This window comes from Paenarthrobacter sp. NPDC057355 (genome assembly GCF_042667405.1).
Lineage (GTDB): Bacteria > Actinomycetota > Actinomycetes > Actinomycetales > Micrococcaceae > Arthrobacter.
In genome coordinates this window covers 1-114925 of the sequence record NZ_JBHVAL010000015.1, presented here as the reverse complement: position 1 = coordinate 114925, position 114925 = coordinate 1, and the positions used below count along the sequence as shown (strand labels likewise).

Sequence of the window (114925 nt, the reverse complement as noted above, 5' to 3'; positions counted from 1 at the left end):
CCAAGGGTGTCACGTTCGAATCCGAAACCGACACCGAGGTGGCTGCCGCACTCATCGGCGACATCTTCCGCAACCAGCTCAAGGGCGACGGCGGCAACCTTACCGAAGCGATGCGCCTCGCCTGCCAGCGGCTCGAGGGTGCGTTTACCCTCCTGGCCGTACACGCGGACCAGCCCGACGTCGTGGTTGCTGCCCGCCGCAACTCACCCCTGGTGGTGGGTCTGGGCGACGGCGAGAACTTCCTCGGTTCCGACGTCTCCGGCTTCATTGACTACACGCGCCGCGCTGTGGAACTGGGCCAGGACCAGATCGTCACCATCACCGCGGACTCCGTGGAGATCACCGACTTCTTCGGCGCTCCCGCCGAAGGCAAGGAATACCACGTTGACTGGGACCCGGCATCGGCCGAAAAGGGTGGCTTCAACTCCTTCATGGAGAAGGAGATCAACGACCAGCCTGACGCTGTGGCACAAACCCTCCTGGGCCGCTCGGACCTCAACGGCCAGCTGACCCTCGACGAGCTCCGCATCGATCCGGAGCTCCTCAAGCAGGTGGACAAGATCATCGTCCTCGCTTGTGGCACTGCCGCGTACGCAGGCTTGGTGGCCAAGTACGCCATCGAGAACTGGTGCCGTATCCCCACGGAGGTGGAGCTCGCCCACGAGTTCCGCTACCGCGATCCGATTGTGGATGCCAAGACGCTGGTGGTTTCGATCAGCCAGTCCGGTGAAACCATGGACACGCTTATGGCCGTCCGCTACGCCCGCGAACAGGGCGCCAAGACGATCTCCATCTGCAACACCAACGGCTCAACCATTCCCCGTGAATCCGATGCTGTGCTCTACACCCACGCCGGCCCGGAAATCGCCGTTGCGTCCACCAAGGCATTCCTGGCCCAGATCACCGCCGCCTACCTCCTGGGCCTCTACCTGGCCCAGCTGCGCGGCAACATCTTCTCAGGCCAGATCAAGGACGTCCTTGCGGACCTGAACAAGATCCCGGCAAAGATCCAGACCATCCTCGACAACGCAGGGCCCCTGCGCGAGCTCGCACGCAGCATGAAGGACGAAAAGTCCGTGCTGTTCCTGGGCCGCCACGTGGGCTACCCGGTGGCTCTTGAGGGCGCGCTGAAGCTTAAGGAAATCGCGTACATCCACGCTGAAGGCTTCGCCGCGGGCGAGCTCAAGCACGGCCCGATCGCCCTGATCGATGACGGCCAGCCGGTCTTCGTCGTCGTGCCTTCCCCGCGCGGCCGCGACTCCCTGCACTCCAAGGTGGTCAGCAACATCCAGGAAGTCCGCGCACGTGGTGCACGTACCCTGGTCATCGCTGAAGAGGGAGATGAATCGGTCAAGGACTACGCCGAGCACGTGTTCTACGTTCCGGAAACGCCTACGTTGCTCATGCCGTTGCTCACTACGGTTCCGCTGCAGATCTTTGCCGCCGAATTGGCCGGGGCGAAGGGTTACGACGTCGACCAGCCGCGTAACCTCGCCAAGAGCGTGACCGTAGAATAACGCCATGATTGTTGGCATTGGCGTAGACGTCGTAGACATTGAGCGGTTTGGCCGGCAGCTTGAACGGACTCCAGGGCTGAGGGACCGGCTTTTTGTGCCGGCGGAGCGTGAACTCAACACGCGGTCCTTGGCAGCCCGTTTTGCGGCCAAGGAAGCTGTTGCCAAGGTTCTGGGCGCACCCGCGGGCATGAACTGGCAGGACTGCTGGATCGGCCTTGACCAGAACGGTCCAACAGTCCAGGTCAAGGGCACCGTGCTTGCGGTGGCTGAGGCCAAGGGCGTCAAGCGCTGGCACCTGTCCATGAGCCACGACGGCGGCATCGCCACGGCGACTGTCCTCGCCGAAGGCTAAACGGACACACGTTCACATGATCAGCGCCTTCACCGGACAACAGATCAGGGATGCGGAACAACCGCTCCTGGACTCCGGTGAGGGCGCTGTTCTTATGCAACGGGCAGCCTACGGCCTGGCACAGGCAGTGATCCGCGAGGTGAAGATAAAACGCCGGCTGGCCGGAGCGGGTGTCACGGTTCTTGCCGGCAAGGGCAACAACGGCGGCGATGGCCTCTACGCTGCAGCGCACCTGGCCGGGCGTGGAATGCGGACGACGGCGATACTTGCTTCGGAAACTGTCCACACGGAGGCTTTGCTTGCCTTCAAGGCCGCCGGCGGTCGGGTTCTGCGGCTGGAGGCCTCCAACGCGGAAGAGCTCGCGGTCCTGTGTGCCGGCGAGGACGTGGTCATCGATGCCCTCCTGGGTACGGGAGCCCGCGGCGGCTTGCGTGACGCCGCTGCCGAGCTGGTAGCGGGGCTCCAGGAACTTCGGCCCGGCCTGGTGGTGGCATGCGATGTCCCGAGCGGCCTGGATGCCGGCACGGGCGAGGTCCATTGGCCTGTCCTGGAAGCCGACCTCACCGTCACCTTCGGGGGCATCAAAGCCGGCCTGCTCAGTGACCCGGGTGAAGGCTGCGCCGGCCGCGTCGAACTGGTGGAGATCGGTATCGAGTCCACGCTGCAGTATGACGTGCCGGAGCTGCGCCGGCTCACTGCCCGGGACCTGGGCGCCTTGTTGCCCAGCCCTTCCCGGCGGGCGCACAAATACTCACGGGGGGTCCTGGGAATCGTCGCGGGCTCCAGTCGCTTTGCCGGCGCAGCAGTTTTGAGCGTGCACGCCTCGGCCCTCGCCGGGGTGGGCATGGTGCGCTACCTCGGCCCTGAACCAGCGGCCCGAATGGTTCTCAGCCGGACCCCTGAGGCCCTCTGGGAGACGGCGGACCCGGGAAGGGTGCAGGCCTGGGTGGTTGGCCCGGGCGTCGACGGGCAAGAGCAGCTTGAGCGGGCAGGGGCTGCTGCGGAGTCCGCACTCCGCGATGACCTGCCGGTGGTGGTCGACGCCGGTGCGCTGAGCCTCTTGCCGGAGCGTTGCCCGCCCCACTGGATCCTCACTCCGCATGCCGGCGAGCTCGCCTCGTTGCTGGACTCGCTTCCTTCCACGGGCGAAGTGGCCGTGAGCCGTGCCGACGTCGAATCCCGCCCGCTGCACTTCGTACGGCAGGCTGCGCAACAAACCGGAGCCACAGTGCTCCTGAAGGGTGCCACCACCTTGGTGGCATCGCCGTCGGGAACTGTGTTCAGCCAGTCCGACGGCACCGCCTGGATGGCGACCGCCGGAAGCGGCGATGTCCTGGCCGGAGTCCTGGGAGCTTTGGTGGCGCAGGCTGCTGATGAGCTGACAAACGACGACGGCGCGTATGCCGCCTTGGGTTTGGATCCTGAGGACCGCTGGGCTGCTGTCGCGGCCGTGGCAGCAAGCATCCATGGACGGGCCGGAGCGCTGGCTTCGGCAGATTTTGATGGTGGCCCCATTACAGCCTCGGCGATCGCTGAGGCTGTTCCGCGCGTTGTTGGTTCGCTCAGCGCGGAATACGACCGAACAATACCGTAAGGTTACTGTCGTTGTCAGGGTCATGAGTAGGCTTGCAACAGTTGTTCGCATCAGCAAGAGGAGAACGCATGGAAGTCTGGCCTGGATCGGCTTATCCGCTCGGAGCCACGTTTGACGGTACCGGCACCAACTTTGCACTGTTCAGCGAAAGGGCAGAACGGGTTGAACTGTGCCTCTTCGACGACGACGGCGGCGAAGTCCGCGTCGACGTCACGGAAGTGGACGGCTATGTCTGGCACTGCTACCTCCCGACGGTGCAGCCCGGACAGAAATACGGCTACCGCGTCCACGGTCCCTACGACCCCGACGCCGGCCAACGCTTCAACCCCAACAAGCTCCTGCTGGACCCCTATGCCAAGGCAGTGCACCGGCAAATCGACTGGGACCCTTCCCTGTTTTCGTACAACCTGGGGGACCCCGACTCCCGGAATGACGAGGATTCAGCAGCACACATGATGCTGGGCGTCGTCATCAACCCCTTCTTCGACTGGGACGGCGACAAGCTCCCCAGGATCCCGTACCACAAGTCGGTGATCTACGAGGCCCACGTCAAGGGACTCACGCAGCTCCACCCCGAGGTCCCGGAAGAGCAGCGCGGAACGTACGCCGGCGTTGCACACCCGGCAGTGATTTCGCACCTGCAGAAGCTGGGCGTCACGGCAATCGAACTGATGCCCGTGCACCAGTTCGTGAACGACGGAATCCTCCAGGACAAGGGCCTGAGCAACTACTGGGGCTACAACACCATCGGCTTCTTCGCCCCGCACAACAGCTACAGCTCCAAGGGCGACACGGGACAGCAGGTCCAGGACTTCAAGGCCATGGTCCGCTCGCTGCACGACGCCGGCATTGAGGTCATTCTCGACGTCGTCTACAACCACACCGCTGAAGGCAACCACCTGGGCCCCACGCTGTCCTTCAAGGGCATCGACAACTCGGCCTACTACCGCCTGGTGGAAGACGACCAGAAGTACTACATGGACTACACCGGTACGGGTAACTCCCTGAACGTGCGCAGCCCACATTCCCTGCAGCTGCTCATGGACTCCCTGCGGTATTGGGTCACCGAAATGCATGTGGACGGTTTCCGTTTCGACCTCGCCTCCACCCTGGCCCGCGAGTTCTACGACGTCGACAAACTCTCCACGTTCTTCGAACTGATCCAGCAGGATCCCGTAGTGTCCCAGGTGAAGCTCATAGCCGAACCGTGGGACGTCGGGCCCGGCGGTTACCAGGTAGGCAATTTCCCGCCCCAGTGGACCGAATGGAACGGCAAGTACCGCGATACCGTCCGAGACTTCTGGCGGGGCGAGCCGTCCACGCTCGGCGAATTCGCATCCCGGCTCACGGGCTCGGCAGACCTGTACGAACACTCGGGCCGCCGTCCGTTCGCATCCATCAACTTCGTCACGGCCCACGACGGCTTCACCTTGATGGACCTGGTGTCCTACAACGAGAAGCACAATGAGGCCAACGGCGAGGACAACAACGACGGCGAATCCCACAACCGTTCGTGGAACTGTGGCGTCGAAGGGCCGACGGACGACCCCACCGTCCTCGCCCTGCGGGCACGCCAGCAACGCAACTTCATTGCCTCCTTGTTCCTGTCCCAAGGCGTCCCAATGCTCCTGCACGGCGACGAACTGGGCCGGACCCAGCAGGGCAACAACAACGGCTACTGCCAGGACTCCGAACTCACCTGGATCAACTGGGAACACGTGGACCAGCCGCTGATCGAGTTCACTGCGGCAGTCAGTGCACTGCGTGCCAAGCACCCGAGCCTGCGCCGCAGCCGCTTCTTCGACGGCAGGCCTGCGCTCCGGGGCGAGGGCGAACGACTCCCGGACATCGTGTGGCTGGACAAGGACGGCACCACCATGACGCCGTCGGACTGGGACGAAGCCCTGGGCCGTTCGGTGGGTGTGTTCCTCAACGGTGACGGCATCCACGGCCGCGATAACCAAGGCCGACGCATCACCGACGTCAACTTCCTCCTGTACTTCAACGCGGACCAGGAAGAGGTGGACTTCCGGATTCCCTCCGACGAGTACGCACCGGCCTGGGACGTCATGATCGATACCGCCGGAGAGGGAGCGGAAGCCGGCGTCATCAAGCCGGACCAGATCCTCTCAGTCGGCGGCAAATCCCTGGTGGTACTGCGTGCGCACAGTACCCCCGAGATCGAACCGGACCACTCCGTTGCGGCCTCGCTGGCAGCCCTGACGCAGACCAGCACACCGGAAACGGCCTCCATCACGGCTCCCGCCGTGACCTCCCTGCCGTATGACTACAAGGAGGCCCCGGCAGAGGAGGCTGCTCCGGCAGAAGAGGCTGCTGGTGCTGCTGACGCAGGCGAGGGAAAGGAGACCGAATCATGAGGACGCCAGTCTCCACGTACCGCCTCCAGATCCGTCCCGGCTTCACCTTGCAGGACGCTGCCGAGCTCACCGGCTACCTGAAATCACTGGGAATCGATTGGGTTTACGTCTCACCAATCCTGACCGCCGAGCAGGGATCGGACCATGGCTATGACGTGACCGACCCCTCCACCGTGGATCCCGCCAGGGGCGGCCGTGAGGGCTTGGCTGCCCTGTCCAAGGCAGCCAAGGATCACGGCCTGGGGATTCTTGCGGACATCGTGCCCAACCACATGGGTGTTGCCTCTCCCAAGCAGAATGCTTGGTGGTGGAGCCTGCTGAAGGACGGGCAGGAGTCCAAGTATGCCGAGGCCTTCGACGTCGACTGGGACTTCGGAGGCGGAAAGATCCGGATCCCGGTGCTCGGCAGCGACGACGACCTCGATGAACTCAAGGTCGTGGACGGTGAGCTGCACTACTACGATCACCGTTTCCCGTTGGCTGACGGAACGTACGAGTCCGGCGACAGCCCCAAGGACGTCCACTCGCGCCAGAATTACGAGTTGATCGGTTGGCGGCGGGCAGACGCGGACCTGAACTACCGCCGGTTCTTCGCCGTGAACACTTTGGCGGGCATCCGGGTCGAGATCCCGTGGGTCTTCGACGAGTCCCACGCCGAGATTGTCCGCTGGTTCCGTGAGGGCCTGGTGGACGGCCTCCGCATTGACCATCCCGATGGGCTTGCCGACCCCGAGGGCTACCTTGCGAGGCTCCGGGAAGTCACCGGCGGCGCCTACTTGCTGGTGGAGAAGATCCTCGAACCGGGGGAGCAGCTCCCGGAAACCTTCAGTTGTGAGGGCACCACCGGGTACGACGCTCTCGCGGACGTTGATCGCCTGTTCGTCGATCCCACGGCCGAGGAATACCTCAACTCACTCGATGCCCGGCTGCGGAACTCGGAAAAGCCGGCAGATTACGCCGAGATGATCCATGGGACCAAGCGCCGCATCGCCGACGGTATCCTCCGTTCGGAGATCCTCCGGCTCGCGCGCCTGGTACCGGCCACGCTGGAACTGCCGTTCGCCAAGGTAGCCGATTCCCTGGCCGAGATCATCTGCTGGTTCCCCATCTACCGGACCTACCTGCCTCATGGCGGTAAGACTCTGGTCGAGGCAATAGAGAAGGCAGGACGTCACCGTCCCGAACTTGAACCCGTCCTGGGCAAACTGCAACCACTCCTGTTGGATCCAGGCAACGCCCTGGCGCAGCGGTTCCAGCAGACCTCGGGCATGGTGATGGCGAAGGGTGTGGAGGACACCGCGTTCTTCCGTTACACCCGGCTAGGCTCGCTCACCGAGGTTGGCGCGGATCCGACGGAGTTCTCCTTGCCCAACGGAGTCTTCCACGAGCGGATGGCCCGTCGCCAGCAGCTCCTGCCGCACTCCATGACCACCCTGAGCACCCACGACACCAAGCGAAGCGAGGATGCGAGGGCACGGATATCGGTCATTTCCGAGGCCGTGCCGGAGTGGGAATTGTTCCTTGGCACGGTGCAGCAGCTCGCACCGATCCCGGACGGACCGCTGGCCGCGCTTGTCTGGCAGTCGATCGTGGGTGCTTGGCCGGCAGACCGCGGACGCCTCCAGTCCTACGCGCTGAAAGCTGCACGCGAGGCCGGCAGTTCAACCAACTGGACCGACCCGAACCCGGAGTTCGAACGGCAGCTGGCAGCCGCCGTCGACGCCGCTTTCGACGTTCCCGAGGTCGCGGCCGCGCTGGCCAACTTCGTGGCCGAGCTGGAACCCTATGGGACCTCCAACTCGCTGTCCGCCAAGCTGATCCAACTCACCATGCCCGGCGTCCCGGACGTCTATCAGGGCACGGAGTTCCGGGACGGCTCGCTGACTGACCCGGATAACCGGCGGCCAGTGGACTTCCAGGCACGCCAGGCCGCTCTGAAGCAGTTGGACCAGGGCGCCACGCCGTCGTTCACGGAAGAACCCGCCAAGCTGTTGGTGGTTTCGCGTGCGCTGAGGTTACGGAAGGACCGTCCGGAACTGTTCGAAGGGTACTTGCCCGTGGCAGCACAGGGCTTGGCTGCGGCGCACGTAGTGGCCTTCGACCGGGGTGCAGGCCGGCGTGGAGCCATGACTGTGGCCACGCGTCTGCCACGGCGCCTCGCCCGGGAAGGCGGCTGGCGGGACACCAGCATCGAACTCACTGTGAACTGCAAGGACGAACTCACCGGAGCAAGCTACGGCCCCGGTCCCGTCCAGGTGGGGAAGTTGCTGGAACGCTACCCGGTGGCGCTGCTGGTACCCACCGACTGAAGCCAGCCTGAATTCGCGGCAACGCACGCTTAAGGAACGTACAGGGGAACATCATGCTCAAGCACGCTGCTGGAAAAAATAGATTCGATGTGTGGGCGCCGAATGCCAAGAGCGTTCGGCTGGTGGCCGGGGGCCACGAGTACGGCATGGAGCAGTTCGACGACGACGCCGCGCACGGTTGGTGGCACGCGCCGGCTGACGTCGTGGCACAGGAAGCCGACGACGTGTCGTACGGCTACCTGGTTGATGGAGAAGGGCCGTTCCCTGATCCGCGCTCACGGCGGCAGCCGGACGGAGTCCATGGACTGTCCTCAACTTTCGACCCCTCCATCCATGAGTGGAAGGACGGCGGGTGGAAGGGGAAGGACCTCAAGGGCTCGGTCATCTACGAGCTGCACCTTGGGACCTTCACGCCTGAGGGCACACTGGATGCTGCCGCTGCGAAACTGGACTACCTGGTGGACCTTGGCATCGACTTCATCGAGCTCCTGCCGGTGAACGGGTTCAACGGTGTCCACAACTGGGGCTACGACGGCGTCCTTTGGTACGCCGTCCACGAGCCCTACGGTGGCCCGGCCGCCTATCAGCGCTTTGTTGATGCGGCGCACGCCGCAGGGCTCGGAGTCATCCAGGATGTGGTCTACAACCACCTCGGTCCCAGCGGAAACTACCTGCCAAAGTTCGGGCCCTACCTGAAATCGGGTGAGGGCAACACCTGGGGTGACTCAGTGAACCTTGACGGCCCGGGCTCCGACGACGTGCGGCGCTACATCCTGGAGAACGCCGCGATGTGGCTCCGGGACTACCACGTTGACGGACTTCGGCTCGATGCCGTGCACGCCCTCCGTGATGAGCGTGCCGTTCATATCCTTGAGGAATTCGGGGCGCTGGGGGACCTGATCGAATCGGAAACGGGGATCCCGCGGACCCTGATTGCGGAATCGGATCTGAACAACCCGCGCCTGATCTACCCCCGCAAGGACAACGGCTACGGTCTGGAAGGCCAGTGGAGCGACGACTTCCACCACGCGGTCCACGTCAACCTCAGCGGGGAGACCACCGGCTATTACTCGGACTTCGACTCGTTGTCCGTGCTGGCCAAGGTCCTTGAGCACGGCTTCTTCCATGATGGAAGCTACTCGAGCTTCCGGGAGCGCCGCCACGGACGGCCCATCCGGCACGACCTCGCCCACCCTTCGGCCCTGGTGGTGTGCCTCCAAAACCACGACCAGATCGGAAACCGGGCAACCGGCGACCGCCTCACGGCATCGTTGTCCTACGGCAAGTTGGCTGTTGGTGCAGTCCTGACCATGACCTCTCCCTTCACCCCGATGTTGTTCATGGGGGAGGAGTTCGGCGCATCCACACCGTGGCAGTTCTTCACTTCCCACCCGGAACCGGACCTGGGCAAGGCCACCGCCGAGGGGCGGATCAAGGAGTTCGAACGGATGGGGTGGGATCCGGCCGTTGTTCCCGATCCCCAGGATCCGGAGACCTTCCAGCGCTCCAAGCTCAAGTGGGAGGAAGCCGGTGAAGGGGATCACGCACGGCTGCTGCAGCTGTACAAGGATTTGGCACAGCTGCGCCGGAACACGCCCGAACTGGTCGAGGGCGGCTTTGGCGAAACCTCCGTGAAGTTCGACGACGACGAGCACTGGCTGCAGTTCTCCCGTGGCAGCGTCCGTGTGGTCTGCAACCTGGGGGAGGATGCGTTCGCGACACCGCTCAGTGGCTCCTTGTTGCTGGCCACCGATCCCAAAGCAGCCCTCGACGAGGACACGTTGACGCTTCCCGGCGGTAGCGCCGCCGTCGTACGCGTCAGCTGAAGCAACCACCAGGCCGGGGTGACGGCGCCCACATGGCGGACAACGCCGTCGCCCCGGTTTCTGCAGTGGCAGGATGGTGCGTATGACTTATTCGGCCGCGGAAAACCGCTACGAAACAATGCCCTACCGCCGTGTCGGACGCAGCGGACTCAAGCTGCCCGCCATCTCGTTGGGCCTTTGGCACAACTTCGGCGACGACAAGCGATTCGACGAGCAACGCGCCATCCTGCGACGCGCTTTCGACCTTGGGGTCAACCACTTCGACCTCGCCAACAACTACGGTCCGCCGGACGGATCTGCTGAAACGAACTTCGGGCGCCACTTGAAGGACGACTTCAAGCCCTACCGCGACGAGTTGGTCATCTCCACCAAAGCCGGCTACTACATGTGGCCGGGCCCCTACGGTGAGTGGGGCTCGCGCAAGTACCTGATTTCCAGCCTCGACCAGTCCCTGGAGCGCATGGGCCTGGACTACGTGGACATCTTCTACAGCCACCGGCCCGACCCCGAGACGCCGCTGGAAGAGACCATGGGCGCGCTGGATTACGCGGTCCGCTCAGGCAAGGCGCTGTATGCAGGCATCTCCTCCTACACCCCCGAACAGACCCTCGAAGCGGCGCGGATCCTCAAAGAACTGGGCACCCCGCTCCTGATCCACCAGCCGAGCTATTCAATGCTCAACCGCTGGACCGAGAACGGCTCACCCAACCTCTACGAAACCCTGGACCAAGTCGGTGCGGGTTCCATCGCCTTCTCCCCGCTGGCCCAAGGGATGCTGACCGACCGCTACCTCAACGGCGTGCCTGCGGATTCACGCGCGGCCAAGGAACGGTTCCTGTCCGAGTCGCAGCTGACCGAAGACAAGCTGGACCGCGTGCGTGGGCTGAACGCCATCGCCAAGGACCGCGGGCAGACGCTCGCCCAAATGGCCGTTGCCTGGATCCTCCGGGACCAGCCAAAGGGTTCTCCGGTGACGTCGGCGTTGATCGGTGCCTCGAGCGTGACGCAGCTCGAAGACACGCTCAGCGCCATCAACAACCTGGAGTTCAGCACGGAGGAACTGACGGCCATCGATGAGTTCGCCGTCGAATCCGACATCAATTTGTGGGCGCAGAAGTAGCCGTTCACGAAAGACATATACGGAAGGGACCGGCGGGGAACAAAGCCGGTCCCTTTCCTGTTGGCTACAATGCAAGTGTGCGCCGAATGGCGCCGTGCCAATCAGCCGTGCCCTGGACTCAGTCAGGGTTGCGCCTGGCACCTGAGCTTTAGTTCTCAAAGGAGTTCCGTGTCTTCACATCCGATTCGTGTTGCCATTGTCGGCGTAGGTAACTGCGCCGCATCGCTGGTCCAAGGTGTTCAGTATTACCGCGACGCTGACCCCAAGGCCACGATCCCGGGTCTGATGCACGTCGAGTTCGGCCAGTACCACGTCAACGACGTCCAGTTCGTTGCTGCTTTCGATGTCGATAGCAAGAAGGTTGGACTGGACCTGGCAGACGCCATCGGCGCCAGCGAAAACAACACCATCAAGATTGCCGACGTCCCCGCGACGGGCGTCACCGTCCAGCGTGGCCACACCCTGGACGGTTTGGGCAAGTACTACCGCGAGACCATTGTTGAGGCTCCCGAGGAAGCAGTCGACGTTGTTGCCGCCCTCCGCGAAGCCAAGGTCGACGTCATGGTCTGCTACCTGCCGGTGGGATCCGAGCAGGCTGCAAAGTTCTACGCCCAGTGCGCCATCGACGCAGGTGTCGCCTTTGTGAACGCCCTCCCGGTGTTCATCGCCGGTACCAAGGAATGGGCCGACAAGTTCACCGAAGCCGGCGTACCGATTGTCGGCGACGACATCAAGAGCCAGATCGGTGCCACCATCACCCACCGCGTGATGGCCAAGCTGTTCGAAGACCGCGGCGTCACCTTGGACCGCACGTACCAGCTGAACGTTGGCGGCAACATGGACTTCAAGAACATGCTTGAGCGCGACCGTCTGGAGTCGAAGAAGATCTCCAAGACCCAGGCCGTCACCTCCAACGTCGAGGCCGAACTGCACGCCGACGACGTCCACATCGGCCCGTCCGACTACGTTGCCTGGCTCGATGACCGCAAGTGGGCCTTCGTCCGCCTCGAGGGCCGCAACTTCGGCGATGCCCCGGTTTCCCTCGAGTACAAGCTTGAGGTCTGGGACTCCCCGAACTCCGCCGGCGTGATCATCGATGCCATCCGTGCCGCCAAGATCGGCCTGGACCGCGGCATCGGTGGCCCGCTGCTCTCCGCTTCCAGCTACTTCATGAAGTCGCCGCCGGAGCAGTTCAACGACGACATCGCCCGTGAGAAGGTCGAAGCCTTCATCCGCGGCGACATCGAGCGCTAAACACCGCGTTACCCCTGACGCCCCCGCACTTTCGTGCGGGGGCGTCAGTCGTTTCCGGACCCTCTCTCACGTTCCCCGCGTTTGGGCGCGTCCCTCTCTCACGTTCCCCGCGTTTGGGCCGGTCGCTCTCTCAGGTACCCCGTGCTTGGGCCGGTCGCTCTCTCACGTTCCCCGCGTTTGGGCCGGGCGCTCTCTCAGGTACCCCGCGTTTGGGCCGGGCGCTCTCTCAGGTACCCCGCGTTTGGGCCGGGCGCTCTCTTTCACGTACCCCGCGGTTGGGCCGGTCCCTCTTTCACGTAGCCCGCGGTTGGGCCTGCCCTCTCAAATAATCTGCGGGGGTGTGGTGGAGGGTTGGGGTGAAGGGCGGGGGATGTGAGAGAGGGTCAGAAGAGGCCGGTGGGGTTGCCCTCGGCGTCGACGTCCATGCGCATCGCAGCCGGTTCTTTCGGGAGCCCGGGCATTGTCATAACAGCCCCGGTCAAGGCGACGATGAAGCCGGCACCGGTTTTGGGAATCAGGTCCCGAACATGCACCCTGAACCCCTTGGGCGCTCCGAGCCTGGAGGCGTCGTCGGTGAAGGAATACTGCGTTTTTGCCATGCAGACCGGCATGCCGGACCAGCCGTTCTTCTCGATCTCCGCCAGCCGTCGCAACGCCGGTACGGAAAATTCGACGCCGTCGGCCCCGTAGATCTCCTGCACAATCGTCCGGATCTTGTCCTCAACTGGCAGCTCCAGCGGATAGAGGTGGTGGAAGTCCGACGCCGCGCCCAATGCGGCCGCCACCTTGGCTGCGAGCTCGTCGCCGCCGTCGCCTCCACCGCCGCGACCCCAGACATCGGCGACGGCGGCCTCCACGCCTTCGGTGGCACACCAGGACAGGAGCCATTCAAGTTCCCCGGCAGTGTCGGTGGCGAACTTGTTGATGGAGACAACCGGCGTGATGCCGAACTTGGCCACGTTCCTCAGATGCCTCCTAAGGTTCTCCACCCCGGCCGCCATCGCGTCCAGGTCCGGTTCGCTCAGGCGGTCCTTAGGTACCCCGCCTTGCATCTTGAGCGCACGGATGGTTGCAACAACTACGACGGCGGATGGCGCCACGTCTGCGATGCGCGCCTTGATGTCCATGTACTTTTCTGCGCCAAGGTCCGCGCCGAAGCCGGCCTCGGTGACCACGACATCGGCAAGCTGCATGGCCGTCCGGGTCGCGATCAGCGAGTTGCATCCATGGGCGATGTTCGCGAACGGGCCGCCGTGGACCAATGCCGGCGTCCCGGCGATGGTCTGGACAAGGTTTGGCTTGATGGCGTCCTTCAGCAGCATGGTGAGCGCACCCTCGACGCCCAGATCCGCGACGGTAACCGGTGCGCGGTCGTAGGTGTATCCGAAGGTGATCCGGCCCAGTCGGGTCCGCAGGTCATCGAGGTCTGTGGCCAAGCAGAACACGGCCATGATTTCAGAGGCCACCGTGATGTCGAAACCATCCTGGCGGGGTATGCCCTGGGCTGGGCCGCCGAGGCCGATCACCACTTCCCGCAGGGCGCGGTCGTTCATGTCCAGCACGCGTTTGAACGTCATGCGCCGGGGATCTATGCCGAGCTGATTGCCCTGGAAGATGTGGTTGTCCACCAAGGCCATAAGTGCATTGTTCGCAGAGGTGATCGCGTGAAAGTCCCCGGTGAAATGCAGATTGATGTCATCCATTGGCAGGACCTGGGAGTATCCGCCGCCCGTGGCCCCGCCCTTCATTCCAAGAATGGGACCCAGTGAAGGCTCCCTGAGGGCGATCATTACCTTATGTCCGGCACGCGCCAATGAATCGGCAAGACCTACCGTTGTGGTTGACTTCCCTTCGCCCGCCGGGGTGGGGGACATGGCAGAGACCAGGACCACTTTCCCCCGTGCCTTATTCTCGGGAAGCACCACCTTGCCGGTGTTGATCTTGGCTTTGTAAGGCCCGTACAGCTCCAGGGCCTCACGAGGGATGCCGGCTCTTCGCGCGATCTCCTCGATGGGGAGGATGGCGGCTTGATGGGCAATCTCAAGATCACTCAAGACCTTGTTTTCAGACATCGTTGTCCTTCGGCTGGATGTTCCCGTTTCAGGGCTGACGCTTGTGGCGCGCAAACGCTGTGCGCGCCAATCTACCAGCAGTGGGGAACGACGCCAGGGAACCTCAAGCCCTGGGAAGCAACAGGCCGCCGACCGCTTCGCGATAGCTCTCCAAGGTGATCGCGGCTGTGCGCTGCCATCCGAACGACTCCGCATGGGTGGCAGCAAGCCTGCCCATGTCTTCGCGGGTCCGGACGTCGTCGTACAGATCCTCCAAGGCATCCGCCCAGTCAGTGGGGTCATGTCCGTCCACCAGGATTCCAGTGCGGCCATCGGAGATAGCCCGGGACAGGCCACCCACGTTGGTGGCAACCACCGGTGTGCCGCACGCCTGTGCTTCCAAGGCGACCAGGCCAAAGGACTCGCTGAAAGAAGGCATCACCACTACGTCGGCCGATCGGAACCAACCAGCCAGCTCCGTCGCTACCACCGGTGGGCGGTGGGTGACGACGTCGTCCATTCCGGCATCGCTGATGATGTGCTGGAGGTTGAAGTCCTTGGCGCCGCTGAGCGCACCCAGGATTGTCATTTCGAGGTCAATGTCCGGTCGCCGCTCCCGCAGGATGCTCGCGGCTTTGACGAAAATCTGGGGACCCTTGAGCCGCTGGATCCGGCCGGCGAACAGGATGTGGAAGCTGCCCGGCCGCACGTCCAGCCTGGCACGTGATTTCTTGCGGAAAGCGGGTGTGAAGACGTTCAGGTCCACACCGGGCGGAGCGACATCGATCCGGTCGCGATCTGCCCATAGTGGGACACAAGTTCATCAGCCTCGGCAGGAGTATTCGCGATCAGACGGTCGGCGCCGTCGACAATCCGTTGCTCGCCGTTCTCCCGGCGTCGAGGCTCCGGGTGTTCGCCCGGTTGCAGTACCAGGTTCTTCACCTTCGCCATGGTGTGCATGGTGTGCACCAGAGGAACGCCCCACAACGCCGACAGCTCCAAGCCCGCAACTCCGGAGACCCAGTAGTGGGAATGGATGGCGTCGTAACGGCCATGCAGTTGCCGGTTCCGGATGTTATCTATCTCCACCACCATCTGGTGCAGCAGTTCGGGCAGCTCCTCCTTGGGAACCTTGCGGCGGGGCCCGGCGGGAATGTTGTGGACGCAGACGCCAGGGCCGGGATGCTCGACGGCGGGCTGGCTGGCTTTGGTGGCCCGCGTGAAGATCTCCACCTCAACGCCGGATTCCGCGAGAGCCATGGCCAAGGCCCGAACGTACACGTTCATTCCGCCCGCATCGCCGGCCCCGGGCTGCTCCATGGGGGAGGTATGCAGTGACAGGAACGCCACACGACGGACCATCGGCATGGCAACCCTCCTGACTCTCACCACTTCACTGCAGAAAACACTACTCCTGCCGATCCACGCCTCAAGAAAGTCGCGCCGCTATGTGGACAGTCCCGCATATGTGGAAAACCCGCAGCTGGAGACCCCATCTCGGCAAGGCTGCTAGCGTGTGGCCTGTGAGCCAAGAACAAACCTTTGACATCCGCAAGGCAAACCCCGAGGACTGGACCGGGATCTGGTCCATCCTGGAGCCCGTGATCCGGGAAGGCGAGACTTTCACTTGGGACCGCGACACTCCCGAGGAAGCGGCCAAGGCCAAATGGACCAAGGAAGCCCCCGGCCAGACCTTTGTTGCCGTGGACCGGGAGTCCGGCAAGATCCTGGGCACCGGGGAGTTCCACGCCAACCAGGGTGGCGGTGGTAGCCATGTGGCCAACGCAGGTTACATGGTGTCGGCCAACCACTCGGGCCAGGGTATTGCCCGCGCTCTCTGTGCATACTCCCTTGCGGAGGCCAAAGCCGCAGGGTTCTACGCGATGCAATACAACGCCGTTGTGGAGAGTAATGTCAGGGCCGTCTGGCTGTGGCAGTCGATGGGGTTCCGTATCCTTGCCACCGTCCCCGAGGCCTTCAACCACCCTGAGATCGGCTACGTCGGCCTGCATGTGATGTACCGCAAGCTGTAAAGCCGAAGCGTCACTCCCAGAGCCCGGCCAGCGCGGGAAAGGCTTCCTCATACCCTGCGAGCAGTTGCCGTCCCAACAGCTCCGATCCAACCAAGGGATGTGAGGCGAAGGCCTGGACTGCGGCTTCGCGATCGCGCTCGCGGACGGCTCGGATCGTGAGCCGCTCCACTTCCTTGACGTGCTGCATCAAGGTGAGGAACTGCCCGGGCGGGCGATCCTGCGCAACCGCCACCGCGCCGTCGGGCGTCACCTGGGAGGGGACTTCGACGACGGCGTCCGCCGGCAACCCGGGCACGGCCACCTCAGCGGCGGCGGGAGCTGCCAGCACCGGCGCGTTGGGCACGTTGAGGATGAGCTGGGCGGTGCCGCCCCCGGAGAGGGCCCGCATGACGGACAAAGCCACCCGCTCATAACCGCCGCCAGCGAGATCGGCCTCATCGCGTTGTTCCCCATGAAGGCGGGCCTCCGCGAGGTAACCCTCTTCGCGGGACCGCCGCGCCGCGTCCCACAGCGCGTAGGCATCATCGGACCGGAGCAACTCCGGATACAGGGAATGCTGCTGTGCGTGGATGGACGCTCCACGGGTCTGGCTTTGTCCACGAATCGCCGTGGTGGCCTGCGCGGTCTGATAGTAGTAGTAAAGATATTCGTTGGGGATGGCCCCAAGTCTGTCCAGGAGGTGTTGCCCGAACAGGCGCCCTTCCTCCAGCGACTCGAGGGCGGCGCGGTCGGCCAGCAACCCGGGCAGGAGATCCGTGCCACCGGGCGCCAGCCGGTAGAGCCAGCCGAGGTGATTCAGCCCGTAGTAGCCCACGCCGTCGAGATTTCCTTCGGCCAGCGGATAGCCGGCCGCCCGGGCGGCCCGGTGGACCAGTCCTCCGGCGGAATCGCAGATCCCGATGACCCGCTTCCCAAGGACCGGCACCAACGCCTCCGTCACCATGCCGGCAGGATTGGTGAAGTTGATCAGCCATGCGTCGGGGCAATGGCGCCGCATGGCCTCGGCGAGTTCCAGCATGCGCGGAATGGATCGCAGGGCGTAGGAGATTCCGCCGGCACCGGTGGTCTCCTGGCCCAGCAAGCCAAGCGCCAACGCAACGCCTTCATCGGCGATCCGGCCGGCTGTGCCGCCGGGCCGGATGGCCGCGAACACGACGTCGGTCCCCGTGAGTGCCTCGCCAAGATCCGTACACACCGAGACGGCGGGACCGGAGCCGGAGGTTACAGGCATCGCGCGGAGCACTGCCTGGATGGCGTGGAGCCGTTGTTCGTCGACGTCGAAAAGCACCAGTTCGCTGACCAGGCCCGCGAATGGACCCTCACACAACGCCCGGTACACAAGGGGAACCCGGAACCCGCCGCCACCGGCGATCATGAGCCGCATGCTCCGAGTCTATGCAGCCCCGCAAGCTGCGGCGTAGTGTGCCGTTCATGGACGCTATGCCCCAGCGACGATTCGACCCCCTGGCCGCCGTGAGGTCCGACGCCGACGCCGGTTGCGATCTTCTCCTGACCGGCACGGTCTTCCAGGACATCATCTTCACCGGCCTTCCCCAAGCGCCCGAACCCGGTACCGAGGTGTGGAGTGAAGGGATGGGAAGCTGCCCGGGAGGAGTCGCAAACCAGGCAATCGCGGCGGCCAGGCTTGGATTGCGGACCAACCTTGCTGCCACGTTCGGCGACGACGGCTACGGCGACTACAACTGGCAGATCCTCGAAACACAGGAACACGTGGACCTGTCGTTGTCCCGGCGGGTTCCCGGATGGCACTCACCCGTGACGGTTTCCATGTGCGTGAACCAGGACCGTTCCATGGTCACTCACGGCCACCCAGCCCCGATTAGCTCTTCGGAGCTGATCGGCCAGCCGCCCCGGGCGCTCGCGGCCGTTGCTGACTTGGAAGAGGAGATGGAACCGTGGATGATGGCGGCCCGGAGTGCCGGCACCCGGCTCTTCGGCGTCGTGGGATGGGACCCGACCGGCAAATGGTCCGAGCGCAGGCTGGACCAGCTCGAAAATTACTATGCCTTCTTGCCCAATGCGCCGGAGGCCATGGCGTTCACCGGCAAATCCGACCCCTGGGCGGCGCTGTACTCCCTGGCTGACCGTGTTCCAGTGGCCGTGGTGACCCTTGGCCCTCAGGGCGCTGTGGCAGTGGACTCGGAAAGCGGGGAGGAAGAATGGGTTCCTTCCTTGCCCGTTTCGGCCGCTGACCCCACGGGGGCGGGGGACTGCTTTGGGGCGGCCTTCATTGTGGGGTGCCTTTCGGGATGGCGGCTGGGTGACCGTCTCCGCTTTGCCAACCTGTGTGCATCCTTGGCCGTCCAACAGGTCGGCGGATCGTTGGCCGCGCCGGGGTGGGGCGACATCGCGGACTGGTGGCAACGGGCCAACGCACGGAAGGAAAGGCAGTCAAGTCAGTGGCTGCGGCGCTTCGCGTTCCTGGAACCGATCGTGAAGGACATTCCGGCCGAAGCCCAACGTCGTGCGCGGGCCACCATCGCGCACTTGTCCGATGCCCAATAGCGGTGGCAAGCGGCCCCGCAGTTAACTCGAATTCACTGGCACCACTAGAATCTCTAGGGTGACTTATGAAGCAGCTGCAGATATCGGGATCGGCTCAAAGGCCGCAATAGCCAAAGCGGCGGTGCTTGAACGGTCCGCCGTGATCGATCTCGAAGCAGTGCGCCACAATGTCCGGCAGTTCGTCGGCATTGCCTCTCCCGCCGCGGTGATGGCCGTGGTGAAAGCCGACGCGTACGGCCATGGCGCCGTCCAGGTTGCGCGGGCCGCGCTCGACGCCGGTGCCGCCTGGTTGGGGGTTGCCCACATTTCCGAGGCGCTCGCATTGAGGGCCGCCAGTATCGATGCCCCGCTCCTTGCGTGGCTGCACACCCGCGAGAGCAACTTTCAAGCGGCCGTCGCCGCCGGCATCGACGTCGGAATCTCGGGCTGGGAACTTGACGCTGTCGTGGCGGCAGCGCGCGAGCAGGAACGGCCCGCGCGAGTGCACCTCAAAGTGGACACCGGCCTCGGCCGCAACGGCTGCACCATCGCCGACTGGGACCAGCTCCTGGGCCAGGCCATGGACTACCAGGACCAGGGCTTGCTGCGGGTAGTCGGCATTTTCTCGCACCTTGCCGTGGCTGATGAACCCCACCGCCCGGAAACTGATGAGCAACTCGCTGTTTTCCGTGAGGCCATCGCCATGGCCGAGGACGCAGGTGTGGACACGGAAGTCCGGCACATCGCCAACACCCCCGCAACCTTGTCCCGGCCGGACTCGCACTTCGACCTCGTCCGCGTGGGCCTTGGCATCTACGGTTTGTCACCCTTTGAGGGCGCCACTTCTGCCGAACTCGGACTGCATCCCGCAATGACGGTCCGCACGCTCCTGTCCAACTGCAAGAAGGTTCCTGAAGGCCAGGGTGTCTCGTACGGGCTGAACTACAGGACCAGCGAAGAAAGCACCCTGGGCCTGGTTCCTTTGGGCTATGCCGACGGCGTCCCCCGGATCGGCACCGGCGGTCCGGTCCGCGTCAACGGCGTCAACTATCCCGTGGTTGGCAGAATCGCGATGGACCAGATGGTCATCGACCTCGGGCCGATGAGCCCGGAGACGGCGGCCGCTTACAAGGGCGCGGAAGCCGTCATGTTCGGTGACGGCGCAGACAACGGACCCACCGCCGACGACTGGGCCGCGGCGGCAGGAACCAACAACTACGAAATCGTCACGCGCATCAGCCCCCGTGTGCCGCGCAGCTACGTCAACGAGGCCCTCCCGGCTCCCGAAGAACCCGCGGCTGTTGCCGCTAGCACCGATAAGGCGGCGCTGTGAGCGGAGCCCAATGGGAGCGCACCTTGACCGTTACGACGGCGGACCAGACCCACGCGCTCGCCGCGGCCCTCGGTGGGGTTCTGGAGGCCGGTGACCTTTTGGTCCTGACCGGCGAGCTGGGGGCCGGCAAGACCACGTTCACGCAAGGACTGGGGGAGGGGCTGGGCGTGCGCGCCGGGATCATCTCGCCCACCTTCGTGTTGGTCAGGATCCACCCGAACCTGCCCGACGGACCGCGGCCGGGCGGCCCTGACCTTGTCCACGTGGATGCCTACAGGCTGGAATCGGCTGCCGAGATCGACGACATCGATCTCGAGAACACCATGGATACTGCGGTCACGGTGGTGGAGTGGGGCCGGGACCGGGTAGAGCACCTGTCTGAGAGCCGGCTGGAAGTCGAGCTGCACAGGGCCGTCGGTGGCGAAAGGTCCACGGAGGCACAGGATGTCTTGGACTTCGATACCGACGACGACGACGAGCCCCGCACCATTGTTTTCCGTGGCTTTGGTCCCCGTTGGGCCGAAGCTCCATCGCTTCTTGAAAACGCAGAACAGGGAGGCAACTGATGCTGATCCTGGCTATTGATACGTCGGCGGTGGCCAGTGCTGCCCTCATTTCCAATGACGCCATGGAAGGCGTGGTGGATTCCTTCGCCACGGAAGATACCCGTAGCCATGCCGAAGTGCTGGCGCCTGGCATTGAGAAACTGTTGGCGGGAGCCGGCGTGACGGGGGCTGACATCGATGCCATCGTCACCGGTGTCGGGCCGGGTCCCTTCACCGGTCTCCGGTCCGGCATCGCGACTGCCCGCACCCTGGCCTTCGTGTGGAACAAGCCGTTGTACGGCCTGATGAGCCTGGATGCGATCGCCCTTGAAGTGGCTGAGTCCACCGCTGCTGCCCCGGAGTTCCTGGTGGCCACTGATGCCAGGCGCAAAGAGGTCTACTGGGCCCGTTATACGTACGTCCAGGGGCAGCTTCCTGAACTCGTCGACGGGCCGCACGTCGGCTTCGCCTCTGAATTGCCGGACCTGCCCGTTTTCGGAGCGGGTGCGGGTCTGTACGCCGATGTCCTGCGCGCCGACGAGGACTTCGCCACGACACAGCCGGATGCCGCGTCCCTGGGCCAATTCGCTTTGGCCCGACTGAACGCAGGGCAGCCACTGTTGGACTCCACGCCTTTGTACTTGCGGGAATCGGATGCCCAGGTGCCCGGTCCCCGCAAACGCGCGCTCTGATCGGACGGAAACTGTGAAATTGTCACCGAAGCTGGAGCTCGCCGGGATTTCCCTGCGGGACATGGGCAACGCGGACATCAGGGAAGTGGAGGCCTTGGAGCGCCGGCTGTTCCCCGTCGACGCCTGGCCACTCCAGATGTTCATCGATGAATTGGCCCAGCCGGGAACCCGCCGCTATGTGGTGGCAGAGGTGGGCAACGAAATCGTTGGTTACGCCGGCCTGATGTGCATCGAGCCCATCGCGGATGTGCAGACGATCGCCGTCGTCCCTGAGTACGAGGGCAAGGGGATCGGCTCGGCCATGTTGACCGAATTGATCGACGAGGCCCGCCGCCGCGGCGCCGCAGATGTCCTGCTTGAGGTTCGGGCAGACAACCCCCGGGCACAACAGCTTTACCTGCGCTTCGGTTTCGAGCAGATCCACGTCCGGCCACGCTACTACCGTGATGGCACCGATGCGCTGATCATGCGGTTGCAGCTCGGCGATGCGCCCACCCAGGAAGGACCCACAGCATGAGCACGCCTGCTCCGCACCAGCCCTTGGTGCTCGGTATCGAATCGTCCTGCGATGAGACAGGTGTCGGCATCGTCCGTGGGACTACCTTGCTCACCAATACGGTCTCTTCTTCCATGGATGAGCACGTGCGGTTCGGCGGGGTGATCCCGGAGATTGCCTCCCGCGCGCACTTGGACGCTTTTGTTCCGACCTTGCAGGAGTCACTGCATGAAGCGGGCGTGACCCTTGAGGACATCGACGCCATCGCCGTGACATCCGGACCAGGCCTTGCCGGGGCACTGATGGTTGGAGTTTGCGCCGCGAAGGCGTTGGCTCTCGCCACCGGAAAACCCCTGTACGCGATCAACCACCTGGTGGCCCACGTTGGTGTTGGGCTGCTGGACAAGCGGCCCGGGACGAACGGAAAGCCCGACGCCGGTGCTGCCGCCGGCCTGAGTGCCGGGACGTTGCCGGAGAACCTCGGAGCGCTCCTGGTCTCGGGTGGTCACACGGAAATTTTGCGCATCCGCAGCATCACGGACGATGTCGAGCTGTTGGGTTCGACCATCGATGACGCCGCCGGGGAAGCGTACGACAAAGTAGCGCGCATCCTGGGCCTCGGCTACCCGGGCGGCCCCGCCATCGACAAACTGGCCCGCCAAGGCAATCCGAAATCGATCCGTTTCCCTCGCGGGCTGACCCAGCCCAAATACATGGGCACTGCGGAGGAGAAGGGCCCGCACCGTTATGACTGGTCATTCAGTGGTTTGAAGACCGCCGTGGCACGGTGTGTGGAGCAGTTCGAGGCCCGGGGCGAAGAAGTACCCGTGGCGGACGTTGCGGCAGCCTTCCAGGAGGCCGTGGTGGATGTCATCACCTCGAAGGCAATCCTGGCGTGCAAGGAGAACGGCATTACCGACCTCCTGCTCGGAGGGGGCGTCGCCGCCAACTCGCGGCTCCGGGAACTGACGGGGCAGCGTTGCACCTCGGCTGGAATCAAGCTTCACGTACCCGCGTTGGACCTGTGCACGGACAACGGAGCCATGGTGGCGGCCCTCGGAGCCCAGTTGATCATGGCAGGCGTCGGCCCCAGTGGGGTGGAGTTCGCGCCGGATTCGTCAATGCCGGTCACCACGGTGTCAGTACCCGCCTAGCCAACAAGCAACGCGGGGTCACTTATGGCCCATCCCGACAGCAATTATGGGCCATAAGTGACCCCGCGTTGCCTCCTAGGCGTCCGGGCCTTTGCGCATCTGCTGGACGAGGTCCATCACCACGGCCTGGAGGTCGCCGTTGTGTTCGGCTGCGACGCGGCGCTGGCGCTGGTAGCTGGCACCCCGTTCGATGATCTTTGCGACATCCTTCAGTTCCTCGGTGCAACCAAGTTCGGCAGCGATGGGTTCCAGTCGTTCCAAGGTCTCGGCCAGGTGCTCGGTCACCAGCTTTTCGTTGCCTTCAGCATCGAGGATGATGATGGCTTCCATGCCGTAGCGGGCAGCGCGCCACTTGTTTTCCTGCACGTGCCACGGAGGCATGGTGGGAATGGTTCCGCCGGCGTCGAGGATGCTTGAGAATTCATGGACCAGGCACTGGGTCAGCGCCGCGATCGCACCCACTTCCTCCAGCGTGGCGAGTCCGTCGCAGATCCGCATCTCGATGGTGCCCAGGGCAGCAACGGGCCGGATGTCCCAGCGGATTTCCGAAATCGCGTCAATCACGCCGGTGGTGAACATGTCCTGGACATAGGCTTCGTAGCCTTCCCAGGTGTCGAACTGGAAGGGGAGTCCCGCCGTCGGGAGTTGCTGGAACATGAGCGCGCGCTGGGAAGCGTAGCCCGTTTCTTCGCCGGCCCAGTAGGGGCTCGAAGCCGACAACGCCTGGAAGTGCGGGAAGTAGTTGACCAAACCGTCCAGGATGGGAAGGACTTTTTCCTTGCGGTCGATCCCAACGTGGACGTGCACGCCGTAGATAACCATCTGGCGTCCCCACCATTGGGTCCGTTCGATCAGCTTGGCGTAACGCTCTTTGTCGGTGACGGGCTGCAGCAGGGGAGGGCTGAACGGGTGGCTGCCGGCGCAAAACACTTCGACACCCATGGGATCGGTGACTTCGCGTACTGCCTCCAGGGAGCGGCTGAGGTCCTCTTTGGCGTCCTTGACCGTCTCGCAGATGCCGGTGACGAGTTCCACAGTGTTGAGCAGGAGCTCGCGCTTGATGTGGGGGTGTTCGTCGTCCTCGTTGAGGTCCGGGTGGTTCGCTGCCACGCCTTTGAGGACATCGTTTGCCACGGAGACCAGTTCCCCCGTGCGTGCATTGACGAGCGCCAACTCCCATTCCACACCCAGTGTCGATTGCCTGGATGGCGCAAAATCAATCTGCACGTAGTCCCCTCAGAATGTACTTCCCGGTTGAGGGTTGCCCCAGCCGGCCGTGGTTCCCCGCTGCGGGGCCGCCAGCGGTCGGATCAAGTCTAATGCAGCCTCAAGGTCCAGCCTCACGGAACGTAACCGTTCGCTGCCCATGGATTTGCTATTGAGAATCGTTCGCATTATTCTTTTCCCATGCATTTCACCGTCGTCAGCTCCCTGGACAGTCAGTGCCGCGAGGCGGCCGCAAAACGGCTCGGCCGCACGCACGCCAATTCAGTGGTGGTCCTCCACGACCTCCTGGACGGATCGCTGGTCCTTCGCCGTGTATTCCGCGATGGCCGGCTCTTCGAGCGGGAAACGACGCTGTTGGAACACGGTTGCCTCAGTTGCACGGTCCGGTTGGATGTAGTCCCGACGGCGGAACGACTCGCCGCGTGCGGCTTCGACCATGTGGTCCTTGGCCTGCCTCCGGGTGTCGCCACGGGCATGGCCGTGGACGAACTCCGCCGCGGACTCGACGGCCCCGTGATCATTGACAATGCGGTCCTTGCCCTGGATCCGGCGGACGTGGACAACCACATATGGGACCGCCACACGCTGTTCGAATCCGGCTTCACATCGATGCCCAGCGACGAACGCACGAGTGGCGAGTTCCTTGTCGGCGAGTTCGGGCAGGTGGACACGGTGCTCATGTCCCCGGGCCTGGGATCCGTTTTGTCCGGCAATCCCGGGGAGGGATCAGAACCCTGGCTGACGGGAGTCGAACTGCTGGGGCAACTGGCGCCCCACGCACACCTCGTCGCACCAGCTGACACCTTCCGGCCAGGCTGCTTCGACCCCGCCGAGGCAGCGGCCCGGAACCGGCCCGGCGTCGTGCGCCTTCCCGTCAGTGACTCGCACGGTTCCTTCACCACCGTGCTGCACAAAGCCGGACGTCCCTTGCACCCCGGCCGCTTCCGGGACGCCTTGCCGTACCTGGCCAGTGGAACCCATTGGATGCGCGGACGACTCTGGATTGCCTCGGCTCCCACAACCCGCATTGCCGTGCAGGGCATTGGTCCCCGGGTCTGGCTCGAAAGCACGGGAACGTGGCTGGCCGACCGGCCTGAACAGGTGCCCGTAGGGGACGTGGATGCCGCCCTCGACTGGCACCCGAGCCATGGAGACCGTGGCACGGTCCTGGCCCTCACCGGGTACTCGCAGGACATCGACGCCGGGGAAGTCCGCGATCTCCTGGACAGCTGCCAGCTCACGGAGGCCGAAATGAAGGACGACTTTGCCCAAACCACCCAAGAAGAAGGAGAAAAACCATGAAGGTCAGGAACTCGCTGCGTGCACTCAAGAAGATCCCGGGCGCCCAAATCGTCCGCAGGCGTGGCCGCACATTCGTCATCAACAAGAACAACCCGCGAATGAAGGCGCGCCAAGGCTAAACGGTCAACGGCCCGTTGTTTAATGGGTGGATGCCCATCCTGAATAAAGACATGTCCCTGTGCATTTCGCTCGCGGCCCGCCCCAGCAATATCGGGACCCGGTTCCACAACTATCTGTACGATCTGCTCGGCTTGAACTTTATCTACAAGGCATTCGCACCCGCGGACATCACCCTTGCCGTCGCGGGCATCCGCGGTCTCCCGATCCGGGGCGCCGCGGTGTCCATGCCGTACAAGGAGGCCGTCATTCCGTTGGTGGATGTGCTGGATCCCTCGGCCAAAGCCATCGATTCGGTGAACACGATCGTGAACGACGACGGCGTCCTGACCGCCTACAACACGGACTACATCGCCATTGCGCGGCTGCTGAAGGACCACGAGGTCCCCACAAGCCACACGGTCCTGCTGCGCGGCGCCGGGGGTATGGCGAAGGCAGTTGCCGCAGCCCTCCGGGATGCCGGGTTCACCGCCGTCACCATCGTGGCCCGCAATGAAACCACTGGCCGCGCTCTTGCGGAGCTGTACGGCTTCGGCTGGCAGGACGACGTCAACGGAGCAACCGCGGACCTCATCATCAACGTCACACCGCTAGGCATGGCCGGAGCGGATGAAACTGCGCAGTCCTTCGATGACGCCACCATTGCCGCTGCGCAAGGGGTCTTCGACGTCGTTGCGCTGCCCTCCGAAACGCCGCTCATCACCGCTGCGCGGGCTGCCGGAAAGCCGGTCATCACCGGGGCCGAAGTCATCGCCATCCAGGCGGAGGAGCAGTTCGTCCTCTACACGGGGGTGCGCCCGACTCCCGGCCAGGTGCGCGAAGCCTCTGAGTTCTCGCGCCGCTGAAGCCTCAGGCGGACACCGGCTCCACCACAACAGCCACCCGATCCTCGCCGATCCTGGTGAGGGCCGGGTGCTTGTCTCTCTAACGTTGTAATCGAGAGCCTCCTGTCGTATACACTCTTGCTTGGATTAATCATTTCGATTGATTAATCAGAATCCTTACTACTTTGTTTGGGGGCAAGCAGTGGTGTTCGAGATTGACAGTGGCAGGGCTTTGGCGGTGGTGGCTGCATCGAGGCAGCGCATCAGTGTGCTTCCTGGCGTCCAGTCGCAGCTTCGGCATGCGTTCGATGCCCTGGGTGGTGTGCTTCGGAGCGGACCCGCCTACTCGGCTCTTCAGTACTACGCAGACTCGGTACTAACCACGGATGTGCGTGCTCTGGTACAGCGAACCGCGAACATCTTTGGCGGGGCCCAAGCCGCGGTAGCGGCCTATGTTGCCTGCGACGAGACGATGGCGGCGACAGCGCTGGCGAACGCACGGAGTACGGGTGCAAAGAGCCCCTGGGATTTCCCGCCCGGAATGTCCTGGAATCCGGCAAGGTAGGGCCACCATGTACCAGGTCGATGCATCTGCGTTGGATGGGTGGCCCGATCCCGCGGCGTTGGAGTTCTCCGCAACCCCATTGACGGAGAATGCGCAGGGAGTCGTCAATGCCGTGCAATCGGCGGCTTCGGAGTGGTCAGCAATGGCCGACGCCTACCGTGCCCCCGAGGCTCCACAATTGTTGTCGTTGTTCCAGCCGGTTACCCGGAAGAGTGAGGAAATCCGGACAGGTCTGGTCGTGGTCTACCGGGCGTTGATGGCGTACGCCGACGCTCTTCGGGAGCTGAACCGGCGTCGTGGTTTGCTGCTGGATGAGATCGCGCGCTTTCATGGCGAGCGGGACGAATGCGAAACCCGTGCTGCCTTCATGGAAACCACGGGCGATGTTTCCTTCTCGGTTAGTGGAGTGGCTATGGCTTCGCAGGCCGCCGACCTCGAGCGCCGTGTCGGGTCGCTGGCTACGGAGCATGAGCACGCTCAGGAGGCCTGTGCCCGACAGATCAAACGGGTGTATTCCGTCGACCCGTCCGTGCCGGTGTATTACGACGGCGGCGCATTGACGGAGTTCAAGACGGAATGGACCCGGTACCAATTGAAGGGGCTGGAGGCCAAGGGCGGGGGAGGACTGGAGACGCTTCTGTTGCTGACGTCGCTGACGCCCGGGCGGTTGCTTGACTACGGGCTTGCCGAGTCCGACTACCTTCGCTCCGGACTGGCCTCGCCACCGGCCGTTTCCAAGGTCAAGGAATGGTGGGCTGGTTTGTCCCCGGAGCAGCAGGCCGCGTTGGTAGTGGCTGCCCCTGGAATCATCGGGAGCCTCAACGGGATACCCTACGCCGTCCGGGCAAAAGCGAACCGGGTCAACCTTGATGCGGTCTATAACGACACCCGGACCAGCGAAGCGGACAAGGTGGCGCTGCGGGTTATTTACGATTCACTCGTCCCAGTGGAAAACGGGCCGGATGCCCCGGCGAGAACCATTGTGTCATTCACTCCTGACGAGAACGGCAAACCGCTTGTTGCCCTTGCGATCGGAGACCTGGATACAGCCTCCAATGTGACCTGGAACGTCCCGGGCATGAGGACTACGGTGGCTGATGGTCTCGAGTCGTGGACCAAATCTGCGCAAGACCTGTACAACGAACAACTCCGCACCTTCTCAGAGCCGGCAAAAGCTCCTACTACCGCTGTAGTGTCCTGGGTTGGTTACGACTCTCCCGAGGCGCCGCCAAGCGGTGAGGTGTTGTCGACCGAGCTGGCGAAACGCGGCGGAGCAAAGCTCGCTGCTGCATTGGATGGCTTCAGCGAGACCCGCGCTGGGATAGGTGAGAACGCCGTGGAACCGCGCCTGAACCTTGTGGCCCACTCCTACGGCAGCACTACGGCCTCTTATGCCTTGATATCCATCAGTCAGGAGATCGCGACCGCTACGTTTTTTGGCTCGGCCGGGATTGAATGGCGGGAGATCGGCTCTGCCGCGGACCTCCACGTGGCGAAGGACGCCGCTGGTCAGCCGGAAGTCTATGTGACGGCGGCGAGCGAGGATCGAGTAGCTCCGTTGGGGATCATGGGGAGTGGCTTGAGAGGACGTGAGGGGCGTTTGGATCCGACAGGTGACTGGTTCGGGGCTAAGTCCTTCTCCTCCGAAGGCGGTTATGATCCTGAAACAGGTCACCTCTATACCCGGACAACTGGCCACGACGCCAAAGGGTGGGCAGCCAGCAACAGCGGAGATTCGATCTTTGCTGCTACCAGCTCCCACGGTTACCTGGATCTAAACACCGAGTCAGCCCACAACATAGCCTTGACCTCAACGGGGCGCGGTGAACAAATCAAGCAGTTGCTGCCACTTCAACGTGAAACCCAAGCGGGATTCGGGGGAATGGACTTTCCTGCAGGACGGCTAGTCGAGCGGAACCTAACTCCGGACGAGCTAACCGAGGAATTAAAGGAAATTGACAAATGACTAAAACTACATACAAGCACAAGGTGTGGTTGGTGTTGGTGATGATGGGGTGTTTGGTGGCGTCGGGATGCAACGGAAATTCAGCAATTAATGGTCAGGGTGGAACGCCCGGACCCGGACAGCGGAGCGCAGAAGAAGTTTTCATTGACTTCTTGGACGCCATTGACGACACCGTGCAGCATTCCGGCACCGATTGGCCCGCATGGGATCGAAACCACACCGCGGGTTTCTTTCCGCCGCCTTGTTCAGTTCAGTCTCGAGACGATGGGCGGGCGTATCAGACTCAAATCGAGGGAGGCCCCGTCGATGATCCCCGGGCCGCGGTGGAACGAATGAGGACCCACTGGGAGAGCAAGGGCTACAAGATTGGAAATGTCTTCGACAATATGGGCGCGAATACCACCGGGATTGAGATCGGTGCGTCGACTCCACGGGGAATGATCCTGATTTTCACACCGTCTAAGCACACCTCATTCATAAATGTACAAAGCGAATGCACATTGGATCCTTCGGCGAAGAAGGTGACCGCCTAGCCTTGGGTGGTCGAATGCCACGCAGGCTGTTAGAGGAACCACGGCGCAATCGGACTTCCGATGTAATCGTCATGGTTATCGCGAGCTTGGTTCTTTGTGCGTGTGGCGGGGCGTCGCCCAGCGATCAGGGCGGGGAACCCGGACCCGGTGAGCGGAGCGCCCAGGAGGTGTTCACAGAGTTTATGGATGCCGTTGATGACACGGTGCAGTTTTCGGGCATGGACTGGCCCATCTGGAACCGAAGCCACACAGCAGGTTTCTTTGCTGGCCCGTGTTCAGTAAGAACACGGGATGATGGTCGGGCTTACCAAACCCAGATCGAAGGTGGCCCTGCACTCGACCCGCAGGTTGCTGTGGACCTGATGAAAGCGCATTGGGAAGAGAAGGGGTACACGATTGGCAATGTATTTGATGATGGGAACCCTGCCACGGGAATTCAGCTGAATGCGCGTACGTCAACAGGCGTTCGCTTGCAGTTCTCGCCCACCCCGCACGTCAGTTTCATTAAGGTCGTCAGTGCTTGCACATTGGACCCGAATGCCAGGAAAAAAACCACCTGAAATGGCGGGTGTTACAAGCGAATCGGCTACGTTTTCTGCGCGACACTGTCACGGGATAAGGGTGCTCTCACTGCTCAGCGTCATGGTTATATTCGCTTCGGGGTGCGCTGCAAACCAACCAGGTGACGGTCATCGCGGCGAGCCTGGTCCAGGCGAGCGGAGCGCCCAGGAAGTTTTCACGGACTTCATGGATGCCGTGGATGACACAGTGCAGAAGTCCGGTGCAGATTGGCCTATTTGGAACCGAAGCCACACCGCCGGATTCTTCCCGGGGCCGTGCTCGGTTCGTTCTCGGGACGATGGTCGGGCCTATCAGACGCAGATAGAGGGCGGCCCGGTTGAGGACCCGAAAGCCGCGGTGGAACGAATGAGGGCCCACTGGGAGTCCAAGGGTTACGAGATCGGGAACATTTTCGACAACATGGGCGGCAATACCACCGGCATTGAAATCGGCGCCTCGACTCCACGGGGTATGGTCCTGATCTTCACACCGTCGAAGGGGACCTCATTCGTTAACGTGCATAGCGAGTGCACCCTGGATCCGGCTGCAGACAGGAGGACGACGTAGTTGTGGTTCGCGGATTCTCTGTGCCCATCGTGAGGGTGCGGTGGCGTTTGAAGGTGTTGGCGATGATGGTGGCGATGGTCGTGATGCTGTCAGGGTGCAGTACAAACCCTGAGGATGGACACGGAGAGCCTGGGCCCGGAGGGCGGAGCGCCCAGGAAGTGTTCACGGACTTCATGGATACAGTGGATGACACTGTGCAACATTCGGGTACTAATTGGCCCGACTGGGACCGCAACAATTCGTCGGGCTACTTTCCGCCTCCATGCTCTGTTCAGGTTCGTGATGATGGCAGGGCATATCAAACGCAGATCGAAGGCGGACCTATTGCCGATCCTCAGGCTGCTGCGCAGCGAATGAAGGCTCACTGGGAGTCGAAGGGCTACGAAATAGGCAATTATTTCGACGACGGCAACCCCGCTACGGGAGTTCAGATTAACGCGCGAACGCCAAGCGGGGTCCGGATACAGTTTTCGCCGACTCCGGTGGGGAGCTTAATCAATGTGATCAGCGATTGCACTTTGGATCCAACTGCCGACAGGAGGACGACGTAGCTGTGGTTCGCGGATTCTCTGTGCCCATCGTGAGCGTGCGGTGGCGTTCGAAGGTGTTGGCGATGGTGGTGGGGATGGTCCTGATGCTGTCAGGGTGCGGTGTAAGCAAAATGGGTGGTCAGGATGGCAAGCCCAGGCCAGGCGAGCGGAGCGCCCAGGAAGTTTTCACGGACTTCATGGATGCCGTGGATGACACAGTGCAGAAGTCCGGTGCAGATTGGCCTATTTGGAACCGAAGCCACACCGCTGGATTCTTCCCGGGGCCGTGCTCGGTTCGTTCTCGGGACGATGGTCGGGCCTATCAGACGCAGATAGAGGGCGGCCCGGTTGAGGATCCACAGGCTTCCGTGGACGCCATGAAGGCCTACTGGGAATCGAAGGGTTACAAGATTACGCACGTCTTCGATAACAGGGGCGATAACACCACAGGAATTGAGATTCATGCCGTAACTCCCCGGGGCATGCTCCTGAATTTTACGCCGACCAAGACCGTTTCGTTTGTCAAAGTTGTGGGTGAATGCACTTTGGATCCGGCTGCCGACAGGAGAACGACGTAACGGTGAATCGCGGAGTCTCGGTGCCCTCACAGAGCGTGGGATGGCGCTCGAAGGTGTTGGCGATGATGGTGGCGATGGTCGTGATGCTGTCAGGGTGCAGTACAAACCCTTCGGATGGACACGGAGAGCCAGGGCCCGGAGAGCGGAGCGCTAAGGAGGTGTTCACGGAGTTCATGGATGCCATGGAAGATACGGTGCAGCAATCGGGCACGTCGTGGTCCGAGTGGGACCTGCGCGATACGGCTGACTATGTAACGGAACCCTGCGGCATTCACGAGCGAGCCGACGGTCGGTTGTATCAACGGCAGATCGAAGGCGGCCCCGTCGAGGATCCAAAGGCGGCAGTGGAAAGCATGAGGGCCCATTGGGAGTCGAAGGGTTACAAGATCACACACATCTTCGATAACAGGGGCCCTAATACAACAGGAATTGAGATCCACGCCGTAACTCCCCGCGGCATGCTCCTGATTTTTACGCCGACCAAGACCGTTTCGTTTATCAAGGTCGTAAGCGAGTGCACCCTGGACCCCGCCGCCAGGAAAAAGACCACCTGAGCGTCGCGGCCAGTGGAGCAGTGCTACGCAGTCACCGGCTCCACGACAACAGCCACCCGCTCCTCGCCGATCCTGGTGAGGACGAGGGTGGCTGTTTTGGCATCCTTGCCCTTGGCAGGCTTGCCCGGCAGCAGTTGCTTGCGGAGCTCTTCGGGGGTCACTGCGGTGCCACGCTTCTTGATGTCCAGGACAGTGATGCCGTTGCTCTTGACCCAGGCTTTGAGGGCCTTGACGTTGAACGGCATCACCTCCAGCACTTTGTACGCGCGGGCAAAGGGGGTGTCGTGGGGTTCGGGGGCGCAAATGTAGGCGATGTGCTCGTCCACAAGATGCCCACCCAACCGCTCAGCGACGTCGGCCACCAGCCCTGCGCGGATCACCGCACCATCCGGTTCGTAGAGGAAGCCTTCAACAGGCCCGACGGCGGCGACTGGGCCGCCGTCGAAATCCTCACCGCTGGTGATTTCCGCAGCGCCCTGGCTGCCAAGGACCAATGCCGCGCGGCGAACGCCGGGCCGTGCAACGGCGTTGAACCACAGCGTGGCTTCGGTGACGTCGCCGCCCACGGACACCCACTGGACCTCGCAGTCCGAAGGCACGGAGTCGTGGGGGATGCCCGGGCCCATCTTGACCCCTACCGCACGCCCGGTGGCCGCAAGCCTTTCTACAAACGACAACGGAGGGGAGAAGGCCTCCGGGTCCCAGATCCTTTTGGTGCCGGACGTGGAGGTGGTGCGTCGGGCGGGGTCCAGCCAGACGCCGTCGATCCCCTCAAGGTATACCGACTCCGCGTCCGTGTGCACAACCCTCGCATGCGGAAATGGCATGAGGTTTATCATGGCGCAGGCCGCGGTGGTTTCATCCATCTCCACGGCAGTGACCGCGATATCCATCGAAGCCATAGCCATGGAGTCGGCGCCGAGGCCGCAGCCGAGGTCCGCAACGTGACTGATGCCTGCCTGGGCGAAACGTTCAGCGTGGCGGGCGGCGACATTGAGCCGGGTGGCCTGTTCCAAGCCGGCTTGAGTAAAGAGCATCTGGCGGGCGAATTCGCCGAACTTGGCCTCCGCGCGGGTCCGAAGGCGCGATTGGGTCAGGACGGCGGCTACAAGTTCGGGGGAGTGGCCAGCCTTCCGGAGTTCGGCGTTGGTGCTGAAAGCGTCAGCCTCCCGGTAAGGCCCCAGCGAGGCAAGAAGTTCCCATCCTTCAGTAGTCAGCAAGGGCGCGATCTGTTCCTGCGGTGCGTGAGGCATGGGAACAAGCCTAACGTCGCGCGTCATGGCAGTGTGACTGTGGAATCAGCCGGATAGGGTTGTTTTCATGGAAGACAACGCAGCCCCGCCGCCCTCCCGCCTCACCGTGTACGCCCGTCCTGCCCTGATTGCGGGCGCTGTCATCGCGGTAGTCTGCGTCGGCCTGCTGATTGTTATTTTCGCGCTGGACTCCTTCAATGCCGCAGCCTATTCCGTGTCGGGCAAGAGCGTCAGCGATCCTACGGATGAGGCGCGCGAGATCCGCGATCTTTACAGCGGCGCCCGCCTGGGCGGCGTGATCGCGCTGGTGATTTCCGGCGTCGTTGCAGTCGCCTCGGCGGTGGTCCTGTACCTGAACCGCGGCAGCGCGGCGCTGGATGAGGACGACGACGGCGAAGACTACGATCTGGACGACCTCAGGGACCAGTGACCGCAGTTCACCCATGACGAAATGCTGGCACTCACCTTGACCGAGTGCTAACGCCTTACATAGAGTCTAGTTAGCACTCTCCCCGTGAGGGTGCTAATCCCGCCAGGCGTCCACCGGCACCGCGACGACGGTTGTACGCCACGGCACCCTAGTTCTTAGTCCATGAATCAGCTCATGAAAAGGAGAGTCCGAGTGTCGGTCTCGATTAAGCCTCTTGAGGATCGTATTGTTGTTCGCCCGCTCGAAGCAGAGCAGACCACGGCTTCCGGCCTGGTTATTCCGGACTCCGCGCAGGAGAAGCCGCAGGAAGGCGAAGTTGTTGCAATCGGCCCCGGCCGCTTCGATGACAACGGCAACCGCGTACCGGTGGACGTAGCTGTCGGCGACGTCGTCATCTACTCCAAGTACGGTGGAACCGAAGTCAAGACCGGTGGCAGCGAGTACCTCGTCCTGTCCGCCCGCGATGTCCTCGCGATCGTCGTAAAGTAACTTCCTGGAGCCCCGCACCGCCGTCACGTTGGAATCATTCCGACCGACAGCGGTGCGGGTTTTCTGTCTCGAAAGGACACAACCATGGCAAAGCAGCTTGCTTTTAACGATGCTGCCCGCCGGTCACTTGAGGCCGGTATCGACAAGCTCGCCAACACTGTCAAGGTGACGCTCGGCCCGCGCGGCCGCAACGTCGTCCTGGACAAGAAGTGGGGCGCCCCCACGATCACCAACGATGGTGTCACCATCGCCCGTGAAGTCGAGCTCGACGACCCCTACGAGAACCTTGGCGCACAGCTGGCCAAGGAAGTCGCCACCAAGACCAACGACGTCGCCGGTGACGGCACCACCACTGCCACTGTGCTTGCACAGGCACTGGTCAAGGAAGGCCTGCGCAACGTTGCTGCCGGCGCCGCTCCCGGTGAAATCAAGCGCGGCATCGAAGTTGCCGTTGAGGCTGTCGCTGCACGCCTGCTGGAGAACGCCCGCGAAGTCGAAGGCACCCAGGTAGCCAACGTCGCAGCCATCTCCGCGCAGAGCGACGAAGTTGGCGAGCTGCTGGCTGAGGCGTTCGGCAAGGTGGGCAAGGATGGTGTCATCACCATCGAAGAGTCCTCCACCACGCAGACCGAACTGGTCCTCACCGAAGGCATGCAGTTCGACAAGGGCTACCTGTCCCCGTACTTCGTCACCGACGCAGAGCGCCAGGAAGCTGTCCTCGAGGACGCCCTCATCCTGATCAACCAGGGCAAGATCTCCTCGCTGCAGGACTTCCTGCCGCTGCTGGAGAAGGCACTGCAGGCCAACAAGCCCCTCTTCATCATTGCTGAGGACATCGAAGGCGAAGCCCTGTCCACGCTGATCGTCAACCGCATCCGCGGCACGCTCAACGTTGTTGCCGTCAAGGCTCCGGGCTTCGGCGACCGCCGCAAGGCCATGCTCCAGGACATCGCCACCCTGACCGGCGCCCAGGTTGTTTCCCCGGACCTCGGCCTCAGCCTGGACACCGTTGGCCTCGAGGTACTGGGTACGGCCCGCCGCATCACGGTCACCAAGGACAACACCACCATCGTGGACGGTGCCGGAACCGAGCAGGACGTTGCAGACCGCGTTGCACAGCTGCGCGCAGAGCTCACCCGCACCGACTCCGACTGGGACCGCGAGAAGCTGCAGGAGCGCCTGGCCAAGCTTGCCGGCGGCATCGGCGTCATCAAGGTTGGCGCAGCCACCGAAGTTGAGCTGAAGGAAAAGAAGCACCGCATCGAGGACGCTGTGTCCTCCACGCGTGCAGCCCTCGAAGAAGGCATCGTTTCCGGTGGCGGTTCCGCGCTCATCCACGCCCTCAAGGCTCTGGATGAGTCCCCGGCCGTCAAGGGCCTCGAAGGCGACGCTGCCGCAGCTGTCGGCATCGTCCGCCGCGCCCTGGTCCAGCCGCTGCGCTGGATCGCCCAGAACGCCGGTTTCGACGGCTTCGTGGTTGCTGCCAAGGTCTCCGAACTCGAAGCCAACCACGGTTTCAACGCCAAGTCCGGCGAGTACGAGGACCTGATCGGTGCCGGCGTGATCGACCCCGTCAAGGTCACCCGTTCGGCACTGCGCAACGCCGCTTCCATCGCTGCCTTGGTTCTCACCACCGAGACCCTGGTTGCCGAGAAGCCGGCTGACGAAGAAGACGCACACGCAGGCCACCAGCACTAAGCTGCCTGACCTGGAAAGCCCCGGCCACTGCTGAGTGGCCGGGGCTTTTTGCTGTCTTGTCGCCGGCGCGGGGCTGCTATTGCTGGCGTACGACGGCGGCGGTAACCTGACGCTTACACGGCGGCTTGGGCGGACCATCAGGGCCGCTGCCCGCCTCAAGGTGAGTCATGTCAGTACCTGCCACAGCTTTGGACCTGGGACGATCGGCCTTCACGGAGCACCGCTGGAGCGCCGCTTTCGAGTGCCTGGTTCGCGCTGACGACGACGGGGGCTTACCTCCGCAGGACATTGAGTTACTGGCTTCCGTCGCCATGCTTCTGGGACATAATGAGGAGGCCATTGGATATCTCACCCGGGCGCATAACGAGTACCTGACCGTGGGAGATACGGACAGTGCCCTGCGCTGCGCGGCGTGGTTGATCATGTTCTTGCTGGATGCAGGTGAACATGCCCGCGGGAGTGGATGGCTCGGGAAGGCCAACCGACTGGCGGAAAGCCTGGAGCACGCAACTGCTGGTGTGGGGTTCCTGCTTATTTCCGTTGCCCTCGGCTCCCTGCGCGGCGGGGACGCGGAGGCGGGTTATGTGAACTTCTGCCGGGCGTTCGAGCTGGGGGAGTCCTTCAATGAAAAGGACCTGCAAGCGATGGGCCGCCTGGGTATTGGAACATCCCGGCTGGCGCTGGGGTACCCGGAGGAAGGTCTTCGCACCCTGGACGAGCTCATGGTTTCGGTCATGGCGGGCGAGGTTTCTCCCATCCCCACGGGGATCATCTACTGCGCTGTCCTGGGCAGTTGCCGCCTTGCCCAGGACGTGGGGCGAGCGCGGGAATGGACCGCTGCCCTGGAACGTTGGTGCGGGGAACGTCCTGACATGGTCATGTTCGGCGCACAATGCCAGGCGTACCGGGCAGAGCTGCTGATCCTGCATGGCGCTTGGGACCAGGCCCTGGAGGTTGCACGTGCTGCCGAGGGGCGCATCAGGAAGGGTGATCCCGATGCAACGTTCGGCGCGTGGTACCAGGAAGGCGAAGTCTTCCGGCTACGGGGCCGTGCCGAGGAGACGGAACGGGCATTCAGGACAGCAGCGGAGACCGGCTTTGAGCCCGAGCCGGGGATGGCTTTGCTTCGTCTGTTGACTGGCCGGAACAGCGAGGCGCAGGCCCGCATCAGGCGGGCAGTAGCAGAGGCCGACCCGGGTAACAGGCGCAGGCTCCTTCCGGCGTTGGTGGATATCGAATTGGCCGTGGGTGAGACGGGCGCTGCCCGGGCCGCCGTCGAGGAATTGCTTGCGGGTCTTCGTGATGGCAGCCAGCTGCTGGAGAGCGCCGGTGCGCGCCAGGCGGAAGCCGCGGTGCTTCTTGCCGAGGGTGATGCCGGCGCAGCATTGCGGGCATCACGGCAGGCGTGGCGTCAGTGGTATGTCCTGGAAGCTCCCTTCAAGGCCGCTTGTGCCCGCGTCATCGCAGGCAGGGCTTGCGCCGCATTGGGGGATGCGGACTCGGCCGCTATGGAGTTCGAGGCGGCACTGGAGGAGTTCGCCGACCTGGGGGCGGCACCGGCAATTGCCGAGGTCCAGGCCCTTCGGAACGGTGGGGGAGAAGTCAAAACGGCGCTGACTCCTCGCGAGCTGGAAGTGTTGCGCCTGATTGCTGCCGGCGAATCCAACAAAGCCATTGCCCGTCAGTTGTACCTGAGCGAAAAGACAGTGGCCCGGCATGCAGGGAACATCTTTGCAAAGCTCGGTGTCGGCTCCCGGACGGCTGCCGCTTCCTACGCCTTCGAAAACCACCTCATCGGTTGACCATCTCTCACGTCCCACCCGTTTGGGGCGATCGCTCTCTCGCCGCTATCCCATGGGCATGAATGCCCAACAGTGAACCGTACAAAATGGGTAATTTGCCCGACGCGGCGGGAGGGTCCGCAGCCGTACTTTGGCTCTATCAGTACAGGCTGAATTACGGAGGAGGACATCAGCCATGGAATATCAACAGCACACTGAGCTGGACACGGTTGTCATTGGCGGCGGTCAGTCAGGCCTCGTGATGGGGTTCCACCTTGCCCAGCGGGGCCTCAGGTTCGTCATCCTGGACGAAAATACCCGCACGGGGCAATCGTGGCGGGAAAGGTGGGATTCACTGCGGCTCTTCACCCCCGCGAAATACGATGGCCTCCCAGGTAAGCCTTTCCCCGGCGACCGTTTGGCATTTCCCAGCAAGGATGAGATGGCAGCCTACCTCGAAGGCTATGCGGAAACCCTGGGGTTGCCCGTCGTTTTGGGGACGCGGGTGGATAAGGTGCAGAAGGTCGGGGAGGGCTTTGTCGTCAGCGCGGGGGAACGTTCGTGGCAGGCAAGAAACGTCGTAGTAGCTACGGGCGGTTCCCGGATTTCCAAGCGCCCGGATTTTGCCGGCGGACTTGATCCCTCAATTCGCCAACTCCACTCCAAGGATTATCGCAATCCCGATCAGCTCCAACCAGGACCGGTGCTGGTGGTAGGTCTTGGCAACTCCGGCGCGGAGATTGCGCTGGAGGTCAGCCGGACGCACGCTACCGCAGTGGCCGGCAAGCCCGGGGGCGAACTGCCGGTCCGGCACGGACGGGCCGCTGCCCGCTTCGTCCTTCCCGTGATCCGGTTCCTTGGCCTGCACGTGCTGACGCTGGGGACTCCAGTCGGTAGGAAAGTTGCTCCTCGGTTCAGGGCCACCGCTACACCCCTGATCCGGACCCGGACCAAAGAACTACGGGCAGCGGGCGTGGAGCTGGTTTCGAGGGTATCCGGAGTGGTAGAGGGCTTTCCCGTCCTCGACGACGGGACCTCCATGGCTGTAACCAACGTGGTGTGGTGCACCGGATACCACGAGGACGCGTACGGAGTGGAGTTGCCCGTTTCTGCCGAAACGGGTCACCAACGTGGAGTAGTGGATGCCATGCCGGGGCTTTACGTCCTGGGGCGCGAGTTCCAGTTCTCGGCCGCTTCAGCGACGCTCCCCGGGGTAGGCAAGGATGCCAGCTACCTGGCCGAGGTCATGGGTGCTCGAAGCGGCCTTTCCGCCGCCACTTTCCGTGGGATGCGTCACATTCCCGCCGGTCACATTGAGTAAGATCCCTTAGGATTGTTTTGCCATGTCACGGCCGCATTGACTCTGCCAGCCACAGGCGGTGCACAGGTTCAGCACGGTAAATCCATAGCGGAAGGTGGACTAATTGACCTTCGGAAGCCCCCTCAAGGAACCAAATTGACATGAGCATTGGGCCAAAACCGCGTATTATGGATGCTTTGTGCCACCCGCTGTGCCACTTGCTTTAAGGAACTGCCTCACGTGACTACCCCAACGTCGACCCCCGCCGCCCACCGTAGCAGGCGGGCTTCAGGTCCCGTTGCAAAGTCCAAGTTCCGCCCTGAAATCCAAGGACTCAGGTCCCTCGCCGTCCTCATGGTGGTGAGCTACCACATCTGGATCGGCAGGGTTTCAGGAGGGGTGGACGTCTTCCTCCTCATCTCGGCGTTCCTCATGACGTTGCAGTTCACGGGGCGTTATAAACAGAACCGTCCCATGGACCTCCTGCGGCATTGGCTGCACCTGTTCAGGCGGCTGCTGCCCGCCGTCGTGGTTGTCCTTCTGGGGACCTTGGCGGCCACCTTTGTTCTCCTGCCGCCGACCCGATGGGCGGAGATTGTCCAGCAGGCGTGGGCGTCGTTGTTCTACTACGAGAACTGGCTGCTGCAGAAGCTCGCGGTTGACTACTACGCCACGGACCACAGCCTGGCCAGCCCTGTCCAGCACTTCTGGTCGCTGTCCATCCAGGGACAGGTCTTCATCCTCTGGCCGATCATCTTTGCGGTCGTTGCGGTGCTCTGCCGGCGCTTCGCCCTGAGATACCGCGCCACTTTGGTGTACGTGTTCGGAATCATCTTCCTGGTCTCGTTCATCTACTCCATCATCTTCACGGCCACCAACCAGGCGGTGGCCTACTTCGATACCTTCGCCCGCCTTTGGGAATTCGCCTTGGGCACATTGCTTGCCCTGATCCTGCCGGGTTTGAACTTCTCCAAGCCCATCCGGGTACTGATGGGCTGGATCGGCGTCATCGCCATGCTCACGTGCGGCATTGTGCTGCAGGTTCAAACCGCCTTCCCCGGCTTCGTGGCACTATGGCCCACCCTTGCTGCAGTCGCCGTGATCGCGGCAGGCCAAACTGGCAGCCGCTTCGGGGTGGACCGGATTCTGAGTTCAAAGTTCCTGGTCCGTTTGGGCGATAACTCCTACGCTCTGTATCTCTGGCACTGGCCCATCCTGGTCATCGCCCTCGCATGGAGCGGCAAGGATCATGCCGGTTGGCTTTCCGGAACGGCGATCATCTCCCTGTCGCTGGTGTTGGCCTTCCTCACCACGAAGTACATCGAGAAGCCCTTCCGCCAGTGGAAGTGGCCTGAAATGAAGCGTCGTCGTGCGGTTGTGGCCATTGCAGCGTGCGTGGCAGTGGCCTCCGCACCCCTGCTTGGCTTCCAGTACAAACTGGACCTGGACGAACAAGCCGCGCAGGCGCGGATGGTCTTTGACAACCCCGGTGCCAAGTCCCTCCTGCCCACCTACGTGAACCAGATTGCCCCCAACGCCCTCACCCAACCCACCGCGGAACGGATCGGCCGCGACTGGGCAAAGCTGCCGGACGGCTGTTCGGGCGATACCAAGCCGGAATCGCGGCTACTCCAGGACAACTGCCAGCAAAACGACGTCGGCTCCGATGCAACCAAGACCGTGCTCGTGGTGGGGAACTCGCATTCCCAACAGTGGCTTGCCGCGCTGGGGCAGTTGGCCGAGGAGCACCACTGGAAGTTGTACGCCTTGCTGTACGGTGCATGTCCTTTCGCTACCGACGATCCTGACGTCGAGCCCGAATGCAACGAGTTCAACCAGGAGGTCCGCCGGCACATTGAGGAGCACGCACCCGACGCCGTCTTCACGGTAGGAACCAAGGCTGAACCGTCGGAGCCTGACGAGAAACTGACCCGCGGTTTCGAGGAAATCGTCTCCGAGATCACCGCGCGGGGGACGCAGGTTGTTGCCATCCGGGACAACCCCCGCTTTACCTACAGCCTCACGGACTGCACCCTCAACAAGGGGGTGGACAGCCCGGACTGCCGGCCACTCAAAGCCGACGTCCTGGCCGATCCCAGCCCTTTGGAAGAAGTCAGGGGCAAGTACCAGGACCTTTTCCTGATCGACATGACGGACCTGATCTGCATCGGTATCTACTGTCCGCCGATCATCGGCAATACCTTCGTCTACCTGGACGACAACCACCTGACCAAGACCTACGTAAAGAGCATGTCGGACATGCTTGATGAGAGGTGGTTTGCCGCTACGGGGTGGCAACAATGATGAGCACCAGCACGGTCGCGCACAGCGCGCATCAAGGAACGACGCCGGAACGCGGCTTCCGTCCGGAAGTCCAGGGCCTGCGTGCCCTGGCGGTGCTCATGGTGGCGGCCTACCATATCTGGCTTGGCAAGGTGTCCGGCGGTGTGGATGTCTTCCTGCTCATCTCGGCCTTCCTGCTGACGTTATCGTTCACCAGGAAACTCGAAGCCGGTTCGCCGTTGAAGCTGTTGCGGCACTGGCTCCACGTGTTCAAGCGGCTGTTGCCCGCCGTCGTCGTGGTTCTGTTGGGTGTACTGGCCGCTACCTGGGCCTTCATACCGCAGAGCCGCTGGCCGGATGTCCTCGCCGAAGCCTGGGCATCCCTGTTCTACCAGCAGAATTGGCAGCTCGCGGACAACGCCGTTGACTATTACGCGCAAAACCATCCCGGGGCCAGCCCGCTCCAACATTTCTGGTCGTTGTCCGTCCAGGGCCAGGTGTTTATCCTGTGGCCCCTGATCTTCGCCGCCGTCGCCCTGCTGCAGCCGCGGTTGGCCAATCTCATTCCGGGGAGAACGCTGACTCACCGGAACCTGCTGTTTGTCGTATTTGGCGTTGTTTTTCTGGCGTCCTTGGTGTTTTCCATCGACCAGACCGCAAACAACCAGGAGTATGCCTACTTCGATACCCGCGCCCGGCTGTGGGAGTTTGCGCTGGGTTCCCTGCTGGCACTTGCACTGCCGTACCTGAAGCCCGGGCGCCGGCTGCGGGTGTTCCTTGGCTGGGCCGGTATCACCGCGATGCTCGCTTGCGGCCTGGTGCTGACGGTGGATCGCTCGTTCCCGGGATTCATTGCGCTCTGGCCCACCCTTGCTGCGGCGGCGGTCATCGTCGCGGGGCAAAGCAACAGCCGGTTCGGTGCGGACCGTTTCCTCGCCTCCCGTCCCTTGGTCCTTGTGGGAAACAACTCCTATGCCCTCTACCTGTGGCACTGGCCGGTGCTGGTGTTCTTCCTCCTTGTCACCGGCACGGCGACTCCGGGTCTGATCCAGGGACTGGGCATCATGGCTGCGTCCATGCTGCTTGCGGTCGCCACCACCAGGTTCGTGGAGGAACCCATGCGCCGCTGGGAGTGGCCGGCCGTGCGGTCCTGGCGGGCCGCCGTCGTGATTGCCGCCTGCGGCGCCCTGCTGGCGATGCCCGTGACCGTCTGGCAGGGTGTCATTGCGGCCGAAGATGCCGCGATCGCCGGCCAGCCCAAGGAACTGACGCCCGGTGCCGCCGCGTTGTCGCCCGAATTCGCTGGGCAGCCGACCCAGGAAGCCATGATTATTCCGGCTCCGGGGGCCATGAAGGACGAGTGGGCCGACATCGATGGACTGTGCACGGGGGACAACGTGCCCAGCGATCCCTTGCTGCAGGGTTGCCTGCAGAACGACCAACCCGAGACCGTCACCAAGGAAATCGTGGTGCTGGGGGATTCGCATGCCCAGCAGTACATGGCTGCCCTTGGCCCCATCGCCAAGCAGCATGGCTGGGAAGTGGTGACGCTGCTGAAAGGCAGTTGCCGGTTCGGGGCCGAATCTCCGGAACGCACGGACGAGTGCAATGAATTCAACAAGGCCAGTTCCAACTACGTGATGGAACACAAGCCTGACGCAGTGTTCACGGTCGCCTCACTGACGCACGCGGATGCCCCTTTCGAGACGGAGGTGCCCGGCTACCTTGACGGCATCAAGCCGTTCACGGATGCGGGGATCGACGTCGTGGGAATCCGCGACAACCCGCGCTTCAGCATCAACATGCCCGAATGCGTCCAGAAAAAGGGACCGGACTCACCCGATTGCAATGCCCCGTTGGAGGAGTCCCTGGCTGAGTCTTCGCCCTTGGATGATTACGTTGGCAAGGTGGATCGCCTGTACCTGATGGACATGAGCGACTTCATCTGTGAGCAAGGGGCATGTCCGGCTGTGGTGGGCAACGTCTACGTCTACAAGGACGACAACCACCTCACCAAGACATACGTGCAAAGCATGATCCCGATGTTCGAGCAGCGCCTTCTGGCGGCCACCGGCTGGCCGGCCGGCTAGGTCCGCGACAGCGGAGAAACGGACGACGGCGGCCTGCCGCCAGTGCTGTTGCTCACACTCCGGCGTTACGGAATATGGCGATCGCCGCTGAGGTTCTACTATTTATTCAACACTTCTGCACAGGCCAGTCCCGTAATGACGGGCTGGTCATCAGTTGCAACCCCTACCAGTTAAGCCCCCGGAACCAAGGTAAGAGGCGCACTCATGACCCAGCCCGAACACAATCCCTTTGGCCTCATTGGCCTGACCTACGACGACGTTCTGTTGCTCCCGGGACACACGGATGTCATTCCGTCCGAAGCAGACACCTCCTCCCGGATTTCCAAGCGCATCAGCGTGCAGACGCCGCTGCTTTCCGCTGCCATGGACACCGTCACGGAGTCCCGTATGGCCATCGCCATGGCACGCCAGGGTGGCCTGGGCGTGGTTCACCGCAACCTCGCCATCGACGACCAGGCTGAGCACGTGGACCGCGTCAAGCGCAGCGAGTCCGGCATGATCACCAACCCGTTGACCATCAACCCGGAAGCCACGCTCCAGGAGCTCGACGAACTGTGCTCCCGTTACCGCGTCTCCGGCCTTCCGGTAGTGGATCCCGAGGGACGGCTCCTGGGCATCGTCACCAACCGCGACACCCGATTCATCCCCGAATCGGAGTTCCCGACCCGCCGCGTCAGCGACACCATGACCAAAATGCCGCTGATTACCGGGCACGTGGGCATCAGCCGGGAAGAAGCCTCGCACAAGCTGGCCACCAACAAGATCGAGAAGCTCCCGTTGGTGGACGAGCAAGGCCGTTTGAAGGGCCTCATCACCACCAAGGACTTCACCAAGGCAGAGCAGTACCCGCTTGCCACCAAGGACGACGAAGGCCGCCTCCGGGTGGGCGCTGCCATCGGCTTCTTTGGTGACGGCTGGGAACGCGCCATGAAGCTGATCGACGCCGGCGTGGACGCGCTGTTCGTGGACACCGCCAACGGCCATTCCCAGGGCGTTCTGGACATGATCCGCCGCCTGAAGTCCGATCCCGTCGCGGCCCACGTGGACGTCATCGGCGGCCAGGCAGCCACGCGCGAAGGCGCCCAGGCATTGATCGACGCCGGCGCTGACGGCATCAAGGTTGGCGTTGGTCCCGGATCCATCTGCACCACCCGCGTTGTTGCCGGCGTCGGTGTCCCGCAGATCACCGCCATCTACGAATCCGCCAAGGCTGCCATCCCTGCCGGCGTTCCGCTGATCGCCGACGGCGGCCTCCAGTACTCGGGCGACATCGGCAAAGCGCTGGTCGCCGGAGCCGACACCGTCATGCTTGGCTCCCTCCTGGCAGGCTGTGAGGAGTCCCCGGGGGAGCTCATCTTCGTCAATGGCAAGCAGTTCAAGAGCTACCGCGGAATGGGTTCGCTGGGCGCCATGCAGTCCCGCGGCAAGAACACGTCCTACTCCAAGGACCGCTACTTCCAGGCCGACGTCTCCGGCGATGACAAGCTCATCCCCGAAGGCATCGAGGGCCGCGTTGCCTTCCGTGGCCCGCTGGCATCGGTTGCCTACCAGCTGGTCGGCGGTCTCCGCCAGACGATGTTCTACACGGGAGCGCCTACCATCGCCGAGCTCAAGGCACGCGGCAAGTTCGTCCGCATCACTCCTGCAGGTTTGAAGGAATCGCACCCGCACGACATCCAGATGACAGTGGAAGCCCCCAACTACGGCTCCCGGTAAGCAGCTGCTGATCCCCGCGGATTTTCCGCGGGGATCAGTTGTTTAACCATCCGGCGTGATCATCGGGGCCGGATGTCGGTGCACGGGAATAGGCTGGGCACATGTCAGAAAAGCCCGCACAGCCGCGGCAGCACCCGGAGTCGGTCCCGCTGAGTCCGGCCCAACCCGGCAAGGCGCAGGCCCGCAAGCTGGCCTTGCGGCCGTACGCACGCGCCGTCGGGCAGGTCCTGAAGGTGAGCTTCAAAGCCTCACCGGCAGCGGTGATCATGAAAGTCCTCGGCTCGATCATTTCCGCCGCCTTGCCACTGGTCACCACCTACTTCGCAGCGTTGACCACCACGGCCCTGGCGGCCGGATACGCAGGAGACCCCGACGCCGGTCCCCGGGCGATTCTGTACGTCGTCATCACCGCCGCCCTGGGCCTGTTTTGGGGATCCTTCAGCAGCGTGGACCGCTACATCCAGCAATTGATGAGCTTCAGGGTCGGCGCCATCGTGGGCGATCTGATGTACGAGCGTTTCCTCGCCCTGGACTTCTGGCGCTATGACGACAAAGAGACCGTGGATCTCTACGACCGAGCCAAGCGCTTCTCCGATTCCTATGCACGGGTACTGGACCGGATCGCGGCCATCTTCACCCAGCTCGTTTCAGTGATCCTTGCCATTGGTGCGCTGGTGTTGGTGAGCTGGTGGATCGCCGTGATTGTCCTGGTCGCGATCGTGCCCAGCGTGTACCTCCAGTTCAAGTTGTCCCGGGAGCAGATAGCGCACTGGAACACCCAGGTGGATTCACGGCGACAACGCAGGATGATCGAGCAGAACCTGCTTCGACCACAACATATCGCCGAGATGCGGCTATACGGCATCGTTCGCTACCTCATGGACTTGCGCTCCCGTTTGCGTGATGCCGACGAACGCCGGCGACTCGATTTCCAAAAGCGGTATATTCCCAAACAATTGGCCGCCGACTCCCTGCAATACGGTGCCGAAGTTGTGTCACTGGTGTGGGTGGTGGGTCAGATCATTGCCAGGGCACAGCCTGTGGGCCAGTTCCTGTATGTCCAGCAGATCGTGAGCAGGGCCCTGTCCACGGCGAACAATCTGGTGTCTTCGCTGAGTTCCATCGACGAGGACTTGGCCAACCTCAAAGACTACGAACTGTTCATGGCCTTGCCCGTGCCCAGCGGCAAGGAGGAACCCTTGGCCGTGTCACCCACAACTGTCGAGCTGCGGGACATCCGCCTCAGCTACACAGGCAGCGACATCGAAGTCATCAAAGGTATTTCCATGACCATCAGGGCAGGGCAGCACATCGCGATCGTGGGGGAGAACGGTGCGGGCAAGTCCACTTTGATCCGGATCTTGGCCGGGCTGTACCGGCCCGATTCAGGGCAGGTGCTGTTGGACGGCAAGGATCTGGCAGGAATCGACGTGACCAGCTGGCACCGGCACCTGGCGGTCCTCAGCCAGGAGTTCCTGAAGTACGAGTTCGCCACAGCAGCCGAGAACATCTATCTCGGTGATGTCGACCTGCCGCGGGACGATCCCCGCATCCGAAGGGCGGCAGCCGATGCCGAAGCCATGGAATTCATCAACAAGCTCCCCAACGGTCTGGAGAACCACGTCAGCAACTGGATGGAAGATCCCCGCGGACGGAAGGGAAGCGGGCTATCCGGCGGTCAGTGGCAGCGGTTGGCAATGGCCCGCAACTTCTACCGCGATGCATCGTTCATGGTGATGGACGAGCCCACCTCCGCCATTGATGCCCTGGCCGAACATCGCATCTTCACGAGGCTTTTCGCGGACCGCAGCAGTACCATCATCGCCATCAGCCATCGCCTGGCCACCATAGAGAAGGCGGACATCGTCTACATGCTCGAAGACGGGCGCATCGCAGAGCAAGGTACCCACAAGGAACTTGTCGCGCTTCGGGGCAGGTACTTCCGGATGTTCGAATCCCAGCTCTCAGTGGACGAGACCAGCCGGGCGGCTCCTGAGGCTTAGAGCGGGCCGTATCCGGCTTGTCCGTAGGGATCCCGCCAGGTGGCCAGGTCCTGTTCCAGCAGCCCCCGGAAGCGCGGATCTTTTGCAGCCTTGCGGCGAAGGGATTCCCGCGAACGGCCCGCGATGGTGGCCGGGACGATGATCCCAACCACGAGGAGGCAGACCATAGATGCGAGAACCGTCGCCAGCGTCAGCAGTGCCTCAGGATCCTGCCAGGTGGAGGGTTTGGCCGTGAAAGCGAACACCCCCACGAAGACGATCAGGACGAACGCCCCAAAGGAGAGAGCTCCTCGAAGGCCACCAGGCCCACGATTGACCAGCGCCCGGCTTGTCCGCGGCAACCGGTCCCGAACCCGCACGAAGAATATTCCGCACAGTGCGGCAAGGGCGGCGCCGGGAAGGCCGAGGGCAGGAAGCGTTACGGGAGTGCCGAGCCGAACAGAAAGGACCACGCCCAGAAGGACAAGGACCGCACCGACGCCGATTCCGGCAGCCCACGCGCCCATGTACGATCCCCGGGCGCTGGCGAGCTCACGCAGGCGGGAGCGTGCATTTGCCGGTGTGATGGCGGCAAGCTCGGGGGAAAGCCAATAGTCCAGGGAGCGGTCTGAGTGGTAGAGCGGTGCAGGGCCTGACTGGTCACTCACCCGGCTTATCGCTCCAGGCCTGCACGGACGCGGGCGTCGAGTTGATCACGCGTAAGGGCCGTCGAGTCGAGGTTTTCGCCTTCGCCCGCAGCGATCGACAGTGAACCATCGGCCTCAGCTTTGACGTGCACAGCGCGGGAGGTTCCGTCGTCGAAGTGTCGGCGGGTGGTCGCGGCAGCGGGGAAGCCGTCCGGTGCTTGGTTCAGGTAGTAGTCGGCCATCTGTACTGCAGTGGTGACCATCCCTTCAGCGCCCGTGATGGGGTGCAGCTCGTGAACGCCGTACTTGCTCAGATTGAGCAACAGGGCGCCCTGCTCTGCGCCGAACATAAAGGAAACGTGCTCCGAGGACGGCGTGACGAGCGCTGTTTCCAACCATGCCGTGGAATCGGCCAGGACAGCCGTGACGGTGGCGGCCGGCCCAACCGGAAGGAGTGTGTCGTTTTCGACCTTCATCAACCCGCGTTCCAACAGCGTGGCGACTCCTGCCTGTTCCAGCGGAGCCCCCGCGGCGTGGTCGAGGCGGAACAGGGTCTGGCACCGCAGGGCGCCGTCGGTGCCAGCCAGCGCGATGAGTGCAATGAGCTCATGTTCGGTGATGAGCAGTGCTTGGTTTTCTTCGGTCTGGGTGGTCATTTCTGCCTTCTCTTGTGGGGTTCTCTGTCCAGTCTAGGAAGTTGCGCGGTCAGGTGAGCCATCCCCAGACCTTCTTGGCGCCGTCGGCTACTGCCCCTGCGGCGTCCTGGGCTCCTTCCCAGACATGTTTTGCGCCATCAGCGATCATGGAAGACGCGGAGTCGTAGCCCATGTTGGTCGCCAAAAGGCCCAAGCCACCCCAGGCGATGCCGGCGATGGCGCAGGCAGGACCGATCACCGGAACGAAACTACCCACGGCCAGGGCCGCGGAAATGCCGCCGTCCACAGCCATTCCCGGGTGTCCTGTCTGGATCCCCTGGTAAACCTGCAACCCGCCGGTGACTACGCCCAAGGCTCCGGAGAGACGGCCGAGCATGGAAGCGCCGTTGAGCAGTTGGGTGCCCCTGACGTACCCGGCACCGGCGGCCTGGCCGTACTGGGCACTAAGCCAAGGCCACTTGGTCAGTTGCGTGACCAATCCGCCTTGGGCCATCCGGGCCAGGATGGAGTCCGCCACCAAGCCGTTGGCCGTGACGAGGGCGTTGCCGGCCCACCATTCCTGGCTGCCGGTGACGCTGAACAGTCCCTCCAACCCGGTGGTCGGGGTGTCGCCGCTGACAGTGCCCCCAGGAGCCTGCGGGCTGGTGGACCCAGTAGTCCCTCCGCCGGAGGACCCACCCTGTGTGCTGGCCTGTTGCTGTTCGTCAGCCTGCGTGCGCAACGTCTTGGATACGTCCTCCAGGGAGCGGGAGGCCTTGTGCAGCAGGGGTCGCAGAGTGCTGCTCCACTCGCGGCGGAAACGCTCTCCGTCAGCGCCCTTCCATGCAACGGTGGAAATCAGGCCGTTGATCTGGAGTTCCTGGTTCTGGAGCCGGCTTCCAGCCTGTCCCATCTGTTTGGATAACGACCGGAGCTGTTCAATGTCGGCTCCGTAGAGTCCGGGCGCCATGGGTCCCCCTTGCATGGTGTACGTGTGTTTTCCGCAGGCTATCCGATTCGCGCAGGATGCTGCCATGGGCACACCTGCCCATGTGGAAAGCCGCCGGGCCCATGCGGGGCGGTCCCGGGATCCTGGAAGGGTCCAGTAAAGTTGGAGCCGTGACTTATGAGATTGAGATTGGCCGTGGCAAGCGTGGGCGTCGTGCCTACTCCCTGGATGACATCGCGATCGTTCCGAATCGCCGGACGCGCGACCCGAAGGACGTCTCTGTCTCCTGGCAGATCGACGCCTACAAATTCGACATGCCCGTCATCGCGGCGCCGATGGACTCGGTGATGTCCCCGGAGACCGCCATCGCCCTGGGGCGCTTGGGAGGCCTCGGCGTCCTGGATCTGGAAGGACTGTGGACCAGGTACGAGGACCCGCAGAAGGTCCTTGACGAGATCGCAGGCTTGGCCGACGAGACCAGCAGCCCGGCCGTTACCCGGCGGATGCAGGAGCTGTACCAAGCTCCCGTGCAGCCGGAACTCATTAGCTCCCGTCTGGCCGAAATCCGCGCCGCAGGCGTGACCGTAGCGGGTTCCCTCACCCCACAGCGCACACAGGAGCACTACAAGACCGTGGTGGCTGCCGGCGTCGACATCTTTGTCATCCGCGGTACCACGGTCTCTGCCGAGCACGTCTCCAAGAACCATGAACCACTTAACCTCAAGCAGTTCATCTACGAACTTGACGTTCCCGTCATTGTCGGTGGCGCGGCCGGTTACACGCCCGCCCTGCACCTGATGCGGACCGGCGCGGCCGGCGTCCTGGTGGGCTTCGGCGGCGGCGCCACGACCACCACCCGCCGTGCGCTTGGCATTCACTCGCCGATGGCCTCAGCCATCTCCGACGTCGCCGCGGCCCGCCGTGACTACATGGATGAGTCCGGCGGACGTTACGTCCACGTCATTGCCGACGGCGGCATGGGCCGCTCCGGCGACATCGTCAAGGCCATCGCCATGGGCGCGGACGCAGTCATGCTCGGCAGTGCCCTTGCCCGCGCCGAAGAAGCCCCGGGCCGTGGCTGGCACTGGGGGCCGGAAGCCCACCACCTGGATTCCCCGCGCGGCGACCGCGTCAACGTTGGCACCGTCGGACCGCTCGAGGAAGTCCTGTTCGGGCCGGGCCACCACACCGATGGAACGTCCAACCTGATTGGCGCGCTGCGCCGTTCCATGGCGACCACCGGCTACTCCGACCTGAAGGAATTCCAGCGAGTAGACGTCGTCGTCTCTCCGTACCTCGGCTAAACCTTCAGAGCGGAACGGCAGCCCTGCCCAAGGCGGCGGCCAGCAAGTAGGGTAGGGGATTACCAGCTGTTGCGTTTGAGGAGGGGTCCGATGAGCAATGTCGCAGGCGGTCCACAGGCATCTCCGGGAGCACTGAGCCCGGAATCCCGTGCCGCATCCATTGATGTCCTGAAATCCACTGCCGAGCCGGGCAAGGAACTGGACATCTTGATCGTCGGCGGTGGCGTGGTGGGCGCCGGTGCTGCCTTGGATGCAGTCACGCGGGGACTCACCGTTGGGATCGTGGAAGCCAGGGACTGGGCCTCGGGTACGTCATCGAGGTCCTCCAAGCTCATTCATGGTGGCCTGCGCTATCTGGAGATGCTGGATTTCGGTCTCGTCCAAGAGGCCCTTCAGGAACGCGGATTGTTGATCCAGCAGATCGCTCCGCACCTGGTGCGCCCTGTGCCCTTCCTCTACCCGCTCACCCGCCGCTTCTGGGAGCGCCCCTACGTGGGGGCGGGCATCATGCTGTACGACACTTTGGGGTTGACGTCCGGTCACAGCCGCGGCGTACCCATGCACAAGCACCTCTTCCGGCGCGGCACGCTGCGTGCCGCGCCCAGCCTCAAAGATGACGCCTTCGTGGGTTCCATCCGCTACTACGACGCCCAGGTGGACGATGCCCGCCTCGTGGTCAACCTGGTGCGGACCGCAGCGCATTATGGCGCGCACGCTGCCAACCGCGTGCGTGTTGTGGACTTCCTCCGCGAAGGCGAGCGAGTGGTGGGCGCCAAAGTGGAAAACCAGGAAGACGGCACTGTCTTCGAAGTGCGGGCCAAGCAAGTGGTGAATGCCACCGGCGTGTGGACGGACGAAACACAGGCCATGGTGACGGACCGCGGTCAGCTCAAAGTCCGTGCCTCGAAGGGCATTCACTTGGTGGTGCCACGCGACCGTTTCCAATCCACGGTGGGTTTGATCCTTCGGACTGAAAAGTCCGTGCTGTTTGTGATCCCCTGGGGCAGGCACTGGATCATCGGGACTACCGATACTGACTGGAAGCTGGATAAAGCCCATCCGGCTGCCTCCAGCAAGGACATCGACTATGTGCTGGAACACGTCAACAAAGTACTCAAGCGCCCGCTGACCCGCGAGGATGTGGAAGGCGTTTACGCCGGTTTGCGACCGCTCCTGGCCGGCGATAATGACTCCACCGCCAAGTTGTCGCGCGAACACGTCGTGGCCCATCCCGTCCCGGGACTGGTTGTGGTGGCCGGTGGAAAGTACACCACTTACCGGGTCATGGCCAAGGATGCCGTGGACGAGGCAACCAGGGCCATGGATGAACGCGTCCCCTCCAGCTGCACGGACACTATTCCCCTGTTGGGTGCCGAAGGATTCAAGGCAGCCTGGAACCGGCGTGGCAGGTCTGCAGAGCAGGCCGGGGTACATGTGGCACGGGTGGAACACCTGCTTAATCGCTTTGGATCCATGGCATCGGAAGTGCTGTCCGTGATCTCCGCAAGGCCCGAGCTGGGTGAGCCGCTGCCTGGCGCCGATGACTATCTCGCCGCCGAAGTCGTCTACGCAACAACCCACGAGGGTGCCCGGCACGTCGATGATGTCCTGACCCGCCGCACCCGGATCTCCATTGAAGCCTGGGACCGGGGTGTGTCTGCGGCGCCCGTAGTGGCTAAGCTGATGGGAGAAATCCTTGGCTGGAGCGATGCCCAGCGTGAAAGCGAGATCAAGCACTACCTTGCACGGGTGGAGGCTGAGCGACTCAGCCAACAGCAACCCGATGACGAATCGGCCGATGCCGCGCGTATGGGAGTGGATGACATCGTTCCTCTCCGCTGACCGGCCCGGGGAACTGAGGCCGGCAGGCCACATGGAGGGAATACGACTTGGCTGAACCACTGGACCGATACGATGCGGAACTGACCACCCCGGACATGGTTATTCTTGAACTTGTTGCCGAGGACAAGATCGATGCCGCGGCACAGTTGGCCCACAAGCTCCACCAGGCCGGACGGATTTCCAACCTCGATGGCTTTTTGGAGCAGGTGCATTCACGCGAACACCAGCTGGCTACTGGCCTTCCCGGGGGAATCGGCCTTCCGCATGCCCGCAGTGAGTTCGTGGACCGCATCTCCATCGCGGTGGGAGTCACCAAGTTTGGCCATGCGTTGGACTTCGGGGCCGCCGACGGCCCGGCGACGCTCATCCTGCTCATCGCCACGCCGGCCAGTTCCTTCTCGGACCACCTTGAGGTCCTGGCTACCCTGGCGCGCTCCCTTTCGAAGGAGTCCTTCAGGGAATCCCTGCGCCGCGCGCACGACCCCGAGGTCATTTCCGAACTCATCAATTCCAGCCTGGTTTTCTTCGACCACTAAGGGCCAGCGTGGTCCTCCCGACCGGCCACATCGCAGAGGCCCGTTTCGTTGTTCTACAGCCGGACGAAGTACGGTTAAGGGGTGTTGAAAACTGCCCTGAAACCCCGTTGGATCGCAGGCTTGGTCTTTGCGCTTCTGCTGTCCGCGGTGTTTGTGCTGCTCAGCCAATGGCAGCTCAGCCGGTCAACCCAGCACGAGGCCCCTGCGCCGTCCAGCGTCGAAGAAGTGAAGCCCCTGGTCGACGTGCTCAAGCCTGGCCAGTTCTTCCCCGGCTCGGTTTCGGACCAGATGGTAACTGCCACAGGCAGCTATGACCCCAGTAAGCAGGTACTGGTGGAGGGGCGCCTGTACAACAAGCAAAAGGGCTTCTGGATCGTCTCGGCATTCGCGGTCAACGACGCTCCGGTGCTCAAGGGCGTGGCGGCCTCGCCGCAAACATGGATTCCAGTAGCCCGCGGCTGGGTGGCCGATGCCGCCCAAGCGGGGCCGCCGCCGTCGGGTACTGTCACGCTGACCGGCCGCCTGATCCCGTCCGAAGCGCCGGTACCAAATGTCGACGCCGGCCCTGGCCGCGCGTCAGCGGTATCCACCGCAGAACTCATCAACACCTGGCAAGTTTCCAGCTACCCCGGCTTCATCGCCGCGACCTCCGAGGTCAGCGGTGGCGCCACCATACCGCTGGACGGCAACGTCAAGGCCCTCAATATTCCGGCGCAGCCACCGGCGGAGCAGGTCAACTGGTTGAACCTCTTCTACGCTGTGGAATGGGTGGTTTTCGCCGGGTTCTCCGTCTTCATCTGGTGGCGCCTGGTGCGTGACGATTACCGCCGGGACCTTGAGGACGACGAAGACGATGAGTACGACGACGAGTTCCCGGACGAAGCCCACGCCGTCCCGGCGACAACCGAACCTGCAAGTCAAGACCCAGAACCTAAGGTGCAGCAATGATTGAGCCCAAACCGGCCATCCAGCCTGAGCAGTCAGGACCGAAGTCCAAGAAGCGGCGCTTCGGCGGGACGGAAGCCCAAATCCGTTCGGCGCTGAAGTTTTACAAGGTCATGGCCTACCTCACCGGTGCCATGTTGCTTCTGCTGTGTGCCGAACTGATCGCACGTTACGGTTTCGGCGTTTCCCTCTTCGCCGGTGGCACGAATGCGGTCACCGGCCAGCCATTTGGTTTCGGTTTCGCTGAATCCGAGCCCAAGGGAGTCATTGGCGGCTTCAACATCTCCACTACTGTGCTGATCGTGCACGGTTGGATGTACGTGGTGTACCTCGTTTCCAACTTCCGTCTGTGGTCCTTGATGCGCTGGCCATTCTCCAAGATGGTGCTGCTGGCCCTTGGCGGCGTGGTTCCCCTCCTGTCCTTCATTGTGGAGAAGAAATTCCACGCTGAGGTGGAGGCGGAATTGGCCGCCAACCCGCAGGCGTCAAAGCGCTATTAGGAGCCCGCGGGCTGCCTCCGATGTGAGATCCCTTACGGGAGGGCCTGTTTTGGTCGTTGGCCGCCCTTGTCAACGTGCACGGGGGCGGTCCGGCAAAGTAGTCTTGACTGGTGACTACTCCCACCGCACCCCAGACTTCGCAGAAGCCGGTGCTGGTTGTTGACTACGGTGCCCAGTACGCGCAGCTGATTGCCCGCCGCGTCCGTGAAGCAAACGTGTATTCGGAAATCGTTCCGCACACCTTCACCACCGAGCAGCTTCTGGCCAAAGACCCGGCAGCCATCATCCTCTCCGGCGGACCCTCCAGCGTCTACGCCGAAGGAGCCCCGTTCGTGGAGGCTGACCTCTTCGAGGCCGGTGTTCCCGTGTTCGGCATCTGCTACGGATTCCAGGCCATGGCCAACGCCCTTGGTGGCAAAGTGGCCCAGACGGGCCTGCGGGAGTACGGCGCGACCGAAGCCCTCCTTGTGGGCGACGCACGTTCCATCCTCGACGGCGTCCCGGCTTCCCAGAACACCTGGATGAGCCACGGCGACTCCGTCCATGAGGCACCTGAAGGCTTTGAAGTGCTGGCGACGACGGCCGGAGCGCCGGTCGCTGCCTTCGCCAACGATGAGAAGCGCCTTTACGGTGTGCAGTGGCACCCGGAAGTGAAGCACTCCGTCCTTGGCCAGCACGTTCTGGAGAACTTCCTCTTCAAGGGCGCCGGCCTGAGCCCCAACTGGACCACGGGCAACATCCTCGAAGAGCAGGTGGAGCGCATCCGCGAGCAGATCGGGGACTCCAAGGTCATCTGCGGCCTTTCCGGTGGCGTGGACTCTGCTGTTGCGGCAGCCCTTGTCCAGCGTGCTGTCGGGGACCAGCTCACCTGTGTCTTCGTCGATCACGGTTTGCTCCGCGAAGGCGAAGCCGAGCAGGTTGAACGCGACTTCGTGGCCGCTACGGGTGTCAACCTGTATGTCGCCAACGAGCAGGAACGCTTCCTGTCTGCCCTTGCCGGCGTCAGCGATCCCGAAACCAAGCGCAAGATCATCGGCCGCGAGTTCATCCGTGCTTTCGAAGAAGCCGAGCGGGCCATCATCGCCCAGGCAGCTGCCGAAGGCGAAAAGATCAAGTTCCTGGTCCAGGGCACGCTCTACCCGGACGTCGTCGAGTCCGGCGGCGGCGAGGGTGCTGCGAACATCAAGAGCCACCACAACGTAGGCGGGCTTCCCGAGGACCTGGAGTTTGAGCTCGTTGAGCCACTGCGCGCCCTCTTCAAGGACGAGGTCCGTGCCGTTGGCGCCCAGCTCGGCCTGCCCCAGGAAATCGTTGGTCGGCAGCCGTTCCCCGGCCCGGGCCTTGGTATCCGCATTGTGGGTGAAGTGACCAAGGAGCGTCTCGACCTGCTCCGCAAGGCCGACGCGATTGCCCGCGCCGAACTCACGGCCGCAGGCCTGGACAACGACGTCTGGCAGATGCCGGTGGTTCTCCTTGCAGATGTCCGCAGCGTCGGCGTACAGGGTGATGGACGTACCTATGGGCACCCGATCGTTCTGCGCCCGGTATCCTCCGAGGATGCCATGACGGCTGACTGGTCCCGCTTGCCGTACGACCTCCTGGCCCGCATCTCCAACCGCATCACCAACGAGGTGGACGGCGTGAACCGTGTGGTGCTGGATGTCACCAGCAAGCCACCGGGAACCATCGAGTGGGAATAGCATTCTGAGTGGCCGGCTTCCTTCGGGAGGCCGGCCACTTTGTATTTAGCGCATTTCCCCCGTGGTATGAGAAAAGCAGCAAGCTGTGAAAACCGGTCAATTTCGCGTTGGAACAGTGTTGCGGTGCGGGCTGGCCGTGTATTCCCGCTACCCTCGAAAGTATGCCGGTATGGTCCAAGGCGTCTAAAGCTAGTACAGAAAAGAAGGCAGAAGTCGTGTCAGTAGGTCAAGGCCAGGAAGAGGGCTCCGAAGAGCTCCGCAAATGGCTGTCTGGTCTCAAACCCGTCACCGGGGCAGACACTATGCTGCGTTTCGTCAAGACGCCCGAAGGCGCCATTGACCTCAGCAACGCGCATCCCTCAGGGTTGGCGCAGCTGTTGGCGGGTCGCAGGACACGCTTGTCCACCCTGATCAGGGACCGCCAGCAATATCTCGTGGCTGCTCGGGCAGCTCGCAACATCAGGTCGAAGATCTTCGAGCTCAGCAATGACCGCGGTATCGAAGCCGGGTACTTGTCCGCCGGTACAGTGGTGTGGACGTCAGCCGTCGGTGGCAAACCGCAGCGTGTCTCCGCGCCCGTCATGCTTACCTCCATCGTCCTCACGGTCCGGCCGGGGGAGGACGACTTCGAACTTCAGCTCACCGAGCAAGCGCGCATGAATCCCGCCTTGGTACGCCACTTGAAGACCGTCCATGGCATCGTCTTTGACGTCAACGCTGTGGCCCGTATGGCTTACAACACCGCGAGACTGGATCCGCAGCCCGTCCTGGACCGTCTGTCCACGTTGGTTCAGCCGATTCATGGCGCCGAAGTGGAATTCAATCTTCTGGTGACAACCCTCGCTGACCTGTCCGGCAATCTCGACGATCCGTGGATCAACCTGAACAACCCCACCGTTGCCGCATTGGCCACAGCAGCAAACGGCGGCGACATCGAGCCCGAACCCATCAAGGCAGGCAGGTTCCCCAGCCTGGATGTCCGGGATCCTGCCGATGAACTGCTCTTGCTCGATGCCGACACGGATCAGCAATACGTGGTTGACGCCGTCCGCGCGGGAGATTCCCTCGTGGTCAGTACGCCTCCGGGAAGCGGACAAACCCAGACCGCCATTAACGCCATCGGAGCATTGGTATGCGAAGGCAAGTCTGTCCTGGTAGTGGGGGACCGGCAGTCCAGCCTCGCCGGATTGTCCGCACACCTGGAATCACTGGGACTTGATTCGCTGCTCTTCCGCCCTGGCAATGGAACCACGCCGCAGCAGCTAAAAGCCCAGCTTGTCCGGGCCATTATGCGCAACGAAAAGGCGCTCGAGCCACAGCTCGGCAATCTCCACCAAACGTTGACCGGGCATCGGCACGCCCTCATGGACCACGTGGCTTCGCTTCATAACGTCCGTGAACGGTGGGGTTGCTCGCCGTATCAGGCCATGCAGTCGCTGGCTGAACTGACGTCCATCCACCCGGCTCCCTCCACGACTGTGCGCCTGAAGCGCAGCGTCCTTGACAACATCAAGGACCGCGAGGAACTTGCTGCCCGTCTTCGGCGTGCTGCAGAGCTTGGCAGCTTCAGCCGGGAGTCGACCAGCAGCCCTTGGTACGGCGCACGTTTGGTCACCCGCAAGGAAACTGAGGAAGCACAGCAGCTTGCCACCTTGGCCGCGGAGAAACTCCCCGTCCTGCGCGACCGTATGAAGCAGGTGTCCGATCATGCCGAGATCCGCCTGGGTGATACCTTCACCGAATGGGGTGCCCAGCTCGAACTGCTGATCGCCGTGCGCGAGAGCCTGGACAAGTTCACGCCGGACATCTTTGACCGCCCTGTGCACGACCTCATTTCGGCCACTGCCAGCTCTTCGTGGCGCCGTGAACGGAACATCGAGATGCCGTCCATGCAGCGATCCAGGTTGCGTCGGGTGGCCAAGGAGTATGTGCGGCCCGGTGTTCACATTGCCGACCTCCACAGTTCATTGGTCCTTGTCCAGGAGCAGCGCGCGCTCTGGGCCGGGTACGCCACAACGCAGCGTCATCCGGCAGTTCCCTCCGGACTTGCCGACCTCGGTGCGCTCTATCGCGAGCTCGATACCGAACTCCGGAGGCTCGGCGACGCCCTCAAGCACACCTCTGCCGGTGGCTCGCTCCACGGCACGGCCTATCCGGAGCTGATGGAGCGCCTGGAGAGGCTTGTGGCAGACACCGACACACTGGAGTCGTTGCCGGAGCGTACGCTCCTCATCGAGGAAATGCGCGAGCACGGCCTCGGGGAACTCCTTGGGGACCTGGCGGAACGCGAAGTTCCCGCGTCCTCTGTGGCTGCCGAATTGGACCTTGCCTGGTGGCAGTCCGCCCTGGAAGCGATGATCAGCGGCGACGACTACCTCGCTATGTCCGACGGCGACTCCCTGCGCCGCCTTGAAGCTGAGTTCAGGTTGGCCGACCAAGCCCACATTGCCAGCGGGGCTGCCCGGCTCCGGTGGCAGTTGGCCCAGAGGTGGCGCCAGGGGCTGGTGGACCATCCCCGTCAGGCGGAGCTGCTGCGTGCACTGCTGAAGGATGGCCGGGTGACTTTGCCTGCACTGAGCGCCCAAGCTCCGGACCTCGTGCCGATGCTTGTTCCTGTGTGGTCCGTCAGCCCCTACCTGCTCACGGGAGTCCTGCCTGCGGAGCAGAAGTTCGACGCCGTAGTAGTCATCGACGCCGAGTCCACGTCGCTGCAGGCAGTCCTTCCCGCGATCGCCCGTGCCCAGCAGGTGGTTGCCTTCGGTGACGCGAAGATCGCCAACGCGCGAACCTTCAGCGTGGCAGTTGAACCACCGGTGGCCGGGGTGTCTGGGCACGAAACGGTGGAGAGCGCCTTCAAGGCCTTGTCCCGGGTCTTGCCCTCGTGGCAATTGAACTGGGTCTACCGGGCAGTTGACGAGGATTTGATCCTGCAGTTGAGCAAGAACTACTACGACGGCGGTCTGAAGCGGCTGCCCGACGGCAACTCGGTCACTGGCCTGGACCGCTCGATCCTTGTTGAGTACATTCCTGACGGCACCGGACTTCCCGGAGCTGATCACGAGGGCGTTGAATCTGTCACCGCCGAGGTCAACCGGGTGGTGGACCTGGTCTTCGAACACGCAACCTTGCGTCCACGCACGAGTTTGGCCGTAGTAACGGCAAGCCTGCGCCACGCTGCCAGGATCGGCGAGGCCATCAGGCTTCAACTGCCGAACCATCCCTTGCTGTCGTCCTTCTTCGCTGCCGGCCCTGAGTCCTTCCGCGTTGTGGATCTTGAACGCGCGCAAGGCCTTGTCCGGGACCACGTGATCTTTTCCCTTGGCTACGGGCGGACACCACACGGCCGGGCACTTCATTCCTTTGGCCCTTTGTCGGCTGAAGGTGGCCGCAACCGCTTTGCCTTGGCGATGACCAGGGCCCGGCGCTCCATGCATGTCCTGAGCTGCTTCCGGCCTGAGGATCTCGACCTGGATCGCCTGTCGCACGGTGCCGTGGACTTCTATGAGTTGTTGGACCGGGAGCTGTCCGGCAACAGCAATCTCGGAACTCCTGCGTCCCGGGCGGTTGCCAGTGAGCAGGCCCTCGGCGAAGATCCGTTGGTTGCAGACCTTGGAGAACGCCTGCGTGCGCGGGGAGCCCGGGTGTGGCACCTCTACGACGGCGTTTTGGACATTGCGGCAGCGGCTGATCCAGTGCACACGATTGGCCGTGAGGGCGCTGAGATCCCCACCCCTGTAGCCATTGAATCCGATGGCACTGAGCGGTACCGGCGCATGAGTGTCCGCGAACGCAGCAGGCTGCGGCCGCAGCTGCTGGAACGCATGGGCTGGCGGTACATGTCGTTGTGGACGATCGAGGTCTTCACCGACCCGTCCTCGTGCGCGGACCGTATTGGCTCCTACCTTGGTTTGGAGAACCACATCATCACCTCCACGGAATCGCCCCAGCATGGCTTCCTGGACATGGATGTTGAACAATTGAATCTGGACAAGGCAAAGCCAGTGTCCACCCGCCCATCGGCTACCGCACGGGGTCAGCAGCCCGAGGAGGATGGCAGCGAAACGCGGGACGAGGCAGTGGACAGGAAAGCAGCAATGACTGAACAGAACAGCGGCACGACCAACGACTCTGCTGGAGGCGAGGACGATGGTCAGGAGGAGGCCACCGCTGAGCGTGGCACCGAACCGACGAATGCCAAGCACAGCTCCGGCGGCATCCTTCCCACGAAAGCCGCGGAGGACGACCCCCGTGCATGGGGCGACGAGGCGGGCTACGACCATGAGCAGTGGTTGAAGGAGCAGAAACCCCCGCACTGGGGATGATTCCGTGAGAAGCCTCATGGGCTGACCAGAACAAAGAAAAGCTTGCCCTGCGTTGACGCGCCGGCGAGCTTTTCTGCTTGTTGGGGGTTGGCTGCAACCACCACCAGCCCGTCAGTGTCTTTGGTCCCAAGCCACTCGCCCGCCTTACCGCCCTGTGCTGAAGTCCAAAGTACGGGAACAGGGCCCGCAAGAACCTGGCTTTGGCGCGTCTCATCGTATGAACCGGCCGCAGTCAGGACCACGTTCACCAACTGCCCGGGTGAAAGAAGCTGGATCGACGAAGGATCGGCCATGCGGAGGGGAACGGCGGCCGAGCCAGCTGGAGTGCCGGTGAGCAGTCCGGGACCCAGGAGATCTGAATCCGTTGGAATTTGACCCTTGCTCAACGGAGAAGCGAGTTGGCGCCCGACGAGCCCTGCAGGATTCTTCACCTGCGCGGGTACGGCGAGCTCGGGTGCGACGTCCATGGGCGTGAAGTCGGATTCCTTCAGGCTGGCGCCGGCCGGTAGATCGCGCGCTGCCACGAGGACGCTGACGTGCGCCGCCGACGCCGGAGTCAGCTGTTGGACCGCCAACCCTGCGGCAAGGCATAGAAGCAGGGCGACACAGAGCCGGCGGTTGCGGGAGATCCATGCCTTCGGCGTGCGTCGTCGCTGGGGGATAGGGGGCTCGGCGCGGCTGAATCCCGGGCGGGAGCGACCAACTGAGGGTCGCGGATAAGGCGTCGGCGGCTGAAGCTGTTTCCTGTTTGCTGTTTCTGCTGAACGCTCGGCGCGGGCAAGTAACGCACTTCGGGAGGTAGGTGACATGCCGCCACGCTAGCCAGCATGTCCGGCCCCCTGACAGGGGCCGGATTCCCTATGTGGAAAAGACTGGGATTTAGCTCGCTGCGGCCGCTGCTGCTGGAGCCGGTGCGGCGGCTGTAGTCGGCGCGGCTGGAGCTGAGGGCGCCGCAGAAACAGTGCTGCTGCCCTTCGTGTCACGCGAGTCAGTCCGGTAGAAACCTGAGCCCTTGAAGACCACGCCAACGCTGTTGAACTTCTTGCGCAGCGTGCCTTTGCATTCCGGGCACTCTGTCAGGGAGCTGTCTGAGAAGGACTGGACGATGTCGAAGGCATGGTCACAGTCTTTGCAGGCGTATGCGTATGTGGGCACTGAGTTCCTCCTTTAGGACAAAGTTCAGGTCCTGCGGCGCCGTAGCGAAGAGTCTCCGCTTTAGCAGTCCCAGGGCCTGAGTGCCAATTCTATCATCCGTCCCCGCAGCGTGTGCCAGCATCTGTGCCGGAACTCACCACCCTTCAGGCGCCTGTTTCAGCGTCATCCAACGCGACGACGCCGGACGGCGTCAGGACTTCCCGCACGGGGCGATCAAAAGCCTCGGCGGGTATGGAGCCGGAAGGCAACAGATCGGCGTCGTATACCACCGCGACGGTAGGCGGCCGCTGGCCGGACGCGTCCAGGCCGTGCAGCAGCCGGTCGTAGTAACCGCCGCCCTGGCCGATCCTGTTTCCGTCACGATCCACAGCGGTGGCCGGCATGAAGATCCCCGCAGCGGTGGCAACAACTGAACTGTCCAGTCGCTCGCCCAGAGGTTCGTCGATGGGGGCGTAGGTGGACCGCTCGAAGACTGTCGAGGGCGTCCAATACACCCAGCTCAACTGGCGCTCCGGTTCGCAAACAGGAAGCAGGACCTCGTGGCCCGCATTATGAAGGGCCTCGAGGAGCGGCATGGTGGGTGGTTCGAATGCGACCCCTACATACACCGCGAACCGTGCCGGTTCGCCTGTCGTGATGGCGTTGGCCCAGGCGGTTCCGTGCTGGGCCAGTGCCTCGCCCGCTGCTGCGATTTGTTCTGGAGACAGGGCCCTTCTGTAGAGTCGCCGGCTGCGGCGGATGTCTTCTTTCGATGCCATCTGTGTCCAATCCTGAGGTTCGTGGGGTCCTGTTGAATTGTTGCGTGGTGTTGAGCCGCCGGGAAAATGTGCCAGCCGCGCGGCGGGGGGTTTAGCCGATAAACTCTTCCTTCCGTTACATTAGTCCGGTGACTCTCGATAACAACGCTGTCCGTAAGGCCGTCATCCCCGCAGCGGGTCTTGGTACCCGGTTCCTTCCCGCCACCAAGGCGATGCCGAAGGAAATGCTGCCTGTGGTCGACAAGCCCGCCATCCAGTACGTCGTCGAAGAAGCGGTCAAGGTGGGCCTGCACGACGTCCTCATGATTACGGGGCGCAGCAAGCGAGCCCTGGAAGACCACTTTGACCGGGTGCCGGCGCTTGAAGCGACCCTGGCTGAAAAGGGCGACACCGCCAAGCTCGAAGCCATCCAGTCCGCCACCAACCTCGGCGACATCCACTACGTCCGTCAAGGCGATCCGAATGGCCTCGGCCACGCTGTCCTTCGTGCAAAGCAGCACGTTGGCTACGAGCCTTTCGCCGTCCTGCTCGGTGACGACCTCATTGACGCCCGCGATGACCTCCTGAGCGAAATGATCGCAGTCCAGCAGAAGACGGGCGGTTCCGTCGTGGCCCTGATCGAGGTGGAGCCTTCCAAGATCAGCGCGTACGGCTGCGCCGACGTCGAGGAGATCGACGAGGACGGATACGTCCGCATCAAGCAGCTGGTGGAGAAGCCGTCCCCCGAAGAAGCGCCTTCGAACCTTGCCGTAATCGGCCGGTACGTGCTGCACCCGGCTGTCTTTGAAGTGTTGGAGCAGACCGGCCCGGGGCGTGGCGGAGAAATCCAGCTGACCGACGCCCTTGAGGTCCTGGCTGCAGGTGAAGGAGAGGGCTACGGCGTGTACGGCGTGGTCTTCCGTGGCCGACGCTACGACACCGGCGACAAGCTGAGCTACCTCAAGGCCTGCATCGAGCTGGCTGCCGAGCGTGAGGACCTCGGTCCTGAGCTGCGCGAGTGGCTGCCGAAGTTCACCGCAACGCTTCCCCAGTAACAAGGATGTACGGTTCTGCGATCTGGCCGGTGACGCTGGAATGCGGAGACCTGGCACTGCGGCCCATTCGCTACCGCGACAAGCGGGAATGGTCCGAGGTACGTTCGCGGAACAGTGATTGGCTGGCGCCGTGGGAGGCGTCCAACCCGGCTCCGGGTGGCCGCCTCCCCAGCTATCGCCAAATGGTTGCATCCCTCAATGAGCAGGCCCGCCACTCGACGGCTTTGCCGTTCGTCATAGTTGAACGCACGGCCGGCCTCCGTGAACCCGCCATCGTGGGTCAATTGACGGTTTCCTCGATTATTTGGGGATCGGCCATGATGGCCACCTTGGGCTATTGGGTGGACAAGGACCGGGCGGGCCGCGGCATCGCCCCCACAGCGGTGGCAATGGCGACCGACCACTGCTTCACTGTGCTCGGCCTGCACCGGATGGAAATCAACATCAGGCCTGAAAACGGGCCCAGCCTGCGGGTGGTGGAGAAGCTCGGATTCCGCGATGAGGGGTACCGGGAGAGGTACCTGCACATCAATGGCCAGTGGGCTGACCACAGATCCTTCGCCATGACATCCGAGGAAGTCCCGGAGGGCCTTCTGCGCAGGTGGCTCAAGGGACAAACGGGCAGGTCATAGGCCTTTTCGGCGTTATCTCCAGTCATTTGCGGACTCGACCACGACACACCGGCCTCAATGCCGCCACCCCCGGTGATTTGCTTCTACGGTTTTGAATGTGGACTTCCCTCTCAGCAGCTCAGTGATACTCGTGGTCACTGTCGCGCTGTGGATGGTCTGGGTGGCGCCGTACGTTTTGCGGAACAGGCGCCAGCAAGTCCAAGCGGCCGCTGTTCCAGCAGAGGCTTTCGACGACGAACCAGACGAACCGCAGGCAGGGGTGGTACTGACTTTGGCACCTCAGCAGGAGAAACCGATGGAGACCATGCACAGCAAAGCACAGGCGTCGCCCCAGGAATCCCGTGTGGCCGAGTCGTCGGCGACCAAGCCCGCCACCACTCCCTTCACCATCCGATACGCGCGACTGACTCTGGCTCTGTCAGGGTTGGTCCTCTTGGTGACGGCAGTCGTTTCCGGCATTTTGCGTATCTTCGGCACCGGCTCGGTCTGGTTGCCGGTAGTCTCGTTCATCGGTGCGGTGGTCGCCGTCGTTGTTTTGCGTAAGCTTGCCCTCCGCGACCTTCGCGAACGGCGTGCACGCCGGGCTGCGCAGGCATCGCCCATTCCCACACCTGCTCGCTACTTGCCGAAGGAACCTGCCGTCGCCGCCAAGGAAACTCCTGTTTTCGACGCCGAGGCCAACAGCCGCGAGAGCGCCCGTTTGTCGGCCGTGGAGCTGCGCCAGGCAGCGTTGGCCGTTGCTGTAGCCGCAGGAGACGAGTCGGCGCAGGCCGCGGCAGACTCGAAGGGTGCCAGCTGGCAGCCCGTCGAGGTCCCGAAGCCCACCTACGTTGACGCAGCGAAGGCCCAGCGCCCTGCGCCTGAACCGCTGGATCTCCCGGAGGCCCCGAAGCCCGTAGGCAAGCCGGTCTTGAAGCAGTCGACTGGACAAGCTGAAGCAGCGGCAGTTTCGCCCAAGGGCCAAAGCGCCCTGAGCAACCTGGACGATGTTCTGCAGCGACGCCGCGCCTAAGACGGCATGGGTCCCATCTGCGTTGCCGGCGGTACTGGCAGGGTTGGCCGCGAAGTCGTACGGCTTGCGTTGGATGCCGGGCACCAGGTTTCGGTTCTTAGCCGCCATGTCCCGGCTGTGGGTTCTGCAGGCCATCACGACGGCGCCACCTACTTTGTCGGGGACGTCACCACAGGCGAGGGCCTGGCGGCCGCGTTGGCAGGTGCCGACGTCGTTATTGACTGCCTTGAAGGGCAGTTCGGAAAGGCGCAAAAGCAATTCGCCGACGGCGGTGGGCGGCTTCTTGCTGCAGCGGCGGCGGGCGGTGTCCGGAGGGCCGTGCTGCTGTCCATCATCAACTGCGATCTGAGTACATTCCCGTATTACGTTTCCAAGGCTGCCAAGGAACGCAAGTACGCCGGGTCTTCGCCGCAAACCGTGGTGGTCCGTGCAACCCAGTTCCACGGCCTCGTCGCCGGGATCTTCGCGGCCGGGGCCCGTGTGGGATTGATCCCGGTGTTCAAGGGTGTGTCATTCCAGACGATCTCACCGGCCGATGTAGCTGCGGAGTTGCTGGCGGATGCCTTGGAGGGTTCGCCGGCGACCGGACATCGGCTGCGGACGGTGGGTGGGCCGGAAGTGCTTCCCATGCGCCTGATGGCAGAGCAGTGGAAGACCGTCACAGGGAGTCGCGGCAGGATTGTCAGCGTGCCTTTGCCGGGTTCCATGGGTGCTTTCCTTCGGGCCGGCCACAATCTCGTTGCGGAGCACGCGGTTGGCACGGAGACGTTCGTGTCGTGGTTGGAAAAGCGCAGGGAAAGTTTGTAGCCTAGGGACACTGGTCAGGCGGAAATACCTGGTCCGGGGGCTATAGCTCAGTTGGTAGAGCGCTTCGTTCGCATCGAAGAGGTCAGGAGTTCGAATCTCCTTAGCTCCACATTTTGTTCAGTTGCCTCACCCCGTTGCCGCTGGTGTGGCGCCCGGCTCTCGACATGGAAACCTGATTAGCTGTCTTCCATGGGATTCTTCAGGAAGAGGACAAAGGCCACCCCCGTCGAGGACTTCGAGCAGCCGGTTTACAGCGAGCTCAGCGACGAACACAAGGCTTTCCTCGCAGGCCACATCAAACTCGCGGACCAGGCGAAAGTGAACCTCGAGGATCCCACCAGCGTGGCCGGGTTTTATGAGCTGGTGTACGCGACCTGGCAGACTTCCCCCGAGGGCACTCATGCGGAGCTTCAGGAGCCGTACTGTAACGCTGCCGGCGTCGCCTATGGTGAGCTGCTGGCGCGGACCACGCCGTTGCGCTGGGTGGTTGCCGAGGACTCCCTCGGCCGGGAGTTAGCGCTTCACGCCGAGCAAAACAACATGCTGGTCTACCCCCTGAACGCCGTGGAAAAGCGTTGGGTGCGGGGCGAGGACGGCAACTTCATTCCTGCACTGGCAGCCGCGGTCTACAAGCAGTTGGGCCGGCTCAGCTGAGAACGCGGACTAACGCCGCCTGGATCCTAGGTGGCGGTTCGCCTCAAGGTCTGTGTCCGGCTGTGCGGATGCCAGCAGTTGAAGCGCCTCAGCTGCAGGAGATCCCGGGTCAGCTGAGTACATAAGAATCCGGCGACCCAAGGACTTCGAAATGGAGCTCGAGGTTGCCAACCTCGGGGTGATGCATGTGTTTGATGCCCGACATGCAGTTTTCCACCGGGTGCCGGGCCCACAGTTTGGTGAACTCTTCGCTGTTCATGGTCAGCTCACCCACAAGGGACGCCAGTTCAGGGTCCTCGCTTGAGCGGCCAGCGAGCAACCGCAGTGAGGACACGGCCCGCGCGGCTTCGTCCTTCCATCGGGAATACAGCTCACGGGTGTGGGGGTCCAGGAACAGCATTCGCGTCATGTTGGGTCTGGTGCCCGGCGTCGAAGGCGCGAAGAAGTCCAGGTGACCGGCAACCAAGCGGTGTCCGAGCCGGTTCCACGCCAGCACTTCACTGCGACGCCCCATGACGATGGCCGGAGTGCTGGGCATCGACTGGATGAGCCGCAAGGTTCCAGACCTTGCTTTGTCCGGCCGGACCGATGGCCGCCGCTTGGTGCTGGACGGCCGGGCGAGGTTGAACAGATGCCTGCGCTCGTCGCGGTTCAGGTTCAGGGCCCTGGCGATGGCATCAATAACGGCCTCGGAGGCATTGGTGCTCTGGCCCTGCTCCAAGCGGGTGTAGTAGGTGTTGCTCACCCCGGCAAGCATCGCCAGTTCTTCCCGGCGGAGCCCGGGAACGCGTCGGATGCCGTAGTTGATGAGGCCGACCTCCTCCGGCTGCAAGGCAGCTCTTCGGACGCGGAGGAACTCCCCAAGTTCGCTGTAATTGCTCATGAACCCCATTCTGCCGGTCTTCCTGGGTGCTGTCCTGTCCCTGTCAGGGGTAGGCACAAGGGGGTGTGGTTGAGTGGCGCGGGTTCGATGACAGTGGAGTTTCCAAATGCTGCGCAACAGCAGCCCCACCTCCACGGAAGGACTTCCATGACATCGCACGTTGCAGCAGAACCCGACGGACGGCCCTCAGGTGCAGCCGTTCCAGCCGGGCGGATGACGGGCCGGCAAAGACTTGCCCTCGTCATCCTGCTTGCGGCCGGTTTCACCCTTGCCGTTGACTTCTCGATCCTCAACGTCGCGCTGCCGGCCATCGGCGCCGACGTCGGCTTCGGCTTGGAGAACCTCCAATGGATCGCGACGGCGTTCGCCTTATGCGCCGCCGGGCTGACTTTGCTGTTCGGGCGTGTCGCCGATATCGCAGGCCGCCGCAGGATGTTCCTCGTGGGAATGGCCTTGCTTGGTGCAGCCTCGCTGGCAGGCGGCCTTGCCTCGGCGCCGGCTGTGCTGCTCATGGCCCGCGTAGGCCAGGGCGTGGCCACTGCCATGGTGGTGCCCGCAGCCCTGTCCCTCTTGCTTGCCTCGTTCCCGGAAGGGCCGCTGAGGGACAAGGCCTTGGGCCTCAATGGTTCCCTCATGGCCGCAGGGTTCACCACAGGTGCCATTCTTGGCGGGCTCCTGACTGATCTGCTCAGTTGGCGCTGGGCGTTCTTCATCAATATCCCCGTGGCCCTCGCTGTGCTCATCATTGGTCCGATGGTTCTGGCCGAAAGCAAGCCTGCTGCCAGGTTGCGCTTGGATGTGCCGGGGGCCATCACGGTCACGCTGGGTCTTCTGGCCTTGGTTTTCGGCCTTACGCACGCGGCGGAGCACACGTGGAGCGATCCGCTGACACTGGGTTCCCTTGGGGCCGCCGTCGTGCTTTTTATTGCGTTCGTTGCCGTCGAGCGCCGGGCCGCGTCGCCGCTGGTACCCCTGGACATCCTGAAGCGGTCCACTGTGGCGTGGGGGAACATAGCGGGCATACTGGCGTTCGTCACCGAGACGTCCTTGGTTTTCCTGCTGACCCTGTACTTGCAGCAGGTACTTGGTTACACCCCGCTCGGCGCCGGTCTGGCGTTCGCCGTGCTGGGTCTTGGTACGGTCCTTGGCGGAGTCCTTGGTCCCAAGGTCATTGGCAGGCTTGGGAACAAGAAGGCGATCGTGTATGGCTTCATCCTCCAAGCCATTGCCACCGGCGTGCTGGTGCTGCTGAGCGCCGACCCTGCCTCCATTGGACTGCTGCTGGTGGCGACCTTCATCGGCGGAGTGGCGAACCTGGTGGTCATCGTCGGCTTTATGGTCACTGCGACGTCGGGAGTACCGGATACCGAGCAGGGGATGGCCACAGGACTGGCAACCATGAGCCAGCAGATCGGAATCACCATGGGCATCCCGGTGATGAGCGCCATCTTCACTGCGAAGATTGTGGCAATTGGTAACCACAGTGCCGCAGCGGTGCTCGGCGGCGTGACCACCGCCATCTGGGTCAACGCCGGGCTGTGCCTGGTGACGGCCCTGTTGGTGGCCCTGTTCCTGCGGAAATGGTCCGGGCTACCGGCGATTCGCTGACTTCGGGCGCCTGACACTCCGAAGAACAAGCCAGCCCACAAACACGGCCAGTGCCCCGTACACCGCATAATTGAGGAACCGGGAATACTGCTCGATCAGGTGGTACTGCGTACCGAGCAAGGAGCCCAGGCCGATCAGCAAGGCATTCCACAGGCCGGCACCGGCGATAGTGAAAATGGAGAACGTCAGGAGGTTCATCCGTTCGGCCCCGGCCGGGAGGGAAATAAGGCTCCGTACGCCAGGCAGGAGTCTGCCGAAGAAGATGGCGGATTTGCCGTGGCGTTCAAACCACGCGGACGCTTTTTCGAAGTCCTCCCTGTCCACCAGGGGCAGTTTCGAAAGCAACGAGATGGACCTTTCCAAACCGACCTTGTAGCCCAGCCAGTACAGGAATATCGCCCCCACATAGGCACCAAGGGTGCTGGTGACGAAGACCAGCACAATGTTCATGCTGCCTTGCTGCGTGAGGAAGCCTGCGAGGGGGAGTATCACCTCGCTGGGGATGGGTGGGAAGACGGTCTCCAGGAACGTCATCAGGCCGACGCCCCATTCGCCCAGGGCGTCGATCACCCGGGCTGCGACTCCCACTATGCCGGACAAGTCTTCGGTCGAACCTTGGGCTCTCAGTACGCTGATCAACTCTTCGCCCTTTCATGGACATCGCCACGGCCAACGCTATTGCCATGAGTGCTTTCAGGCAAAGCTGCCCGCACCAAACGGGTGGACTTGCCGCCCATCGTCCGATCCTCCCGACTGATATCCATTGTTTTGGTCCTGTCCCAGCTATATCGTTAGCTATATCGTTCAGTATCGTTCGCAATGTCATGAGGTGGACTCAATGCACAATTCAAGCGGCTTTATGGGAAACAACTTCGACGGCATGTGGCAGGCCGTGGAGGAGTTCCGGTCCAGATTCGAGAAGCGCTCCGAAGGGCGGGCCGGACGCGGTGAACTAAGGACTGCGATTCTGGCCCTCCTGGCCGAACGGCCCATGCACGGCTACCAGATCATCAGGGAGATCGAGGAGCGCAGCGGGGGTAGTTGGAAACCAAGTGCGGGTTCGGTCTACCCCACCCTTCAACTCCTGTCGGACGAGGGCTTCGTCAGTTCGGAGGAATCGAACGGTCGCAAAATCTATGCGCTGACCGAAGCGGGCAGGGAGGATGTGGCAAGCTCCGAAACATCCGCACCGTGGGGCTCAGTAGGTGCTGCGTCGGGCCCAGGGTTCGCCGCGTTACCCAAAGCCGGCGTGGAACTTGCCCAAGCTGCCGCCCAAGTAGGCAGGACAGGCACGCCCCAACAGGTTCGGGAAGCGGTGACGGTGCTCGAAGAAGCACGCCGCCGGCTGTACTCGATCCTCGCGCAGGACTGAGGGGTGGCGTCGGATCGACGTGATCAGGCAGGGGATATCCCTGGCGCCGTGAGTGCAAGCGCTCGCTACCGTCGCATCCTCCGTTTTGCCGCCTGGCATCTAGCGGTGACGTGGTGGTTCGAGCTTTTCCTGCCGAGGTTCGGCCTGCGCCGGCTGACTGAGCGCAATCGTGCACGGCGAATGAGGCGCTTTGCCCAACGCTTCCATCAACTTGCGGTGGAACTTGGCGGCCTCATGATCAAGGTGGGTCAATTCATGTCCTCGCGCCTGGACGTTCTGCCTCCGGAGATCACCATGGAACTGGAAGGGCTCCAGGACGAGGTGCCGCCGGTACCGTTCCCGGCTATCCGCGAACTTGCCGAAACCGAACTCGGGGCGCCTTTGGAGGCCGTGTTCGCCTCCATTGAGGAGACGCCCATCGCGGCCGCTTCCCTTGGGCAGGCACACAGGGCCAAGCTCCTTCCGGGCAATGCCGAAGACACCGGGCTGAGCAGCGTGGTGTTCAAAGTCCAGCGCCCAGGTATACAGACCATCGTTGACATTGATCTCGCCGCCCTGCGCAAGGTGGGAGGTTGGCTGAGCCGGATCCGCATCGTGTCCGACCGCGCCGACGTTCCCGCGCTGATCAAGGAGTTTGCCCAGACCAGCCTGGAGGAGATCGACTACCTGAATGAGGCGGCCAACTCTGAACGCTTTGGCGCGGATTTCGCCCATGATGCCCGGGTAACTGTGCCCGCAGTCGTGTGGGAGCGGACGACGCGCCGGGTGCTCACCCTTGAGGACGTCACCGCCATCAAGATCACCGACGCCGAGGCGCTCCGGTTGGCCGGCATCGATCCCTCAGCCGTCGCACCCGTTTTTGCATCGGTGATGTTTGACCAGCTTTTCACCAATGGCTTTTTCCACGCCGATCCCCACCCGGGCAACATTTTCGTGACCCCCAACAACGGCACTGCCGACCATCCGTGGAAGCTGACCTTCATTGACTTCGGCATGATGGGGGAGGTTCCTACGAAGACGCGGGCAGGGCTTCGCAAGCTTCTGATCGCTGCCGCCTCCCGGGACGGCAAGGGGCTGGTTGCTGCGATCAGTGATGTCGGAGTGTTGATGCCCTCGGCCGACGCCGGCGAGCTTGAACGGGCCATGACCCAGTTGTTCGCCCGTTTTGGTGGCATGGGCTTTGCCGAGCTTCGCGACGTGGACCCCCGGGAGTTTCGCGATTTCGGGGTCGAATTTGGAAGCGTCATCCGCGCACTTCCGTTCCAGCTCCCGGAGAACTTCCTGTTGATCATCCGTGCGATGTCCTTGACCTCGGGGGTTTGCAGTTCGCTGGACGCGCGCTTCAACCTGTGGAATTCCGTGGAGCTCTACGCCGCTCAACTGTTGCGCGATGAACGCGGCAACCTGGTGAACGACATTGCCTCCCAGACGCTCGACGCCGCGACGCTGGCCTTCCGCCTCCCCAAACGGCTGGATGGACTGATCACCCGGATTGAGGACGGCTCCTTGCAGGTGTCCAACCGCAAGCTCGAACGTCAGCTGGCGCGCCTGATCCGGCTGGTCCGCACGGCGGTGGCCGCGGTGGCATTTGGGGCGCTGCTGATTTCGGGATCCATAGTCCGCAACGGTGACGTGGTGCTGGGGAACGTCCTGATGGTCATGTCCCTGATCCCGTTGCTCGTGTCCATGCTGACAGGCCGCCGACACAGCCGCTGACCACGCGGTCGCCCAGCTGCCGCGCCGTAGACTTGCCCTGTGACTGAGACTCCTGCCCGCCGTCGTGAGGTATCCGGCGGCATGATCGGCCCCATTTTGGTTGGCGTCATGCCTGGTCAGCATCCGGTGGTGCTGGAGCAGGCGGCCCGGGTGGCTGCCAGTGCAGGCCTTCCTCTGGTGTTCGGCTACGCGGATGTCACCGTGTATCCCGTGGATGGCACCACGGGTGGTCCTGCGGCTCCGATTGATCCTGACGGTGTGGAGGGCGACGCTCCCGACGTCGTTGAGGCGCTGAAGGAGGTCATTGCCGGACACCTTCAGGAAAAGGACGTTCAATGGACTCTGGTGCCGCTGGCGGGAGAGCCTGCGAAGGCCCTTGCCCGAGAGGCGGAGGACGTCGGCGCGTCCATGATCGTGGTGGGCACGCGCGAGCACAGCCTGACCGCGACACTGAAGGACGTGACCGCTGGGTCGGTGGCCCGCCATTTGTTTCACCGGCAGGACCGTCCCGTGCTGGTCATCCCTGTGAATCCGCGGATCCCGCACGACGATGACTAAGTCCAAACGTCCCGTACATCTGCACTGGGGCTTCATGGGCATCGTCGCCGCGGGCGGGGTGTTGGGGGCGCTCACACGCTACGGCTTGGGACTGGTGATCCCCGCGCCAGGCGCTTGGCCCCTGCCCACCCTGGTCATCAACCTGTCCGGGGCTCTGGCCCTTGGTGCCCTTCTCGAGGGGCTCGCCCGCAGAGGGCCCGACGTCGGAAGTCGCCGGGTCGTTCGGCTCGCCTTGGGTACGGGGTTCCTGGGCGCTTACACCACCTACAGCACCCTTGCGGTGGATGCGGTCCACTTGCTGGGTGCCGGCGCCGTCCCTGCCGCTGCCGGTTACTTGGCCGCCAGTCTCCTGGGTGGGGCTGCCGCCACGACCACCGGAATCTGGCTCGGCGCGTGGCATCACCGCCTGACAACGGGGGCCGGAGCGTGACGGTCCTGCTTCTTGGCTTCGCCGGGGGAGTGGGTGCCGCAGCCAGGTTCCTGGTGGACGGCCTCATCCGCGCAAAGGTGAAGACTGCCCTCCCGTGGGGCACCATCCTCATCAACGTTTCGGGCTCGCTGGTGCTCGGTTTCCTGGCAGGACTGATGATGCGCGGAGAAGCGCCCGAGTCCCTGTACCTGGTGTTGGGGACTGGATTCCTAGGTGGTTACACGACCTTCAGCACGGCAAGCCTGGAAACGATCCGCCTGGTCCAAAGCGGCAGGGCCGGACTGGCCCTTCTCAACGGTCTGGGGTCCATGGGGGCCAGTGTTCTGGCCGCCGCGGCAGGTGTAGGCCTCTGCTTTCTCTTGCCGTGAAGAGTGGTTAATTCCACCCCGCGGCGCGAAGCGACGCCGCTGTAGGATCGAGCCATGGCTAACAAAACTTTCAATGAACTGTTGTCCGCCCAGGTTGCCAACGAGTTTGCAGCCTCCCAGCAGTACATCGCCGTGGCTGTGTACTTTGACGGTGAAGACTTGCCGCAGCTTGCCCGGCACTTCTACCGCCAGTCCCTGGAGGAACGCAACCACGCCATGATGATGGTCCAGTACATGCTGGACCGCAACGTTCATGTAGAGATTCCGGGTATTGCCCCTGTCCGCAATAACTTCAGCAACGCCAAGGAACCCATCGCTTTGGCCCTGGAGCAGGAAAAGGAAGTTACACGGAATATCGAGGAGATGTTCCGTGCTGCCCGCGCCGAGGGCGACGCCCTGGGTGAGCAGTTCATGTTGTGGTTCCTGAAGGAGCAGGTGGAAGAGGTGGCATCGATGACCACGTTGCTCAACATCACCGAGCGTGCCGAGAACCTTTTTGACATTGAGAACTACGTTGCCCGTGAAGCCGTGGGTGATGGTGGGCATGACGCCAGTGCACCCTCTGCTGCCGGCGGAGCACTGTAGAAGAACCTGGCTACAAGCACTTGCAGGTCGCCGGAGGCTCAGCTTCCGGCGACCTCTTCTTGTGCCTCGTCATCCTCCGGCTGTGAACGGCCCAGCAGGGACAGACGGCTTGCAATGCGGGCGAGATCCACCGGCAGTCCGCTTCCTGCAGCCTCGATGTCCCAGTCCAAGGGCCCGCGGCCTATGAGGAAGAGAGTGATGTCCTGATCGTGCAACACATCCACCACGTTGCTGAAGCGTTGCCATGCCGGAGCTGATGCTGCATCGGCCCCTGCCGGGGAGGGGACGTCGTCGATCACCCAGGTGGTGAACGTTTCAGCCAGGACCAGATAGTCGGACGTGGAGGTCAACCCGCCGCACAACTCCTCGAATGCGACCCAAAGGACCTCTGGATCGGAGTTCTTGACCACGATCGGTTGGGTGGTGGGCGTCAACACCCGGCTTTGCGAGGCGGACGGGGTGAACAGGCCAAGCCTGCCCAGCTGCCGGGGCGTGCCTGGCGTCACGATCCGTCCTGCCCGGAAGGACTCGAATCCCAGGGTCCCGAGTGAGCCGGTTGAGGGAAAGCGGCGGAAATCCGACGAACCATCAATCTTCACAACGTCCATCATCTCCTTGATGGCCGCAATGGTGGGCAGGAAATGGTCATGCCAGAGCGGGTTGGGCAGGAGATCATCCGGTGCGTAGTTCGACGTAACCGCCAAAGGGATGCGCCGTTGCGCGGCGGTGCGGAGGAGACGCGCAATGAACATGCCGTCACCAACATCATGGACGTGGAACTCATCAAAGCAGAGCACGTCGATGCCATCAAGGAGCGCATCCACCGACTGCTGGATGGCCGTTGCGTGGCCTGTGGCGGAGCCATGGGTGCCGGCGTGAAGCTTGCGGAAGAAGTCGTGGAAATGGACACGCCGTTTACGGGCGTCCAAGTGAGCGAAGAAACTGTCCATCAACCACGTTTTGCCGCGCCCCACCGGGCCGTGGAGGTAGAGGCTTCGTGGCGGTTTGCGGGAGAGAGTACGACGCCGGACCGTCACTTCCGCGCCCAAGGCCGCCAGCCGCCCGGCTGCTTGCCGCTGGCTTTCTTCAAGCGCAAAGCCCGAGCGTCCGGCGTCGAGGGCTATTCCTTCAAGCAACGTCCTGGCGGTATCCCGGACAGCACGTGGGGCTGGCCTCAACAGAGGGGTCACAGCCACCCTTTGCGTTTGAAGATCACGTACATGAGCATCGCCGCGCCCACCATGAGGCCAATGGCCATGGGGTAGCCGAAGGTCCAGTGGAGCTCGGGCATGTGGTCGAAGTTCATGCCGTAAATGCCGGCCACGAAGGATGGCGCGAAGAGGATGGCGGCCCAAGAGGAGATCTTCTTGACTTGCTCGTTTTGGGCTGCGCTGGCCTCATTTTGCCGGTTGGCGGTCAGTGTCCCATCCAGGGTCAGGGCGTTCTGCAGCAGGTCCCGGAAGGAATTGACCCGGGATATGACACGCTGCACGTGGTCTTCGACATCGCGGAGGGAGCGCTGCAGTTCGATGTCCACGCCATACTTCTCAAAGCCCCTCTCCAGGAGCGACATGATGTCCGGCAGGGGCTGGATGGCCCGTTGGAACTGGATCACTTCGCGGGCGAGTTCGTAGATCCTCCGGGATACTGTGCTGTCGCCGCTGAAGAGCTGGTCTTCGATCTCGTCTATGTCGTTCTCGAGGCCGGCGACCACCGGTGCGTAGTCATCCACCACTTGGTCCAGGAGCGCGTAGAGCACGGCCTCGGGCCCGTGGCACAGCAAATCCGGCCGGGCTTCCAGCCTGTGGCGTACGCGGGCAACTCCACCGGTTTCTGCATGGCGGATCGTCACCACGAAGTTGGGGCCGGTGAAGATGTGCAGCTCTCCAAACTCCACGGATTCCGTGTCGTCCAGGTACCTGGCCGGACGCAGGACAGTGAACAAACTGCTGTCATAGCGTTCAATCTTGGGCCGCTGATGAGCAGAGACGGCGTCCTCCACGGCAAGCCGGTGCAGGCCGAATTCCCGGGCCACCGCAGCCATTTCTTCCTGAGTGGGGCGGTACAGCCCTATCCAGGCCATGCCTCCGTGTTGGGCCAGGGTCTCGAAGGTTTGCTCGAGGCTGCGCGGGGTGGCTGTGCGGACGCCGTCCACGTAAACGGCGTTGTCGATGATGGTCACAGGGTGAACGCTACTGCATGGCTCCGATGATGATGCCCGCAACAGTCATTGCCACGATGTCGTGGCCCGAATCGATCACCGTCACGGACGAGGGGCGCCCAGCGAAGCCGTTGTGGATCACGTGGCCCCCGGCGCGGAAGACCACCGCAACGATGAGGGCAAAGAAGCCACCGGCCCAGAAGGTGTTCAGTTCCAGTGCGCTGATGAGGATGGCAAGGAGGATGCTGGTCACCGCGGCTGCAAGCATCATGGGCACCCAGATTCCTGCGCCGCCTTCAATGTTCTTGAGATCGTCTTCGGTTTTGCCGATCGCTTCCATCCACCGGCGTCCAAGAACGGCCGGCATGTACCAGACGAAGCCGATCACCATGCTTGAAATGAAGGCCAGAAGTACAGCGAGCCAGTTGATCTGGGAAATGTGTGAAAGCCAATCCATGCCTACGATCCTAGTTTCTTCAGGCCTCTGCCCCCGGGCTCTGCTCGTTTCTGTTGCGTGTTGGAGCTGCTGCCATCCGTCCGATGAGTGGTTCCGTGCGGTATGGGATGTGCGTGTGGAGGGCCAGCACTGTTTCAGTACGGATCACCCCCTTGGTACGCAGGACCGAGCGCAGTGCCGATTGCAGGTTGTGGGTATCGGTAGCCACCACCCGGCACCACAGATCTCCGCGGCCGGAAATTTCATGCACCTCCAGGACCTGGGGGATCAGGCGCAAGGCGCCAATGACGCCGTCGAGTTCGCGGTGGGTGACTTCGATCGTGACGAAAGCGACGACGTCGTACCCCACCTTTTCGAGGTCCACCTCACGGCCGGCGGCCTGCAGGACGCCAGTGCGGAGCAGGCGCTTGAGCCGGCTTTGGGCGGTGTTCCGGGCAATGCCCAGCCCTTCGCTGAGTTCAGCTATCTGGATGCGGGGGTCCTTGATGAGTTCCAGGAGAATCTTCAGGTCCATGGGGTCGAGGGTGTTCAAATGGTCACTCCGGATCACTCGGCGGTTGCCTCTTTGAGTATTTTGATCAATCTTTGCACCTCATGAGGCTTAAGAGGGTCAGTGCTCCTGCATTCTATTGCCATCAATACTTAGCCGCTGCAGTACCTCCCACAAGGAACCAACTGCCGGCCACCGAGTCCGAAGGCATGGAAATGACTGTCTTGAGCGAACTCCGCATGCGCCCGGCCACCGCCGAACGCTGGGGATGGGATGCCTCCACCACGGCCAGACTGGTCCTGGCAGGAGTCGTGATCTTTACGCTGTTGGTTGGCGCGAACCTGGCCACACCCCTCTACCCCCTGCTCCAAGCCAGGATCGGTTTGTCATCACTTGATGTGACCGTGGCCTTTTCCAGCTACGTCCTGGCCTTGGTCGCGGTGCTCATGCTGGCGGGCCACTGGTCCGACCACATCGGGCGCCGGGCAGCGTTGGTGCTGGCAGTCCTGGTGGGCCTGGTGGGTGGGGTGCTTTTCGCCAATGCCGATTCGCTGCTTTCCCTGTCCGCAGGGAGGGCCCTGCAGGGCGTCGCCGTAGGGCTCGCTACCGGAGCCAGCTCGGCGGCTTTGCGCGAGCTGCTGCCCCAACGCCCGGACTGGGCCTCCCGCTTCACCCTGCTTTCCTCTGCAGGCGGCGTGGCCGCAGGTCCGGCCATCGGAGGGCTGTTGTCCCTCCTGCCGGAGCCCACCCGGACGCCCTACTACGTTCATTCGGCAGTGCTGTTGGCAGCGCTTGTTCCACTGTGGCTGCTCAAGGCCAGGCCCGCGATCGCTCCCGCGGACGGCCCCAGGGCCCACAAAGTCCTGGCTCCGCGGAAACCGTCCATCTCCCGCAACGCCAGAGGCGCCTTCTGGATGGCAGCCGCCACAGGATTCCTGAGCTTCGCCGTCTTCGGATTCTGTTTGTCCCTGGCACCGGGCTACTTCGCCACGGTGGTCCACGCAGACTCACGGCCACTGATCGGTGTGCTTGCCGGGGTTACCTTGGGCGCTTCAGCACTTAGTCAATTGCTGGGAGTGCGTGGTCGTTTCGTGGTTCCCGTGGCCTTGGCGGTCCTCGGCGTCTCCGTGGTCCTGGTGGGAGCTGCCGCTGCGTGGTCGAGCCCTTGGCTGCTGGTTGCGGCAAGTATCACGGCCGGCGTAGGCCAAGGCATTGCTTTCAGGCAGGTGTTCAATGACGTCGCCGGAAAAGTGGAGGCTGCCCGACACGCACAGGTCATCAGCACGGTCTACGTCATCACGTACCTGGGCAGCGCCGTTCCGGTGATTGGGCTGGGAGTTGCAGTCACGGCCTGGGGCCTGCAGGCCGCCGTCGTGGGTTTCACCGCCCTTTGCGGCGCTGCGGCGCTGATGCTGGCCGCTGTGTCGCTGAAGAGTGCCCTCCGGGACTGACGGGCTCAGTACTTCAGCGGGTTACTCGGGCAGCGGTCCCCGGTTGCCGGGAATGTGTTGGAACACCATGGTGGTTTCGGTGTGGCCGACCACCGGGTCCGTGGCGAGGTTGTCCAGCAGCCAGTTGCGGAGATCGTCCGTATTGGCGACGGCGATGTGCAGCAGGTAGTCAACGGAACCAGTGGTGTGGAACGTTGAGATGACTGCCGGAAGCTTGGGCACACGGGCTGTGAAGCGGTCGATCTGGTCACGGTCGTGGGCGCGAAGCCGCACGGCGATCAGTGCCTGCACCGAGCGTCCAATGGCAGGCAGGCTCAGAACGGCTTCGAAACCTTCAATGATGCCGCGCTCGGACAGGGCGCGTGTACGCATCAGGGCCGTGGAGGGGGCGATGCCTACGAGTTCAGCCAGCTGTTTGTTGGAAATGCGGGCGTCATCCACCAAGGCTGCCAGGATTCGCTCGTCGATCGCGTCCAACGGCTCAGCGCTGCCCGTGCTTGACCGAACATTCTTCGTGGGGTTGCTCACGGATCCTCCTGAAATTGCCTTTCACCCATCCTAATTGGTGAATTCTTCAGGTGACTATCGTTGTGTCGCCTTGTTGGGACTCCTTCGCCGGTCCAGCCGCTGGAGCGGCTCGCTGAGCAACATCATTAGCAGGGGCAGGTTGCCCGCCGACGGAATGACGAGGGCCAACAAAAGCGCTACAAGGAAGAGGCCGGCCACAATTGTCCCGGCCCGGATTCCGGAACGAATCTCCTCCGGGTCCATGGTGTGGAGCACGGGATGCGCCCTGAGGTAGAGGCGTGCCAGAAGGAGCATCAGGCTGGTGGCAAACAACGTTCCGATGTACACGAGCGGCTGCGCCCAGTCGGCGTCCATTTGGGTGGAGAGCGACGTCGCCACTGGCATCACCACGATGAAGAACATCCAGGCCACGGTCAGCCACAGCAAACCCCCATCTACCTTCCGTACTTGCCGGAACAAGCGGTGGTGGTGCGTCCAGAACACGGCTATCAGGATGAAGCTGAGGGCAAAGCCCAGGAGGGCATACTGCTCCTCGACCAGCCATTGCGCAGTGGTTCCATGATGATCCGCCAATTCCCCAACGCTTTCCATGAGGGGCAGGATCAGCAGTGTCAAAGCAATCGCCACCACGGCATCGGTAAACGCCTGCAAACGTTCCGGCGACGACAGGTCCCGTGCTTTCGCGAGCTGTGTCATGCCTCAGATTGTAGGACCAGGCGCGCCTGGAATCACGGGGTGCGGTGCACCACCAAGGTGACTGCCGCCGTCGTGCAGGAAAGCGCAATGACGCCCAACGCCAGGGCAGTCCAACCAAAACCCTGGAAGGCGAGCCCGCCGGCCCAGCCGATGACGCTGGAACCGAGGTAGTAGGACAGGTTGTACAGAGATGCCGCCTGTGCCCGGCCCGTGGTGACGATCGCACCCGTCCAGCCCGAACCTACGCTGTGGGCGGCGAAGAAGCCGCCGGTAAAAATGACCAGCCCGGCCAGTATGGCTGCGAGGTTTTCCACCAAGGTCAAGGCCAGCCCTGCCGACATAATGGCGATACCCGCCACCAGGACGTTTCGTCGTCCAAACCTGGTGGTGAGGCCAGCAGCCCACCGGGAGCTGAAGGTGCCTGAAAGGTACGCCAGGAAAATCAGGCTGACCACGGTGGCTGGCAGTCCAAAGGGCTCGGCATGCAAGCGGAAGCCCAGATAGTTGTAGACCGCCACGAAGCCACCCATAAGCAGGAACGCCTGCAGGTAGAGCGAGACGAGCTTAGGGTTGCGTGAATGTCCGGCCAATGTCCGGAATGCACCGCGGAATCCCATGGCCGGGGAAGGGGTGAAGCGCCGTTGCTTGGGAACAAGTATCAGGAACAGGACCGCGGACACGGTGGCGAGCAGCGAGACGGCGAGGGCTGCCGCCCGCCAGCCCCAGACTTCTCCGACAGGGCCCGCCACCAGCCGACCCGCAAGACCACCGAGCGTTGTACCCGCAACGTAACTCCCTGCGGCCAGCGCCGTGTGGATTTTGGTGACTTCTTCATTGAGGTAGGCGATGGCGATTGCCGGGATGCCGCCCAGGGCCATGCCCTCGAGCATCCGGAGCCCCAGAAGGACGGGAACCGTTGGAGCCAGTGGAACCAGCAAGCCCAGCAGCGTTGCGGCCGCTATTCCGATCGCCATGGCACGGACCCTGCCGATCCTGTCGGCTACGAAGGACCATGGCAGCACTGTGGCGGCGAGTCCTACCGTGGCCAGCGAGATGCTGAGCGCGGCTTCCGCGGCGGTGATGCGCAGATCGGCGGCCATGAGCGGCAGCACCGCCTGCGTGGAGTACAGCTGGGCGAAGGTCGCGACGCCGGCAAGCGCCAAGGCGGCCAGCACGCGGCTGTACCCCCGGGTCCCTTTGGCATGCCCCTGCCAACTGTCATTTGCCGGCTGGAGGCTCGTTCTGTTCACCGGGCAACAGTAAGACGATGGCAACTACCCCTTCCAATGCATGGATTACATATAATTGATGCAACCGTGCATGGATCTGGATTCAGGAGGGATGTCGTGGAGCCGGATCACCAGCAACTTGTCCAACTTCTTCCACTACTGCCGGTACTGGCCGAACTTGGCCGCACCGAGCACATGACCGAGACTGCCGAGATACTCGGGGTGCCACAGTCCACGGTGAGCAGAGCCATAGCGCGGGCCAGCGCAATCGTGGGAATGGACCTGCTGGTCCGCGATGGCCGAGGTATCCGGCTCACTTCCGCCGCCAGGGCCCTGCTTCCCTACATTGACGCCGCACTGGAGGACTTCCAAGCAGGCTTGGACCGTGTGCGCCACGAATCCGATGTCGTGCGGGGGCGGATCGGTGTTTCCTTCCAACACACGTTCGGCGAAGCAACCCTTCCGCTGCTGATCAGCGCCTTCCGCGGACGGCATTCCCACGCAGCCTTTGAGCTGTGGCAGGGGCCCCGCGACGATTGCCTGCAGCAGCTGGCAAGCGGGGAGAGGGATTTCGCGTTGACCGCGCCCATAGCTCCGGAGGGCAGGGGGATCCGCTCCCACCCGTTGTACCGCGAGCCGCTCAGGGCAGTTCTTCACTACCGGCATCCGTTGGCTGGCCGGTCCAGCGTGCACCTTTCGGAGCTCCGGCATGATCCCTACGTGACACTTCCGGCTGGCGTAGGCTTGCGGGCGTTGGGAGAGGCTCTGCTCCGCGAAGCCGGATTCCGGCCACGCATCGCCTTTGAGGTCCAGGAGTCCACCTCGGCCCGAGGACTGGTCTCCGCCGGTTTGGGGTTCAGCATCCTGCCTCCTGCCGGGCCGGGCTCGGGGACGGGACAGTTCCTGCCGGAGGCCGAACTTGGGCTCGTTGAGGTGCCCATCGATTCGGACCTGGCATTCCGCCAGATCGGCATTGCCTGGCGGGAGCGGAATTTCGAGCCCGACGTCGTCCGTTTGTTCCGCGAATTGGTGGTGACCGAGGGCGGAGACCTTCTGGCCGAACTTGTCAGAGCCCGTTCAGGAACTCCCTGACCACGTCCCGAGCTGATCCCGTGCGCGCCTGGCGCCAGCCCGTGCCAGCCCACAAGTTGAGCCGGTGCGGGTCGCCAGCCGCTGAAGCAGCAGCCCGGATCGGGGCCGTGAGGTGGTGGATGGCGGGGTAGCCCTCGGGGGCGTCCTGATGGTCCTGCACGAAGTCGTTCACCAATGACCGTGCAGACCGCCCGGTGAAAGCGCGGGTTATGGCGGTCCTCGTGAACGCAGGGTCTCCCAGGGCGTCTTTGTGGGTCTGCCGGGCGCCGCTTTCTTCCGTGCGGACCAGCGCCGTGCCAATCTGGGCGGCTACTGCACCTGCGGCCAATACCCCGCGCAGCGCTCCGCTGTCCATGACCGCGCCGGCCGCTATCAGCGGAAGTCCGACGGCGGAACGCACCTGGGTGACCAGCTCCGCCGTCGTACCGGCTGCCGGGTTTACCGAAGTGTCCGCCAGGAAAGCCGTACTGTGTGCTCCCGCTGAGTCGTGCTGGACAACCAAGGCATCCGGTCCTTCTTCTGCGGCGGCCAGGGCTTCCTGAACGCTGGTGACACTGGTGATGACCAGGGTTCCGGCTTTCTGCAGGGACTTGACCACCGTTGGTCCGGGCAGGCCGAAAGCGAAACTGACAACTTCCACGGGATCGTTGACAAGGGCGTCGATCTTTTGCTGCCACGCGTCGTCGTCATCGAGCCGAAGCGGAGGAACGGCGACACCGTAGCGGGCGGCCTCGGGTTCCAGTTCCGCTCGGTACCCCTCCAAGCGTGAGAGCGCTTCGGGCCCTGGCGAGAGGGCGTCGCGGTCCGGAACAAAGACGTTCATGCCGAACCTGATCCCCAGTGCCCTGGCGACGGAAATCTCCGCCGTCATGGCTTCCGGGGACTTGTATCCGGCAGCCAGGAAGCCCAGGCCTCCGGCCTCATGCACCGCCTGGACCAATGACGGCGTTGACGTTCCGCCCGCCATGGGGGCCGCAATAAAAGGTGTGCCAAACAGGGAATCAGGCATGGTCGGTTTCTCCTCCGGACGCTCCAAGCTAGTCTTTCACGGTGAACAATCATGACTCTGCCCCGCATTCCCCTGCCTCCGCCTCGAGCGGCACCGTCATCGGGCTCGACATCGGCGGCACCAAGACGCGTGGCGTGAGGTTCAATGACGGCGAGCCCGTGCGGGATGAAACGGCTGGCAGCTCCAACGTCCAGAATGTCACCAAGGAGCAGGCGGCGGCCAACCTTGCTGAGTTGTTCGGGAAAATCGGCGGCGGAGCCATCGACCAGGTGTACGCCGGTTCCGGCGGGATCGATACCGAGGAAGACGCCCAGGCGCTCGCCGACCTGATTTCACCCCATGTGCCGGGCGCGCGAATCACTGTGGTGCACGATTCCCGGCTGCTGCTGGCGGCCGGTGGCGCCAGCACGGGCGTGGCCGTCATCGCCGGTACGGGCTCGGCTGCCTGGGGGAAGAACGACGCCGGCGAGGAAGCCCGGGCGGGTGGCTGGGGCTACCTCCTTGGGGATGAGGGAAGCGGCTACTGGCTTGGGAGGGAAGCCGTGCGCCATAGCTTGCGACGGATGAACCAGGGCCTGGAACCTGACCGACTGAGCCGCGCACTGCTGGACTCATGCGGCGTGGACGAGCCGGGCAAGCTGATTGCGCTTTTCCATTCACCCGGGACCGGCCGCCGGTATTGGGCCCAGCAGGCCCGGTTGGTGGTTGAGGCAGCGGATGCCGGCGACGAGGTCAGCCAGGCCCTGGTGGTGCAGGCGGGACGTGACCTGGCCGAACTTGCCAGCCAGGCCGTTCGCCAGCTGGGTTTGAATGGCCCCGTGATCCTGGGCAGCGGATTGGGCATGAACGTTCCCCCTCTGCAGGACGCGTTCAAGGCTGCCCTGGCCGAGGACGGCATTGTGGATGTCCGAATTCTCCAGCAGGATCCCGTATTCGGCGTTCCCCGACTGGTGGCTGAGCAAACCCCCTGATCGAGTTTTTGTACACCTAATGACCTTAAGAAGCCCTTTTAGGCGCATTAGCTGTACAAAAACTCAGCCGCGGGTGCGGGGGCGGAGCTTGACGCCCGGCAGTGGGGGAGCCGGGATGCGTCCGGCTTCGGGGCCGGCGTCGGGTCCGTGTCCGTGGACGAAGCCGAAGCGTGAGCGGGCGGCAGCCTCGTCGTCGAGCAGTCCCTCCGCTTCCCATTCTTCGCGGGCCTGTTCCACTTCCTCATGGGTCCGCCCCACGAAGTTCCACCACATGAGGAGGTCTTCGCCGAAGGGCTCGCCCCCGAGCAGCATGAAGCGGGTGTCGGGCTGTGCTTCCACGGTGAGGTTGCTCCGTCCCGCGCCAAGGTAGGCCAACGGCCCGGCTTCAATGTCCTGGCCGTCGATGACCAGCTGGCCGTCCAGGACCAGTACCGCGTGCTCAAAGTCGGGCCGCAAAGGCAGTTCCAGCTGGCCGGAACCTACGATGTCCGCGCCGACAATGGGGCTGAACATGGTGGCAGGGGAGCGTTGGCCGGCAAACTCTCCCACCATGACCGTGGCGGTGAAGCTATCTCCGACAGCCACGGGCAGGTCCCGGATCTGCTCGAACGAGGGCGCCCGGTGGCGGTGCTCATCCGGAAGGGCCACCCAGAGCTGGAGTCCGCGCGACACCGGCAGTTCGCCCACAAGTGGGCTTGATCCGTCTGCGGCTGCGGGGAGGACTGAGAACTCCGAGTGGGAGATGCCGTTGCCGGCTGTCATGATGTTCAGCTCGCCGGGACGGACCACAACATCGCTGCCCACGCTGTCACGGTGCCGCACCGCACCTTCCATTGGCCACGTGACTGTCTGCAGCCCGCAGTGCGGATGGGGGAGGACGCTCATCGCCACGCGGTCCGGCCCGAAGCTGTCCAGGAAGCACCATGCTCCGACGGTCGGGAGTCCGCGCTGTGGCAGTGTCCTCATGACGTTCATGGCTCGGACGCCGCCCAACGGAACTTCGCGCTCGGGCCACAGCTGGACACAAGGACCTTGGCCTTCCGGGGCCGCGGGGCAGACTTCCTGTGCGGGGGAAGTATCAAGATTGGTCATGTGTCATCACCTGTGCATAAATGTTGGAAATTGAGCTAATCTGTTCCGTGTGAACAACGCCCTTTTGAGCTACCACGACGCCGTCCTTTACCGTTCGGGTGAACCGTATCGCATCCTCGCTGGAGCCATCCACTACTTCCGGGTCCACCCCCATCTGTGGCGGGACAGGTTGCGTCGGCTCAAGGCCATGGGGGCCAATACCGTCGACACCTACGTTGCCTGGAATTTCCATCAGCCCAAGCGCGACGAAGCGCCGGACTTCAGCGGCTGGCGGGATGTAGGACGCTTCATCGACCTCGCGGCGGAGGAAGGGCTGGACGTTATCGTTCGCCCCGGGCCGTACATTTGCGCCGAATGGGACAACGGCGGTTTCCCTTCGTGGCTGACGGGTATTCCGGGGATTGGCCTGCGCTGCATGGACCCTGTTTTCACCTCCGCCATCGAGGAGTGGTTCGACCATCTGCTCCCGATCATCGCTTCGCGGCAGGCCTCCGCGGGTGGCCCCGTGGTGGCAGTACAGATCGAGAACGAGTACGGCAGCTACGGCGATGACCACGAATACATCCGCTGGAACCGGCGGGCGCTGGAAGAGCGCGGCATCACCGAACTGCTGTTCACAGCCGACGGCGGCACGGACTACTTCCTCGACGGCGGCTCAGTGGAAGGCACTTGGGCGACGGCGACGCTGGGAAGCCGCGGCGACGAAGCGGTGGAGACATGGAAACGACGCCGGCCGGATGAGCCGTTCTTCAACGTCGAGTTCTGGGGCGGCTGGTTTGACCATTGGGGCGAGCACCACCACCGTCGCGATGCCGCGGATGCGGCCCTGGAAGCCCGCAAGATGCTGGACCTTGGCGGCTCGGTCTGCGTGTACATGGCGCACGGCGGAACCAACTTCGGCCTCGGCTCCGGCAGCAACCACGACGGCAAGCAACTCCAGCCAACAGTTACCAGCTACGACTCCGATGCCCCCATCGCGGAGAACGGCGCCCTGACCCCTAAATTCCACGCGTTCCGGGAGGAGTTCTTCCGGGCACAGGGCATTGAAGTCGCCCCCGAACTCCCGGTGGAATTGCTCGCGGACCCTCCTGTTGTTCCGGCACAGTCGCTGCCGCTGACACCCGGCCCGGAGCTGCTGGAGCTGGCCCGCGCGGCCGGCAAGCCCGTTACCAGCGTGAAGCCACTGAGCTTCGAACAGCTGGGACTCGACGCCGGTATGGTCCTGTACTCGGCCGATGCCATCCTGCCGGGCCGCGCTGGTGCTCCCAGCGAAAGCCGGTTGAAGATCGCCGGTTTGAATGACCGTGCCTACATCTGGGTGGATGGCGTATACGCAGGGGTGCTGGATGATGTCACGGGAGCCGAGGGGCTGCCGGTCACGGGCACGGGGGTCCCGGCCAAGCTCGACATTTTGGTGGAGAACCTTGGCCGCATCAACTACGGACCCCTGACCGGTCAGGGCAAAGGAATCCTGGGCGGGGTGCTGATCAACCAGCGCTACACCTTCCACTGGACACAGACTCCTGTGGCCCTGACCGAGTGGGGGACCGAGGAACTGGAAGACCTTGCCGGGGCGGAGTTCGAACTGGAGGCGCCCGCAGATACCTACATTGCCTTGCCCGATTCCGGGAAGGGCTTCGTCTGGCTCAATGGCTTCCTGCTGGGGCGGTACTGGGAAAAGGGGCCGCAGGTAACCCTGTATGCACCGGCGCCGTTGTTGAACGCCGGCCTCAACCGCATCAAGGTGCTGGAGCTGCTCAAGCCCGGTACCGTCGTCGAGCTCCGTGAAGAACCGGACCTTGGCCCCGAAGAGGCGGGCCCCATCGCCGCAGCCGAACTGACGTAAGGATCAGGCCAAGGCAATTATGCTGGCACGATGAGTCCGCAGTTCGATACCCGTCCCGCAGCCTACGCCGTCATCGTCAAGGAAGGTCGGATTCTGCTGGCCTACTGGAAACAGGATGGCAAGGAAGGGTGGACGCTTCCCGGCGGCGGCCTGGATTTCGGTGAACACCCGGTGGACGGGTGCATACGGGAAGTCATGGAAGAAACCGGTTATGAGGCCAGGGTCGATGGGATGTTGGGGATCGACGTCGGACACTGGCCGGGGGAGGAGCGACCGGACGGGTCCGTGCATGACTTCGAGGCCCTTCGTATCGTGTATGAGGCCTCTGTGGTGGGTGGGGAGCTGACGTATGAAGTCGATGGCACCACGACGCACGCGGCGTGGGTGCCCTTGCACGACGTCGAAAAGCTCAACCGGGTGTCCTTGGTTGATACGGCGTTGGGTCTTCACTTGGAGCGGCCGGTGGATGGAAAGCCGAGCGCCCAGGGGTAGCCAAGCTGCCCTACGGTTGGCTAGGCTGGGCATCGTTGCCGGCTGATCTTGCCGGCCTTGATGCCTGAGGGGGTGGATTTTGATGATTGCCATAACTTTGCGCGCCCCACACGCGGCGCACCGTCATCACACCACCCACCCTGTCCCGGCATCTGCCTGCCTGTAGCAGGCAACCGGGCCTCAGCAGAGGCATTTCATTGAATACTTACGCTTCATCCAGCACCACCATGCAACTTCGCGGACCCGTGGAGTATGGCTTCACAGACGCAACAGCAGAACTCTTTACCGGCAACAGGCCTCCCGGCAACCAGGACAACGCCATCCCAGGCAGGGTGGTCCGCCTGGACCGCAACCGGGTGCTGGTGGCTTGTGCCAACGGCCTGCTCCATTTGTCCTACCCCACCCACGGACTGGTTCCGGCCACCGGCGACTGGGTGTGGGTCGGCCACAACGGCGCGGGCGAGCCCGCCGTCGTCGACGTCTTGCCGCGCTATTCGGCGTTAAGCCGCAAGCGTGCCTTCGAAGCCTCGTCCGAGGAGCAAATCCTTGGCAGCAACATCGATATCGTGGCGGTCGTAGTCCCCGTGGACCGCCCCCTGACCCACAACCGGCTGGAACGCACCCTTGTGGCTGCGTGGGATTCGGGGGCCACGCCACTGGTGGTCATCACCAAGGCAGACCTGGCCTACGTGGCCGATGACGTCGTGGGGGAAGTGATCAAGCAAGCCGCCGGCGTGGAGGTGGTCACCACCTCGGCCGAACACGGCGATGGACTCGACGAACTCATACGGCACGTTCCCGACGGCGCCACGCTGGTACTTCTTGGCCCTTCCGGAGCCGGGAAATCCACCCTGATCAACGCGCTCGCAGGCCATGATGTCCAGCAAACCGGCGCCGTTCGTGCAGGTGACGGTAAGGGCAAGCACACCACCACCGCACGGGAATTGGTGCCCCTTCCCGGGGGCGCCGTGCTGATGGACACGCCCGGGGTCCGCGGATTCGGGCTCTTCGATGCGGAGGACGGGATGGAGGAGATGTTCGGTGACCTCGAAGAACTCTTTGCCCAATGCCGCTTTGCCGATTGCGCCCACCAGGCAGAGCCGGGCTGCGCGGTGCAGGAGGCACTGGCGGAAGAAACACTCGATCCTCGACGATGGGCCAGCTACCTCAAGCTGCAACGCGAGCTGGCCGCCCTCAACCGGAAACATGACGCCGCGGCCCGGCGGGCGTACCAGCGTGAGTGGCACCAGAAGGTGATGTCGGCAGACAGGGGCCAACGCGCCGTCGAGCGTTACAAACATGACCAGGCCGCAGAGCGGTCCGGCAGGGGAGACAAACGACGGAAAAGATGAAACATTGCCGATTGATTACGGAATTCGTGCCGCCGCTGACATCGTCGGTGGTGCTGGCTACGCTGGGTGAAGATTGCTTTGCAGCCAAGTAATAAGAGTGCATATGATCATCAGGCTCTACCGATGTTCTCGACCACAGATAGGTAAGCCCGGGTATGGCCGAAGCCATGATTGAGTTCCAGAGCGTGACCAAGCAATACCAGGGCGGGCAACCTGCGGTGGATGCTCTCACCATGTCCATCGACAAAGGTGCCATCACCGTGTTCGTGGGGCCCTCAGGCTGCGGCAAGACCACCTCCCTGCGCATGATCAACCGCATGGTCGAACCCACCAGCGGAACCATCACCGTAGCCGGCGACGACGTGTCCCAGGTTCCGGCGGCCCAGCTCCGCCGTTCCATGGGCTACGTCATGCAGTCATCGGGTCTCTTGCCGCACCGCTCCGTGCTGGACAACATCGCCACGGTCCCGCGTCTTAACGGCGTCCCCAAGGCAGCTGCGCGCAAACGCGCGGCCGAACTGCTCGACGTCGTCGGGCTGGCTTCAGTTCTGGGCAAGCGGTACCCAAGCCAGCTCTCGGGTGGTCAGCAGCAGCGCGTCGGGGTTGCCCGCGCGCTCGCTGCTGACCCGCCTGTCCTCTTGATGGACGAGCCGTTCAGCGCCGTGGATCCCGTGGTGCGCGATGAACTGCAGCAGGAGCTGCTGCGCCTGCAACGCGAACTTGCCAAGACCATCGTGTTCGTCACGCATGACATCGATGAGGCCACCGTGCTCGGTGACAAGGTGGCTGTCTTTGCAGTGGGCGGCAAGCTGGCCCAATACGCCGCCCCGGAGGAAATCCTCAGGGCGCCGGCCAACGACTTTGTGGCCTCCTTCGTCGGACGTGACCGCGGTTTCCGGCACCTGGCCTTCAACGCAGCAGATTCCGTGACGCTGCACCCGGTGACCATGGTCAAGCCCACCGACGGCCACAGCGCAGGGCGTCGTTCGGGGGAGTGGGCCTTGGTAGTGGACGAGGAGTCCCGCCCGCTTGGGTGGTCCTCGCCGCGTGACGGCGCCGGGCTGGTCCCTGGCGGTTCCCTCTTCCGCAAGGGGGACACGCTGCGCCGCGCCTTGGACGCTGCGTTGTCGTCGCCGTCGGGCCTTGGGGTGGCAGTGGACGACGACGGCCGGGTCGCCGGAGTCCTGAAGGCTCCGGAAGTCCTGGCCCTGATCGAGGAAGTCCGGCACCACAGGGAGGACGCCACCTGATGGAGTGGTTCCTTGCCAACATTGGAATGATTCTGGGACTGGCCGGCCAGCACCTGGTGCTCGCGGTCATTCCCATGGTTCTTGGACTGGTGATCTCTGTTCCCTTGGCGCAGCTTGCGCGGCGGAACAGCACCCTCCGCTCAGTGGTGGCTACCGCCACGTCGCTGCTCTACACCATTCCATCGCTGGCGCTGTTCATCATTCTTCCCACCATTCTGGGAACGCGGATCCTTGACCCCCTGAATGTGGTGGTGGCGCTGACCATCTACGCTGTTGCCTTGCTGGTCCGGGCGGCGATGGACGCGTTCGACTCCGTGGACGACGACCTCCGCAACGCAGCCATTGCCATGGGTTTCAAGCCAACAGCCCGGTTCTTCCAAGTGGACCTGCCATTGTCCTTGCCAGTGTTGTTCGCCGGGCTCCGGGTGGTGTCCGTCAGCAATATCTCCCTTGTCAGCGTCGCGGCCCTGCTGGGGGTGGGCAACCTGGGCGTTCTCTTCACCGACGGGTTGCAGCGGACTTTCATCACCGAAGTTGTGGTGGGGATCCTCGCCATTCTCGTTTTGGCGTTGCTGATGGATGCTGTCCTTGTGGTGCTGGAGCGGCTCCTGACGCCCTGGACCCGGGCGGCGGGCGGTAAGCCTTCCAGCGCTGACGCCGCCACCTTGGCTACGGAGCCCAAAAGCGGGCCGGCCGTGGCACACGCAGGTTTTCGTCCGGATCCGGGGGCGTCGGCATGAATATCTTTGCCGATACCCTCGCCTGGCTCGCCGACCCCAAACACTGGAACGGAAGCGGCGGCATTCCCACCCGCTTGCTCGAACACCTGCAATACAGCGGCCTTGTGCTGCTCATCGCCGCGGTGATCGCCATTCCCGTGGGCCTCTTTATTGGTCACACCGGACGGGGCCGTGTTGTGGCGGTTGCTGTGGCCGGCGCCCTCCGCGCCCTGCCCACTCTTGGCTTGCTGGTCCTTTTTGCCTTGCTGGCCGGCAGCGGTCTCATGCCGCCGGTGTGGGCCTTGGTGATCCTCACGGTGCCACCGCTTCTGGCCGGTACCTACGCCGGCATCTCCAGCGTTGATGCCAACGTCGTTGACGCTGCCAGGGCCGTAGGCATGACTGAACTGCAGATCCTTTTCCGGGTGGAACTGCCCAACGGCCTGCAAGTGATGTTCGGTGGCATCCGCACTGCGGTGCTGCAGGTCATCGCTACTGTTTCCGTGGTGGCGTACCTGCCCCTGGGGGGACTGGGCCGCTATCTGTTCGACGGCCTTGTCCTGCAGGATTTCCCCCGGATGCTCGGTGGTTCGTTGCTCATCGCCGGCCTGGCCATCGCCGTGGACCTGATCCTCGCCGCGGTGCAACGGCTGGTCCTCTCACCAGGTCTTACCCTCGACTCAAAAGGCGGCCATAAGGCAGCCGAAGATCTCACAGCCGCGGCTCCAGCCGGGGCTGCCGTTCAAGGAGGTACACCATGAAGAAACCCGTCCAAGTGACCCTTACGCGCCGTGGTCTTGGCGGCCTTGCAGCCGGACTGGGTGTGGCCCTCGCCTTGAGCGCGTGCGGTGGCAGCCCCCTGTCCAATCCCTCCTCCGCCGCGCCCAGTGGCTCTTCCGGCGGCGGTTCCCTGGTAGTCGGCTCGGCCGATTTCCCCGAGAGCCAGGTGATCGCCGAGATCTATGTCGGTGCCCTCAACGCAGCAGGACTCACGGCAACGTCCAAGCCGAACATCGGTTCCCGTGAGATTTACTTCAAGGCTGTGCAGGATGGCTCTGTGGACCTCGTCCCTGACTACTCGGGTAACCTCCTTTCCTATGTGGACACTGAAGCCACCGAAGTTTCGGCCGAGGACGTTTACAAGGCCCTCCCCGGAAAGCTTCCCGAAGGACTGGGTGTCCTGGATGCGTCCAAGGCGGAGGACAAGGACGCCATGGTGGTTACCAAGGCCACTGCTGAGAAGTACCAGTTGAAGTCCATCGAGGACCTCGCCAAGGTCTGCAAGGACTTCACCATGGCAGCTCCGGCCACCTTCGAGACCCGCTCGTACGGCTTCCCGGGCCTGAAGAAGAACTACAACTGCGAGCTCAAGGGCCTGCAGCCGTTCAGCGACGGCGGTGGAAACCTGACGCTGCAGGCGTTGCTGGAGGACAAGGTCCAGGTGGCTGACATCTACACCACCACACCTTCGATCGTCGACAACGACCTCGTTGTCCTTGAGGACCCCAAGAACAACTTCAAGGCCCAGCAGGTCCTGCCGCTCTACAACAAGTCCAAGATGACCGACAAAGCCAAGGAAGCGCTCAACAATGTTTCCAAGATCCTCACCACCGATGACCTGATCAACCTGAACCGGGCCGTCAGCGGCGACCAGAAGCAGTCGCCCAAGGACGCCGCAGCCGCTTGGTTGAAAGACAAGGGCATCGTCAAGTAGCCGCACAACAAGACCTCGCACGACGGCGGTGACGGACCCGCGCGGGACCGTCACCGCCGTCGTCGTATATGTGAGTCAAGTCTCAGCTGAAGTACATCACCCGTGTGGCATATTTGAGGAATGGCGAATTTCAAGCAGTCCACCAAGCTTCATAATGTCCTCTACGACATCCGTGGACCGATTCTTCAGGCCGCCCAGCAGATGGAGGCGGAGGGTCACAGGATCCTCAAACTGAACATCGGAAACCCGGCCCCTTTCGGCTTTGAAGCGCCTGACGCCATCTTGGTGGACATGATCCGCCACCTGCCCAATGCCCAGGGCTACAGCGATTCCCGAGGCATATTCTCTGCCCGAACGGCCGTTTCCCAGTATTACCAGACCCGCGGTATCCAGAACATCCACGTGGACGACATTTACCTCGGCAACGGGGTCAGCGAACTCATCACCATGTCCCTCATGGCACTGCTGGACGACGGGGACGAGGTCCTGATTCCCACCCCGGACTACCCGTTATGGACTGCCTCTGTTGCCCTGGCCGGCGGCCGCCCCGTGCACTACCTCTGCGACGAGGACTCGGGGTGGCAGCCTGACCTTGAGGACATGGAAGCCAAGATCACGCCACGAACCAAGGGCATCGTGGTCATCAACCCGAACAACCCCACCGGTGCGGTCTACCCGGAGGAGACCCTCAAGAAGATTGTGGCTTTGGCCGAAAAGCACGGCTTGGTGTTGTTCGCCGATGAGATTTACGAAAAGATCCTGTACGAAGACGCCGTGCATGTGAACTTGGCTGGACTGACCGGGGACGACGTCCTCTGTTTGACGTTCAGCGGGCTTTCCAAGGCCTATCGCGTCTGCGGCTACCGTGCCGGTTGGATGGCGATTTCCGGGCCGAAGAAGGACGCTGCGGATTATTTGGAAGGCATCAACCTGCTGGCCAACATGCGGCTCTGTGCCAACGTCCCTGCCCAGCACGCCATCCAGACGGCACTCGGTGGCTACCAGAGCATCAACGATCTCATCCTTCCCGGTGGCAGGCTCCTGGAACAGCGCAACAAGGCCTATGACCTTCTCAACGCCATCCCCGGCGTCAGCACCCAGCAGGCGAGGGGCGCCCTGTACTTGTTCCCGAGGCTGGACCCTGAGGTCTACCACATCAGGGACGACGAGAAGTTTGTCCTTGACCTGTTGAAGGAACAGAAGATCCTGGTTTCCCACGGACGCGCGTTCAACTGGGTCCGCCCGGACCACTTCCGCATGGTGACCTTGCCCAACGTCAAGGACATTGAAGAGGCGATCGGCCGCATGGCGGACTTCCTGTCGAGGTACCCGGGCAACTAGCCTGAGGTTCACAGCCGCGTCACGAGGGTGCGGTCGGGGAAGAAGGGTGCGCCACATGGCTGCTGTAGTTGAGTTCGCCAAGAGTCCAGCAGAAGTCCTGAGGGTCGGGCCCGGATTTTCGCTGGCAGGTGTAGATCCTCAATCCACCCCCGGTTATTCGGGGACCAAAGCAGACGGAAAAGCCCTGCTCGACGCTCAGGACGACCGCCTGGCAGAACTGCAGGAGCAGCTCTTCGCCGAGGGCAAATTCGGCAGCTCCAAGAGGCTCTTACTGATACTCCAGGCCATGGACACTGCGGGCAAGGGCGGAATCGTGAGCCATGTGGTGGGCGCCATGGACCCGCAGGGAGTTCACCTGGCTGCCTTCAAGGCCCCCACTGACGAGGAAAAGTCCCATGACTTCCTGTGGCGGATCGAGAAGGAGGTGCCGGCAGTGGGAATGGTGGGGGTTTTCGACCGCTCACATTACGAGGACGTCCTGATCCATCGCGTGCACGGCTGGGCCGATGGCAAGGAGTTGGAGCGGCGGTATGCGGCAATCAACGACTTTGAAGCGCGCCTTGCGGAACAGGGCACAACGATCGTCAAGGTCATGCTGAACATCAGCAAGGACGAACAGAAGGAGCGGCTCCTCGCCCGACTGGACGACCCCGCCAAACATTGGAAGTACAGCCGGGGCGACCTCGCGGAACGCGCCTACTGGGACGACTACATGGCCGCCTACAGTATTGCTTTCGACAAGACCTCAACGGATGTCGCGCCATGGCACGTGGTACCGGCCAACAAGAAGTGGTACGCGAGGATTGCCGTTCAACAGCTGCTGCTGGAAGCTTTGGAAGGCCTGGATTTGGACTGGCCCAAGGCCGACTTCGACGTCGCGGCGGAGCGGGCGCTCGTAGCACAGTCCTAGAGCCATACGGCTACTGGCCTTGCGGCTACTGCGGGGCGCCCGGTGACGTACCGCCGTCGTTCCCTGCGTCCCGGGCTGTCGCCAGACGTTTCCGGGCGCCTTCCAGCCAGTCCTCGCAGCGCTTGGCGAGGGCTTCTCCCCGCTCCCAGAGGGCCAGGGACTCTTCGAGGCTGGCGCCGCCTGCCTCGAGGCGGCTGACCACGGCCACAAGTTGTTCGCGCGCTTCTTCGTAGCTCAAGCCGTCCAAGGATCCGGAGGCGGCTGCGTTGTTTTCAGTCATGATGTCCTTACGTGGATGTTCAGTGGCAGCGGATTCAGGGGTCACGGCGTTCAACGTGGCCCGTGGAGACGGCCGTGAATCTCCCGTGGGCCACTCGAACGGCCAGTGCTGTCCCGTCCGGTGCCTCCTCGGGACTGCTGACTACGTGGTGTCCCGCCTGGTCTTCCCCAACGAGTTGGACGACGGCGTAACCGCGGTCCAGGGTCTTTTGTGGCGACAGTGCGCGGACCTGGGCACGCAAGTGGTGGACTTGGTCCCATGCCCGCACGACTGCTGTGCTGACCGCGGAATGCGTCCTGCGCTGCAGGCGGTGGATATCCTCCGCCCGGGCGTCCACCATGGAAGCCGGTGATGCCAGGACCGGCCTGGACTTCAGGGAATGGAGCCTGTCTGTTTCCCGGTCCACCAGGCGGCTGATTCCACGACGAAGGTGGTCCCTCGCCTGGCGGACCATGGCCAGCTCTTCTGCGACATCGGGGACAATCCGCTTGGCGGCATCCGTGGGTGTGGAGGCGCGCAGATCCGCTACATCGTCCAGGATGGGTCGGTCCGCTTCATGTCCGATGGCACTGACCACCGGCGTGGTTGCTGCTGAGACGGCACGGATGAGGTCCTCATTGCTGAAGGGGAGAAGGTCTTCCAGGGCACCACCGCCGCGGGCGAGCACGATGACATCAACGTGGGGATCGGCATCCAGTTTCTTCAATGCAGCGATGATCTGGGCGACGGCGGTGTTGCCCTGGACGGCCACTTCCCGAACGTCGAACTCAACGGCGGGCCATCTCAAGGCGGCATTGCGCATGACGTCTTTCTTCGCATCCGAGTCCCTGCCGGTGATCAGGCCGATGCGGTGGGGGAGCAGCGGCAGCTTGCGCTTCCGGGAATCGGCAAACAGGCCTTCGGCGGCCAGCGCCTGACGCAGCCTTTCGATCCTCACCAGAAGGTCACCGAGTCCCACCGGACGGATGTCCTTGACGGACATGTTCAGGCGACCGGTCTTCACCCAGAAGTCAGCTTTGACCAGCGCCACCACCCGGGATCCGCGCTCCAGAGGTATCTTCTGCCGGTCCAAAACGGTGGACCACACAGACGCGGGCAGGGAAATTTCTGCATCCACATCACGAAGAGTGAGGAAAGCGTTGCCGCCCCTGCGGTTCATTTCAATGACCTGACCCTCGATCCATGCCGCCGGCGCACGCTCGATGTGGGCCTTGAGCTTGCGGGAGAGCAGCTGCAGTGGCCAAGGGTTGTCCGGGCTGGTTTCGGCAGCAGTTCCCGGAAGGGTTGATTCAGGCATGGCTTCAGCGGACATGGCTGGTCCATTCCTGTCCCGGTCGCTGGGCTTGTGGCTGCATTGTTATGGTCCTCGTTCAGGGGTGGGCCCTTGGATGGCGGCCGCCTTCCAACTCTATCCATAGCTTGATCCCCGGCACCGACATTTTTCCTATCATGTGGACAGACCTAGGATGGTGGCACTGCCCCCGACTCCGAGGATGATTTTGCGAACTTTTGTCTCAGTAGTTGGAGTGGTCCTCGCCGTGCTACTCACGGCCGTCGCCGTTCCTACAGCGTGGGTGGACCAGAACATCGTCAAAGAAGATGGCTTTGTCCGCCTCGCTGGCTCCCCGGGCAACGACCCCGGGTTCCAGAGCCGGCTGGCCGCGGCGGCTGTAGGAACCTTTGAGTCCTCAGTGGATCTGCCCGAGCCCATCCAGTCCGTTGCATCCGATGCCCTGCGAAAAGCTGCCTCGGGAATGCAATCGTGGAGCGACTACCCGCAAGCGTGGCAGGACACGGTCAGGAACAGCCACAGACTCAATTTCGGCACAGTGGACCAGCCGGAGGAAAACCGCGCAAGTACAGCCTTGGTTCTCGATATTGGTCCCATGGTCAGGCTGATCCGGGACCACTTCGCCGAGGCCACAACTATCCGCATTGACGTTCCGGCCGAAAGCCTGGTGTCGCTGGGTCAGCCTTCCCACCGCCAACTCGTTGAGCGCGTCGCTGCCTTCGCGCCTTTGTGGTGGGTGGCGGCCCTCGGAGCCGCGGTATCTGCTCTGCTTGCACTCGTCGCGGCACGCCGGCGGTCGCTGGTGCTGGTGTTCCTTGGCCTCGGTGGGCTGGCACTTGCAGCCCTCTGGACCGCAGGAGCTGATCTCGCCGGATCAGTGGTGGGTAACCTCGACAGTGCCAACAGTGTGGCGGAGTTGTTCAAGGATGAATTCCTCACGGCTGCGCGGGCCGGATTCGGGGAATGGGTGGGGACTTCGGTGGTGGTATCCGGCGTCGTTCTTGTGGTCGGTGTCATAGCTGCAGTGGTGTCAGGGCGACAACGGTCACGTTCTGCCCGCAGCTAAAGTCCTGGCCGGTAGCATGGAGGCATGACCAGCACAGCAGTTTCCATTCCTATGCCAACGGTGCCCCGCAGACGGCGATCTCCGGAAGAGGTACAGGCAGCGGCCCCTGTTACGGGTCCCAAGAAGGTCCTGCTGGCAGCTCCGCGCGGCTACTGTGCCGGTGTCGACAGGGCTGTCATTGCTGTTGAAAAGGCGCTGGAGCACTATGGGCCGCCCGTTTACGTGCGGAAGCAGATCGTCCACAACGTCCACGTGGTCAGCTCCCTGGAGGAACAGGGTGCCATCTTCGTCGAGGAAACCGACGAAGTTCCCGAGGGTGCACTGGTGATTTTTTCGGCGCACGGCGTTTCCCCCGCCGTCGTCCAGTCGGCGGAAGACCGTGGCCTGCGCACCATCGATGCAACGTGCCCCTTGGTCACCAAGGTCCACCGTGAAGCTGTCCGGTTTGCCAAGGACGACTACGACATCCTGCTGATCGGCCACGAAGGCCATGAAGAGGTCGAGGGAACCGCAGGCGAAGCCCCTGAGCACATCCAGATCATCAACGGACCCCACGAGGTGGACAAGGTCACCGTCCGTGATCCCGAGAAGACCATCTGGCTTTCGCAGACAACGCTCAGTGTCGACGAGACCATGGAGACGGTTCGCCTGCTCAAGGAGCGTTTCCCCACGCTTCAGGACCCGCCCAGCGACGACATCTGCTACGCCACCACCAACCGCCAAGTGGCCATTAAGAAGATTGCTCCCCAGGCCGATCTGGTGATCGTCGTTGGCTCGGCAAACTCCTCCAACTCGGTCCGCCTGGTCGAAGTTGCCCTTGAATACGGTGCCAAGAGCTCGTACCGGGTGGACTTCGCCAACGAGGTGGATGAGGCCTGGTTCGAGGGCGTAGCCACCGTGGGTGTGACGTCGGGGGCGTCCGTTCCCGAGGTGTTGGTCCAGGACGTACTGCGACTCCTCGCCGACTATGGATACGGCGAAGTCCAGGAGGTTGTGACGGCAGAGGAAGACCTTCTCTTCTCGCTGCCCAAGGAGCTGCGCGCCACCTTGAAGAAGGCAGGCGATGTGTCCCGTGCCCTCGGCGGACGAGGGAACCGGCCCACCTCCTAGCTGTGGAAACCGGGCAAACTGGAAGCTGAAAAGAGTCCCGCAGCGGCCTGCCATCTGGGCGGCGCGCTGCGGGACTCTTTCGCTGGGACGGTTTTGTTCAGGCGGCAGACTCGTGGTCTTCGCGGTCCTCGAGGAGTTCCGGCGCTGCCAGGGCCCGGGGGACTGCTTCGACTGACGGCGGGGCGGTGAGCCCGGCGTCGTCCATGGTGTTGAGTTTGCGGGCTGTCGGCAGGACGCGCGCCTCCAAGGTCCCCACCAGGGCGTTGTAGCGGTCCACGGACGTCTTGAGGGAGCTTCCCAGCTTGCTGACGTTCTCACCAAGCGTGCCCATGCGTTCGTAGAGCTGCTTGGCAAGTTCAAACAGCTCGTGTGCACTGTCGGTGAGCACATCCTGCCGCCAGGTGAAGGCCACAGACTTCAAGACAGCCAACAGCGTTCCGGGCGAGGCCAGGACCACGTTCCGGGAGAGGGCGTGCTCCAGCAAAGCGGGGTCCGCCTCAAGAGCAGAGGCCAGGATGGACTCGGCCGGCAGGAAGCAGATCACAAGCTCGGGGGAGTTGCCTGGGATATCCCAGTACTTCTTGGCAGCCAGGGCGTCGATGTGGGCCTTCAGCGCCTTGGCATGCTGGGCCAGGAGCGTTTTCGAATCCTGCCCACTGGCAGCCGGGACGGACTCGCCAAGGGAGCCGGCTCCGTGCAGTTGTTCCTGGGCAGCGAGGTAGGAGGCCAACGGGACCTTGGCGTCCACCACCAGTTGCTTGCCGCCGGGAAGCTGAACCACGAGGTCAGGCCTCAAGGTGTTCTCGGTTTTGCCGGAATGTACCTGTTCGTGGAAGTCGACGTGGCGCAGCATCCCCGATGCCTCCACCACCCTGCGGAGTTGGACCTCGCCCCACTGGCCACGTGCGCTGTTGGAACGCAGCGCCGAAGCCAGGGCATGGGTCGACCTGAGGAGCTGTTCATCGGAAAGACGGGCATCCTGGAGTTGTTGGGCAAGCTGGCCGTATTGCTCCACGCGGTCGCGTTCCAGCAGTGAGACCTGCTGCTGCACTGCAGTCAGTTTCTCGGCAACGGGAGCCAGCGCCCGCAGGACGCTGCCGTCCGAGTTCCTGGCCGCGCTCAACTCACGGTTCTGCGTAAACAAAAGCCGCCGCTCGGCGTCGGCCGCTGCCAACTGGGCAGTCACCTCCGAAAGCCGCGACGAAACGGCGTCGAAGTCCTCTTCCAAACCTGAGCCCCGGCGTCGGAAAACAACGTAACCGGCAGCGAGACCGACCGCAGCGCCGATCAGCAGCATCAGCAGGGCCAAAACCAATCCAAATCCATCCATGAGCCAACCCTGTCACAGGGGTACGACAGTTTTAGCGAGGCGCCCGCTGGGAGGGGCGTCGGCAGGCATCGACAAGCGGAGACGCGGCTCCAACGGGTAGAATCAATGCTCGTGGCTCTTACTATTGGCATCGTCGGACTGCCCAACGTCGGCAAATCAACCCTTTTCAACGCACTGACCCGCAATCAGGTGCTCGCTGCGAACTATCCCTTCGCAACGATCGAACCGAACGTTGGCGTCGTGAACCTGCCGGACCCGCGCCTGGCGAAGCTGGCCGAGATCTTCGGTTCGCAGAAGCTGCTGCCGGCGCCTGTGTCCTTCGTGGACATTGCGGGCATCGTCAAGGGCGCCTCCGAGGGCGAAGGGCTGGGCAACAAGTTCCTTGCCAACATCCGCGAGGCTGAGGCCATCGCACAGGTGGTCCGTGTGTTTGACGACCCCGATGTCATCCACGTCGATGGCAAGGTGGACCCGCGCTCCGACATGGAGACCATCAACACCGAGCTGATCCTCGCTGACCTTCAGACCATCGAAAACGCGATCCCGCGCATCGAAAAAGAAGTCAAGATCAAGAAGCGCGATGCCGCAGAACTGGCCGCCATCAAGGCCGCCCAGGTTGTGCTGGAACGTGGCGACACCATCTTCTCTTCCATCAAGAGCGACAAGCTTGAGATGGCTCACCTCAAGGAGCTCGGTCTCCTGACGGCCAAGCCCTTCATCTACGTCTTCAACGCCGACGAGGGCATCCTCGGCGATCCCGCCAAGCAGGAGGAACTGCGTGCCCTGGTGGCCCCTGCGGACGCCGTCTTCCTCGATGCCAAGCTCGAGTCCGACCTCGTTGAGCTGGATGAGGAAGAAGCCCGCGAGATGCTGGAAATGAACGGCCAGTCCGAGTCCGGCCTGGACCAGTTGGCGCGCGTTGGCTTCCACACCCTCGGTCTGCAGACCTACCTCACGGCTGGCCCAAAGGAAACCCGCGCCTGGACCATCCGCCAGGGTGACACGGCACCGCAGGCAGCCGGGGTGATCCACTCCGACTTCCAGCGCGGCTTCATCAAGGCCGAAGTTGTCTCATTCGATGACCTCATCGAGGCCGGTTCCATGGCCGAGGCGAAGTCCCGCGGCAAGGTCCGCATCGAAGGCAAAGAGTATGTAATGGCCGACGGCGACGTGGTGGAGTTCCGCTTCAACGTCTAGTCAGGACCGGGGCCATTTGGGCGCCGACGCCTCAACAGGGCCGCAGGCCATGGAGTTCACCACTTCATGGCCTGCGGCCTTTGCTGTTGGTCGGGAGGCCGACCGACGTGTTTCCTAGGAGTCCTTGGGCTTGTCCCCGGCGGTTGTTTTGGCGTCGGGTTCCGGGACGTCGTGGACCTTTTTCGGGATCTTTCCCTCGACGTCGGCAGGTACCGGAGGATCTTTTTCTTCGTCTGTGGACATGGGCCAAGCATAGTGGGGTCGGTTCGCGAGAGGCCGCCCAGGTGAAAGTTATTCACATACGCCTTTTGGCCTGTCCCTTTCCACCATCCGGCTGAGCACACTCGGCATATGGGAATCAGATACTACGCGTATGCCTTCGACGGCGATGTCACCGATCTAGCGCTTGCCGATCCGAGACGTTTTCTATCGTCGGATCCACTAGCCGACGGATGGGACTCATGGTTGCGCGTTCTCACGCCGGGGGAAATGGCGGCGGTGTCCCAGGACCTGAATCGCATCTCTGAGAACGATCTGAGGCAGCGGCTACCCGCTGTACCGCGCGCCGACCAAGAATCTGAGGTGAGCTATGCAGCTCATTACCTGCAGCAGGCGAAGAGCTTTGTCTCGAACCTTGTGACGAGCGGGCGCGGAATGGTGTATCTGATCGGATGAGCGAGAACTCGGCTTCCGTCATGCCGGTTCTGGGTCGGACTGCTGGCTGTCGCGGCGTTTGCCGCGGAAGCCAGCGAATTGCCGGGGTGGCAGGCTCCGGTCAAGCCGAACCTCTTCAATACGAAACCGGGTTCAAGCTTGTCCAAAATCCTTCCTGTCCTGCTGTCAGACAGCGTATGCTACCACCGAGTAACGTATGACTTGAAATTCCCGGCGTTTTAGGCATGTAGAGGTTGCGGAACGGTTACAGTTTGGCCAGCATGTTCCAACATTCGGACGCAATATGGGTAGGCTTACACTCACATGTAGGCAACGTCACAGTAGGAAACTGTGCCGTGCTTGGGGGAAACCACGAAACTTCCCCTGCTCAACTCCCTGACTAATAGGAGGCGGAATGCGTTTCTCGCGCACTTCCAAAGCTCTAGGCGTAGCGGCGATCATCGCCCTCGCAGTGACCGGTTGCGGCGGCGGCGGCGGCAGCAACACGAACAGCTCGGCCGCAGCTGACCCGAACAAGGTCATCTCCGCGTACAGCAACGAACCGCAGAATCCTCTGCTTCCGGCCAACACCAACGAGGTGTACGGTGGCCGCGTCGTCGAGTTGCTGTTTGAGGGCCTTCGTGCCTATGACTCCGACGGCAAGCCTGTCAACGCACTGGCAGAGTCGATCGACACCACCGACTCGCAGAACTGGACCATCAAGGTCAAGTCCGGCGCCAAGTTCACCAACGGCGAGGCCATTACGGCCAAGACGTTCGTTGACTCCTGGAACTTCGCCGCACTGAGCACCAACCTCCAGAACAACGGCTTCTTCTTCGAGTCCATCGAGGGCTACGCCGATGTCAGCGCGGTCAACGAGACCACGGGCGCTGACGGCAAGAAGACCTCCACGCCGGCACCGACGGCACAGACCATGTCCGGTCTCGTCGCCAAGGATGACCAGACCATTACGGTCAAGCTCTCTCAGCCCGAGGCCGACTGGTCCCTGCGTCTTGGCTACTCCGCCTTCTACCCGCTTCCCTCCGAGGCCCTGAAGGACCCGAAGAAGTTCGGCGAGAACCCCATCGGCAACGGCCCGTACAAGTTTGAAAAGGAAGGTGCCTGGGTACACGACCAGTCCATCTCCCTGGTCAAGAACGCTGATTACAGCGGCCCGCGCGCTGCCAAGAACGGTGGCGTGACCTTCAAGTTCTACACCGATCCCGGCCCCGCATACACGGACCTCCAGGCAGACAACCTCGACGTTACTGACGTCGTACCGTCAAACGCACTGAAGACGTACACCACGGACTTCCCGGATCGTAACTCCACCCGGCCGAACGCGAACAACGCCACCCTCAACATCCCGGGCTACAACCCGAACTTCCAGGGTGAAGCTGGAAACCTGCGTCGCCAGGCTCTTTCCCACGCCATCAACCGTGATGAGATCACCAAGGTCATCTTCAACGGCACACGTACCCCGGCCACCGAGTTCACCGCACCGGTCCTCGACGGCTACAACGATTCCATCCCTGGAAGCGACGTCCTGAAGTTTGACGTCCAGAAGGCCAAGGACCTGTGGGCACAGGCCGAGAAGATCAAGCCTTATGACGGCTCCAAGCCGCTCCTCATCGCCTCCAACACTGATGGTGGCAACAAGGAATGGATCGACGCCGTAGCCAACGGTTTCAAGAACAACCTCGGCATCCAGGCTGAAATCCAGCCGTTCGCGAAGTTCGCTGAAGTTCTGGACCTGCGCAAGTCGCAGTCCCTCCCGGGTCTGACCCGCGCCGGCTGGCAGGGTGACTACCCGTCCCTGTACAACTTCCTGGGACCGGTGTGGGCCACCAACGCATCGTCCAACTACGAGAAGTACTCGAACCCTGAGTTCGACAAGCTCCTCAAGGAAGGCCTTGCAGCCAAGACGCCCGAGGACGCCAACAAGAAGTTCAACCAGGCACAGGAGATCCTCTTCAAGGACCTCCCCGGCCTGCCGCTGTGGTACCGCGCAACCCCGATCGTTTGGAGCAACAACGTTGTCTCGGCCGAAACCGGCTGGAACGGCGGCATCCGTTACTTCGACATCGAGGCCAAGTAGTCCTCAGGATCTGAACTTGCCGTAAGGCAAAGGGGGTCCGGCCAACGCGCCGGGCCCCCCTTGCTTGCTTGGCAGGAAGGCACACATGAAATTCCCAAGCCCAACCAATGGAGAGGGGTGACCGGTGGTTCGCTTCATATTCCGCAGGCTCCTCCAGGTCATCCCGGTTTTCCTGGGGACCACGCTCCTCGTGTACTACATGGTCTTCGCACTTCCCGGTGACCCTATTGCCGCGCTCTTCGGTGAGCGCCAACCCCCGCAAAGCGTCATCGACGCCTTGCGCGCCCAGTACAACCTGGATCAGCCGTTCTGGGTTCAGTACGGGCTCTTCCTCAAGAACTTGTTCACGTTCAACCTGGGTGTCGACTTTACCCAGCAGCCCATCGCAGCTGCGCTGGCCCGGGCTTTCCCCGTTACCGCCATGCTCGCGATCGAGGCCCTCATTATCCAGGCCGTCTTTGGCATCGCTTTCGGTGTCTTTGCCGGGCTGAAGAAGGGCAAGCTGTTCGACTCCACGGTCCTGGTCGTTTCACTTCTGGTGATCGCCGTTCCCACGTTCGTTCTCGGCTTCGTTTTCCAGCTCATCTTCGGTGTCCAGCTCGGATGGGCCAAACCCACCGTGGGCGCCAATGCGGACTGGGGCAACCTGATTCTTCCCGCAGTTGTTCTGGGCCTGGTCTCCTTCGCCTATGTCCTTCGCCTGACACGCGCGTCCGTGAGTGAAAACATGAACGCGGACTACGTCCGGACGGCCACGGCCAAGGGGCTGTCCCGTCCCCGCGTGGTGATCGCCCACATCCTCAGGAACTCGTTGATTCCGGTAGTGACCTACCTGGGTGCCAACCTTGGTGGACTCATGGGTGGAGCCATTGTCACGGAGGGCATCTTCAACGTGCCCGGAGTGGGAAACAAGCTCTTCCAGGCCATCCAGCGCAGCGAGGGACCAACCATCGTAGCCATCGTCAGCGTCCTGGTCCTGGTCTTCGTTATCACCAACCTCCTGGTTGACCTCCTGTACGCCTGGCTTGACCCGAGGATCCGCTATGACCAGTAACACTGAACACTTTGTGGCTCCCGTTGAGGAGACACCGCTCCTGGCAACAGATGCCGTCAAGACAGATCAGGCTCCACTGAGCCTTTGGGCCGATGCGTGGCGCAAGCTGCGCCGCCGCCCCCTGTTCATCGTCTCCTCGCTCCTGATCCTCCTCCTGGTGACGGTGGCACTGTTCCCGGGGCTCTTCACGAGTGTCGAGCCGAACAGCGACTGCCAGTTGGCCAACTCCGAGGGCGCGCCCACCGCCGGCCACCCGCTTGGTTTCACTCTGCAGGGCTGCGATGTTTACTCACGAGTCATCCACGGCACACAGGCGTCTTTGTCCGTTGGCGTTCTGTCTGTCCTCGCCGTCGTCATCATCGGTGTCACGCTCGGCGCGCTGGCCGGTTACTACGGTGGATGGCTCGACGCCGTCCTCGCCCGTCTCGGCGACATCTTCTTCGCCCTGCCGATCATCCTTGGTGCCCTGGTCATCACGCAGCTTCCCTTGTTCCGTGAGAACAGGAGCGTCTGGACGGTGGTCATGACCATATCCCTGCTTGCGTGGCCACAAATGGCGCGCATCACCCGCGGTGCGGTCATTGAAGTGCGGAACGCAGACTTCGTTACGGCCGCCCGATCCTTGGGCGTGTCCAAGTTCGGTGCCCTAGTGAAGCATGCGCTGCCAAACGCGCTTGCGCCCGTGATCGTGCTGGCAACGCTGGAACTGGGCGTGTTCATCGTGCTGGAAGCCACGCTGTCATTCCTCGGCGTCGGGCTGCCAGGCAGCGTGATGTCATGGGGTAACGACATTTCCGCGGCCAATGCGTCCATTCGCACCAACCCCGGAATCCTGCTTTATCCGGCAGCCGCCCTGTCCATCACCGTCCTGAGCTTCATCATGCTTGGCGACGCCGTCCGCGATGCTCTTGATCCCAAGAGCCGTCAGCGCTAAGGAGGCGAACATGACTTCTGCCAACATCAGAATTGATGAAGCCACGGCACCCGTGCGGCCAATCCTCGAGATCAAGGACCTGGCCATTACCTTCAAGACCAGCGGCGGTGAGGTCAAGGCGGTTAAGAACGCCCATCTGACCATCATGCCGGGCGAGACGGTCGCTATTGTTGGTGAGTCGGGTTCAGGAAAATCGACGACGGCGCTGGCCGCCATCGGTTTGTTGCCCAACAACGGCCGCGTCTCGGGTGGGCAGATCCTGCTCGACGGCGAGGACATCGCCCACGCGCCGGAGAAACGCATGATTGAGCTCCGCGGCAGTCACATCGGCATGGTTCCTCAGGATCCGATGTCCAACCTGAACCCGGTCTGGAAAATCGGTTACCAGGTCCGCGAAACCCTGAAGGCCAATGGCCGTCCGGATGGACCGGAAGACGTTGCCCGGGTCCTTGCGGAGGCCGGCCTTCCTGATGCTGCACGCCGTGCAAAGCAGTACCCCCACGAGTTCTCCGGCGGTATGCGTCAGCGTGCACTGATTGCCATCGGTCTGAGCTGCCAGCCCAAGCTCCTGATCGCCGACGAACCAACGTCGGCTTTGGATGTCACGGTTCAGCGCAGGATCCTGGATCACTTGGACAAGATGACCACCGAGCTTGGTACTTCGGTGCTGCTCATCACCCACGACCTCGGACTCGCTGCAGAGCGTGCGGACAAGGTCATCGTGATGTACCAGGGCAATGTGGTGGAGGCAGGGCCTTCCCTGGAGTTGCTCCGTAACCCGCAGCACCCCTACACCCGACGCCTTGTCGAGTCTGCGCCGTCACTGGCCTCGCGCCGGATCCAGGTTGCCAAGGAACAGGGAGTGGAAGCGGGAGACCTGTTGGCTCCTGTGGCCGTCGCCCAGGAACGGGCAACGGATGACGTCCTCCAGATCAAGAACCTGCGTAAGGTCTACAAGTTGCGCCAGGGTCTGGGGCAGGCGACCGACTTCGCAGCGGTGGACGACGTCAGCTTTGCCGTAAAGCGCGGAACAACAACGGCAATTGTGGGGGAGTCCGGTTCAGGCAAGTCCACTGTTGCCAAGATGGTGCTCCAGCTTGAAAAGCCTACAGAGGGCCAGATCGTCTTCGACGGTGTGGACACTGCAGGGCTTAAGGGCAAGGAACTCTTCAAGTTCCGCCGCCGCGTGCAGCCCATCTTCCAGGACCCCTACGGTTCCCTGGACCCGATGTACAACATCTTCAGGACCATTGAAGAGCCGTTGCGCGTCCACAAGATCGGGAACGCCGCCAGTCGCGAAAAGAAGGTACGCGAGCTGCTGGACCAGGTGGCTTTGCCGCAGTCCATGATGCAGCGATACCCGAACGAGCTCTCCGGTGGTCAGCGTCAGCGTATTGCAATCGCACGCGCCTTGGCCTTGGACCCGGAGGTCATCATCTGCGACGAGGCCGTATCCGCATTGGATGTCCTGGTCCAGGCGCAGGTACTGAACCTGCTGGCCGACCTTCAGGACAACCTCGGATTGACCTACCTGTTCATCACCCACGACCTCGCTGTGGTCCGCCAGATCGCAGACCACGTGTGCGTCATGGAAAAGGGCAAGCTTGTGGAAACTGGCAGCACTGACGACGTCTTCGAGAATCCCCGGGAGGCCTACACCCAGGCCCTCCTGGACGCGATTCCCGGTGGTTCGTTGCTCCTGCCGCCTGCGGTAGCCTGACCGGCGTCGTAATTTCAAAGCAAGAGCCGGTGGTTCCCTCAAGAGGGAACCACCGGCTCTTACCTAATTAACCGAGGTCAGCCTATTTGGCCGCCGAAGAACTGTCGGGGCGCGCCGTGAGCCCCAAGGCCGTTAGCTCGCGGGCCAGTGCTACGCCGAGCTTTGCGTGCCCGGTAGGCCTGAGATGGACGCCGTCCTGGAGGTCTCCGATGGCGTCGTAGCGGGTCAACCAGTCGCCGGCACTGACGAACGGAATGCCATGTTTGGCCGCGATCCGTCCGAGGAGTGCGTCCACTTCAGTCCGGCGTCCGCCGCCGTTGCTGACCCCGCGGGCCAACGTGCCGATCATGGCCAGCCGCGAACCGGGGTAGCGGGTTTTCAGGGCAGCCAGGAGCCGCTCTGCGTTGCCGGTGATCTGTGCGTCCGTGGCCCGCTGGGTGGCGTCGTTTCCGCCGCCTTCCACCACAATCAAAGGTGGCTCGCCGTAGGGGAGTACCCAATCGCCGCGTTGCAAGGCGTCGATGTAGTTGCCCGTCTTGCCATTCGTCGCCACATATCCGGTGCCGCCCATTCCCACCACGTGCAGCTTGTACCCCAGGGCTGCGATGCCCTGCTGGGGCCAGGAACCTGCAGGCATGGCCTGTGAATCGCCGATCAGTACCGCCGTGTGGCGGACATCGGCCAGCACCAGTTCGTTGCGGTTGTTAGCTGGATTCTTATAAAGGGAGCCGGCCGGCAGGTTCAAGGCACTGGGTTCGGGCGCTACCCTGAGCGGCTTGTCGGCAGCAGCGGTCCGGGCAGGCGCGGGCGCAACGGATGGAGCGGGGGCACTATTTGGCACTGGTCCGCAACCAACCACCAGGACGCCGACGGCGATCAATGGTGCGATCATGCGGAACGCGGCCGAAGATTGACGCATGGATTGCTCTCCGTGGGGCACTGGTTCTGCTGCAATCATCAAGCACCGACGTTCGAAAATCCAGCATCTTGACTTGTGTTTACGAACACGTGACCTCCTGTGACCAGCGCCACATTCCAGAGAATAATGGCTTGCTTTTTAGGCTCATAAATGCATCTGCGTTTAGACTGGATGAAGGTGCCCTGTGTCGCGGGGTCTTTTCGCTGTGTGTTCCGATCAAGTCGATCAGGTATGCGCGCGGATACAAACAGCTGACTTCACCACTGAATCGAGTCATTAACGCATGTCTGAAACCATCACCAACACTGCGTCGCGGAGCGATCTGCGCAACGTCGCGATCGTCGCACACGTTGACCACGGTAAGACCACCCTGGTCGACGCCATGCTCAAGCAGACCAACTCCTTCGCTTCCCACGGTGAGGTTGAGGACCGCGTCATGGACTCCGGTGACCTGGAGCGCGAAAAGGGCATCACCATTCTCGCCAAGAACACCGCGGTTGCCTACAACGGCCCGTCGTCCAACGGCGAGACCATCACCATCAACGTCATCGACACCCCCGGCCACGCCGACTTCGGTGGCGAGGTGGAGCGCGGTCTGTCCATGGTTGACGGCGTTGTCCTGCTGGTCGACTCTTCCGAGGGTCCCCTCCCGCAGACCCGCTTCGTGCTCCGCAAGGCCCTTGCTGCGCACCTGCCCGTCATCCTCCTGGTCAACAAGACCGACCGTCCTGACGCCCGCATCGACGAGGTTGTCCACGAGTCCATGGACCTGCTCCTTGGCCTCGCCTCGGACCTCGCGGACGAAGTTCCGGACCTGGACCTGGACAAGGTCCTCGAGGTTCCCGTCGTATACGCCGCCGCCAAGGTTGGCCGCGCGTCCCTGGAGCAGCCGGCCAACGGCTCGGCCCCGGAGAACGAGGACCTCGAGCCCCTCTTCAAGACCATCATCGAGCACATTCCGGCTCCCACGTACAACCCGGACGGCGTGCTGCAGGCACACGTGACCAACCTTGACGCGTCGCCGTTCCTTGGCCGCCTCGCCCTGCTCCGTATCTACAACGGCACCCTCCGCAAGGGTCAGACCGTTGCCTGGGCGCGCGCAAACGGTGAACTCAAGAACGTCAAGATCACCGAACTCCTGGCCACCAAGGCGCTGACCCGCGTTCCTGCAGACGAAGCCGGTCCCGGTGAAATCGTCGCAGTTGCCGGTATTGAGGACATCACCATTGGTGAAACCCTCACGGATGCAGAGAACCCGCAGCCGCTGCCCCTTATCACGGTTGACGATCCCGCGATCTCCATGACCATCGGTATCAACACCTCCCCGCTGGCCGGCAAGGTCAAGGGCGCCAAGGTTACCGCGCGCCAGGTGAAGGACCGCCTGGACAAGGAACTGATCGGTAACGTCTCCATCAAGGTGCTCCCCACCGAGCGTCCTGACGCCTGGGAAGTCCAGGGTCGTGGCGAGCTCGCCCTGGCCATCCTGGTTGAGCAGATGCGTCGTGAAGGCTTCGAACTGACCGTCGGCAAGCCGCAGGTTGTTACCAAGACCATCGACGGCAAGCTGCATGAGCCGATGGAACACATGACCATCGACGTGCCGGAAGAGTACCTCGGCGCCGTCACCCAGCTCATGGCCGCCCGCAAGGGCCGCATGACCAACATGGCCAACCACGGCACCGGCTGGTGCCGCATGGAATTCATCGTTCCTGCCCGTGGCCTGATCGGTTTCCGTACCCGGTTCCTCACGGACACCCGCGGTGCCGGTATCGCAGCTTCCATCTCCGAAGGCTACGAGCCGTGGGCCGGCCCCATCGAATACCGCACCAACGGTTCGATGGTTGCCGACCGCGCCGGTGTTGTGACCCCGTTCGCCATGATCAACCTCCAGGAGCGCGGTTCCTTCTTCGTGAAGCCCACGTCCGAGGTTTACGAAGGCATGATCGTTGGCGAGAACTCCCGCGCCGACGACATGGACGTCAACATCACCAAGGAAAAGAAGCTCACCAACATGCGTGCTGCTTCCTCCGACTCCTTCGAGAACCTGACGCCGCCGCGCGAGCTGACCCTCGAAGAGTCCCTCGAATTCGCCCGCGAAGACGAGTGCGTCGAGGTGACCCCGGAAGACATCCGTATCCGCAAGGTCATCCTCGACTCCAACGAGCGCGCCAAGGCCAACCGCGCCCGCGCCAAGGCCTAATCGCTACTGGTTCTGAACCAGTCAGCAACAGCCGTATGAAGAGGGGAGTCGCCGGTACCGTCCGTAGCATTGCTGCGGCCGTACCGGCGGCTCTTTTCGTTGCTGCGGCAGGTACGGCACTGCACCGGCAGTCGGGCGTCTGGTCCGGTGTCGAAATTTTCTGGGGAGTTGCTGCCGCGCTGCTGCTGCTCGCCTCAGTCCAACTGTGGCTGGCGGCGTGGTTCCGCTCCATCCTCCCGACGGCGGTGGCAGGCGTGGTGGCCTATGCCGCCGTCGGCGTCTTGTCGTCTGCGGGACCCGGGAAGCAACTGGTGCTCGGCGATACGCCGGGGACTGTGTGGATTTACGGCATTGGTGCTGTGACGCTGGTCATGCTGGTCGTTGCAAGCCGTCTCCGGGCTACCGGGCCTGCCGCCTCGGCGGTGGCGGCGGTACCTCCTTCGCCGCGATGACCAGCGCCAGGGGAATTTCGACGTCGGTGGTCCGGGTCCGTACGGTGCATGCGGTGTCATTGCTGGCCAGCAGGTAGCCCAGCGCGTCAGTGAGCCCGTCGTCGATCCTGTACCGCACCACCACCCGTATGCCCGGCGTTGCGTTGAGCAGGAACTCCCGTGGAGGCAAATGTGGCGGATTCACCGTTTCATACTAAGACGCGGGCTAGGTTGGCGTGATCGCACTGTTGGATAATAGGCTCGGAAGTTGAGTGCCCGGCATGATGCCGGCCGTATTACCCGGCCATGGCCGGGACAAACCGTGGAGAGGTCTGGGACGTGACGTACGTAATCGCGCAGCCGTGTGTGGATGTCAAGGACAAGGCATGTATTGAAGAATGCCCTGTCGACTGCATTTACGAAGGTGAGCGTTCCCTCTACATCCACCCCGACGAGTGCGTCGACTGTGGTGCGTGCGAACCTGTGTGCCCCGTGGAGGCCATCTACTACGAAGATGACACCCCGGAAGAGTGGGCCGACTACTACAAGGCCAACGTTGAATTCTTCGACGACCTCGGTTCCCCCGGTGGCGCCGCCAAGGTAGGCAACACGGGCAAGGATCACCCGTTCATTGCCGCTCTGCCGCCGCAGAACCAAGACCACTAAGGGCGGTTGCATCTTTGATCTCCGCGGCCCCCGCCTTTGGCCTTAACCTGCCCGACTACCCATGGGAGGCCATGGCGCCGTACGTTGCGACGGCGTCCCAGCACCCGGGTGGGGCAGTGAACCTCTCCATCGGAACCCCTGTGGACCCCACGCCAGGACTTATCCGTGACGCACTGGCGGCGGCATCGGATGCCCACGGCTACCCAACGGTTCACGGCACTGAGCCGTTGCGCCAAGCCGTCGTCGACTGGTTTGCCAGCAGGCGCGGGGTGCCGGGCCTTGATCCCAAGGATGTGCTCCCAACGGTCGGCTCCAAGGAACTGGTGGCTTGGCTGCCCTTCCTGCTCGGGCTGAGCGCGGGCGATGTGGTTGTCCGCCCCACTGTTGCCTACCCGACGTATGACATCGGGGCCTCCTTGGCGGGGGCTACTGCGGTAGCCGCCGACGACCTGGACGAGCTCGAGCCGGCTACCCGTGCGAAGGTCCGCCTGGTCTGGATCAACTCACCGGGCAATCCCACGGGAAGTGTTCGCGACGTCGAGTCTCTGCGCCGGATCGTGGGCCAGGCCCGCGAGGTGGGTGCAGTAGTGGCTTCGGACGAATGCTACGCGGAACTTGGCTGGGGCGAATGGGATGTCCAGCGCGGCGGAGAAGCTGTCCCCAGCATCCTGGATCCCAGGGTTACCGGTGGTTCCACCGATGGCCTGCTCAGTGTCTACTCCCTGAGCAAGCAATCCAACCTTGCCGGCTACCGTGCGGCCTTCGTCGCCGGTGATTCGGCGATCATCGCCAACATGGTCAACAGCCGCAAGCATGCCGGCATGATCGTACCGTTCCCGATCCAGGAGGCCATGCGCGTCGCTTTGGGCGACGCCGGCCACGTCCTGGCCCAGAAGGAGCTGTACAGGGGGCGACGTGAGCGTCTTGTTCCGGCGCTCGAGCAGTTCGGACTGCAGATCCATGAGTCGAAGGCCGGGCTTTACCTGTGGTCCACGGCCGGCGAAGCCACCTGGGACACCGTTGCCAGGTTCGCTGACCTGGGCATCGTCGTAGGCCCCGGTGTTTTCTACGGAGACGCCGGCAATGGGTTTATCCGCGTCGCACTGACCGGCACAGACGAGCGAATCGATGCCGCCGTAGAGAGGCTTGTCGCCAACGCATAACAATGCTGTGACTTGCGCCACTTATGGCGTCATTCCGCCAGTAACCGGAGGCTACGGATTAGTTCCGCAGGGTTACTGGCGGTAGCTTTTAACTGACTATCAATGGTGGCCTTCTCTAAGAATGCACTCCGGCCGTTGGAGCTCTGCAACAGCAGGCCTTGCAACGGCGGCACCAGAAGGTGGTTGGACAAGCGTTCGATAGAGGCCCAAAGGCCTCATGAAGGGGACTCCATGACTGAGACCACCAGCGCGACACTGCGCCATGCCGGCGGCGAACTCGAACTGCCGCGCATTAAGGTTGTAGAAGGAAACGAAGGTTACGACGTTTCCAAGCTGCTGAAGCAGACGGGCGCCGTTGCCTATGACCCCGGCTTCATGAACACAGCGGCCACCACCTCGGCCATTACCTACATCGACGGCGACGCAGGCATCCTGCGCTACCGCGGTTACCCCATCGAGCAGCTCGCGCAGCACTCGAGCTTCCTCGAAGTTTCCTACCTGCTGATCTACGGCAACCTTCCCACCCCCACGGAGCTGGAAGAGTTCGATCAGCGCATCCGCCGCCACACGCTCCTGCACGAGGAACTCAAGGGCTTCTTCGGCGGCTTCCCGCGCGATGCCCACCCGATGCCGGTTCTTTCTTCGGCCGTCTCGGCGTTGTCCACCTTCTACCAGGACTCGCTGGATCCGTTCAATGCCGAGCACGTGGAAGTTTCCACTATCCGCCTCATGGCCAAGCTGCCCGTCATCGCGGCCTACGCACACAAGAAGTCCATCGGGCAGCCCATGCTGTACCCGGACAACTCCATGAACCTGGTGGAGAACTTCCTGCGCCTGAGCTTTGGTCTTCCGGCTGAGCAGTACGAGATGGATCCCGTGGTGGTCAAGGCTCTGGACCTGCTGCTCATCCTGCACGCAGACCACGAGCAGAACTGTTCCACGTCCACCGTTCGCCTGGTGGGCTCGTCCAACGCGAACCTCTTCGCTTCGGTTTCGGCCGGCATCAACGCCCTCTTCGGACCCGCCCACGGTGGCGCCAACGAGGCCGTCCTCAAGATGCTCCGCCAGATCCAGGCCGACGGCATCAAGCCCGAGGACTACATGGAGAAGGTCAAGAACAAGGAAGACGGCGTCCGCCTCATGGGCTTCGGGCACCGCGTCTACAAGAACTACGACCCCCGTGCCAAGATCATCAAGGCAACGGCCCACGAGGTCCTGGGCAAGCTCGGCGGCAACGACGAACTGCTGGACATCGCCATGCGTCTCGAAGAGAAGGCACTTGCGGACGACTACTTCATCCAGCGCAAGCTGTACCCGAACGTCGACTTCTACACCGGCCTCATCTACAAGGCGATGGGCTTCCCGGAGAAGATGTTCACCGTTCTCTTCGCCATCGGCCGCCTCCCGGGCTGGATTGCCCAGTGGCGCGAAATGATCAACGACCCCCAGACCAAGATCGGCCGCCCGCGGCAGCTCTACACGGGGGAGCCGGAGCGCAACTACCCGGCCAACTAGTCCGGCAATAACGACGGCGGCCGCCCACCTCGCGCGAGGC

General features: G+C 63.0%; 105 protein-coding genes, 1 tRNA gene and 1 pseudogene (1 of these 107 cut by a window edge). 79 read left to right on the top strand and 28 right to left on the bottom strand.

Features of this window, described 5'->3' with window-relative positions:
• From glmS to ACFUOZ_RS16010, 8 genes are all read left to right on the top strand, one after another.
• Positions 1–1517, top strand: the 3' portion of a protein-coding gene (glmS, locus tag ACFUOZ_RS16045) for a glutamine--fructose-6-phosphate transaminase (isomerizing) (RefSeq protein ID WP_377549878.1). 367 nt of this gene lie to the left of the window's left edge; the window shows 1517 of its 1884 coding nt (coding positions 368–1884); the start codon falls outside the window, past its left edge; it ends in the stop codon at positions 1515–1517.
• 4 nt (positions 1518–1521) lie between these two features.
• Positions 1522–1869, top strand: coding sequence for a holo-ACP synthase (locus ACFUOZ_RS16040; protein ID WP_066277757.1), 348 nt, complete (start codon positions 1522–1524; stop codon positions 1867–1869).
• A gap of 16 nt (positions 1870–1885) precedes the next feature.
• Positions 1886–3463, top strand: a complete 1578-nt coding sequence (locus ACFUOZ_RS16035) for an NAD(P)H-hydrate dehydratase (protein ID WP_377549876.1) — start codon at positions 1886–1888, stop codon at positions 3461–3463.
• 68 nt (positions 3464–3531) lie between these two features.
• Positions 3532–5841, top strand: a complete 2310-nt coding sequence (gene glgX, locus ACFUOZ_RS16030; RefSeq protein WP_377549874.1) for a glycogen debranching protein GlgX — start codon at positions 3532–3534, stop codon at positions 5839–5841.
• Entirely contained in the window at positions 5838–8150 is a 2313-nt protein-coding gene (gene treY / locus ACFUOZ_RS16025) for a malto-oligosyltrehalose synthase (RefSeq protein ID WP_377549872.1), read from the top strand. Before glgX ends, treY begins: the two co-directional genes overlap by 4 nt.
• 53 nt (positions 8151–8203) lie before the next feature.
• Complete coding sequence (treZ, locus tag ACFUOZ_RS16020; protein ID WP_377549870.1) at positions 8204–9976, top strand: malto-oligosyltrehalose trehalohydrolase; 1773 nt, start codon at positions 8204–8206, stop codon at positions 9974–9976.
• Between the two features lie 82 nt (positions 9977–10058).
• A complete protein-coding gene (gene mgrA / locus ACFUOZ_RS16015; protein WP_377549865.1) occupies positions 10059–11096 on the top strand; it encodes an L-glyceraldehyde 3-phosphate reductase in 1038 nt (345 codons plus the stop codon).
• A gap of 168 nt (positions 11097–11264) precedes the next feature.
• Complete coding sequence (locus ACFUOZ_RS16010; protein WP_377549863.1) at positions 11265–12350, top strand: inositol-3-phosphate synthase; 1086 nt, start codon at positions 11265–11267, stop codon at positions 12348–12350.
• Between the two features lie 383 nt (positions 12351–12733).
• Here ACFUOZ_RS16010 and ACFUOZ_RS16005 read toward each other — a convergent pair whose 3' ends face one another.
• On the bottom strand, positions 12734–14422 hold the full coding sequence (locus ACFUOZ_RS16005) for a formate--tetrahydrofolate ligase (protein WP_377549861.1): 1689 nt from the start codon (positions 14420–14422) through the stop codon (positions 12734–12736).
• Between the two features lie 103 nt (positions 14423–14525).
• Positions 14526–15769: pseudogene (gene mshA / locus ACFUOZ_RS16000) on the bottom strand (D-inositol-3-phosphate glycosyltransferase).
• A 146-nt stretch (positions 15770–15915) separates the two neighbouring features.
• On the opposite strand from mshA, the gene ACFUOZ_RS15995 reads away from it, so the two are divergent.
• Entirely contained in the window at positions 15916–16434 is a 519-nt protein-coding gene (locus ACFUOZ_RS15995) for a GNAT family N-acetyltransferase (RefSeq protein ID WP_377549859.1), read from the top strand.
• A 10-nt stretch (positions 16435–16444) separates the two neighbouring features.
• Here ACFUOZ_RS15995 and ACFUOZ_RS15990 read toward each other — a convergent pair whose 3' ends face one another.
• The gene (locus tag ACFUOZ_RS15990) at positions 16445–17818 is read right to left on the bottom strand and encodes a 6-phospho-beta-glucosidase (RefSeq protein ID WP_377549857.1); all 1374 of its coding nucleotides are present in this window, start codon (positions 17816–17818) and stop codon (positions 16445–16447) included.
• Between the two features lie 47 nt (positions 17819–17865).
• Between ACFUOZ_RS15990 and ACFUOZ_RS15985 the strand changes: the two genes are divergently transcribed.
• Genes ACFUOZ_RS15985 through tsaD form a run of 6 tightly spaced genes read left to right on the top strand, consistent with a single transcriptional unit; the run spans position 17866 to position 23159 of the window.
• On the top strand, positions 17866–18960 hold the full coding sequence (locus tag ACFUOZ_RS15985) for a carbohydrate kinase family protein (RefSeq protein WP_377549855.1): 1095 nt from the start codon (positions 17866–17868) through the stop codon (positions 18958–18960).
• A 58-nt stretch (positions 18961–19018) separates the two neighbouring features.
• The gene (alr, locus tag ACFUOZ_RS15980; protein WP_377549853.1) at positions 19019–20272 is read left to right on the top strand and encodes an alanine racemase; all 1254 of its coding nucleotides are present in this window, start codon (positions 19019–19021) and stop codon (positions 20270–20272) included.
• The gene (gene tsaE / locus ACFUOZ_RS15975) at positions 20269–20838 is read left to right on the top strand and encodes a tRNA (adenosine(37)-N6)-threonylcarbamoyltransferase complex ATPase subunit type 1 TsaE (RefSeq protein WP_377549851.1); all 570 of its coding nucleotides are present in this window, start codon (positions 20269–20271) and stop codon (positions 20836–20838) included. Before alr ends, tsaE begins: the two co-directional genes overlap by 4 nt.
• Positions 20838–21509, top strand: coding sequence for a tRNA (adenosine(37)-N6)-threonylcarbamoyltransferase complex dimerization subunit type 1 TsaB (tsaB, locus tag ACFUOZ_RS15970; RefSeq protein WP_377549849.1), 672 nt, complete (start codon positions 20838–20840; stop codon positions 21507–21509). The genes tsaE and tsaB overlap by 1 nt, the downstream gene beginning before the upstream one ends.
• A 13-nt stretch (positions 21510–21522) precedes the next feature.
• On the top strand, positions 21523–22026 hold the full coding sequence (rimI, locus tag ACFUOZ_RS15965; protein WP_377549848.1) for a ribosomal protein S18-alanine N-acetyltransferase: 504 nt from the start codon (positions 21523–21525) through the stop codon (positions 22024–22026).
• On the top strand, positions 22023–23159 hold the full coding sequence (tsaD, locus tag ACFUOZ_RS15960) for a tRNA (adenosine(37)-N6)-threonylcarbamoyltransferase complex transferase subunit TsaD (protein WP_377549846.1): 1137 nt from the start codon (positions 22023–22025) through the stop codon (positions 23157–23159). The genes rimI and tsaD overlap by 4 nt, the downstream gene beginning before the upstream one ends.
• Before the next feature lie 75 nt (positions 23160–23234).
• Here tsaD and ACFUOZ_RS15955 read toward each other — a convergent pair whose 3' ends face one another.
• A complete protein-coding gene (locus tag ACFUOZ_RS15955) occupies positions 23235–24386 on the bottom strand; it encodes a glutamate--cysteine ligase (RefSeq protein WP_377549844.1) in 1152 nt (383 codons plus the stop codon).
• A 180-nt stretch (positions 24387–24566) separates the two neighbouring features.
• Between ACFUOZ_RS15955 and ACFUOZ_RS15950 the strand changes: the two genes are divergently transcribed.
• The 10 genes from ACFUOZ_RS15950 (at position 24567) to ACFUOZ_RS15905 (ending at position 32483) form a co-directional block, all read left to right on the top strand.
• Positions 24567–25688, top strand: a complete 1122-nt coding sequence (locus ACFUOZ_RS15950) for a GTP-binding protein (protein ID WP_377549842.1) — start codon at positions 24567–24569, stop codon at positions 25686–25688.
• Entirely contained in the window at positions 25685–25807 is a 123-nt protein-coding gene (ykgO, locus tag ACFUOZ_RS15945; protein WP_011775528.1) for a type B 50S ribosomal protein L36, read from the top strand. Before ACFUOZ_RS15950 ends, ykgO begins: the two co-directional genes overlap by 4 nt.
• Positions 25808–25837: 30 nt before the next feature.
• Positions 25838–26650 (top strand): shikimate 5-dehydrogenase, encoded by an 813-nt coding sequence (locus tag ACFUOZ_RS15940; RefSeq protein WP_377549840.1) that lies wholly within the window; start codon positions 25838–25840, stop codon positions 26648–26650.
• Between the two features lie 139 nt (positions 26651–26789).
• Positions 26790–27194: a DUF6507 family protein gene (locus tag ACFUOZ_RS15935; RefSeq protein ID WP_377549838.1), complete on the top strand. Its 405-nt coding sequence runs from the start codon at positions 26790–26792 to the stop codon at positions 27192–27194.
• A gap of 7 nt (positions 27195–27201) precedes the next feature.
• Positions 27202–29160 carry an alpha/beta hydrolase gene (locus ACFUOZ_RS15930; protein ID WP_377549836.1) on the top strand — a complete coding sequence of 653 codons (1959 nt, stop codon included), beginning with the start codon at positions 27202–27204 and terminating at the stop codon, positions 29158–29160.
• Positions 29157–29693: a hypothetical protein gene (locus ACFUOZ_RS15925; protein WP_377549834.1), complete on the top strand. Its 537-nt coding sequence runs from the start codon at positions 29157–29159 to the stop codon at positions 29691–29693. The genes ACFUOZ_RS15930 and ACFUOZ_RS15925 overlap by 4 nt, the downstream gene beginning before the upstream one ends.
• Positions 29694–29875: 182 nt before the next feature.
• Positions 29876–30253 (top strand): hypothetical protein, encoded by a 378-nt coding sequence (locus ACFUOZ_RS15920; RefSeq protein WP_377549832.1) that lies wholly within the window; start codon positions 29876–29878, stop codon positions 30251–30253.
• An 82-nt stretch (positions 30254–30335) separates the two neighbouring features.
• On the top strand, positions 30336–30821 hold the full coding sequence (locus tag ACFUOZ_RS15915; protein WP_377549830.1) for a hypothetical protein: 486 nt from the start codon (positions 30336–30338) through the stop codon (positions 30819–30821).
• A 571-nt stretch (positions 30822–31392) separates the two neighbouring features.
• Complete coding sequence (locus ACFUOZ_RS15910; protein ID WP_377549828.1) at positions 31393–31929, top strand: hypothetical protein; 537 nt, start codon at positions 31393–31395, stop codon at positions 31927–31929.
• A 173-nt stretch (positions 31930–32102) separates the two neighbouring features.
• On the top strand, positions 32103–32483 hold the full coding sequence (locus ACFUOZ_RS15905) for a hypothetical protein (protein WP_377549826.1): 381 nt from the start codon (positions 32103–32105) through the stop codon (positions 32481–32483).
• Positions 32484–32506: 23 nt separating this feature from the next.
• Here the strand turns inward: ACFUOZ_RS15905 and ACFUOZ_RS15900 are convergent, their stop codons facing one another.
• Positions 32507–33736, bottom strand: a complete 1230-nt coding sequence (locus tag ACFUOZ_RS15900) for an SAM-dependent methyltransferase (protein ID WP_377549824.1) — start codon at positions 33734–33736, stop codon at positions 32507–32509.
• Between the two features lie 67 nt (positions 33737–33803).
• Between ACFUOZ_RS15900 and ACFUOZ_RS15895 the strand changes: the two genes are divergently transcribed.
• The 9 genes from ACFUOZ_RS15895 to ACFUOZ_RS15855 all read left to right on the top strand — a co-directional run bounded on the left by ACFUOZ_RS15895 (position 33804) and on the right by ACFUOZ_RS15855 (position 47526).
• Positions 33804–34166: a hypothetical protein gene (locus ACFUOZ_RS15895; protein ID WP_377549822.1), complete on the top strand. Its 363-nt coding sequence runs from the start codon at positions 33804–33806 to the stop codon at positions 34164–34166.
• A 192-nt stretch (positions 34167–34358) separates the two neighbouring features.
• Positions 34359–34655, top strand: coding sequence for a co-chaperone GroES (gene groES / locus ACFUOZ_RS15890; RefSeq protein ID WP_018776625.1), 297 nt, complete (start codon positions 34359–34361; stop codon positions 34653–34655).
• An 84-nt stretch (positions 34656–34739) separates the two neighbouring features.
• Entirely contained in the window at positions 34740–36353 is a 1614-nt protein-coding gene (gene groL, locus ACFUOZ_RS15885; RefSeq protein ID WP_377549820.1) for a chaperonin GroEL, read from the top strand.
• A gap of 167 nt (positions 36354–36520) precedes the next feature.
• Positions 36521–38155 carry a LuxR C-terminal-related transcriptional regulator gene (locus tag ACFUOZ_RS15880; RefSeq protein WP_377549818.1) on the top strand — a complete coding sequence of 545 codons (1635 nt, stop codon included), beginning with the start codon at positions 36521–36523 and terminating at the stop codon, positions 38153–38155.
• 175 nt (positions 38156–38330) lie between these two features.
• Positions 38331–39455 (top strand): flavin-containing monooxygenase, encoded by a 1125-nt coding sequence (locus ACFUOZ_RS15875; RefSeq protein WP_377549816.1) that lies wholly within the window; start codon positions 38331–38333, stop codon positions 39453–39455.
• Positions 39456–39626: 171 nt separating this feature from the next.
• The gene (locus tag ACFUOZ_RS15870) at positions 39627–41738 is read left to right on the top strand and encodes an acyltransferase family protein (protein ID WP_377549814.1); all 2112 of its coding nucleotides are present in this window, start codon (positions 39627–39629) and stop codon (positions 41736–41738) included.
• Positions 41735–43807 carry an acyltransferase family protein gene (locus ACFUOZ_RS15865; RefSeq protein WP_377549812.1) on the top strand — a complete coding sequence of 691 codons (2073 nt, stop codon included), beginning with the start codon at positions 41735–41737 and terminating at the stop codon, positions 43805–43807. The genes ACFUOZ_RS15870 and ACFUOZ_RS15865 overlap by 4 nt, the downstream gene beginning before the upstream one ends.
• A gap of 204 nt (positions 43808–44011) precedes the next feature.
• On the top strand, positions 44012–45523 hold the full coding sequence (guaB, locus tag ACFUOZ_RS15860) for an IMP dehydrogenase (protein ID WP_377549810.1): 1512 nt from the start codon (positions 44012–44014) through the stop codon (positions 45521–45523).
• A 101-nt stretch (positions 45524–45624) separates the two neighbouring features.
• Positions 45625–47526, top strand: coding sequence for an ABC transporter ATP-binding protein (locus ACFUOZ_RS15855; RefSeq protein ID WP_377549808.1), 1902 nt, complete (start codon positions 45625–45627; stop codon positions 47524–47526).
• Here ACFUOZ_RS15855 and ACFUOZ_RS15850 read toward each other — a convergent pair.
• Genes ACFUOZ_RS15850 through ACFUOZ_RS15840 form a run of 3 tightly spaced genes read right to left on the bottom strand, consistent with a single transcriptional unit; the run spans position 47523 to position 49757 of the window.
• Positions 47523–48173 (bottom strand): hypothetical protein, encoded by a 651-nt coding sequence (locus tag ACFUOZ_RS15850; RefSeq protein WP_377549806.1) that lies wholly within the window; start codon positions 48171–48173, stop codon positions 47523–47525. The genes ACFUOZ_RS15855 and ACFUOZ_RS15850 overlap by 4 nt on opposite strands.
• Before the next feature lie 5 nt (positions 48174–48178).
• A complete protein-coding gene (locus ACFUOZ_RS15845) occupies positions 48179–48808 on the bottom strand; it encodes a hypothetical protein (protein WP_377549804.1) in 630 nt (209 codons plus the stop codon).
• Positions 48809–48857: 49 nt separating this feature from the next.
• Positions 48858–49757: a WXG100 family type VII secretion target gene (locus ACFUOZ_RS15840; protein WP_377549802.1), complete on the bottom strand. Its 900-nt coding sequence runs from the start codon at positions 49755–49757 to the stop codon at positions 48858–48860.
• Positions 49758–49906: 149 nt separating this feature from the next.
• Here ACFUOZ_RS15840 and ACFUOZ_RS15835 point away from each other — a divergent pair, with 149 nt between their 5' ends.
• The 7 genes from ACFUOZ_RS15835 to ACFUOZ_RS15805 all read left to right on the top strand — a co-directional run bounded on the left by ACFUOZ_RS15835 (position 49907) and on the right by ACFUOZ_RS15805 (position 60885).
• Positions 49907–51040: a GuaB3 family IMP dehydrogenase-related protein gene (locus ACFUOZ_RS15835; protein ID WP_377549800.1), complete on the top strand. Its 1134-nt coding sequence runs from the start codon at positions 49907–49909 to the stop codon at positions 51038–51040.
• A gap of 90 nt (positions 51041–51130) precedes the next feature.
• A complete protein-coding gene (locus ACFUOZ_RS15830; protein WP_377549798.1) occupies positions 51131–52882 on the top strand; it encodes a glycerol-3-phosphate dehydrogenase/oxidase in 1752 nt (583 codons plus the stop codon).
• A 47-nt stretch (positions 52883–52929) separates the two neighbouring features.
• A complete protein-coding gene (locus ACFUOZ_RS15825; RefSeq protein ID WP_377549796.1) occupies positions 52930–53418 on the top strand; it encodes a PTS sugar transporter subunit IIA in 489 nt (162 codons plus the stop codon).
• A gap of 81 nt (positions 53419–53499) precedes the next feature.
• Positions 53500–54366 carry an SURF1 family protein gene (locus ACFUOZ_RS15820; protein WP_377549794.1) on the top strand — a complete coding sequence of 289 codons (867 nt, stop codon included), beginning with the start codon at positions 53500–53502 and terminating at the stop codon, positions 54364–54366.
• Positions 54363–54863: a DUF3817 domain-containing protein gene (locus ACFUOZ_RS15815; protein ID WP_377549792.1), complete on the top strand. Its 501-nt coding sequence runs from the start codon at positions 54363–54365 to the stop codon at positions 54861–54863. The genes ACFUOZ_RS15820 and ACFUOZ_RS15815 overlap by 4 nt, the downstream gene beginning before the upstream one ends.
• Positions 54864–54973: 110 nt before the next feature.
• Positions 54974–56563 carry a glutamine-hydrolyzing GMP synthase gene (gene guaA / locus ACFUOZ_RS15810; RefSeq protein WP_377549790.1) on the top strand — a complete coding sequence of 530 codons (1590 nt, stop codon included), beginning with the start codon at positions 54974–54976 and terminating at the stop codon, positions 56561–56563.
• A gap of 161 nt (positions 56564–56724) precedes the next feature.
• On the top strand, positions 56725–60885 hold the full coding sequence (locus tag ACFUOZ_RS15805) for an AAA family ATPase (RefSeq protein WP_377549788.1): 4161 nt from the start codon (positions 56725–56727) through the stop codon (positions 60883–60885).
• A gap of 14 nt (positions 60886–60899) precedes the next feature.
• Here ACFUOZ_RS15805 and ACFUOZ_RS15800 read toward each other — a convergent pair whose 3' ends face one another.
• The 3 genes from ACFUOZ_RS15800 to ACFUOZ_RS15790 all read right to left on the bottom strand — a co-directional run bounded on the left by ACFUOZ_RS15800 (position 60900) and on the right by ACFUOZ_RS15790 (position 62798).
• Complete coding sequence (locus ACFUOZ_RS15800; RefSeq protein WP_377549786.1) at positions 60900–61694, bottom strand: RcpC/CpaB family pilus assembly protein; 795 nt, start codon at positions 61692–61694, stop codon at positions 60900–60902.
• 70 nt (positions 61695–61764) lie between these two features.
• A complete protein-coding gene (locus ACFUOZ_RS15795; RefSeq protein ID WP_377549784.1) occupies positions 61765–62040 on the bottom strand; it encodes an FmdB family zinc ribbon protein in 276 nt (91 codons plus the stop codon).
• A 143-nt stretch (positions 62041–62183) separates the two neighbouring features.
• Positions 62184–62798 (bottom strand): 5-formyltetrahydrofolate cyclo-ligase, encoded by a 615-nt coding sequence (locus ACFUOZ_RS15790; protein ID WP_377549782.1) that lies wholly within the window; start codon positions 62796–62798, stop codon positions 62184–62186.
• Positions 62799–62926: 128 nt separating this feature from the next.
• On the opposite strand from ACFUOZ_RS15790, the gene galU reads away from it, so the two are divergent.
• From galU to ACFUOZ_RS15760, 6 genes are all read left to right on the top strand, one after another.
• A complete protein-coding gene (galU, locus tag ACFUOZ_RS15785; RefSeq protein ID WP_377549780.1) occupies positions 62927–63832 on the top strand; it encodes a UTP--glucose-1-phosphate uridylyltransferase GalU in 906 nt (301 codons plus the stop codon).
• A gap of 5 nt (positions 63833–63837) precedes the next feature.
• Positions 63838–64464 carry a GNAT family N-acetyltransferase gene (locus ACFUOZ_RS15780; protein WP_377549778.1) on the top strand — a complete coding sequence of 209 codons (627 nt, stop codon included), beginning with the start codon at positions 63838–63840 and terminating at the stop codon, positions 64462–64464.
• A 130-nt stretch (positions 64465–64594) separates the two neighbouring features.
• The gene (locus ACFUOZ_RS15775; RefSeq protein WP_377549888.1) at positions 64595–65476 is read left to right on the top strand and encodes a hypothetical protein; all 882 of its coding nucleotides are present in this window, start codon (positions 64595–64597) and stop codon (positions 65474–65476) included.
• Positions 65477–65482: 6 nt separating this feature from the next.
• Positions 65483–66283 (top strand): SDR family oxidoreductase, encoded by an 801-nt coding sequence (locus tag ACFUOZ_RS15770; RefSeq protein ID WP_377549776.1) that lies wholly within the window; start codon positions 65483–65485, stop codon positions 66281–66283.
• Positions 66284–66319: 36 nt separating this feature from the next.
• Positions 66320–66392, top strand: a tRNA-Ala gene (locus ACFUOZ_RS15765).
• Between the two features lie 80 nt (positions 66393–66472).
• On the top strand, positions 66473–66937 hold the full coding sequence (locus tag ACFUOZ_RS15760; RefSeq protein ID WP_377549774.1) for a DUF3806 domain-containing protein: 465 nt from the start codon (positions 66473–66475) through the stop codon (positions 66935–66937).
• A 109-nt stretch (positions 66938–67046) separates the two neighbouring features.
• Here the strand turns inward: ACFUOZ_RS15760 and ACFUOZ_RS15755 are convergent, their stop codons facing one another.
• Positions 67047–67820: a helix-turn-helix transcriptional regulator gene (locus ACFUOZ_RS15755; RefSeq protein WP_377549772.1), complete on the bottom strand. Its 774-nt coding sequence runs from the start codon at positions 67818–67820 to the stop codon at positions 67047–67049.
• Positions 67821–68033: 213 nt separating this feature from the next.
• Here ACFUOZ_RS15755 and ACFUOZ_RS15750 point away from each other — a divergent pair, with 213 nt between their 5' ends.
• Positions 68034–69428 carry an MFS transporter gene (locus ACFUOZ_RS15750; RefSeq protein ID WP_377549886.1) on the top strand — a complete coding sequence of 465 codons (1395 nt, stop codon included), beginning with the start codon at positions 68034–68036 and terminating at the stop codon, positions 69426–69428.
• On the opposite strand, the gene ACFUOZ_RS15745 is transcribed toward ACFUOZ_RS15750, so the two are convergent.
• Positions 69411–70067 carry a DedA family protein gene (locus ACFUOZ_RS15745; RefSeq protein ID WP_377549770.1) on the bottom strand — a complete coding sequence of 219 codons (657 nt, stop codon included), beginning with the start codon at positions 70065–70067 and terminating at the stop codon, positions 69411–69413. The genes ACFUOZ_RS15750 and ACFUOZ_RS15745 overlap by 18 nt on opposite strands.
• A gap of 199 nt (positions 70068–70266) precedes the next feature.
• On the opposite strand from ACFUOZ_RS15745, the gene ACFUOZ_RS15740 reads away from it, so the two are divergent.
• From ACFUOZ_RS15740 to ACFUOZ_RS15715, 6 genes are read left to right on the top strand one after another with little or no spacing between them, the layout of a single operon-like run.
• Positions 70267–70800, top strand: coding sequence for a PadR family transcriptional regulator (locus ACFUOZ_RS15740; RefSeq protein ID WP_377549768.1), 534 nt, complete (start codon positions 70267–70269; stop codon positions 70798–70800).
• A gap of 3 nt (positions 70801–70803) precedes the next feature.
• Complete coding sequence (locus tag ACFUOZ_RS15735; RefSeq protein ID WP_377549766.1) at positions 70804–72516, top strand: ABC1 kinase family protein; 1713 nt, start codon at positions 70804–70806, stop codon at positions 72514–72516.
• A 39-nt stretch (positions 72517–72555) separates the two neighbouring features.
• Positions 72556–73074, top strand: coding sequence for a universal stress protein (locus ACFUOZ_RS15730; RefSeq protein ID WP_377549765.1), 519 nt, complete (start codon positions 72556–72558; stop codon positions 73072–73074).
• On the top strand, positions 73067–73504 hold the full coding sequence (locus ACFUOZ_RS15725) for a fluoride efflux transporter FluC (protein WP_377549763.1): 438 nt from the start codon (positions 73067–73069) through the stop codon (positions 73502–73504). The genes ACFUOZ_RS15730 and ACFUOZ_RS15725 overlap by 8 nt, the downstream gene beginning before the upstream one ends.
• Entirely contained in the window at positions 73501–73872 is a 372-nt protein-coding gene (crcB, locus tag ACFUOZ_RS15720; RefSeq protein ID WP_377549761.1) for a fluoride efflux transporter CrcB, read from the top strand. Before ACFUOZ_RS15725 ends, crcB begins: the two co-directional genes overlap by 4 nt.
• A 54-nt stretch (positions 73873–73926) precedes the next feature.
• Positions 73927–74457: a ferritin gene (locus ACFUOZ_RS15715; RefSeq protein WP_377549759.1), complete on the top strand. Its 531-nt coding sequence runs from the start codon at positions 73927–73929 to the stop codon at positions 74455–74457.
• A 38-nt stretch (positions 74458–74495) separates the two neighbouring features.
• Here the strand turns inward: ACFUOZ_RS15715 and zapE are convergent, their stop codons facing one another.
• From zapE to ACFUOZ_RS15695, 4 genes are read right to left on the bottom strand one after another with little or no spacing between them, the layout of a single operon-like run.
• Positions 74496–75647 carry a cell division protein ZapE gene (gene zapE / locus ACFUOZ_RS15710; protein ID WP_377549757.1) on the bottom strand — a complete coding sequence of 384 codons (1152 nt, stop codon included), beginning with the start codon at positions 75645–75647 and terminating at the stop codon, positions 74496–74498.
• Positions 75644–76639, bottom strand: a complete 996-nt coding sequence (gene corA, locus ACFUOZ_RS15705; RefSeq protein ID WP_377549755.1) for a magnesium/cobalt transporter CorA — start codon at positions 76637–76639, stop codon at positions 75644–75646. The genes zapE and corA overlap by 4 nt, the downstream gene beginning before the upstream one ends.
• A gap of 10 nt (positions 76640–76649) precedes the next feature.
• Entirely contained in the window at positions 76650–77075 is a 426-nt protein-coding gene (locus ACFUOZ_RS15700; protein WP_377549753.1) for a DUF1761 domain-containing protein, read from the bottom strand.
• Positions 77076–77094: 19 nt separating this feature from the next.
• On the bottom strand, positions 77095–77607 hold the full coding sequence (locus ACFUOZ_RS15695; protein ID WP_377549884.1) for an Lrp/AsnC family transcriptional regulator: 513 nt from the start codon (positions 77605–77607) through the stop codon (positions 77095–77097).
• 173 nt (positions 77608–77780) lie between these two features.
• Between ACFUOZ_RS15695 and ACFUOZ_RS15690 the strand changes: the two genes are divergently transcribed.
• The gene (locus ACFUOZ_RS15690) at positions 77781–79016 is read left to right on the top strand and encodes an MFS transporter (protein ID WP_377549751.1); all 1236 of its coding nucleotides are present in this window, start codon (positions 77781–77783) and stop codon (positions 79014–79016) included.
• A gap of 21 nt (positions 79017–79037) precedes the next feature.
• Here ACFUOZ_RS15690 and ACFUOZ_RS15685 read toward each other — a convergent pair whose 3' ends face one another.
• From ACFUOZ_RS15685 to ACFUOZ_RS15675, 3 genes are read right to left on the bottom strand one after another with little or no spacing between them, the layout of a single operon-like run.
• On the bottom strand, positions 79038–79544 hold the full coding sequence (locus ACFUOZ_RS15685) for an Lrp/AsnC family transcriptional regulator (RefSeq protein ID WP_011775479.1): 507 nt from the start codon (positions 79542–79544) through the stop codon (positions 79038–79040).
• Positions 79545–79598: 54 nt separating this feature from the next.
• Positions 79599–80240 carry a TMEM175 family protein gene (locus tag ACFUOZ_RS15680; protein ID WP_377549748.1) on the bottom strand — a complete coding sequence of 214 codons (642 nt, stop codon included), beginning with the start codon at positions 80238–80240 and terminating at the stop codon, positions 79599–79601.
• A gap of 32 nt (positions 80241–80272) precedes the next feature.
• Positions 80273–81490: an MFS transporter gene (locus ACFUOZ_RS15675; RefSeq protein WP_377549746.1), complete on the bottom strand. Its 1218-nt coding sequence runs from the start codon at positions 81488–81490 to the stop codon at positions 80273–80275.
• Positions 81491–81586: 96 nt separating this feature from the next.
• Between ACFUOZ_RS15675 and ACFUOZ_RS15670 the strand changes: the two genes are divergently transcribed.
• On the top strand, positions 81587–82561 hold the full coding sequence (locus ACFUOZ_RS15670; protein ID WP_377549744.1) for a LysR substrate-binding domain-containing protein: 975 nt from the start codon (positions 81587–81589) through the stop codon (positions 82559–82561).
• Here the strand turns inward: ACFUOZ_RS15670 and ACFUOZ_RS15665 are convergent.
• Positions 82536–83570, bottom strand: coding sequence for a nitronate monooxygenase (locus tag ACFUOZ_RS15665; RefSeq protein WP_377549742.1), 1035 nt, complete (start codon positions 83568–83570; stop codon positions 82536–82538). The genes ACFUOZ_RS15670 and ACFUOZ_RS15665 overlap by 26 nt on opposite strands.
• A gap of 41 nt (positions 83571–83611) precedes the next feature.
• On the opposite strand from ACFUOZ_RS15665, the gene ACFUOZ_RS15660 reads away from it, so the two are divergent.
• Positions 83612–84541, top strand: coding sequence for an N-acetylglucosamine kinase (locus ACFUOZ_RS15660; RefSeq protein ID WP_377549740.1), 930 nt, complete (start codon positions 83612–83614; stop codon positions 84539–84541).
• A 63-nt stretch (positions 84542–84604) separates the two neighbouring features.
• Here ACFUOZ_RS15660 and ACFUOZ_RS15655 read toward each other — a convergent pair whose 3' ends face one another.
• A complete protein-coding gene (locus ACFUOZ_RS15655; RefSeq protein ID WP_377549738.1) occupies positions 84605–85633 on the bottom strand; it encodes a pirin family protein in 1029 nt (342 codons plus the stop codon).
• A 49-nt stretch (positions 85634–85682) separates the two neighbouring features.
• On the opposite strand from ACFUOZ_RS15655, the gene ACFUOZ_RS15650 reads away from it, so the two are divergent.
• From ACFUOZ_RS15650 to ACFUOZ_RS15610, 9 genes are all read left to right on the top strand, one after another.
• Positions 85683–87479 carry a beta-galactosidase family protein gene (locus tag ACFUOZ_RS15650; RefSeq protein ID WP_377549736.1) on the top strand — a complete coding sequence of 599 codons (1797 nt, stop codon included), beginning with the start codon at positions 85683–85685 and terminating at the stop codon, positions 87477–87479.
• A gap of 30 nt (positions 87480–87509) precedes the next feature.
• Positions 87510–87971 carry an NUDIX hydrolase gene (locus ACFUOZ_RS15645; RefSeq protein ID WP_377549734.1) on the top strand — a complete coding sequence of 154 codons (462 nt, stop codon included), beginning with the start codon at positions 87510–87512 and terminating at the stop codon, positions 87969–87971.
• 197 nt (positions 87972–88168) lie between these two features.
• Entirely contained in the window at positions 88169–89323 is a 1155-nt protein-coding gene (rsgA, locus tag ACFUOZ_RS15640; protein WP_377549732.1) for a ribosome small subunit-dependent GTPase A, read from the top strand.
• 155 nt (positions 89324–89478) lie between these two features.
• Complete coding sequence (locus ACFUOZ_RS15635) at positions 89479–90573, top strand: ABC transporter ATP-binding protein (protein ID WP_377549730.1); 1095 nt, start codon at positions 89479–89481, stop codon at positions 90571–90573.
• Complete coding sequence (locus ACFUOZ_RS15630) at positions 90573–91313, top strand: ABC transporter permease (protein WP_377549728.1); 741 nt, start codon at positions 90573–90575, stop codon at positions 91311–91313. Before ACFUOZ_RS15635 ends, ACFUOZ_RS15630 begins: the two co-directional genes overlap by 1 nt.
• Positions 91310–92053, top strand: coding sequence for an ABC transporter permease (locus ACFUOZ_RS15625; RefSeq protein ID WP_377549726.1), 744 nt, complete (start codon positions 91310–91312; stop codon positions 92051–92053). Before ACFUOZ_RS15630 ends, ACFUOZ_RS15625 begins: the two co-directional genes overlap by 4 nt.
• Entirely contained in the window at positions 92050–93006 is a 957-nt protein-coding gene (locus tag ACFUOZ_RS15620; protein WP_377549724.1) for an ABC transporter substrate-binding protein, read from the top strand. The genes ACFUOZ_RS15625 and ACFUOZ_RS15620 overlap by 4 nt, the downstream gene beginning before the upstream one ends.
• Before the next feature lie 120 nt (positions 93007–93126).
• The gene (locus ACFUOZ_RS15615; protein ID WP_377549722.1) at positions 93127–94347 is read left to right on the top strand and encodes a pyridoxal phosphate-dependent aminotransferase; all 1221 of its coding nucleotides are present in this window, start codon (positions 93127–93129) and stop codon (positions 94345–94347) included.
• Positions 94348–94402: 55 nt separating this feature from the next.
• Positions 94403–95257: a polyphosphate kinase 2 family protein gene (locus tag ACFUOZ_RS15610; RefSeq protein ID WP_377549720.1), complete on the top strand. Its 855-nt coding sequence runs from the start codon at positions 94403–94405 to the stop codon at positions 95255–95257.
• A 25-nt stretch (positions 95258–95282) separates the two neighbouring features.
• Here the strand turns inward: ACFUOZ_RS15610 and ACFUOZ_RS15605 are convergent, their stop codons facing one another.
• Positions 95283–95537 carry an exodeoxyribonuclease VII small subunit gene (locus tag ACFUOZ_RS15605; protein WP_377549718.1) on the bottom strand — a complete coding sequence of 85 codons (255 nt, stop codon included), beginning with the start codon at positions 95535–95537 and terminating at the stop codon, positions 95283–95285.
• A gap of 34 nt (positions 95538–95571) precedes the next feature.
• The gene (gene xseA / locus ACFUOZ_RS15600) at positions 95572–96849 is read right to left on the bottom strand and encodes an exodeoxyribonuclease VII large subunit (RefSeq protein ID WP_377549716.1); all 1278 of its coding nucleotides are present in this window, start codon (positions 96847–96849) and stop codon (positions 95572–95574) included.
• A 181-nt stretch (positions 96850–97030) separates the two neighbouring features.
• Between xseA and ACFUOZ_RS15595 the strand changes: the two genes are divergently transcribed.
• Positions 97031–97894 carry a hypothetical protein gene (locus ACFUOZ_RS15595; RefSeq protein ID WP_377549714.1) on the top strand — a complete coding sequence of 288 codons (864 nt, stop codon included), beginning with the start codon at positions 97031–97033 and terminating at the stop codon, positions 97892–97894.
• Positions 97895–97918: 24 nt separating this feature from the next.
• Positions 97919–99004 (top strand): 4-hydroxy-3-methylbut-2-enyl diphosphate reductase, encoded by a 1086-nt coding sequence (locus ACFUOZ_RS15590; RefSeq protein WP_262275525.1) that lies wholly within the window; start codon positions 97919–97921, stop codon positions 99002–99004.
• 97 nt (positions 99005–99101) lie between these two features.
• Here the strand turns inward: ACFUOZ_RS15590 and ACFUOZ_RS15585 are convergent, their stop codons facing one another.
• Positions 99102–100334: a DNA recombination protein RmuC gene (locus ACFUOZ_RS15585; RefSeq protein ID WP_377549711.1), complete on the bottom strand. Its 1233-nt coding sequence runs from the start codon at positions 100332–100334 to the stop codon at positions 99102–99104.
• A gap of 111 nt (positions 100335–100445) precedes the next feature.
• Between ACFUOZ_RS15585 and ychF the strand changes: the two genes are divergently transcribed.
• A complete protein-coding gene (gene ychF / locus ACFUOZ_RS15580) occupies positions 100446–101531 on the top strand; it encodes a redox-regulated ATPase YchF (RefSeq protein ID WP_377549709.1) in 1086 nt (361 codons plus the stop codon).
• Positions 101532–101645: 114 nt separating this feature from the next.
• On the opposite strand, the gene ACFUOZ_RS15575 is transcribed toward ychF, so the two are convergent.
• A complete protein-coding gene (locus tag ACFUOZ_RS15575; protein WP_377549707.1) occupies positions 101646–101774 on the bottom strand; it encodes a hypothetical protein in 129 nt (42 codons plus the stop codon).
• A gap of 108 nt (positions 101775–101882) precedes the next feature.
• Here ACFUOZ_RS15575 and ACFUOZ_RS15570 point away from each other — a divergent pair, with 108 nt between their 5' ends.
• The 5 genes from ACFUOZ_RS15570 to ACFUOZ_RS15550 all read left to right on the top strand — a co-directional run bounded on the left by ACFUOZ_RS15570 (position 101883) and on the right by ACFUOZ_RS15550 (position 107991).
• A complete protein-coding gene (locus tag ACFUOZ_RS15570; protein ID WP_377549705.1) occupies positions 101883–102206 on the top strand; it encodes a hypothetical protein in 324 nt (107 codons plus the stop codon).
• 394 nt (positions 102207–102600) lie between these two features.
• Positions 102601–104283, top strand: coding sequence for an ABC transporter substrate-binding protein (locus ACFUOZ_RS15565; RefSeq protein ID WP_377549703.1), 1683 nt, complete (start codon positions 102601–102603; stop codon positions 104281–104283).
• A gap of 124 nt (positions 104284–104407) precedes the next feature.
• Entirely contained in the window at positions 104408–105337 is a 930-nt protein-coding gene (locus tag ACFUOZ_RS15560) for an ABC transporter permease (protein WP_079580645.1), read from the top strand.
• Positions 105327–106271 carry an ABC transporter permease gene (locus tag ACFUOZ_RS15555; RefSeq protein WP_377549700.1) on the top strand — a complete coding sequence of 315 codons (945 nt, stop codon included), beginning with the start codon at positions 105327–105329 and terminating at the stop codon, positions 106269–106271. Before ACFUOZ_RS15560 ends, ACFUOZ_RS15555 begins: the two co-directional genes overlap by 11 nt.
• Positions 106272–106281: 10 nt before the next feature.
• Positions 106282–107991 carry a dipeptide ABC transporter ATP-binding protein gene (locus ACFUOZ_RS15550; RefSeq protein WP_377549698.1) on the top strand — a complete coding sequence of 570 codons (1710 nt, stop codon included), beginning with the start codon at positions 106282–106284 and terminating at the stop codon, positions 107989–107991.
• Positions 107992–108073: 82 nt separating this feature from the next.
• Here ACFUOZ_RS15550 and ACFUOZ_RS15545 read toward each other — a convergent pair whose 3' ends face one another.
• The gene (locus ACFUOZ_RS15545) at positions 108074–108910 is read right to left on the bottom strand and encodes an SGNH/GDSL hydrolase family protein (protein WP_377549696.1); all 837 of its coding nucleotides are present in this window, start codon (positions 108908–108910) and stop codon (positions 108074–108076) included.
• Between the two features lie 283 nt (positions 108911–109193).
• Between ACFUOZ_RS15545 and typA the strand changes: the two genes are divergently transcribed.
• A complete protein-coding gene (gene typA / locus ACFUOZ_RS15540) occupies positions 109194–111110 on the top strand; it encodes a translational GTPase TypA (protein WP_377549694.1) in 1917 nt (638 codons plus the stop codon).
• A 35-nt stretch (positions 111111–111145) separates the two neighbouring features.
• On the top strand, positions 111146–111562 hold the full coding sequence (locus tag ACFUOZ_RS15535) for a hypothetical protein (RefSeq protein WP_377549692.1): 417 nt from the start codon (positions 111146–111148) through the stop codon (positions 111560–111562).
• On the opposite strand, the gene ACFUOZ_RS15530 is transcribed toward ACFUOZ_RS15535, so the two are convergent.
• Positions 111510–111746 (bottom strand): hypothetical protein, encoded by a 237-nt coding sequence (locus ACFUOZ_RS15530; protein ID WP_377549690.1) that lies wholly within the window; start codon positions 111744–111746, stop codon positions 111510–111512. The two genes, ACFUOZ_RS15535 and ACFUOZ_RS15530, sit on opposite strands and share 53 nt — an antisense overlap.
• Before the next feature lie 134 nt (positions 111747–111880).
• Between ACFUOZ_RS15530 and fdxA the strand changes: the two genes are divergently transcribed.
• From fdxA to ACFUOZ_RS15515, 3 genes are all read left to right on the top strand, one after another.
• Positions 111881–112207, top strand: a complete 327-nt coding sequence (fdxA, locus tag ACFUOZ_RS15525; protein WP_211711286.1) for a ferredoxin — start codon at positions 111881–111883, stop codon at positions 112205–112207.
• Positions 112208–112221: 14 nt separating this feature from the next.
• On the top strand, positions 112222–113370 hold the full coding sequence (gene dapC / locus ACFUOZ_RS15520) for a succinyldiaminopimelate transaminase (protein ID WP_377549688.1): 1149 nt from the start codon (positions 112222–112224) through the stop codon (positions 113368–113370).
• Positions 113371–113601: 231 nt separating this feature from the next.
• Positions 113602–114885, top strand: a complete 1284-nt coding sequence (locus tag ACFUOZ_RS15515; protein ID WP_018776553.1) for a citrate synthase — start codon at positions 113602–113604, stop codon at positions 114883–114885.
• The last annotated feature ends 40 nt before the right edge of the window (positions 114886–114925 follow it).

Bases quoted from the DNA above. Each gene is read 5' to 3' on its own strand.
- typA (WP_377549694.1), top strand. From the start codon at position 109,194: ATGTCTGAAACCATCACCAACACTGCGTCGCGGAGCGATCTGCGCAAC.
- ACFUOZ_RS15950 (WP_377549842.1), top strand. From the start codon at position 24,567: ATGCATTTCACCGTCGTCAGCTCCCTGGACAGTCAGTGCCGCGAGGCG.
- ACFUOZ_RS15550 (WP_377549698.1), top strand. From the start codon at position 106,282: ATGACTTCTGCCAACATCAGAATTGATGAAGCCACGGCACCCGTGCGG.
- ACFUOZ_RS15620 (WP_377549724.1), top strand. From the start codon at position 92,050: ATGAAGAAACCCGTCCAAGTGACCCTTACGCGCCGTGGTCTTGGCGGC.
- ACFUOZ_RS15515 (WP_018776553.1), top strand. From the start codon at position 113,602: ATGACTGAGACCACCAGCGCGACACTGCGCCATGCCGGCGGCGAACTC.
- ACFUOZ_RS15585 (WP_377549711.1), bottom strand. From the start codon at position 100,334: ATGGATGGATTTGGATTGGTTTTGGCCCTGCTGATGCTGCTGATCGGC.
- ACFUOZ_RS15930 (WP_377549836.1), top strand. From the start codon at position 27,202: ATGTACCAGGTCGATGCATCTGCGTTGGATGGGTGGCCCGATCCCGCG.
- ACFUOZ_RS15845 (WP_377549804.1), bottom strand. From the start codon at position 48,808: ATGACCACCCAGACCGAAGAAAACCAAGCACTGCTCATCACCGAACAT.
- ACFUOZ_RS15555 (WP_377549700.1), top strand. From the start codon at position 105,327: ATGACCAGTAACACTGAACACTTTGTGGCTCCCGTTGAGGAGACACCG.
- ACFUOZ_RS15895 (WP_377549822.1), top strand. From the start codon at position 33,804: ATGGAAGACAACGCAGCCCCGCCGCCCTCCCGCCTCACCGTGTACGCC.
- ACFUOZ_RS16035 (WP_377549876.1), top strand. From the start codon at position 1,886: ATGATCAGCGCCTTCACCGGACAACAGATCAGGGATGCGGAACAACCG.
- treY (WP_377549872.1), top strand. From the start codon at position 5,838: ATGAGGACGCCAGTCTCCACGTACCGCCTCCAGATCCGTCCCGGCTTC.
- mgrA (WP_377549865.1), top strand. From the start codon at position 10,059: ATGACTTATTCGGCCGCGGAAAACCGCTACGAAACAATGCCCTACCGC.
- ACFUOZ_RS15740 (WP_377549768.1), top strand. From the start codon at position 70,267: ATGCACAATTCAAGCGGCTTTATGGGAAACAACTTCGACGGCATGTGG.
- ACFUOZ_RS15625 (WP_377549726.1), top strand. From the start codon at position 91,310: ATGAATATCTTTGCCGATACCCTCGCCTGGCTCGCCGACCCCAAACAC.
- ACFUOZ_RS15900 (WP_377549824.1), bottom strand. From the start codon at position 33,736: ATGCCTCACGCACCGCAGGAACAGATCGCGCCCTTGCTGACTACTGAA.
- ykgO (WP_011775528.1), top strand. From the start codon at position 25,685: ATGAAGGTCAGGAACTCGCTGCGTGCACTCAAGAAGATCCCGGGCGCC.
- ACFUOZ_RS15770 (WP_377549776.1), top strand. From the start codon at position 65,483: ATGGGTCCCATCTGCGTTGCCGGCGGTACTGGCAGGGTTGGCCGCGAA.
- ACFUOZ_RS15645 (WP_377549734.1), top strand. From the start codon at position 87,510: ATGAGTCCGCAGTTCGATACCCGTCCCGCAGCCTACGCCGTCATCGTC.
- ACFUOZ_RS15855 (WP_377549808.1), top strand. From the start codon at position 45,625: ATGTCAGAAAAGCCCGCACAGCCGCGGCAGCACCCGGAGTCGGTCCCG.
- ACFUOZ_RS15595 (WP_377549714.1), top strand. From the start codon at position 97,031: ATGATTTTGCGAACTTTTGTCTCAGTAGTTGGAGTGGTCCTCGCCGTG.
- ACFUOZ_RS15615 (WP_377549722.1), top strand. From the start codon at position 93,127: ATGGCGAATTTCAAGCAGTCCACCAAGCTTCATAATGTCCTCTACGAC.
- ACFUOZ_RS15680 (WP_377549748.1), bottom strand. From the start codon at position 80,240: ATGACACAGCTCGCGAAAGCACGGGACCTGTCGTCGCCGGAACGTTTG.
- ACFUOZ_RS16005 (WP_377549861.1), bottom strand. From the start codon at position 14,422: ATGTCTGAAAACAAGGTCTTGAGTGATCTTGAGATTGCCCATCAAGCC.
- ACFUOZ_RS15790 (WP_377549782.1), bottom strand. From the start codon at position 62,798: ATGGCATCGAAAGAAGACATCCGCCGCAGCCGGCGACTCTACAGAAGG.
- ACFUOZ_RS15665 (WP_377549742.1), bottom strand. From the start codon at position 83,570: ATGCCTGATTCCCTGTTTGGCACACCTTTTATTGCGGCCCCCATGGCG.
- ACFUOZ_RS15905 (WP_377549826.1), top strand. From the start codon at position 32,103: ATGGATGCCATGGAAGATACGGTGCAGCAATCGGGCACGTCGTGGTCC.
- ACFUOZ_RS15590 (WP_262275525.1), top strand. From the start codon at position 97,919: ATGACCAGCACAGCAGTTTCCATTCCTATGCCAACGGTGCCCCGCAGA.
- ACFUOZ_RS15755 (WP_377549772.1), bottom strand. From the start codon at position 67,820: ATGAGCAATTACAGCGAACTTGGGGAGTTCCTCCGCGTCCGAAGAGCT.
- ACFUOZ_RS15800 (WP_377549786.1), bottom strand. From the start codon at position 61,694: ATGTCACCTACCTCCCGAAGTGCGTTACTTGCCCGCGCCGAGCGTTCA.
- ACFUOZ_RS16040 (WP_066277757.1), top strand. From the start codon at position 1,522: ATGATTGTTGGCATTGGCGTAGACGTCGTAGACATTGAGCGGTTTGGC.
- ACFUOZ_RS15780 (WP_377549778.1), top strand. From the start codon at position 63,838: ATGTACGGTTCTGCGATCTGGCCGGTGACGCTGGAATGCGGAGACCTG.
- ACFUOZ_RS15815 (WP_377549792.1), top strand. From the start codon at position 54,363: ATGATTGAGCCCAAACCGGCCATCCAGCCTGAGCAGTCAGGACCGAAG.
- ACFUOZ_RS15760 (WP_377549774.1), top strand. From the start codon at position 66,473: ATGGGATTCTTCAGGAAGAGGACAAAGGCCACCCCCGTCGAGGACTTC.
- ACFUOZ_RS15990 (WP_377549857.1), bottom strand. From the start codon at position 17,818: ATGCGGCTCATGATCGCCGGTGGCGGCGGGTTCCGGGTTCCCCTTGTG.
- ACFUOZ_RS15915 (WP_377549830.1), top strand. From the start codon at position 30,336: ATGGTTATATTCGCTTCGGGGTGCGCTGCAAACCAACCAGGTGACGGT.
- groL (WP_377549820.1), top strand. From the start codon at position 34,740: ATGGCAAAGCAGCTTGCTTTTAACGATGCTGCCCGCCGGTCACTTGAG.
- ACFUOZ_RS15545 (WP_377549696.1), bottom strand. From the start codon at position 108,910: ATGCGTCAATCTTCGGCCGCGTTCCGCATGATCGCACCATTGATCGCC.
- ACFUOZ_RS15565 (WP_377549703.1), top strand. From the start codon at position 102,601: ATGCGTTTCTCGCGCACTTCCAAAGCTCTAGGCGTAGCGGCGATCATC.
- ACFUOZ_RS15865 (WP_377549812.1), top strand. From the start codon at position 41,735: ATGATGAGCACCAGCACGGTCGCGCACAGCGCGCATCAAGGAACGACG.
- ACFUOZ_RS15870 (WP_377549814.1), top strand. From the start codon at position 39,627: ATGCTTTGTGCCACCCGCTGTGCCACTTGCTTTAAGGAACTGCCTCAC.
- guaB (WP_377549810.1), top strand. From the start codon at position 44,012: ATGACCCAGCCCGAACACAATCCCTTTGGCCTCATTGGCCTGACCTAC.
- tsaB (WP_377549849.1), top strand. From the start codon at position 20,838: ATGCTGATCCTGGCTATTGATACGTCGGCGGTGGCCAGTGCTGCCCTC.
- ACFUOZ_RS15875 (WP_377549816.1), top strand. From the start codon at position 38,331: ATGGAATATCAACAGCACACTGAGCTGGACACGGTTGTCATTGGCGGC.
- xseA (WP_377549716.1), bottom strand. From the start codon at position 96,849: ATGTCCGCTGAAGCCATGCCTGAATCAACCCTTCCGGGAACTGCTGCC.
- tsaD (WP_377549846.1), top strand. From the start codon at position 22,023: ATGAGCACGCCTGCTCCGCACCAGCCCTTGGTGCTCGGTATCGAATCG.
- treZ (WP_377549870.1), top strand. From the start codon at position 8,204: ATGCTCAAGCACGCTGCTGGAAAAAATAGATTCGATGTGTGGGCGCCG.
- ACFUOZ_RS15635 (WP_377549730.1), top strand. From the start codon at position 89,479: ATGGCCGAAGCCATGATTGAGTTCCAGAGCGTGACCAAGCAATACCAG.
- ACFUOZ_RS15750 (WP_377549886.1), top strand. From the start codon at position 68,034: ATGACGGGCCGGCAAAGACTTGCCCTCGTCATCCTGCTTGCGGCCGGT.
- ACFUOZ_RS15630 (WP_377549728.1), top strand. From the start codon at position 90,573: ATGGAGTGGTTCCTTGCCAACATTGGAATGATTCTGGGACTGGCCGGC.
- ACFUOZ_RS15575 (WP_377549707.1), bottom strand. From the start codon at position 101,774: ATGTCCACAGACGAAGAAAAAGATCCTCCGGTACCTGCCGACGTCGAG.
- ACFUOZ_RS15985 (WP_377549855.1), top strand. From the start codon at position 17,866: ATGGACGCTATGCCCCAGCGACGATTCGACCCCCTGGCCGCCGTGAGG.
- ACFUOZ_RS15805 (WP_377549788.1), top strand. From the start codon at position 56,725: ATGCCGGTATGGTCCAAGGCGTCTAAAGCTAGTACAGAAAAGAAGGCA.
- ACFUOZ_RS15570 (WP_377549705.1), top strand. From the start codon at position 101,883: ATGGGAATCAGATACTACGCGTATGCCTTCGACGGCGATGTCACCGAT.
- ACFUOZ_RS15840 (WP_377549802.1), bottom strand. From the start codon at position 49,757: ATGGCGCCCGGACTCTACGGAGCCGACATTGAACAGCTCCGGTCGTTA.
- ACFUOZ_RS15605 (WP_377549718.1), bottom strand. From the start codon at position 95,537: ATGACTGAAAACAACGCAGCCGCCTCCGGATCCTTGGACGGCTTGAGC.
- glgX (WP_377549874.1), top strand. From the start codon at position 3,532: ATGGAAGTCTGGCCTGGATCGGCTTATCCGCTCGGAGCCACGTTTGAC.
- ACFUOZ_RS15920 (WP_377549832.1), top strand. From the start codon at position 29,876: ATGGATGCCGTTGATGACACGGTGCAGTTTTCGGGCATGGACTGGCCC.
- ACFUOZ_RS15610 (WP_377549720.1), top strand. From the start codon at position 94,403: ATGGCTGCTGTAGTTGAGTTCGCCAAGAGTCCAGCAGAAGTCCTGAGG.
- ACFUOZ_RS15655 (WP_377549738.1), bottom strand. From the start codon at position 85,633: ATGACCAATCTTGATACTTCCCCCGCACAGGAAGTCTGCCCCGCGGCC.
- ACFUOZ_RS15925 (WP_377549834.1), top strand. From the start codon at position 29,157: ATGACTAAAACTACATACAAGCACAAGGTGTGGTTGGTGTTGGTGATG.
- ACFUOZ_RS15690 (WP_377549751.1), top strand. From the start codon at position 77,781: ATGACTGTCTTGAGCGAACTCCGCATGCGCCCGGCCACCGCCGAACGC.
- ACFUOZ_RS15700 (WP_377549753.1), bottom strand. From the start codon at position 77,075: ATGGATTGGCTTTCACACATTTCCCAGATCAACTGGCTCGCTGTACTT.
- ACFUOZ_RS15880 (WP_377549818.1), top strand. From the start codon at position 36,521: ATGTCAGTACCTGCCACAGCTTTGGACCTGGGACGATCGGCCTTCACG.
- ACFUOZ_RS15725 (WP_377549763.1), top strand. From the start codon at position 73,067: ATGACTAAGTCCAAACGTCCCGTACATCTGCACTGGGGCTTCATGGGC.
- ACFUOZ_RS15830 (WP_377549798.1), top strand. From the start codon at position 51,131: ATGAGCAATGTCGCAGGCGGTCCACAGGCATCTCCGGGAGCACTGAGC.
- ACFUOZ_RS15715 (WP_377549759.1), top strand. From the start codon at position 73,927: ATGGCTAACAAAACTTTCAATGAACTGTTGTCCGCCCAGGTTGCCAAC.
- ACFUOZ_RS15940 (WP_377549840.1), top strand. From the start codon at position 25,838: ATGCCCATCCTGAATAAAGACATGTCCCTGTGCATTTCGCTCGCGGCC.
- ACFUOZ_RS15535 (WP_377549692.1), top strand. From the start codon at position 111,146: ATGAAGAGGGGAGTCGCCGGTACCGTCCGTAGCATTGCTGCGGCCGTA.